At 74.2% G+C, this 113,550-nt stretch carries 92 protein-coding genes (2 of these 92 only partly in view); 49 read left to right on the top strand and 43 right to left on the bottom strand.

Going from position 1 to position 113,550, the window contains the following annotated elements:
- Window positions 1-245, top strand: the 3' portion of a protein-coding gene (locus tag ACIP37_RS18530) for a MerR family transcriptional regulator (RefSeq protein WP_363585783.1). The gene continues 142 nt to the left of window position 1, outside the view; 245 of the gene's 387 nt are visible here — the last part of the coding sequence; its start codon lies off the left edge, out of view; the stop codon is at window positions 243-245.
- Between the two features lie 84 nt (window positions 246-329).
- On the opposite strand, the gene ACIP37_RS18525 is transcribed toward ACIP37_RS18530, so the two are convergent.
- The 5 genes from ACIP37_RS18525 to ACIP37_RS18505 form a co-directional block, all read right to left on the bottom strand.
- Entirely contained in the window at window positions 330-1,571 is a 1,242-nt protein-coding gene (locus ACIP37_RS18525; protein ID WP_363585784.1) for an MFS transporter, read from the bottom strand.
- A gap of 5 nt (window positions 1,572-1,576) precedes the next feature.
- On the bottom strand, window positions 1,577-2,185 hold the full coding sequence (locus ACIP37_RS18520) for a GNAT family N-acetyltransferase (RefSeq protein WP_363585785.1): 609 nt from the start codon (window positions 2,183-2,185) through the stop codon (window positions 1,577-1,579).
- Window positions 2,182-3,360 (bottom strand): type III PLP-dependent enzyme, encoded by a 1,179-nt coding sequence (locus tag ACIP37_RS18515; RefSeq protein ID WP_363585846.1) that lies wholly within the window; start codon window positions 3,358-3,360, stop codon window positions 2,182-2,184. The genes ACIP37_RS18520 and ACIP37_RS18515 overlap by 4 nt, the downstream gene beginning before the upstream one ends.
- A 114-nt stretch (window positions 3,361-3,474) precedes the next feature.
- Window positions 3,475-4,875 carry a DUF6271 family protein gene (locus tag ACIP37_RS18510; protein ID WP_400807834.1) on the bottom strand — a complete coding sequence of 467 codons (1,401 nt, stop codon included), beginning with the start codon at window positions 4,873-4,875 and terminating at the stop codon, window positions 3,475-3,477.
- Window positions 4,857-5,951 (bottom strand): YbiU family protein, encoded by a 1,095-nt coding sequence (locus ACIP37_RS18505; RefSeq protein ID WP_363585787.1) that lies wholly within the window; start codon window positions 5,949-5,951, stop codon window positions 4,857-4,859. The genes ACIP37_RS18510 and ACIP37_RS18505 overlap by 19 nt, the downstream gene beginning before the upstream one ends.
- 453 nt (window positions 5,952-6,404) lie before the next feature.
- Here ACIP37_RS18505 and ACIP37_RS18500 point away from each other — a divergent pair, with 453 nt between their 5' ends.
- Window positions 6,405-8,354: an FUSC family protein gene (locus tag ACIP37_RS18500; protein WP_363585788.1), complete on the top strand. Its 1,950-nt coding sequence runs from the start codon at window positions 6,405-6,407 to the stop codon at window positions 8,352-8,354.
- A 70-nt stretch (window positions 8,355-8,424) separates the two neighbouring features.
- Here ACIP37_RS18500 and ACIP37_RS18495 read toward each other — a convergent pair whose 3' ends face one another.
- Window positions 8,425-9,828: an amidase gene (locus ACIP37_RS18495; protein ID WP_400807829.1), complete on the bottom strand. Its 1,404-nt coding sequence runs from the start codon at window positions 9,826-9,828 to the stop codon at window positions 8,425-8,427.
- A 240-nt stretch (window positions 9,829-10,068) separates the two neighbouring features.
- Here ACIP37_RS18495 and ACIP37_RS18490 point away from each other — a divergent pair, with 240 nt between their 5' ends.
- On the top strand, window positions 10,069-11,400 hold the full coding sequence (locus ACIP37_RS18490) for a cytochrome P450 (RefSeq protein ID WP_400807826.1): 1,332 nt from the start codon (window positions 10,069-10,071) through the stop codon (window positions 11,398-11,400).
- Between the two features lie 53 nt (window positions 11,401-11,453).
- Here the strand turns inward: ACIP37_RS18490 and ACIP37_RS18485 are convergent, their stop codons facing one another.
- The 3 genes from ACIP37_RS18485 to ACIP37_RS18475 all read right to left on the bottom strand — a co-directional run bounded on the left by ACIP37_RS18485 (window position 11,454) and on the right by ACIP37_RS18475 (window position 13,510).
- Window positions 11,454-11,912 (bottom strand): hypothetical protein, encoded by a 459-nt coding sequence (locus ACIP37_RS18485; protein WP_363585791.1) that lies wholly within the window; start codon window positions 11,910-11,912, stop codon window positions 11,454-11,456.
- A 113-nt stretch (window positions 11,913-12,025) separates the two neighbouring features.
- A complete protein-coding gene (locus ACIP37_RS18480; RefSeq protein WP_363585792.1) occupies window positions 12,026-12,607 on the bottom strand; it encodes a YetF domain-containing protein in 582 nt (193 codons plus the stop codon).
- A gap of 108 nt (window positions 12,608-12,715) precedes the next feature.
- Window positions 12,716-13,510, bottom strand: a complete 795-nt coding sequence (locus ACIP37_RS18475; RefSeq protein ID WP_363585793.1) for a LysR family substrate-binding domain-containing protein — start codon at window positions 13,508-13,510, stop codon at window positions 12,716-12,718.
- Window positions 13,511-13,568: 58 nt separating this feature from the next.
- Between ACIP37_RS18475 and ACIP37_RS18470 the strand changes: the two genes are divergently transcribed.
- From ACIP37_RS18470 to ACIP37_RS18460, 3 genes are all read left to right on the top strand, one after another.
- A complete protein-coding gene (locus ACIP37_RS18470; protein ID WP_400807821.1) occupies window positions 13,569-13,997 on the top strand; it encodes a DUF5997 family protein in 429 nt (142 codons plus the stop codon).
- A 121-nt stretch (window positions 13,998-14,118) separates the two neighbouring features.
- Window positions 14,119-15,060, top strand: coding sequence for an SDR family oxidoreductase (locus ACIP37_RS18465; RefSeq protein WP_363585795.1), 942 nt, complete (start codon window positions 14,119-14,121; stop codon window positions 15,058-15,060).
- Between the two features lie 153 nt (window positions 15,061-15,213).
- The gene (locus ACIP37_RS18460) at window positions 15,214-16,914 is read left to right on the top strand and encodes a DUF885 domain-containing protein (RefSeq protein WP_400807819.1); all 1,701 of its coding nucleotides are present in this window, start codon (window positions 15,214-15,216) and stop codon (window positions 16,912-16,914) included.
- A 64-nt stretch (window positions 16,915-16,978) separates the two neighbouring features.
- Here the strand turns inward: ACIP37_RS18460 and ACIP37_RS18455 are convergent, their stop codons facing one another.
- Window positions 16,979-17,134 carry a hypothetical protein gene (locus tag ACIP37_RS18455; RefSeq protein WP_363631708.1) on the bottom strand — a complete coding sequence of 52 codons (156 nt, stop codon included), beginning with the start codon at window positions 17,132-17,134 and terminating at the stop codon, window positions 16,979-16,981.
- 168 nt (window positions 17,135-17,302) lie between these two features.
- Here ACIP37_RS18455 and ACIP37_RS18450 point away from each other — a divergent pair, with 168 nt between their 5' ends.
- The gene (locus tag ACIP37_RS18450) at window positions 17,303-18,046 is read left to right on the top strand and encodes a hypothetical protein (protein WP_400807816.1); all 744 of its coding nucleotides are present in this window, start codon (window positions 17,303-17,305) and stop codon (window positions 18,044-18,046) included.
- A gap of 117 nt (window positions 18,047-18,163) precedes the next feature.
- Here ACIP37_RS18450 and ACIP37_RS18445 read toward each other — a convergent pair whose 3' ends face one another.
- The 5 genes from ACIP37_RS18445 to ACIP37_RS18425 form a co-directional block, all read right to left on the bottom strand.
- Window positions 18,164-18,634 carry an SAM-dependent methyltransferase gene (locus ACIP37_RS18445; protein ID WP_400807868.1) on the bottom strand — a complete coding sequence of 157 codons (471 nt, stop codon included), beginning with the start codon at window positions 18,632-18,634 and terminating at the stop codon, window positions 18,164-18,166.
- Between the two features lie 119 nt (window positions 18,635-18,753).
- The gene (gene nadE / locus ACIP37_RS18440; RefSeq protein WP_363585799.1) at window positions 18,754-19,587 is read right to left on the bottom strand and encodes an ammonia-dependent NAD(+) synthetase; all 834 of its coding nucleotides are present in this window, start codon (window positions 19,585-19,587) and stop codon (window positions 18,754-18,756) included.
- Between the two features lie 110 nt (window positions 19,588-19,697).
- Window positions 19,698-21,614 (bottom strand): ATP-dependent zinc metalloprotease FtsH, encoded by a 1,917-nt coding sequence (gene ftsH / locus ACIP37_RS18435; protein ID WP_363585800.1) that lies wholly within the window; start codon window positions 21,612-21,614, stop codon window positions 19,698-19,700.
- Window positions 21,615-21,729: 115 nt separating this feature from the next.
- Window positions 21,730-22,389: a DsbA family protein gene (locus ACIP37_RS18430; protein ID WP_400807811.1), complete on the bottom strand. Its 660-nt coding sequence runs from the start codon at window positions 22,387-22,389 to the stop codon at window positions 21,730-21,732.
- Between the two features lie 16 nt (window positions 22,390-22,405).
- Entirely contained in the window at window positions 22,406-24,001 is a 1,596-nt protein-coding gene (locus ACIP37_RS18425) for an alpha/beta fold hydrolase (RefSeq protein ID WP_400807808.1), read from the bottom strand.
- A 262-nt stretch (window positions 24,002-24,263) separates the two neighbouring features.
- On the opposite strand from ACIP37_RS18425, the gene ACIP37_RS18420 reads away from it, so the two are divergent.
- From ACIP37_RS18420 to ACIP37_RS18405, 4 genes are all read left to right on the top strand, one after another.
- Complete coding sequence (locus ACIP37_RS18420; protein ID WP_363585803.1) at window positions 24,264-24,644, top strand: PadR family transcriptional regulator; 381 nt, start codon at window positions 24,264-24,266, stop codon at window positions 24,642-24,644.
- Window positions 24,641-25,246 (top strand): HAAS signaling domain-containing protein, encoded by a 606-nt coding sequence (locus tag ACIP37_RS18415; protein ID WP_363585804.1) that lies wholly within the window; start codon window positions 24,641-24,643, stop codon window positions 25,244-25,246. The genes ACIP37_RS18420 and ACIP37_RS18415 overlap by 4 nt, the downstream gene beginning before the upstream one ends.
- Before the next feature lie 489 nt (window positions 25,247-25,735).
- On the top strand, window positions 25,736-27,562 hold the full coding sequence (locus ACIP37_RS18410) for an Ig domain-containing protein (protein WP_400807803.1): 1,827 nt from the start codon (window positions 25,736-25,738) through the stop codon (window positions 27,560-27,562).
- Between the two features lie 116 nt (window positions 27,563-27,678).
- A complete protein-coding gene (locus ACIP37_RS18405) occupies window positions 27,679-28,083 on the top strand; it encodes a hypothetical protein (protein WP_400807800.1) in 405 nt (134 codons plus the stop codon).
- Window positions 28,084-28,086: 3 nt separating this feature from the next.
- Here the strand turns inward: ACIP37_RS18405 and ACIP37_RS18400 are convergent, their stop codons facing one another.
- A complete protein-coding gene (locus ACIP37_RS18400; protein ID WP_363585807.1) occupies window positions 28,087-29,007 on the bottom strand; it encodes a polysaccharide lyase in 921 nt (306 codons plus the stop codon).
- A gap of 309 nt (window positions 29,008-29,316) precedes the next feature.
- Here ACIP37_RS18400 and ACIP37_RS18395 point away from each other — a divergent pair, with 309 nt between their 5' ends.
- Both ACIP37_RS18395 and ACIP37_RS18390 read left to right on the top strand, forming a co-directional pair.
- Window positions 29,317-29,688: a YciI family protein gene (locus ACIP37_RS18395; RefSeq protein WP_350883944.1), complete on the top strand. Its 372-nt coding sequence runs from the start codon at window positions 29,317-29,319 to the stop codon at window positions 29,686-29,688.
- Window positions 29,685-30,905, top strand: coding sequence for an RNA polymerase sigma factor (locus ACIP37_RS18390; protein WP_400807795.1), 1,221 nt, complete (start codon window positions 29,685-29,687; stop codon window positions 30,903-30,905). Before ACIP37_RS18395 ends, ACIP37_RS18390 begins: the two co-directional genes overlap by 4 nt.
- Window positions 30,906-30,972: 67 nt before the next feature.
- On the opposite strand, the gene ACIP37_RS18385 is transcribed toward ACIP37_RS18390, so the two are convergent.
- Window positions 30,973-31,635, bottom strand: a complete 663-nt coding sequence (locus ACIP37_RS18385; RefSeq protein ID WP_363585809.1) for a DUF6461 domain-containing protein — start codon at window positions 31,633-31,635, stop codon at window positions 30,973-30,975.
- 386 nt (window positions 31,636-32,021) lie between these two features.
- Here ACIP37_RS18385 and ACIP37_RS18380 point away from each other — a divergent pair, with 386 nt between their 5' ends.
- The gene (locus ACIP37_RS18380; RefSeq protein WP_363585810.1) at window positions 32,022-33,371 is read left to right on the top strand and encodes an erythromycin esterase family protein; all 1,350 of its coding nucleotides are present in this window, start codon (window positions 32,022-32,024) and stop codon (window positions 33,369-33,371) included.
- Window positions 33,372-33,408: 37 nt separating this feature from the next.
- On the opposite strand, the gene ACIP37_RS18375 is transcribed toward ACIP37_RS18380, so the two are convergent.
- Window positions 33,409-33,858, bottom strand: a complete 450-nt coding sequence (locus tag ACIP37_RS18375; RefSeq protein WP_363585811.1) for a MarR family transcriptional regulator — start codon at window positions 33,856-33,858, stop codon at window positions 33,409-33,411.
- Window positions 33,859-33,977: 119 nt separating this feature from the next.
- Here ACIP37_RS18375 and ACIP37_RS18370 point away from each other — a divergent pair, with 119 nt between their 5' ends.
- The 3 genes from ACIP37_RS18370 to ACIP37_RS18360 all read left to right on the top strand — a co-directional run bounded on the left by ACIP37_RS18370 (window position 33,978) and on the right by ACIP37_RS18360 (window position 37,218).
- Window positions 33,978-35,330 (top strand): aldehyde dehydrogenase family protein, encoded by a 1,353-nt coding sequence (locus ACIP37_RS18370; RefSeq protein WP_363631721.1) that lies wholly within the window; start codon window positions 33,978-33,980, stop codon window positions 35,328-35,330.
- Window positions 35,331-35,393: 63 nt separating this feature from the next.
- The gene (locus tag ACIP37_RS18365) at window positions 35,394-36,182 is read left to right on the top strand and encodes a maleylpyruvate isomerase family mycothiol-dependent enzyme (protein ID WP_400807792.1); all 789 of its coding nucleotides are present in this window, start codon (window positions 35,394-35,396) and stop codon (window positions 36,180-36,182) included.
- A gap of 124 nt (window positions 36,183-36,306) precedes the next feature.
- Window positions 36,307-37,218 (top strand): immunity 49 family protein, encoded by a 912-nt coding sequence (locus ACIP37_RS18360; RefSeq protein ID WP_363631724.1) that lies wholly within the window; start codon window positions 36,307-36,309, stop codon window positions 37,216-37,218.
- Window positions 37,219-37,549: 331 nt separating this feature from the next.
- Here ACIP37_RS18360 and ACIP37_RS18355 read toward each other — a convergent pair whose 3' ends face one another.
- Together ACIP37_RS18355 and ACIP37_RS18350 are read right to left on the bottom strand one after the other, a co-directional pair.
- Entirely contained in the window at window positions 37,550-37,876 is a 327-nt protein-coding gene (locus tag ACIP37_RS18355) for an enoyl-CoA hydratase-related protein (protein WP_400807789.1), read from the bottom strand.
- A gap of 38 nt (window positions 37,877-37,914) precedes the next feature.
- On the bottom strand, window positions 37,915-38,889 hold the full coding sequence (locus tag ACIP37_RS18350; RefSeq protein WP_363631725.1) for a YafY family protein: 975 nt from the start codon (window positions 38,887-38,889) through the stop codon (window positions 37,915-37,917).
- A gap of 99 nt (window positions 38,890-38,988) precedes the next feature.
- On the opposite strand from ACIP37_RS18350, the gene ACIP37_RS18345 reads away from it, so the two are divergent.
- Window positions 38,989-39,531: a DinB family protein gene (locus ACIP37_RS18345; RefSeq protein ID WP_363585817.1), complete on the top strand. Its 543-nt coding sequence runs from the start codon at window positions 38,989-38,991 to the stop codon at window positions 39,529-39,531.
- A 96-nt stretch (window positions 39,532-39,627) separates the two neighbouring features.
- On the opposite strand, the gene ACIP37_RS18340 is transcribed toward ACIP37_RS18345, so the two are convergent.
- Window positions 39,628-39,843, bottom strand: coding sequence for a heavy-metal-associated domain-containing protein (locus tag ACIP37_RS18340; RefSeq protein WP_363585818.1), 216 nt, complete (start codon window positions 39,841-39,843; stop codon window positions 39,628-39,630).
- 417 nt (window positions 39,844-40,260) lie between these two features.
- Between ACIP37_RS18340 and ACIP37_RS18335 the strand changes: the two genes are divergently transcribed.
- Entirely contained in the window at window positions 40,261-40,962 is a 702-nt protein-coding gene (locus tag ACIP37_RS18335) for a DUF3152 domain-containing protein (RefSeq protein WP_363585819.1), read from the top strand.
- Between the two features lie 41 nt (window positions 40,963-41,003).
- Here ACIP37_RS18335 and ACIP37_RS18330 read toward each other — a convergent pair whose 3' ends face one another.
- The gene (locus tag ACIP37_RS18330) at window positions 41,004-43,097 is read right to left on the bottom strand and encodes an AAA family ATPase (protein ID WP_363585820.1); all 2,094 of its coding nucleotides are present in this window, start codon (window positions 43,095-43,097) and stop codon (window positions 41,004-41,006) included.
- Window positions 43,098-43,398: 301 nt separating this feature from the next.
- Between ACIP37_RS18330 and ACIP37_RS18325 the strand changes: the two genes are divergently transcribed.
- The 3 genes from ACIP37_RS18325 (at window position 43,399) to ACIP37_RS18315 (ending at window position 46,044) form a co-directional block, all read left to right on the top strand.
- Window positions 43,399-44,328, top strand: a complete 930-nt coding sequence (locus ACIP37_RS18325; protein WP_363585848.1) for a glutaminase — start codon at window positions 43,399-43,401, stop codon at window positions 44,326-44,328.
- Between the two features lie 265 nt (window positions 44,329-44,593).
- Window positions 44,594-45,004 carry a hypothetical protein gene (locus ACIP37_RS18320; protein ID WP_363585821.1) on the top strand — a complete coding sequence of 137 codons (411 nt, stop codon included), beginning with the start codon at window positions 44,594-44,596 and terminating at the stop codon, window positions 45,002-45,004.
- 161 nt (window positions 45,005-45,165) lie between these two features.
- Window positions 45,166-46,044 (top strand): alpha/beta fold hydrolase, encoded by an 879-nt coding sequence (locus ACIP37_RS18315; protein WP_363631727.1) that lies wholly within the window; start codon window positions 45,166-45,168, stop codon window positions 46,042-46,044.
- Window positions 46,045-46,122: 78 nt separating this feature from the next.
- On the opposite strand, the gene ACIP37_RS18310 is transcribed toward ACIP37_RS18315, so the two are convergent.
- Both ACIP37_RS18310 and ACIP37_RS18305 read right to left on the bottom strand, forming a co-directional pair.
- Window positions 46,123-47,565, bottom strand: a complete 1,443-nt coding sequence (locus ACIP37_RS18310; protein WP_363585823.1) for a DEAD/DEAH box helicase — start codon at window positions 47,563-47,565, stop codon at window positions 46,123-46,125.
- 345 nt (window positions 47,566-47,910) lie between these two features.
- A complete protein-coding gene (locus ACIP37_RS18305; protein WP_063350360.1) occupies window positions 47,911-48,114 on the bottom strand; it encodes a cold-shock protein in 204 nt (67 codons plus the stop codon).
- A gap of 439 nt (window positions 48,115-48,553) precedes the next feature.
- Between ACIP37_RS18305 and ACIP37_RS18300 the strand changes: the two genes are divergently transcribed.
- Complete coding sequence (locus ACIP37_RS18300) at window positions 48,554-48,781, top strand: hypothetical protein (protein WP_063350359.1); 228 nt, start codon at window positions 48,554-48,556, stop codon at window positions 48,779-48,781.
- Window positions 48,782-48,959: 178 nt separating this feature from the next.
- A complete protein-coding gene (locus tag ACIP37_RS18295; RefSeq protein ID WP_363624569.1) occupies window positions 48,960-49,322 on the top strand; it encodes a hypothetical protein in 363 nt (120 codons plus the stop codon).
- A gap of 75 nt (window positions 49,323-49,397) precedes the next feature.
- On the opposite strand, the gene ACIP37_RS18290 is transcribed toward ACIP37_RS18295, so the two are convergent.
- A complete protein-coding gene (locus ACIP37_RS18290) occupies window positions 49,398-50,078 on the bottom strand; it encodes a TetR/AcrR family transcriptional regulator (protein WP_363631729.1) in 681 nt (226 codons plus the stop codon).
- Between the two features lie 133 nt (window positions 50,079-50,211).
- Between ACIP37_RS18290 and ACIP37_RS18285 the strand changes: the two genes are divergently transcribed.
- Window positions 50,212-51,243 carry a medium chain dehydrogenase/reductase family protein gene (locus ACIP37_RS18285; RefSeq protein WP_363631731.1) on the top strand — a complete coding sequence of 344 codons (1,032 nt, stop codon included), beginning with the start codon at window positions 50,212-50,214 and terminating at the stop codon, window positions 51,241-51,243.
- A gap of 198 nt (window positions 51,244-51,441) precedes the next feature.
- Window positions 51,442-52,032, top strand: coding sequence for a lytic polysaccharide monooxygenase (locus ACIP37_RS18280; RefSeq protein ID WP_363631733.1), 591 nt, complete (start codon window positions 51,442-51,444; stop codon window positions 52,030-52,032).
- Window positions 52,033-52,118: 86 nt separating this feature from the next.
- Here the strand turns inward: ACIP37_RS18280 and ACIP37_RS18275 are convergent, their stop codons facing one another.
- The 4 genes from ACIP37_RS18275 to ACIP37_RS18260 form a co-directional block, all read right to left on the bottom strand.
- Window positions 52,119-53,159 carry an NAD(P)-dependent alcohol dehydrogenase gene (locus tag ACIP37_RS18275; RefSeq protein WP_363585828.1) on the bottom strand — a complete coding sequence of 347 codons (1,041 nt, stop codon included), beginning with the start codon at window positions 53,157-53,159 and terminating at the stop codon, window positions 52,119-52,121.
- A 91-nt stretch (window positions 53,160-53,250) separates the two neighbouring features.
- Window positions 53,251-54,018: an SDR family NAD(P)-dependent oxidoreductase gene (locus ACIP37_RS18270; protein ID WP_363629396.1), complete on the bottom strand. Its 768-nt coding sequence runs from the start codon at window positions 54,016-54,018 to the stop codon at window positions 53,251-53,253.
- A 42-nt stretch (window positions 54,019-54,060) separates the two neighbouring features.
- Entirely contained in the window at window positions 54,061-54,711 is a 651-nt protein-coding gene (locus tag ACIP37_RS18265; protein WP_363629398.1) for a TetR family transcriptional regulator, read from the bottom strand.
- A 151-nt stretch (window positions 54,712-54,862) separates the two neighbouring features.
- The gene (locus ACIP37_RS18260) at window positions 54,863-55,573 is read right to left on the bottom strand and encodes a G1 family glutamic endopeptidase (RefSeq protein WP_363629400.1); all 711 of its coding nucleotides are present in this window, start codon (window positions 55,571-55,573) and stop codon (window positions 54,863-54,865) included.
- A 191-nt stretch (window positions 55,574-55,764) separates the two neighbouring features.
- On the opposite strand from ACIP37_RS18260, the gene ACIP37_RS18255 reads away from it, so the two are divergent.
- The 5 genes from ACIP37_RS18255 to ACIP37_RS18235 all read left to right on the top strand — a co-directional run bounded on the left by ACIP37_RS18255 (window position 55,765) and on the right by ACIP37_RS18235 (window position 62,679).
- Window positions 55,765-56,718: a helix-turn-helix transcriptional regulator gene (locus ACIP37_RS18255; protein WP_363629402.1), complete on the top strand. Its 954-nt coding sequence runs from the start codon at window positions 55,765-55,767 to the stop codon at window positions 56,716-56,718.
- Between the two features lie 260 nt (window positions 56,719-56,978).
- Entirely contained in the window at window positions 56,979-58,397 is a 1,419-nt protein-coding gene (locus ACIP37_RS18250; protein WP_363585833.1) for a solute carrier family 23 protein, read from the top strand.
- Window positions 58,398-58,601: 204 nt separating this feature from the next.
- A complete protein-coding gene (locus ACIP37_RS18245; RefSeq protein WP_363585834.1) occupies window positions 58,602-59,357 on the top strand; it encodes a heparin lyase I family protein in 756 nt (251 codons plus the stop codon).
- Between the two features lie 533 nt (window positions 59,358-59,890).
- Window positions 59,891-61,276, top strand: coding sequence for an MFS transporter (locus tag ACIP37_RS18240; RefSeq protein ID WP_363585835.1), 1,386 nt, complete (start codon window positions 59,891-59,893; stop codon window positions 61,274-61,276).
- Between the two features lie 482 nt (window positions 61,277-61,758).
- Complete coding sequence (locus tag ACIP37_RS18235) at window positions 61,759-62,679, top strand: JmjC domain-containing protein (RefSeq protein WP_363585836.1); 921 nt, start codon at window positions 61,759-61,761, stop codon at window positions 62,677-62,679.
- A gap of 101 nt (window positions 62,680-62,780) precedes the next feature.
- On the opposite strand, the gene ACIP37_RS18230 is transcribed toward ACIP37_RS18235, so the two are convergent.
- Entirely contained in the window at window positions 62,781-62,912 is a 132-nt protein-coding gene (locus ACIP37_RS18230; RefSeq protein ID WP_363629406.1) for a hypothetical protein, read from the bottom strand.
- A 255-nt stretch (window positions 62,913-63,167) separates the two neighbouring features.
- On the opposite strand from ACIP37_RS18230, the gene ACIP37_RS18225 reads away from it, so the two are divergent.
- Together ACIP37_RS18225 and ACIP37_RS18220 are read left to right on the top strand one after the other, a co-directional pair.
- Window positions 63,168-66,638: a lantibiotic dehydratase gene (locus tag ACIP37_RS18225; RefSeq protein WP_363629408.1), complete on the top strand. Its 3,471-nt coding sequence runs from the start codon at window positions 63,168-63,170 to the stop codon at window positions 66,636-66,638.
- Complete coding sequence (locus ACIP37_RS18220) at window positions 66,635-67,987, top strand: lanthionine synthetase C family protein (RefSeq protein ID WP_400807772.1); 1,353 nt, start codon at window positions 66,635-66,637, stop codon at window positions 67,985-67,987. The genes ACIP37_RS18225 and ACIP37_RS18220 overlap by 4 nt, the downstream gene beginning before the upstream one ends.
- 122 nt (window positions 67,988-68,109) lie before the next feature.
- On the opposite strand, the gene glmS is transcribed toward ACIP37_RS18220, so the two are convergent.
- Together glmS and ACIP37_RS18210 are read right to left on the bottom strand one after the other, a co-directional pair.
- Window positions 68,110-69,936 carry a glutamine--fructose-6-phosphate transaminase (isomerizing) gene (gene glmS, locus ACIP37_RS18215; RefSeq protein ID WP_363629411.1) on the bottom strand — a complete coding sequence of 609 codons (1,827 nt, stop codon included), beginning with the start codon at window positions 69,934-69,936 and terminating at the stop codon, window positions 68,110-68,112.
- A gap of 109 nt (window positions 69,937-70,045) precedes the next feature.
- On the bottom strand, window positions 70,046-70,321 hold the full coding sequence (locus ACIP37_RS18210) for a hypothetical protein (RefSeq protein WP_063350341.1): 276 nt from the start codon (window positions 70,319-70,321) through the stop codon (window positions 70,046-70,048).
- A 204-nt stretch (window positions 70,322-70,525) separates the two neighbouring features.
- Between ACIP37_RS18210 and asnB the strand changes: the two genes are divergently transcribed.
- From asnB to ACIP37_RS18190, 4 genes are all read left to right on the top strand, one after another.
- Window positions 70,526-72,376, top strand: coding sequence for an asparagine synthase (glutamine-hydrolyzing) (gene asnB, locus ACIP37_RS18205; protein WP_400807768.1), 1,851 nt, complete (start codon window positions 70,526-70,528; stop codon window positions 72,374-72,376).
- Window positions 72,377-72,615: 239 nt separating this feature from the next.
- A complete protein-coding gene (locus tag ACIP37_RS18200; RefSeq protein ID WP_400807765.1) occupies window positions 72,616-73,734 on the top strand; it encodes a hypothetical protein in 1,119 nt (372 codons plus the stop codon).
- Between the two features lie 161 nt (window positions 73,735-73,895).
- Entirely contained in the window at window positions 73,896-75,320 is a 1,425-nt protein-coding gene (locus tag ACIP37_RS18195; RefSeq protein WP_363629414.1) for a pyridoxal-dependent decarboxylase, read from the top strand.
- A gap of 76 nt (window positions 75,321-75,396) precedes the next feature.
- Window positions 75,397-75,909, top strand: coding sequence for a hypothetical protein (locus ACIP37_RS18190; protein WP_363629416.1), 513 nt, complete (start codon window positions 75,397-75,399; stop codon window positions 75,907-75,909).
- 96 nt (window positions 75,910-76,005) lie between these two features.
- Here the strand turns inward: ACIP37_RS18190 and ACIP37_RS18185 are convergent, their stop codons facing one another.
- Window positions 76,006-76,740 carry a DUF2306 domain-containing protein gene (locus ACIP37_RS18185; RefSeq protein ID WP_363629418.1) on the bottom strand — a complete coding sequence of 245 codons (735 nt, stop codon included), beginning with the start codon at window positions 76,738-76,740 and terminating at the stop codon, window positions 76,006-76,008.
- Window positions 76,741-77,151: 411 nt separating this feature from the next.
- Here ACIP37_RS18185 and ACIP37_RS18180 point away from each other — a divergent pair, with 411 nt between their 5' ends.
- The 5 genes from ACIP37_RS18180 to ACIP37_RS18160 all read left to right on the top strand — a co-directional run bounded on the left by ACIP37_RS18180 (window position 77,152) and on the right by ACIP37_RS18160 (window position 81,618).
- The gene (locus tag ACIP37_RS18180; protein WP_363629420.1) at window positions 77,152-77,643 is read left to right on the top strand and encodes a sortase-dependent protein; all 492 of its coding nucleotides are present in this window, start codon (window positions 77,152-77,154) and stop codon (window positions 77,641-77,643) included.
- Window positions 77,644-77,722: 79 nt separating this feature from the next.
- Window positions 77,723-78,532, top strand: a complete 810-nt coding sequence (locus ACIP37_RS18175; RefSeq protein ID WP_363629421.1) for a class F sortase — start codon at window positions 77,723-77,725, stop codon at window positions 78,530-78,532.
- Window positions 78,533-78,707: 175 nt separating this feature from the next.
- Window positions 78,708-79,592 carry a hypothetical protein gene (locus tag ACIP37_RS18170; protein WP_363629422.1) on the top strand — a complete coding sequence of 295 codons (885 nt, stop codon included), beginning with the start codon at window positions 78,708-78,710 and terminating at the stop codon, window positions 79,590-79,592.
- Entirely contained in the window at window positions 79,589-80,404 is an 816-nt protein-coding gene (locus ACIP37_RS18165; protein ID WP_363629423.1) for a response regulator transcription factor, read from the top strand. The genes ACIP37_RS18170 and ACIP37_RS18165 overlap by 4 nt, the downstream gene beginning before the upstream one ends.
- A complete protein-coding gene (locus ACIP37_RS18160) occupies window positions 80,401-81,618 on the top strand; it encodes a HAMP domain-containing sensor histidine kinase (protein WP_363629425.1) in 1,218 nt (405 codons plus the stop codon). Before ACIP37_RS18165 ends, ACIP37_RS18160 begins: the two co-directional genes overlap by 4 nt.
- A 105-nt stretch (window positions 81,619-81,723) precedes the next feature.
- Here the strand turns inward: ACIP37_RS18160 and ACIP37_RS18155 are convergent, their stop codons facing one another.
- Window positions 81,724-81,963, bottom strand: a complete 240-nt coding sequence (locus tag ACIP37_RS18155) for a hypothetical protein (RefSeq protein WP_363629426.1) — start codon at window positions 81,961-81,963, stop codon at window positions 81,724-81,726.
- 273 nt (window positions 81,964-82,236) lie between these two features.
- On the opposite strand from ACIP37_RS18155, the gene ACIP37_RS18150 reads away from it, so the two are divergent.
- The 6 genes from ACIP37_RS18150 to ACIP37_RS18125 all read left to right on the top strand — a co-directional run bounded on the left by ACIP37_RS18150 (window position 82,237) and on the right by ACIP37_RS18125 (window position 89,961).
- Window positions 82,237-82,941, top strand: a complete 705-nt coding sequence (locus tag ACIP37_RS18150; RefSeq protein WP_363589324.1) for a GNAT family N-acetyltransferase — start codon at window positions 82,237-82,239, stop codon at window positions 82,939-82,941.
- 262 nt (window positions 82,942-83,203) lie between these two features.
- Window positions 83,204-84,466 (top strand): MurT ligase domain-containing protein, encoded by a 1,263-nt coding sequence (locus tag ACIP37_RS18145; RefSeq protein WP_350886666.1) that lies wholly within the window; start codon window positions 83,204-83,206, stop codon window positions 84,464-84,466.
- Between the two features lie 46 nt (window positions 84,467-84,512).
- Window positions 84,513-85,241, top strand: a complete 729-nt coding sequence (locus tag ACIP37_RS18140) for a glutamine amidotransferase (RefSeq protein ID WP_363589322.1) — start codon at window positions 84,513-84,515, stop codon at window positions 85,239-85,241.
- A gap of 355 nt (window positions 85,242-85,596) precedes the next feature.
- Window positions 85,597-86,622 (top strand): 6-phosphofructokinase, encoded by a 1,026-nt coding sequence (locus ACIP37_RS18135; RefSeq protein WP_350886672.1) that lies wholly within the window; start codon window positions 85,597-85,599, stop codon window positions 86,620-86,622.
- A gap of 124 nt (window positions 86,623-86,746) precedes the next feature.
- On the top strand, window positions 86,747-87,748 hold the full coding sequence (locus tag ACIP37_RS18130) for a 2-hydroxyacid dehydrogenase (protein WP_363629427.1): 1,002 nt from the start codon (window positions 86,747-86,749) through the stop codon (window positions 87,746-87,748).
- Window positions 87,749-88,107: 359 nt separating this feature from the next.
- Window positions 88,108-89,961, top strand: a complete 1,854-nt coding sequence (locus tag ACIP37_RS18125) for a glycoside hydrolase family 15 protein (protein ID WP_363629429.1) — start codon at window positions 88,108-88,110, stop codon at window positions 89,959-89,961.
- 149 nt (window positions 89,962-90,110) lie between these two features.
- Here the strand turns inward: ACIP37_RS18125 and ACIP37_RS18120 are convergent, their stop codons facing one another.
- A complete protein-coding gene (locus tag ACIP37_RS18120) occupies window positions 90,111-91,184 on the bottom strand; it encodes a hypothetical protein (RefSeq protein WP_363629431.1) in 1,074 nt (357 codons plus the stop codon).
- 257 nt (window positions 91,185-91,441) lie between these two features.
- Here ACIP37_RS18120 and ACIP37_RS18115 point away from each other — a divergent pair, with 257 nt between their 5' ends.
- Entirely contained in the window at window positions 91,442-94,618 is a 3,177-nt protein-coding gene (locus ACIP37_RS18115) for a BTAD domain-containing putative transcriptional regulator (RefSeq protein WP_363629432.1), read from the top strand.
- 83 nt (window positions 94,619-94,701) lie between these two features.
- Here ACIP37_RS18115 and ACIP37_RS18110 read toward each other — a convergent pair whose 3' ends face one another.
- From ACIP37_RS18110 to ACIP37_RS18075, 8 genes are all read right to left on the bottom strand, one after another.
- Window positions 94,702-94,938 carry a hypothetical protein gene (locus ACIP37_RS18110; RefSeq protein ID WP_363621049.1) on the bottom strand — a complete coding sequence of 79 codons (237 nt, stop codon included), beginning with the start codon at window positions 94,936-94,938 and terminating at the stop codon, window positions 94,702-94,704.
- Window positions 94,939-95,073: 135 nt separating this feature from the next.
- On the bottom strand, window positions 95,074-95,886 hold the full coding sequence (gene ddaH, locus ACIP37_RS18105) for a dimethylargininase (RefSeq protein ID WP_363589311.1): 813 nt from the start codon (window positions 95,884-95,886) through the stop codon (window positions 95,074-95,076).
- An 87-nt stretch (window positions 95,887-95,973) separates the two neighbouring features.
- A complete protein-coding gene (locus ACIP37_RS18100; RefSeq protein WP_363629436.1) occupies window positions 95,974-97,296 on the bottom strand; it encodes an MFS transporter in 1,323 nt (440 codons plus the stop codon).
- 6 nt (window positions 97,297-97,302) lie between these two features.
- Entirely contained in the window at window positions 97,303-110,568 is a 13,266-nt protein-coding gene (locus ACIP37_RS18095) for an amino acid adenylation domain-containing protein (protein ID WP_400844088.1), read from the bottom strand.
- Between the two features lie 45 nt (window positions 110,569-110,613).
- Window positions 110,614-111,609, bottom strand: a complete 996-nt coding sequence (locus ACIP37_RS18090) for a TauD/TfdA family dioxygenase (protein ID WP_363586027.1) — start codon at window positions 111,607-111,609, stop codon at window positions 110,614-110,616.
- 8 nt (window positions 111,610-111,617) lie between these two features.
- On the bottom strand, window positions 111,618-111,830 hold the full coding sequence (locus tag ACIP37_RS18085) for an MbtH family protein (protein ID WP_063350320.1): 213 nt from the start codon (window positions 111,828-111,830) through the stop codon (window positions 111,618-111,620).
- 119 nt (window positions 111,831-111,949) lie between these two features.
- The gene (locus ACIP37_RS18080; RefSeq protein ID WP_363586026.1) at window positions 111,950-113,134 is read right to left on the bottom strand and encodes a cytochrome P450; all 1,185 of its coding nucleotides are present in this window, start codon (window positions 113,132-113,134) and stop codon (window positions 111,950-111,952) included.
- A gap of 2 nt (window positions 113,135-113,136) precedes the next feature.
- Window positions 113,137-113,550, bottom strand: the 3' portion of a protein-coding gene (locus tag ACIP37_RS18075; protein WP_363586025.1) for a thioesterase domain-containing protein. It continues 384 nt past the right edge of the window; the window shows 414 of its 798 coding nt (coding positions 385-798); its start codon lies beyond the right edge, outside the window; its stop codon occupies window positions 113,137-113,139.

Here is a 113,550-nt window from a genome sequence, read left to right as displayed (position 1 = left end):
GGGCGATCCGCCGGCTGCTGGCCGTCGGGCTGACCGTCGACGACCTGGCCAGCCGCCCGCACCGCCTGGACCTGCTCACCGAGGAGCCGCCGCGCCGCTGCTCGGACTCCCCCGGCCTGGAGACCTTCGCCCCCGTGGTCACCGCCCGGCTCGCCGCCCTGGACGCCGAGATCGCCCGGCTGACCGCCCTGCGCGAGCGCCTCGCCCGGCACGTCGCCGCCGGGGGCGCGGACCTGCCGGGCTGACCCGGTCCACCGTCCGGAACGCGGCTCGCCCGGAACGCCGCGACGGGGCAGGCGCGGCGTTCCGGGCGAGGTCTGCGGGGGGAGCTAGCTGGCGTCCGGGGCGAGTCGGCCGTCGAGGGGCTCGGGGTGGGGCTCGGGGCGGGGCTCCGGGGCGGGCCAGCCGATCCGGGTGGCGCAGAGCGAGACGACCGCGGCGGAGACGGCGACGGCGGCCATGCCCCACACCAGGCTGGTGGCGTCGGCGATGAAGCCGATCACGGCGGGCCCGGCGAGCAGCCCGGTGGTGCCCATCGCGGCGACCAGGGAGAGCGCGTCCGAGCCCTGGCGGGCCGCGGCGACGTAGACGCACGGGGTGACCGCCGCGACGCCGAGGCCGACGCAGGCGAAGCCGATCAGGGTCGGCACGACGCCGCCGACGAGCAGCGCGAGGGCCAGTCCGGCGCCGGCCAGCAGGCTGCCGGTCCGCACGATCCGGCCGTCGCCGAAGCGGGTGCGCCAGCCGTCCGCGAAGATCCGGGCGAGCACCATCATCACCGAGACGACGGCGATGCCCAGCGGGGCGAGCCCGGCACCGGCGTTCACGACGTCCTTGAGGTAGAGCGCGGACCAGTCGTTCATGGCGCCCTCGGTGACGGTGCCGAACACCATCGCCAGGCCCATCCAGAGGGTCGCCGCGGCCGGGAGGACGAAGCGGCGGCGGTCCTTCTTCGCGGCCGGTGCCTGCTCCTGGTCCGACCCGTCCTGCGCCGCGGCCGGCGCGTCGTCCGTGAGCAGTCCGGGCCGGGCGGCCACGACCAGCACCGCGAGCAGCGCGGCGGCGACCCCGAAGTGCACGGCGAGCGTGCCGGTGAAGGCGGTGACGCCGGAGGCGAGCAGCGCGGCGAGCAGCGAGCCGGCGCTGAAGGTGGCGTGCAGGCGGGACATGGTGGTCCGCGCGTAGCGGGCCTCCAGCGCCGCGCCCTGGGCGTTCATCGCGACGTTCAGGCAGCCCACGGCGACGCCGTCGCAGAACAGCACCAGCAGGGTGAGCGGGTAGTCGGGCACCACGGACAGGGCGACCAGGACGACGCCGAGGGCGAGCGCGGAGAGCACGGACAGCAGGCGGGAGCCGAACCGCCGCATCAGCACCGCGACCAGCGGGAAGGACACCGCGGCGCCGACCCCGCAGGTCATCAGCAGCAGGCCGATCTGGGCCTCGCCGAGGTCGAGCCTGGTCTTCAGCGCGGGGATCCGGGAGACCCAGGTCGCGTACTGGAATCCGAGCAGGAAGAACAGTGCGGCGATGGCCAGTTGGGACCGGCGGAAGTCGTCGCGAACGGGGGACATGTGCATCAGCCCACTTCGGCTCTGGGTGGGAACCCGGGGGACGGGTCGGTGGAGGAGGTCAACGCCTGGACGGCGGCCGGGACGGCGGCCGGGGCCTGGACGGCGACAGAAGCAGCGGCCGGGCCCAGCGGCATCGCCATGTAGAGCGCCTCGGGGCCGTAGCTCCCGGGCAGTCCGATCTCGGGGCGGGCGCGGTAGCCCAGTGGGGCCCACACCACCTGCGAGCCGCGGACGGCGACCAGGGACATGGTGCGGTAGCCGCGGGCCCGGGCGGTCTCCTCCAGGCCGCGCAGCATCCGGTGGGCCAGGCCGCGGCCGCGCAGCTCCTCGGCGACGACCAGGTCGTGGAGGTGCATGTTGGTCGCGCGGACGCCGCCGGCCTCGGCCCGGCTGAGGTCCGGGCACCGGAACAGCGGGTAGGGCAGGGCCAGCAGGTAGCCGCCGAGGCCGTCGGCGTGCTCCAGGACGAAGCAGGTGTCGGGCGAGGCGCGGTGGCGGGAGCGCAGCGCCTCGCGGCCTTCGGACAGGCCGCTGGCGGCGTAGGCGCGCTCCTCCAGCGCGACGACGCCGTCCCAGTCGTCCTCCTGGAGCAGCCGGATGCGGAGGTCGGTCATCTGCCGGTGTCTCCGTCCGGGCCGCCGGTCCCGCCGATGCAGGTGTAGGGCAGCGGCTCGAAGCCGTTGAACCCCTGGGTGGTGTAGGCGGTGGCGTAGGCGCCGCAGGAAAGGATCCAGACCGGTTCGCCGGAGGCGATCGCGCGCGGGACGCGGACCAGGCCGTCCTCCTGGGCGTACGCGTCGTCGCTGTCGCAGGTCGGGCCGGCGACGACGGCGTTGACGAACTGGCCGCCGGGGTGGGTGGGGAATTCGAGCCGGTACTGGAGCTCGTCCATCTCGTACAGGCCGTTGAACTTGCCGCAGCTCAGGAAGAGCCAGTCCTCGCGGGTGCCGTCGAGCTGGTGCCGGGAGGAGAGCCGGGCGACGTGGGCGCGGATGGCGCCGTGGTCGGCGACCAGGTGCCGGCCGGGCTCCAGCAGGAACTCCAGCGGCGCGGCGTTGACGGTGCGCAGCCGGTCCATGCCCTCGCGGATGACCGCGAACATCTTGTCCAGCGGTGGGTCGAGCGGGCGGCCGTGCCGGTCCAGGACGCCGAGGGCGGGCAGGCCGCCGCCGAGGTTGATCCGCTGCGGGGTGATGCCGCGCCAGTTGAGCGCCTCCAGGACGGCGGCGAGCGAGTCCACGGCGGCGCCCCAGGCTTCGGCGGTCATCTGCTGGGACCCGACGTGCACGGAGAGTCCGGACGGGGTGAGGCCGGCCGAGCGGGCGGCGTCCAGGACGCGCAGGGCGTCCTCGGGCGAGCAGCCGAACTTGCGGCTCAGGCCCCACAGGGCGCCGTCGCCCGAGGTGGCGACCCGGCAGAACACCCGGGAGCCGGGGGCATGTTCGGCGATGGCGGCGACGTCCTCCAGGCTGTCGGTGGCGAAGTCGCGCACGCCCAGTCGGTAGGCCTCGGCGATGTTGCGGTCGGACTTGATGGTGTTGCCGTAGTGGATGCGGTCGGGGCTCACCCCGGTGCGCAGGGCCTGGGCGATCTCCTGGGGGCTGGCCGCGTCGAAGCCGGAGCCGAGGGCGGCGAGGCGCCCGAGCACCTCGTCCACCGGGCAGGCCTTCATGGCGAACCGGACGGCGACGTCGGGCAGTTCGCCGATCAGGTCGGTGTACTGGCGCTCAATGCCGTCGAGGTCGTAGATGATCCGGTCGTCGGTGGCAGCGGCGAGGGCGGCGCGGATCGCCGTCCGGTCGTGCGCGGCCGGGTCGGGCGCGACGCCGGTGTGGGCGGTGGTGTGGTGCGCCGGGGCGCGGTGGGCGATGGTCTGACGTATCACGAATGGCTCCCGGTGCGGCTACCGCGGCAGCCGGTCGGCGGGCGTGGCCTTGCTCGCCCGCATGAGCGGGCCCCACGCGTCGATCAGCAGCGCGAAGTCCTCGATGTCCGCCTGCGCTTCGTCGAGCAGACGCGCCCGCTGGGGCGCCAGGTGGTCGGCGAACTCGGCGTACTTCCCGCCGAGTCGCCGGTAGCAGTGGTCCAGCGCGTCGAGCCGTCGGTGGTTCTCCGCGCGGTCCGTCGCGGCGCTGCGGCGGGCGGAGTCGGCGATGACGTCGGCGCGGATGTGGTTCGCCTCGTCGAGGAGGGCCCCGCTGGCCGCCTCCATCTCGGAGTAGACCGGGTACAGGTAGAGCATGGAGAGCAGGAACTTGGCGTAGCGCAGCTGGTAGGCGGTGAAGCCCGCGCCGGTACGCCGTTCCGGGGTGTAGTAGTTGACGATGTGCCGGTTGTGGACGACGCCGGGCAGGGTGGCGTCGCGGACGAGGTGCAGCAGGAAGTAGTCGCTGCCGATGGTGGCGGTGGCGGGCGGCAACGGGACGCGGTCGTAGACCTCGTGGTCGAGGGCGACGTTGCACATGTCGATCCGCCAGATGTCGGGCAGGTCGAGCACGGCGCGGTCGTGGCGGAACGGGTCGGTGCCGCCGCCGGTGAAGGAGTCGGCGACGAGTTCGCGGCGTTCCTGCTCGCTCGCGCCGGTGGGCGCCCAGAGCGCGACGACCTGGTGGTAGGCGTCCGGGTCGAGTTCGCGGATCTCGCCGATGTCGACGGAGAGTTCACCGACGAAGGAGCCGCCGACCAGGGCGACGGGCTTGTCGGTGTGCACCGGGTCGAGGGTGACCTCGGTGACGGCGGCGGCCGCGTCGGCCGCCTTGAGGCCGAGCGTAGCGAGCTCGTGCTCGATCGGGAACACCGGTTCGCCGTCGAGCAGTTGGTACGCGCTGTCGGAGTCGCGGCGGTGCACGGAGGCGCAGCCGAGCGCGCCGGCGAGCAGGAACGCCCGGTTGGTGCAGGCGCCGTAGGAGACGGCGTCGGGGATCATCAGGTCGAGCAGCTGGTCGCCGAGCGGCCCGTCCGGGCCGGCGGCGCCGGAGCGCTCGATCACGTCGCGCAGGAAGCCGCGTTGGGCGGCCTCGTCGAGGTGGTGGACGACCACCTCCCCGGCCCCGGACGCGGTGCCGGAAGCAGCGCCGGAATCGGTGCCGGAGGCGGCACCTGACGCGGCACCGGACCCGACGGCGGGCAGCGCGGCGACGGCCTCGGCGTGCCGCCGGTAGGTGGCCGGGTCGGCGGAGTCCAGGATCAGCAGGTGCACCCGGACGCCGAACCGCCTTGCGGCGTAGGCTGCTTCGGCGCCGATCGCGGCGATGGTGGCCGCGCACTCGCGGTTGGTGGGCAGGGTCAGGCAGACGGCGCGCATGCCGGCTCCCCCGCGGACTCGGCGGGCTGCTGCGGGGCGGGCCGGTCGCCCGTGGAATCCGGGTCGTGCCAGGAGCGCAGTCCGAGCAGCCGCTCACCGAGTTCGGTGAGTTCGGCGGGCCCGTAGCGCAGCGACTCGTGGCGGGTCGCGTCGCCGACCAGGGTGCGGTTCCAGTCCGGGGTGGCGAGGGTGCGCCAGGATTCCACCCGGGAGCGGCGCATCTGCGCGGCCTCCTCCAGCGCGGGCATCATCGACAGGTACTGCACGGCGCGGACGCCGTTCTCGGAGGTGTTGCGGGCGACGCCGTGGGCGAGCAGGCCGTTCCAGATCAGCAGGTCACCGGCCTTCAACTCGGGCCGCACCACCGGGAACTCGGTGCGGTCGACGTCCGGGCGGATCGGGTCGCGGTCGGCGGCCTGGGCGGCCTGCCACTCGTTGAAGCGGCGGAACAGCTCCGGGTCGCACTGGAAGCCGCCGTGGTCGGGCCGGGTGTCGTCGAGCGCGATGATGCCCTGGACGCGCTGGGGCAGCATGCCCTGGGTGGTGTCGACGTCCCAGTGCAGTTCGATGTCGAAGCCCCGGTCGGTGGGCTCGATCAGCGCGCGGTCGCGGTTGCGGATGTTCGGTGGGTTGAGGTTGAGCCGGTCGAGGGTGACCCAGAGCTCCTCGCAGTCCCAGACGTCGACGAAGGCGTCGTAGACCCTCCGGGCCTGTCTGCTGTCCCAGATCAGCTGGTGGTGGTAGGCCTCGACGAAGCCGTAGATGTGCAGTTCCCGGTCGAGTTCGTCGCGGTAGTCGCGTTCGCGGTACCAGTCCTCGGGGCGGTCGGGCGAGAGGCCCTGGAAGTCCCAGGCGAAGTCGAGCAGGCGCCGTGCGGCCTCGGCCGGGATGGCCTCCTTGACCACGATGTAGCCGTAGGTCTGCCAGAACGCGAAGTCCTCCTCGGAGAGCACCCGCAGTGGGCGCTCCTTGCGGACCTCGCGCAGCGCCGTGCGCGCGAGGTAGCTCTCCCCGTCCTCGCTGAAGTAGGGGCGCGCCGAGGCGGCTCGGTGCAGATATCCGTCAGGGCTCGGCATGGGCAGTCACTCCATGGTTCGTAGTCGACGCAGCGCTTCCTGGACGCACAGTGCGGGCACGGCGAGCCGACGGCCCGTCACCGGCCGTGCGTGGAATTCAGCCCGTGGACCGCATGCCGTCCGCATACGCTCCGCCTCGCCCGGGCCCCGACCGTGCAAGGTTCCGCCACGTCAGGGGGCCAACTCGTCCGTCCGGCACGGCCTCTCACCCTGCCTCAGCCCCGGCCGAACCGCGCCCCTCATACGTTGGACTAGACCAACTAATGGTGTCAACCCTCGACGGCTGGTTACCAATAGGGAAATCCGCGCAGTTCAGATGACCCCTCGGGGTTCGCTTTATGTTTCGGAGAGTGACATAAGCCGGAGTATGTTTCGGGAATTGACATACCCGGACGTGAACCGAAACGAGTTCCCCAGCGTTGCGCCCCGTCCTTCGCGCCGTACGTTGGGCCTATGGCACACCGCCCCGCCGCCACCCGGCTCACCCCGCCCGGCTGGCTGACCGCGAGCCTGCGCCCCAAGGCCGCGCCGGTCCCCTGGGCCGCCGCCGCCCGGGCCTCGGTGGCGCTGGCCGCGCCGCTCGCGGTCGGCACGGCCACCGACCGGCCCGGGTACGGCGCGCTGGTGTCGATGGGTGCGCTGTCCGGGGTCATCGGGGACACCGCGGACGCCTACCGGATGCGGGTGTTCAACATCGCCGTGCCGCAGCTCTTCGGCGCCCTCGGGATCCTGCTCGGCACCCTGGTGTACGGTGCGGGCTGGACGGCCGTCGCCGTACTGACCACCGTCGCCCTGGTCTCCGGCATGATCTCCTCGATCGGCGCGGTCGCCTCGGTGTCCGGACTGCTCCTGCTGCTCAACGCGGTGGTCGGCGCCGGACTGCCGCTGCCCTCCCCCTGGTGGCTGCCGCCCGGACTGCTGCTGCTCGGCGGCCTATTGGTGCTCGGCCTCACCCTGCTCGCCTGGCCGCTGCGCGGCGGCGCGCCGGAGCGCTTCGCCGTGGCCGGCACCTACCGGTCGGTCGCCGACTTCCTGGAGGCCGCCGGCACCCCCGGAGCCGACGACGCGCGGCAGGCGCTCACCCAGTCGCTGAACCAGTCCTACGATCTGCTGCTCGCCCGGCGGGCCCGCCGGCACGGCCGCTCCCCCACCCTGGTCCGGCTGCTCGCCCAGCTCAACGCTGCCATCCCGGTGGTGGAGGCCGCCTCGGCGGCACAGCTGCGCCCGCGCGAGTACGGTCCGCTGCCGCCCGCCTACCCGGCGGCGGTGCGCGAGCTGGCCGCGGCCGTCGAGCGGGGCCGCGTCGGGTCGACCCCGCCGCCCGGACTGCCCGATCCGGCCGGACCGTCCACCCGCGCCCTGGTCGCCGCGATCGGCCACGCCCGGGCCGTCGCGCACGAGCCCGCACCCGACCCGTACGCCGGCGACGACCCGCTCGGCCGGCCCGCCGCACTGCAGGTCCGCGCCCGCCGGGCCGCCCACGCGCTGCTGCTGTCCCGGGCGTCCTGGCGGTACGGGCTGCGGCTGGCGCTGTGCATCGGCCTCGCCCAGATCCTGGTGTCGGTGATCGCGGTGCCCCGCTCGTACTGGGTGTCGCTGACCGTCACCTTCGTGCTGAAGCCCGACTTCGGCTCGGTGTTCTCCCGGGCGGTGCTGCGCGCGCTCGGCACCGCCGCCGGGCTGCTGATCGCCATTCCGGTGCTGGCCGAGGTGCCGCACGGCTGGTGGGACGTGCCGGTGATGGCGGCGCTGGCAACCCTGATCCCGGTGCTGTCGGCGAAGGGGTACGCGTTCCAGACCGCGGCGATCACCCCGGTGATCCTGCTGCTCTCCGACCTGCTCAACCACCGGGGCTTCCACCTGGTGCTGCCCCGGCTGTACGACTCGCTGATCGGCTGCGGCATCGCGCTGCTGACCGGCTACCTGCTGTGGCCGGATTCCTGGCACACCCGGATCGGGGAGCGGCTGGCCGACGCCGTCGCGGACACCGCCGCGTACGTCTCGCTGGCCTTCACCACCGCGCCCGGGGCCGACCAGCCGGCCCGCGCCCGGTACCGGCGGCGGCTCTACCGGGACCTGTCCGCCGTGCGCAGCGAGTTCCAGCGGGCGCTCACCGAACCGCCGCCGGTCGGGGCCCGGGCCGAGGCCTGGTGGCCGCTGGTGATCGCGGTCGAGCGGATCGTGGACACCACGACCGCCACCCGGGTCCGGGTCGAGCACGGCGCTCCGGCGCCGTCCCCGGCCGAGGTCGGCGCCGTCGTCCGGGAGCTGGGCGACCTGGCCGGGGCGCTGCGCGGCGGCGGGCCGCTGCCCGAGGCCGGGCCGGACGCCCTCCCGCCCGACTGCGCGCTGGGCCGGCTGCACCGCGAGGTGCAGGCGGCGCGGGCGGTGGTGCCCGTCTGAGGGCCGGGCCGGCCGGGGGCCGGGTCAGTCCTGGAGCGCCCGCCCTGGCGTCCGCCCCGCGAAGGCCCGGTCAGTCCTGGATCCGCCGCCAGGGCCGGTCCGCCTCCAGTTCGAAGGCCAGCTCCAGCAGCAGCCGCTCCTGCCCGTGCGCGGCCGAGAGGTGCACACCGATCGGCAGGCCGCTCGGCGCGGCGCCGGTGGGCAGGGCGATGCCGGGGCCGCCGGTCACGTTGTTGACCGGGGTGAAGGCCACGTAGCGCTGGAGGCGCTCGATCAGCTCGTCGAAGGCCACGTTCGGGCTGAGGTGGCCGATCGGCGGGGCGGCGTGCGCGAGGACCGGCGAGAGGATCACGTCGTGGGTGCGGAAGAGGCCCGCGTACGCGGCTTCGGCGCCGCGCAGTCGGCGCAGCACGGCCGGGGTGTGCAGGAACTCCCGCTGGTAGAGCCTGCGCAGCCCGGTGGTCAGGCCGTCGAGCCGGTTGATCCGGAAGCTGCGGTCCAGCATCAGCCGGCCGCTGACCGCGATGGCGAAGGCGATGTAGCCCCAGTAGAGGACGAAGTCGCGGGAGAACTCCTCGCCGAACGGCAGGGTGGTCTCCTCGACGTGGTGGCCCAGTGCCTCCAGCCGGGCGGCGGTCTGCTCGACGGCGGTGCGGGTGGGTCCGTCGGTGGTGGCGAGCGGCGAGTCCACGACCAGTCCGATCCGCAGCCGGCGCTGCCCCGGGCCTTCGACCAGGCCGAGCGGGGGCAGCGCGGGGTTGCGGTGGTGGCGCTCGGCGGCGGCGTAGAAGGCGGCGGTGTCGCGGACGGAGCGGGTGAGCACGCCGTCGGTGACGAGGTCGATCGGCAGCTTGCCGCCCTGGGCGTTGGTGACCAGGCGGCCCCGGGTGGGCTTGAGTCCGACCAGTCCGCAGCAGGCGGCCGGGATCCGGATCGATCCGCCGCCGTCGTTGGCGTGCGCGATCGGCACCACTCCGGCGGCGACCAGCGCGGCCGAGCCGCCGGAGGAGGCGCCGGCCGAGTGCGAGGGCTTCCACGGGTTGCGCACCGGCTGGGCGGTGGCGAACTCGGTGGAGGCGTTGAGGCCGAACTCGGGCAGCCGGGTCTTGCCGAGGACGGCCAGGCCGGTGGCGAGGAACTGGTCGGTGAAGCGGGAGTTGCGCCGGGCCGGGCGGGCCTGGAAGGCCTCGCTGCCCATGCCGGTCGGCAGGCCGCGCAGGTCGACGTTGTCCTTGAGGAAGGTGGGGACGCCGTACAGCGGGCCGTCGGTGCCGTCCGGGCCGAGCCGGGGCCGGTCGTAGGACGGGTGGGCGACGGGGGTGAGCGTCCGGTCGACCCGGGCGGCGCGGGCGGCGGCGGCCGCGGCCAGTTCAACGGGGGCCACCTCGCCGGCGCGGACGAGGGCGGCCAGGGCCACGGCGTCGTGCGCGCCGAGGGCGTCGTCGGTGAACCCGTGGGCCCGCTCGTCGGTCATCCGAACTCCCCAATCCCTACTGACCGGTAGTCGCGCAAGAGTTCGCAGTGTAGGCGCGGGGCCGCGCCGAGGGATACCCCACCCCCGGCACCCGCCGCCGAACCCCGACGGCGCACGGGCGTTCGGCATGCGCCCCCGTGTTCACCCCACCCGCCGGTCGGAGATCGTTTCGCCGACGGCCCCGGGGAAAGGCCGGATCACGAACCGATCCGGTCCACCCCCCACCCCAAGGTGACGCCCGTGCCCACCCAGTACACCTCGGCCACCGCCCCCGGCGCCCTCCCCCTGCTCGGCCACGCCCCCGCCTTCGTCCGCCGGCCACTGGAGTTCGTCGCCGGCCTGCCCGCCCACGGCGACCTCGTCCGGCTGCGGCTCGGCCCGCTGGACGCGTACGTCGCCTGCCACCCCGAGCTGGTCCGCCAACTGCTCACCGAGGACCGCACCTACGACAAGGGCGGGCTCGTCCTCGACAAGGCCCGCGAGGTCTTCGGTGACGGCCTGGCCACCTGCCCGGCCGCGGCGCACCGGCGCCAACGCCGCATGCTGCAACCCGCGTTCCACCGCGACCGACTGCCCGGCTACGCCGCGATGATGGCCGAGGAGATCGCCGGCACCACCGCCTCCTGGAGCGACGGCGACGTGGTCGACGTCCCCGCCGCGATGTACCGCCTCACCACCGCGGTGACCGCCCGCTGCCTGTTCGCCGCCCACGAGCGGGCCGGCGCGCTGCCCGTCCACGACAGCATGGACGTCATCACCCGCGGCGTCGGCCGGCGCGTCATGATGCCGCTGCCCGGCGCCGACCGCATCCCCACCCCGGGCAACCGCCGCTTCCGCCGCGCCCGGCAGGACCTGAAGGAGGTCACCCGGCGGCTGATCGCCGACTACCGCGCCGCCGGCACCGACCACGACGACCTGCTGTCCATGCTGCTCAGCGCCCGCGACGAGGACGGGCGGGGGCTCACCGACGCCGAGATCCACGACCAGGTGGTCACCTTCCTGCTCGCCGGCATGGAGACCACCGCCGCCACCCTCTCCTGGGCCTGGACCCTGCTCGCCGCCCACCCGGCCATCCGCGACCGCCTGCACGCCGAGCTGGACACCGTGCTCGACGGCCGCCCCGCCCGCCACGAGGACCTGCCCGCCCTGCCGCTCACCGCCCGGGTGGTCACCGAGACGCTGCGGCTCTACCCGCCGGTGTGGATCCTCAGCCGCGTCGTCGCCGCCGACGCCGAACTCGGCGGCCACCGCGTCCCGGCCGGCGCGACCATCCTGTTCAGCCCGTACCTGCTGCACCGCCGCGCCGACGTCTTCGCCTGCCCCGCCCGCTTCGACCCCGACCGCTGGCTCACCAACACCCGCCCCTCCCCCGGCACCTACGCCCCCTTCGGCCTCGGCCCCCGCCGCTGCATCGGCGACGTGTTCGGCACCACCGAGGCCGCCCTCGCCATCGCCACCATCGCGGCCCGCTGGACCGTCACCCCCACCCCCGGCCGCCCGGTCCGCCCGACCCGCAGCTCCTCGCTGTCCCCCCGCCCCTTCACGGCCACCCTCGCCCGCCGGCCGTGGTGACCGGGGCTCCCGCCCCGCGCGGGCGGCGGACGGGAGCCTTTCCTGACGATGCGTCACATGGTGCGCGGCGGGCGGGGGACGCCCTGCCAGCGGTAGAGCATGGAGTCCCACGTGTAGGTGTAGGCGAAGGTGACGTCGAAGCTGGTGGTCCGCTCCAGGTGCGGCTGGCCGGGGGTCTCCGGGTCGAGCCAGGTGGTCGCGCCGTAGACGGACGCCCGCGGGTACACGCAGATCGTCCAGCGGAACCAGCCCGAGGAGAGCTGGACGTCCTGGGACGGCACGTTGCCGCCCGGCGTGCCGAAGCTCCAGGCGTACGTGCCGGCGTCCAGGAACAGCCGCCGCTCGACGCATTGCTGCGCCGGCGTCACCGGGGCCGGCAGCGGCACCAACTGCCCGTAGCCCTGGAGGAATTCACGTTCGGTCGCGGCGGATGCCGTACCGGCCGTCGGCCCGGCCACCAGGGCGAGCAGGACGGCCGTCAGGGCCGGGATCCAGGAGAGTCTGCGCAGCATGCGTTCCTCCGGCCGGACGGCGGTCCGGCGAGCGTGGACGGAAGTGGTCTACGCCAATTTTGCCGGGCCGGGTGCGGCCGTTCCCATCCCAGACCTCTGGGGTGGCCGCCGGGTCAGTCTTCGCTGCGCCGGTCGGCCGCCAGGGTGGTGAGCAGCCGCTCGATGGCCTCCAGCCGTCGGTGCAGGTCCTCGACGTCGCCGCGGGTGGCGCTCTGCTCGGCGGGCTTGAGGCTGATCACCAGCTGGCCGTCGGGCTCCAGCCGCCCGACCGCGACGTCGCGGATGGTGTCGCCGTTCTGGACGCGGACGGCGTGCTCGATCTCGGACGCGCGCAGCGCCAGCCCGCGCAGCGCGCCCGGGACGAGCTTGCCGTCGCGCACCACGGTGGTCGGGGTGCCCTCCAACAGCCGGGCGGCACGCGGGTCGTGGGCCAGCCAGCGGGTGACGGCGGCGTTCACCGCGATCAGGGTGACCGCGCCGATGGCGCCGCCGAGCAGGCTGTTGTCATTGCCGATGATCGCGTTCTGCACCACGTTGGACAGCAGGAAGATGACCACCATGTCGAAGGTGTTCAGGCCCGCCAGCCCGCGCTTTCCCGCGATCCGGAACAGGATCAGGATCAGGGCGTAGACCGCGATCGTGCGGAGGATCTTCTCCACGATCGGAATCTGGACGATCACCAGGTCGTGCCACATGGCCCCGCTCCTTCAACCCCTCGGCCGGACGGGGCGGGCAGCGCCCGGGCCCGACGGTACGCGCCCCGCCGGGCCCCGGCCAGCACCCGGACGAACCCGGGCTTCCGACTAGGAGCGGCGCTTCGGCTTGCCGCGCTTGGCGGCGGCCGCACCCCGGCCGCCCGCCGCGGGCTTCGGCCGGCCCTTCTGCTGGCCGCCCTTGTGCTGACCCGCCTTCTGCTGGCCGGACTTCTGCGGCTGGGACTTGCGCGGCGCCGCGGCCTTCTGGGGCTCGGCCGCCGGCTGGGCGCCGCGCCCGCGCGAGCTGTTGACCGTGCGGCCCCGGACGATGCCGATGAACTCCTCGACCAGGTCCGTCGTGCGCTCCTCCAGCCAGGCGAGCGCCACCTGGGACTGCGGCGCCTCGGCGACCGGCCGGAAGGTGAGGTCCTTGCGGTGGTGCAGCCGGGCCAGCGACTGCGGCACCAGCAGCACGCCGACGTTGGCCGCGACCAGCTCGACGGCGTCGGCGGTGCTCGCCGGGCGCTCGATCGCCGGGCGGCCGGGCAGCCCGCCCGGCCAGCCGAGGGTGTCGTCGAGCGGGTGGAACACCACCTCCTCCGCGAGGTCGCCGAGCGCGACCTCCTCGGCGGCCGCGAGCCAGTGGTCCTTGGGGAAGACCACGACGGTGGTCTCGGCGTAGAGCGGGATCGCGCTGAGCACGTCCCGGTCGACGGGCAGCCGGACGAGCCCGGCGTCCGCGGTGCCCTCGCGCAGGGTCGCCTCGCCGTCCCCGGCCGGGACGGCGAGGAGGTCGAGCGGCACGTCCGGGAGCCGCTCGGACCACACCCGGACCCATTTGCCGGGGGTCACGCCCGGGACGTACGCGAGCCGGAAGGACGGGTTCACCTGCATGTCTGTCACAGGGCAAGGCTACCGACCGTGACCGGGAGCGCCCGCGCACTCCCTTACCCTTGTCACCATGACATCGCTCAAGCAGAAGACCAGCCAGACCATGAAGCCGGCCACCGCCGCCAAGAAGCTGGGGATCTACCTCGACGCGGCGCCGACCGGCTTCCAGGAGGGTGCGGTCTCCCGCGAGGAGCTCAACGCGCTTCAGGCCGACCCGCCGCAGTGGCTCCAGGAGCTGCGCCAGAACGGCCCGCACCCTCGCCCGGTGGTCGCCGCCAAGCTCGGCGTCTCCATCGCCGGCCTGGCCCGCGGCGGCGTGACCGAGGCGCTCACCACCGAGCAGATCGAGGCCGTCAAGGCCGAGAACCCGCTCTGGCTGCAGCACGAGCGCGCCAACCAGGTGGACGTCCGCAAGGAGGCCGCCCGGATCAAGGAGAAGCAGGAGAAGGACGCCGCGGCGCTTGCCGCCAAGGCCACCAAGGCCGCCAAGGCCGGCTGACCCGCGCGCTCCGGCCGCCGGCCGGGCCCGATTGTCAGACCCCTGCGCAAGGCTGGTGCCGACGTCCGTTCCACGGGCGTCGGCACAGTCGTCGGCGGACATGCGGACAGGGAGCTTGCGGATGGCACAGACAGCAGGGGCAACAGGGGCGGCGGGAGTGCTGGACGGTCGGATCGCCCTGGTCGCGGGGGCGACCCGAGGAGCCGGGCGGGGCATCGCGGTGGAGCTGGGCGCCGCCGGGGCGACGGTGTACGTGACCGGGCGCAGCACCCGCGAGAAGCGCTCGGAGTACGACCGGCCGGAGACCATCGAGGACACCGCGGACCTGGTCACCGCGGCCGGCGGCCGGGGCATCGCGGTGCCGACCGACCACCTGGTCCCGTCCCAGGTGGCCGCCCTGGTGCAGCGGATCGACGCCGAGCAGGGCCGGCTGGACGTCCTGGTGAACGACATCTGGGGCGGCGAGAACCTGTTCGGCTGGAACGTCCCGGTCTGGGAGCACGACCTGGACGACGGCCTGCGGCTGCTCCGCCTCGCGGTGGAGACGCACGCCGTCACCAGCCACCACGCCCTCCCGCTGCTGCTGCGCCGCCCGGGCGGCCTGGTCGTCGAGATGACCGACGGCACCGCCGAGTACAACCGCGACACCTACCGCAACTCGTTCTTCTACGACCTCGCCAAGGCCTCCGTGCTGCGGATGGCCTTCGCTCTCGGCCACGAGCTGGGTCCGCGCGGCGCCACCGCCCTGGCGCTCACGCCCGGCTGGATGCGCTCGGAGATCATGCTGGGCCACTTCGGCGTCACCGAGGAGAACTGGCGCGACGCCGTGGCCCGGGAGCCGCACTTCGGCATCTCCGAGAGCCCGTACTTCGTCGGCCGGGCGGTCGCCGCCCTCGCCGCCGACCCCGAGGTCTCCCGCTGGAACGGCGGGTCGGTGTCCAGCGGGCAGCTGGCCCTGGAGTACGGCTTCACCGACCGCGACGGCAGCCGGCCGGACTGCTGGCGCTACCTGGTCGAGGTGCAGGACGCGGGCAAGCCGGCCGCGCCGGAGGGCTACCGCTGACGGGGCGTCGGCGGCGGCGCCACCGGGCGCCGGGGAGAACCCCTTTCTCCGCGCCGCGTATTGACCGCGCCGCCGCCGACTCCGAATAATCGGCGCCACCGGGGCGCCCAGGCAACCCTCGTCACTCTGACCACACCGGACCGGGGAGCGCGCATGACCGACCAACCGCACCACGACCGACCCGCCGCGCTCACCGCCCCCACCGCACTCGCCGCCCTGGCCGAGGAGTACTTCGCCGCCGAGAACGCCCACGCCCCGTTCGACGCGACGCTGAGCGGGGTCGAGGGCTACGCCCACGAGGTGCCCGACCCGTCCCGCGCGGCCGCGCTGCGCCACCGGGACGCGCTGGCGGGCTTCGGGGCGCGACTGGCCGCGATCCCGGTGGACGCGCTGGCCGGCGAGGACCTGGTCACCCACCGCGTGCTCGGGCGGCTGATCGACAACGGCACCGGCCGGATCACCCACGGGCTGGGCGACTTCAGCATCTCGGCGACCATCACCGCACCGCAGAACGAGGCCTTCACCTCGCTCGCCATGACCTCCGTCGACCAGGAGGGCGCCGACGCGTACCTGGAGCGGCTGGCCGGCCTGCCGGGCTACTTCGACGCCGCCCTGCAGCTCCACCTGGACGCCGCGGCCGAGGGCCGCACGCCACTGCGCAGCGGCGTCGACGCCGCCCTCGACCAGCTCGACGCGTACCTGGTCACCGGCCCGGACGACGACCAGCTGCTGCGCGCGCTGCACGGCCGCCCGGAGTTCGACCGGGGCCAGGTGATCGTCCGCGACGGCGTGCGCCCGGCCGTGGCCCGCTACCGGGCCTGCCTGGCCCAGCGGCTGGCCGCGGACGCCCGGCCGGACGACCGGGCCGGGGTCTGTCACGTGCCCGGCGGCACCGAGGGCTACGCCGACGCCGTCACGCGCTACACCCGGCCCGGGCTCACCCCGGAGGAGGTCCACCGGATCGGCCTGGACACCCTGGCGCAGCTGCGCGCGGAGTTCGCCGAGCTGGGCGGCAAGGTGCTCGGCATCACCGGCCCCGACGCCGTGCTGGCCGCGCTGCGGGAGGACCGCGCGCTGCGCTTCGACAGCGCCGAGGAGATCATCACCCTGGTCGACGAGGCGCTGGAGCGCGCCCGCCGCGCCTCGGCCGACTACTTCCGGGCCTACCCGATCGCCGACTGCGTGACCCGGGAGATCGACCCGATCGAGGCGGAGACCGGGCCACTGGCCTACTACCAGCCGCCGGGCCCGGGCGGCCTGCCCGGCACCCACTGGATCAACACGCTGCGCCCGCAGACCAGGTTCAGGTACGAGTACGAGGCGATCGCCTTCCACGAGAGCGTGCCCGGGCACCACCTGCAGATCGCCGTCGCCCAGACGCTGCACCACCTGCCGGAGTTCCGGCGCCGGCCGAGCGGCCAGCTGACCGCCCACGTCGAGGGCTGGGGCCTGTACACCGAGCGGCTCGCGGACGAGATGGGGCTGTACAGCTCGGACCTCTCCCGCTTCGGCATGCTGTCGCTCGACGCGCTGCGGGCCGTGCGCCTGGTCGTGGACACCGGACTGCACCACTACGGCTGGTCCCGGGAGCGGGCGATCGCCTTCATGCGGGACAACACGGCCACCACCGAGGCCAACGTCCGCAACGAGATCGACCGCTACCTCGCCTGGCCGGGCCAGGCGACCGCGTACCTGATCGGCCGCCGGGAGATCGTCCGGCACCGCGAGCGCGCGCAGGCGTCGCTGGGCGCCCGGTTCGACATCCGGGAGTTCCACCACCAGCTGATCGGGCACGGCAGCCTGCCGCTGGGAGTGCTGGACACGCTGGTCACGGACTGGATCGCGACGCAGTAGGGCCCGTCGACGCAGTGGGGCCCACCGCTGCGGGGCCGGGTTCAGCCCCGCAGCGGCACCGCGGTCAGAAGCCGACCACCCGGAGGGACGAGCCGTCGCCCTTGGGCCCGACCAGGTACACCTCGGCCACCTCGTAGCCGGTCAGGGTCACCGCACCGGCGAACTTCCGCTGGACGGCGTCGTAGCCGAGAACCCCGCCGCCTCGGCTGCCCAGGCGCACGGCCCAGGGACCGTACTGGTCAACGATTCCGCACGCCCTGAGCGGTCCTCCCGCGCCCGGACGTGCCGTCACCCCTTCGGCCCCTCCAGGCGGTAGTGTCCGCTGGCGCGGCAACCGGCAGGTCCGTCGGCCCGCCCCGCGCCCCACCGCCCCGATCTGGAGGAACCCGTGCCGGCTCCCGCCCGCGCCGCCCTGGCCATAGCCGTGGCCGCCCTGCTCGCCGCAGCCTCAGGCTGCTCGTCCGGCGGCGGCCACACTGCCCGGCCGGCCGGACACGGCCCGGCCTCTTCCGCCACCGACGCCCCGCCCGCAGCCGACGCCGCAGCCGCCGGAGCGCCGCCCGCCCCGGCGGCGATCGTCACCGGCGCCGGCCCGAAGAGCTCCTACGACGTCCAGCCGCAGCCCGCGCCGGGCAGCTGCACGTACCGCTACACCGCGGACAAGCAGCCGCTGCCCGACCCGAAGTGCACCCCGGGCGCGATCAGCCCGGCGGTCAACCAGGGCAACATCAACGACACCATCTGCAAGCCGGGCGGCTACACCTCGACGATCCGCCCGCCGGCGAACATCACCGGCAAGGAGAAGGCCGAGAACGCCAAGTCCTACGGCTACACCGGCCCGATGGGCGACGCCGAGTACGACCACCTGATCAGCCTGCAACTCGGCGGCGACCCCAACGACCCGCGCAACCTGTGGGTGCAGCCGCCCTCCCCCGGCCATGTCCCGGGCAAGGGCCCCAACAACCCCAAGGACTCGGTGGAGACGCACCTGCACACCGCGATCTGCAAGGGCCAGGCCACCCTCGCCGCCGCCCAGCAGGCCATCGCCACCGACTGGACCACAGCCGAGGCCAAGCTCGGCATCAAGTCCGGCGGCTCCCCCACCCCGGCCGCCGACACCGACGGGGACTGACCGCCCCTGGGGCCCGTCTCGGCGACGTCGGCGGGGGTGCCGGCGCGGCCCACCAGGGTGTCCGCGACCTCCCCGGCGTGAACTCCTCACCCCCACCGGCGCCGACCCGTCCGTGCGTCAGTCCGTCTCGGCGACGTAGTAGGCGCGCATCAGCTCGGCCGACCAGGCGGGCTGACGGACCTCTCCGCGCGGGCCGAACTCGGCCAGGTAGGGCTTGATGTCGAGCACCGGCGTGCCGGCCACCGCGTCCAGCCCGGTCACGTGCAGGTCCAGGCCCTCCACCCGGACCAGTCGGCAGCGCGAGACGCCGAGCCGGTTGGGGCGGTTCTTGCCGCGCTGGGCAAAGATGCCGACCAGCGGCCAGTCCGGGTTGCCGCGCGGGCGCCGGGCACCGGTCTCCACCCTGTCGGCCGGCACCCGGTCGAAGTGGTACACGATCTCCAGGTGCGAGAAGTCCGCCAGCCCGTACAGCGCCTCCTCACCGAACTGCGCGCCGTCCACCCGGATCACCGCCCCGACGCTCCCCCAGCCGTCGTCCCGGACTTCCTCCCGACCGCCGACCACCCATGCCACCGGACGCGATGTCACCTCGTCCACGCCGTCCCCCTTCGATGTCGAAGCCTGTTCCCCGTACGTAACCACGCCCCCGCCCGGGTCGTCACCGGGGCTGCCGACGGTGGTGTCCCCACCCGGCCTGAAGACACGCCCTACGCCGGGGTGGCGGGCGGGCGGCGCTTGTGCTCGGTGCGGCGGTAGTGGCCGAGGACGGTGCGGAAGACCTCCTCGCTCACCGGCCGCTCCTCCAGGAAGTCGTCCAGGGCCTCGTAGGGGACGCCGAGGGCGTCCTCGTCTGGGCGGCCGGGGGCGAGGGTCTCCAGGTCGGCGGTGGGAGTCTTGTGGACGAGGTCCGCTGGAGCCCCCAAGGCCTCGGCCAGGGAGCGGACCTGACGCTTCGTCAGTCCATCCAGGGGCATCACGTCGGCGGCGCCGTCACCGTACTTGGTGAAGAAGCCGACGGCCGCCTCGGCGGCGTGGTCGGTGCCGACGACCAGGCCGCCGGTGGCGCCCGCGACGGCGTACTGGGCCACCATCCGCTGGCGGGCCTTGACGTTGCCGCGGACGAAGTCCTCGTGGGAGCGGTCGGCGAAGGTGAGGCCGGCGGACGCCAGCGCGTCGAGGGCGGCGTCGGTCGCGGGCCTGATGTCGACGGTCAGGGTCCGGTCCGGCTGGATGAAGTCGAGTGCGCGGCGGGCGTCCGCCTCGTCCGCCTGGGTGCCGTAGGGCAGCCGCATGGCGCAGAACTCGGCCTGGTGTCCGGCGGCGCGCAGCCGGTCGACGGCGAGCTGGCAGAGCCGCCCGGCGGTGGTGGAGTCGACGCCGCCGCTGATGCCGAGCACCAGCGTGCGGGCGCCGGCCGCCCGGAGCTGGTCGGCGAGGAAGTCGGCCCGGCGCTCGGCCTCCTGCTCGGGGCTCGGGACGGGGGCCACCCGTAGGGTGCGGGCGATCTCCCGCTGGAGGTCGGCGGACAGGGTTTCGGTCATATCGACTCCCGGGTGAAGGTGACACGGTGGGTGCCCGCCCTGGACGCTACCAGCGGGTTCGACGCGTTCGACGAGGTGGTGGCGGTGCTGCGGCGGGCCGGGGCGAGCGCCTACGCGGGGTGCCGCAGGATGTCGAGGACGACGGCGCCGTCGACGGTCTCCTGGGCGACCAGCAGGGCGGCCAGTTCGTCGAGGTGGTGGCGGTGTTCGCGGAGCAGGTCGACGGCGCGGCGTTCGGCGCGGCGCAGCAGGCGGGCCACCGCCTCGTCGACGGCGCGCTGGGTCTGCTCGGAGTACGGGCGGCGGAACAGGTCCTCGGGGCCGTCGCCGAGGTAGTTCGGGGAGCCGCTGGAGTAGCCGACCGGGCCGAGTTCCGGGGAGAGGCCGAATTCGCGGACCATCCGGGTGGCGACGCCGGTGGCGTGGGCGAGGTCGTTGGCGGCGCCGGTGGAGCCCTCGCCGAAGACCACCAGCTCGGCTGCCCGCCCGCCGAGCTGGACGGTGATCAGGTCGATCAGGTAGCCCTCGGTGTACAGGTGGCGTTCCGCTTCGGGGAGTTGTTCGGTCGCGCCGAGGGAGACGCCGGCCGGGAGGATGGTCACCTTGGCGACGGGGTCGGCGTGTTCGCACAGCGCGGCGGTCAGGGCGTGCCCGGACTCGTGGACGGCGACGGCGTGGCGCTCCTCGGGCAGCAGCGCGTTGGAGGAGTCCCGGCGGCCGAGCAGGACGCGGTCGCGGGCGGTGTCGAGGTCGTCGGCGGTGAGGGTGGCGCGGTCGGCGCGGACGGCGTTGATGGCGGCCTCGTTGACCAGGTTGGCGAGGTCGGCGCCGGAGAAGCCGGGTGTGCCGCGGGCGATGCGGTTCAGGTCGGCATCGGGGGCGAGGGTCTTGCCGCGGACGTGGACGGCGAGGATCGCGGCCCGTTCCGCCTGGTTGGGCAGCGGGACGGTGACCTGGCGGTCGAACCGGCCGGGGCGCAGCAGGGCCGGGTCGAGGGCGTCCGGGCGGTTGGTGGCGGCGATGACGACGATGCCGGTGGTCGGGTCGAAGCCGTCCATCTCGGAGAGCAGCTGGTTGAGGGTCTGTTCGCGCTCGTCGTTGCCGCCGAGCCGGGTGCCGCCCGCGCGGCGCCCGCCGACGGCGTCGATCTCGTCGATGAAGATGATGGACGGCGCGCGTTTGCGGGCCTCGTCGAAGAGGTCGCGGACGCGGGAGGCGCCGACGCCGACGAACATCTCGACGAAGCCGGAGCCGGTCACGGAGAGGAAGGGCACCTCGGCCTCTCCGGCGACGGCCCGGGCGAGCAGGGTCTTTCCGGTGCCGGGCGGGCCGACCATGATCACCCCGCGCGGTCCCTTGGCGCCGGCGGCGGCGTAGCGTTCGGGGCTGCGCAGGAAGTCGACCACCTCGCTGACCTCCTGCTTGACGCCCTCGTACCCGGCGACGTCGGCGAAGCGGGTGGCGGGCCGCTCGGCCTCGATGATCTTGGCGCGGGAGCGCCCGATGGCGCTCAGGCCGCCGCCGAGCGAGCGAGCGGCCATCCGGCCGGACCACAGGAACAGCCCGCCGAAGAGCAGCAGCGGCAGGAACAGCAGCAGCGTGGACCAGATCGAGCTGCCGCCGCTGCGGCTGGCGGTGACGTCGACGTGCTGACCGGCCAGCTCGCCGCTGAGCTGGGAGGTGTCCAGGGCGGTCGGGATCTGGCTGGTGAAGTGCGTGCCGTCCTTGAGGGTGCCGGTGACCCCGCCGGTGTCGGTGATGTCCACGGTCTTCACCTGCCCGGCGCCGACCCGGTTGAGGAAGTCGGTGTAGCCGTAGCTGGCGCCGGTCGAGCCGGAGCGCGAGAACAGGATGAGCAGCAGCAGGGTCACCAGGACGGCGACGGGCAGCAGCCAGCGGCGCATCGCGGGCGCGGGCGGCTTGGGCGGCGGAGGGCCGCCGGGGGTGCGGGGCCGCTCGGGGCCCCTGCCCGGGGGCGGCGGGGTCGCGGGGTGGCGGGCGGCGCGCAGCCGGATTCGGGTGATCATCCACGCTCACCGCCTCTCCGCCGCCGGGCCCTCCTCTCCATGGTGGGGGGAGAAGGGCCCGGACGGGAGGTTCAGGACGAACCGGTCGGCCCCGGCGCGGGGGCCGGCGGCGCCGTCAGGAGAAGTCGAGCGAGCCGGTCCGGGTCCGCTTGAGCTCGAAGAAGTTCGGGTAGCCGGCCAGCAGCCGCACCCCTTCGAAGACCCGGACGGCGTCCTCGCCGCGCGGGATGGCGCTCAGCACCGGGCCGAAGAAGGCGACGCCGTCGACGTGGATGGTCGGCGTGCCGACCTCCTCGCCGACCGGGTCCATGCCCTCGTGGTGGCTCTTGCGCAGCGCGAGGTCGTACGCCGTGCTGTCGGCCGCGGCGGCGAGTTCCTCCGGCAGTCCGGCCGCGACCAGGGCCTCCCGGATGACGGCGTCGTCGGCGGGCCGGTCCTGGTCGTGCAGGCGGGTGCCGAGTTCGGTGTACAGGTCGCGCAGCACGTGCTCGCCGTGCTGTTCGGCGGCGGCGATGCAGACCCGGACGGGGCCCCAGCCGGTGGTCATCAGGCGCTGGTAGCGCTCGGGCAGGTCGGTGCGGCCCTCGTTGAGGACGGACAGGCTCATCACCCGGAACGTGAGGTCGAGCTCGCGGTGGCGCTCGACCTCCAGGATCCACCGGGAGGTGATCCAGGCGAACGGGCAGATCGGATCGAAGTAGAAATCGACTTTGGTGGTCACGGTGAAAAGCCTAGGCGCCGAGTGGACCGCTTTCCAGGGCCAATCGATCACCATCGTGGTGGGCCACTTCTCAGCTGCAGGTCTTCCCGTCGGCCGGCACGGTGCCGTCCAGCAGGTAGGCGTCCACGGCCTGCTTCAGGCACGGGTCGCCGGTGTTGTAGCCGCCGTGGCCCTCGCCCTGGAGGGTGACGTTGACGCCGACGCCCGGGCCGAGCTGCTGCGCCATCGCGTGGGCGCCCTCGACCGGGGTGGCCGGGTCGCCGGTGGTGCCGACCACCAGGATCGGGGCCGCGCCGGCGGCGGAGACGTCCGGGTGGTCGGCCTTGCCCGGCACCGGCCAGCCGGTGCAGCTCGTCAGGCCCCAGGCGGAGTAGGGACCGAACACCGGGGAGGCGGTGCGGAACTGCGGCAGCTGCTGTTCGACGTCCTGGTCGGAGTAGCGCTGCCGGGCGTCCACGCAGTTGATCGCCCGGTTGGCGGCGCTCAGGTTGGTGTAGCGCCCCTGCGGGTCGCGCCCGAACATCGCGTCGGAGAGCTGGAGCAGTGTGTTGCCGGTGCCCTGCTGCATCGCCTCGGTGAGCCCGGCGGCCAGGACGGGCCAGGTCTCCTCGCTGTACAGGGCCGCGGCGATCCCGGTGACGGCCAGGGTCTCGGTGAGCTGCCGCCCGCTGGTGGTGGGCAGCGGGGACTGCTCCAGCTTCTGCAGCAGCGCCGTGACCGCCGCCGTGCCCTCGACGCCGCCGGCACCCGTCGGGCAGGCGGCGGCCTCCTCGGCGGCGCAGGCCTTCATGAAGTTGTCGAACGCGAGCTGGAAGCCCTGGGCCTGGCCGAGCGCGGCCTGCTGCGGGTCCTTCGTCGGGTCGACGACCGAGTCCAGGACGATCCGGCCGACCTCCTGCGGGAACAGGTGCGCGTAGACGCCGCCGAGCTGGGTGCCGTAGCTGATGCCGAAGTAGAAGAGCTTCTGGTCGCCGAGCACCTGCCGCATCAGGTCGAGGTCGCGGGCGGCGCTCTCGGTGTCCACGTAGGGCAGCACCGGACCGGAGTTGTGCTCGCAGGCGGCGGTGAACTGCGCGTTGCTGGCGTCCAGCGCCTTCACCGCGTCGGGGGTCCCGGGGGTGTTGTCGATTTCCAGGGTGGTGTCCATCGCCTTGTCGTCCAGGCAGCTCACCCCGGCGCTGGCACCGACCCCACGGGGATCGAAGCTCACCAGGTCGTAACGGGCGTTGAGGGAGGCGTAGTCGGCGGCGAGGGCGGGCAGCGTGGCGACGCCGGAGGCGCCGGGGCCGCCGAAGTTGAACAGCAGCGAGCCGATCCGGTGCTTCTCGTCCTTCGCCCGGCTCCGGATCATGGCCAGGTCGATGGTCGGGCCGTCCGGCTTGCCGTGGTCGAGCGGCGCCTTGAGGGTGGCGCACTGCCAGTCACCGGCGGGCGCGGTGCCGCTGCCCTGCGCGGGGCTGGGGGCCGGGCAGGCCTGCCAGTCGAGCCGCTGGGCCGCGAGTCCGGTCGCGGACGCGGCGGGCGAACCGGGCGAACCGGCCGGGGAGGCCGGGGAGGTCGGCGCGGGCTCGACGGCGGAGCGGGCGTCGCCCTGGCAGCCGGCGGCGGAGGCGAGCAGCAGCGCGGCCAGGCCGAAAGCGCCGGCGCCGCGGACGACGGTGTGCATGGAGCGGTCCACCTCTCGGGTTACCGGGCGCGCCCCGGCGGACGGCGGGGCGGCGTGCGCCCCGGCGCTCGGCACGGTCAACGCACCACAGACCCTAGGGGCGGTGGGGCGGTCGCGCCCGTCGGAAGGCCCGGTGGAGGGGCGTGCGCCGGTCCGGCTGCCACCCGCCGTCCGGGTGAGGTGACCCCCGCTCCCGCGGCCCTCGGCGGCGAGCAGCGTCCGGATCGCCCACTACCTGGCGTCGCATGCTATCTTGCATCGCATGGTACCTGGCATCACACACCACGACGGCGACGCCGGTACGGCCGACGGACCGGTGGCGACGCAACTGCGCAAGGGCGTACTGGAGTACTGCGTCCTGGCGCTGCTGCGGGACGGCCCCCGGTACGGGGTGGAGCTGCTGCAGGAGCTCGGCCGGTTCCCGATGCTGGCGACCAGCCAGGGCACCATCTACCCCCTGCTGTCCCGGCTGCGCCGGGCCGGCCTCGCCGACACCTTCCTGCGCGACTCGGCCAGCGGCCCGTCCCGCCGGTACTACACCCTCACCGACACCGGCCGCAGCGCACTGGAGGAGTTCACCACGCTGTGGCCCGCCTTCCGCGAAACCGTCGACCACGTCCTGGCCCCGGGAGAGAACCCGTGAACAACCCCATCGAGCACCCCCTGGTCCGCGCCCACCTGGACGCGGTCGCCCGGTACACCGCCCCGCTGCCCGAGGAGCGCCGCCGCGAACTGCTCGCGGACCTGCGCGAGCACGTCGAGGTCTCGCTCGCCGAGTGCGACCCCGCCGACGAGGCCGCCGTCCGGCGGGTCCTGGAGCAGCTGGGCAGCCCCCGGCAGATCGCCGACGCCGCGCTCGACGAGGAGGGCGGCGCCCGACCGGAGCCGGAGAGCCGCGGCCGCACCGTCCGCACCCTGGTCTTCGCGGTGCTGCCGGTTCCGCTGTCGTTCGTCCCGGTCGTCGGGCCCCCGCTCGCGCTGGCCGCCGCCGTCATCGCCGCGAGCAGGGTCTGGCGGTCCACGCAGTGGAGCCGCCGGGAGAAGCGGCTGGCGGCCCTGCTGCTGCTCTCCCCCGTCCTGGTCACTCCGCTGGCCGGCATCGCCGCCGCCGTCGTGTCCCCGGTCGGCCTGACCGTGGCAGCCGTCCTCGCCGCCTGCGCGGTGGGCTTCTGCCCCGCCCTGCTCGCGGCGTTCTTCCTGGCCCGGTCCGCCGCCCGGCTGCGCAACGCCGCGCTCATGGCCTGAACCGGCTTCATCAATCAACACCGACGTTTCGCCAGCCCCCCCTGGTGATGTTGGAGACCGCCCCCCACATACAAGGGAGGCGGTCTCCACACGTCGGAGGCTCGCGCTTGCGCGCGTGCCTGCCCGGCGACTAACGTCTTACCTGTTTCTCACCATCAAATCCGTTTTTGGCCAAGGCCGTTCATACGGTTAACGGAAACCCGCATACAGTGTGCGGGCTCGGAGAATCCGAACCGCCGCCCCCTCCATCTGGGGGCTTTTCCATTACGCGGGAATCAAGGCAACTCACTTTACCGTCAGGCTCGTTGACCCAGTTCTCCGGCGGCTGCTTTGCTTCTCGGCGGCCGAGGCGGGCCTGTTTCCCCCCGGTGATCCGTTGTGCGGCGGGTCATCCAGGCATTTCCACCGCCTCCGGCCTCTCCCTGTCCTTCGCGACCACCCGTCACCCACCGGTGCCCGGGCGGTCGGCATGAGAGAGGCAACCCTCACATGGGCCGAACCCCCACGTTCCGTCACGCCGGACGGGCGGCGCTCACCGGCGTCGCCGCGCTCGCCCTCGCGGCGGCCGGCTTCACCGCGGCACCCGCCCAGGCGCAGCCCGACGACGCCGCGCACCCCACGGCGTCGGCGAACCACCCGTACCGGCACGGCGCCGTCCCGCTCCGCGGCCAGCAGGCCGCACCGAACGCCACCTCCGCCAACAACCTCAACTACGGTGGCGGGGCGGGCAGTCCGAGCATCGGCGTGACCACCGGACCGGAGCACGTCTACCTGGTGTTCTGGGGCTCCCAGTGGGGCAGCTCCGGCACCGACGCCAACGGCAACACCACGCTCAGCGGCGACGCCAAGGGCATGGCCCCGCGCCTCCAGCAGCTGTTCAAGGGCATCGGCGCAGGCAGCGAACTCTGGTCCGGCGTCATGACGCAGTACTGCGAGGGCGTCACCACCGGCTCCCAGACCTGCCCGGGCAGCTCCGCGCACGTCGCCTACCCCACCGGCGGCGCGCTCGCCGGCGTCTGGGTGGACACCTCCGCCGCGGCGCCCGCCGCCGCGACCGGCAACCAGATCGGCGCCGAGGCGGTCAAGGCGTCCGGCCACTTCGGCAACACCACCGCCGCGGCCAACCGGAACGACCAGTACGTCGTCGTCTCCCCCACCGGCACCACCCCCGACGGCTTCAACACCGCGTCCGGCAACTTCTGCGCCTGGCACGACTACACCGGCGACACCACGCTCACCGGCGGCGCCGTCTCCTCCCCGTACGGCGAACTGGCTTTCACCAACCTGCCGTACGTGACCGACGCGGGCTCCGGCTGCGGCCAGGGCTTCGTCAACGCGGGGACGGCCGGCACCCTGGACGGCGTCACCATCGTCGAGGGCCACGAGTACGCCGAGACCATCACCGACCAGAACCCGGCCGGCGGCTGGACCGACAGCAGCGGCGCCGAGAACGGCGACAAGTGCGCCTGGATCAGCAGCGGCCAGGGCGCGTCGGCGAACGTCGGCTTCACCACCGGCAGCTTCGCCATGCAGTCGACCTGGGCGAACGACTTCAACAGCGGTGCGGGCGGCTGCGAGATGTCCCACCCGATCGTCGGCGGCACGACCGGCAACACCGTCACCGTCACCAACCCTGGCGCCCAGGCCGGCACCACCGGCAAGGCCGTCAGCCTCCAGATCGCGGCGACCGACAGCGCCTCCGGCCAGACCCTCACCTACACGGCGAGCGGCCTGCCGGCCGGCCTGTCCATCTCCGCCTCCGGCCTGATCAGCGGCACCCCGACCACCGCCGGCACGGCGAGCGTCACGGTCACCGCCAAGGACGCCACCGGCGCCTCCGGCTCCGCCGCCTTCGGCTGGACCGTCACCTCCGCGGGCGGCGGCGGCCTCACCAACGGCGGCTTCGAGACCGGCACCCTGAGCGGCTGGACCTCCACCGGCAGCGCCGCCGCCGCCAGCGCCGCCAAGCACACCGGCGGCTACGGCGCGATGCTCGGCTCCACCGGCCCCACCACCACGTCCACGGCCGGCCAGACCTTCACCGCCCCGGCCGGCAGCAGCAAGGTCGCCTTCTGGTACGACGTCACCTGCCCGGACACCATCACCTACGACTGGGCGACCGCCACCCTCAAGGACAACACCACCAACACCACGACCACGGTGCTCGCCAAGACCTGCACCAGCGGCCTCGGCTGGAAGTCCGCCTCCGGCACCGTCACCCCGGGCCACAGCTACACGCTCACCCTCACCAACGTGGACGACAACTACCCGGGCGACCCGACCTACACCTACTACGACGACGTGACCGTCTCCTGACCACCGCTCGTCCACGCCCCTGACGCCGCCGGGGCGGGCCACCACGGCCCGCCCCGGTGACACTGCGCCCGGTGGCACTGCGCCCCGCGCCTCGCACCCCGCGAAGGAGGAGAGCCGTGACCGTGCGAACGCTCGCGGCGGCCGCCCTGCTCGCCCTGGCGGCCGGCTGCTCGTCGAACACCGGCCCCGCCACACCGGGCCCGCCCACCCTGGTGCTCGACGAGCACGCCGACGGCACGACCGTGCCGGTGGCACCCGGCACCGTCATCCGGGTGGAGCTGCACAGCACCTACTGGTCCCCGGCCGCCGGCGACAGCCCGCGGACGCTGCGTCCGACCGCCACCGCGACCACCCCCGCCCCCTCCTGCCGGCCGGGCGGCGGCTGCGGCCGGGTCACCGCAGGCTTCCTCGCCGCCGCCCCCGGCACCGCCCGTCTCTCCGCCCACCGCACCACCTGCGGCGAGGCGCTGGCCTGCCCGCCCGGGCAGCGGGCCTTCACCGTGACGGTGACGGTCGGCTGACGGTCAGTGCTGGACGCCGGAGGACAGCGAGAAGTCCGCGAAGTAGGCGCGCTGGGTGCTCGCCGGGCCCCAGCTGGTGTCGTGGCCACCGTAGAAGGTGGAGAAGAACACGCCGCCGAAGGGGATCCTGCCGATGCCCGAGGCCACCCCGCGCGCCGCGTAGACCTGGCGGCCGTCGTACCAGACGGTGACGTCCCCGGTGCCGCGGTCGACCAGCTGCTCGACGCTGTGCCACGCGCCGTCGGCCTGGAACCGCCAGTCACCGAGCCCCTCGTCCACCCCGTAGCCGGTCGGGCCGGAGTTGGTCGGGGTGTAGAGGTAGACCTCGCCGTTGTCCGGCACGCCCTTGGCGCCGCGCCACATGTAGCGCGTCGACCAGCCCGCGCCGTGGTTGCCGCCCGACTCCTCGCCGATCTTGCCGCCGTACAGCCCGGGCAGTTTCCCCGCCTTGCCCCAGTCCCGGCCGGCCGGGAACTTGAGGGAGTACTTCAGGTCCAGCGTCTCGCCCTGGGCCAGGGCGGACAGGCCCAGGGTGGTCAGATCCGTGTAGAACTGGCCGCCGCCCGGGTTCGGGCAGTCGGTGCACTGGTTGGAGGAGGACCCGGCACCGTAGGTGACCTGGAGCGCCGAGCCGCCCCCGGGAGCGGCCGCGTCGTCGACCGCGCTCAGGTCCGAACCGCCCCACGTCCCCTGGTCGACCGCGCCCCAGGCGTGCTTCCACTGGTCCGTCCCGTAACCGCGGAACTGGCCGGTCCAGGCCGCCTTCCCGCTCGCCACCGCGGCCGGCGCGGCTCCCCTGGCTCCCTCGGACCCCGAGGCGGCCGGCGCGGCGATCGAGGCCGCAGCGGGCGACGTCGACGGGGCGCAGGCGGCCAGGGCGGCGGCGGCGAGCACCGCTCCGAACACACGACGAGTGCTTTTCATGACTGCCCTTCCCGACGGGACCGGCCGGGACGGCCCACCCGCTCCATGTGACGCTCCGCCACCGGGCCACAGTAGCGGCGCCCGAGGTGACGTGACCATCACACTCCCGGGTGACGGCGGGACGATTCCCGGCCCCCGGCCCTCCCGATGCGGGCCATGCGGAGATGTGCGAGGTGCGAGGTGGCGATCCGGCCGCGAAGATTCCTCCGAACGTCCGGCGGAGGACGTCAAGACCGCGGCGACGGCTCCGACCACCGGTCGAGGAGCCCAGCCGGGCCCGCGAACCACGAGGAACACGAGGAGCACGAGATGAAGTTCCTGATCAGCCTGCACATCAACCCGGCCGTGATGGACGCGCTGACCGACGAGGAGAAGGCGGCGATCGGCCACGGCCACGGCGAGTTCATCGAGGCGCTGAAGGCGTCCGGAGAGCTGATCACCACCCAGGCACTGGCCGATCCGGCCCAGGCCGCCGTGGTGACCGTGCGCAACGGCCAGCCGGTGGTGACCGACGGCCCGTTCCTGGAGGCCAAGGAGTACCTGGGCGGCTTCTACCTGATCGACTGCGAGGACAAGGAGCGGGCGATCGCGCTGGCGGCGCTGATCCCGGACACCGCGATCGAGGGCCTGGGGGTCGAGGTGCGGCAGGTGATGTTCGCCGACGGACACTTGGAGGCATGACAGCACCGGACTTCGAGGACCTGCTGCGTGCGCTCACGCCACAGGTCCTCGGCACCTTGGTTCGCCGGTACGGCCGGTTCGAAGGGTGCGAGGACGCCGTCCAGGAGGCCGTCCTCGCCGCCACCGTGCAGTGGCCGTCCGAGGGCATGCCCGACAATCCGCACGGCTGGCTGGTGACCGTCGCCGCCCGGCGGCTCATCGACCAGCTGCGCCGCGACCGCGCGCGCCGCGAACGGGAGTCGGCGACGGCCACCGAGGTGGTGCCGCCGGAGGTGCCGGACACCGACGACACGCTCGTCCTGCTGTTCCTGTGCTGCCATCCGACGCTCACCGCGGCCTCCCGGACCGCCCTGACGCTGCGGGCGGTCGGCGGTCTGACCACCGCCGAGATCGCCCGCGCGTTCCTGGTGCCGGAGGCCACCATGGCGGCCAGGATCAGCCGGGCCAAGCAGCGCATCAGGGCCGCCGGCAGCTCGTTCGCCCTGCCGGACGGCGCGGAGCGCGAGGAACGGCTGCGGGTCGTGCTGCACGTGCTCTACCTGATCTTCAACGAGGGCTACACCGCCACCTCCGGACCGGAGTTGCACCGCCCCGACCTCGCGCACGAGGCGATCCGGTTGACCAGGACGGTGCACGCGCAGCTGCCCGGGGACGACGAGGTCACCGGGCTGCTCGCACTGATGCTGCTGACCCACGCGCGCCGGGAGGCGCGCACCACCCCGGCCGGCGACCTGGTGCCGCTGGACGAGCAGGACCGCAAGGCCTGGGACCGGGCGCTGATCGACGAGGGCGTCGCACTGGTCGAGGCGGCGCTGGCCGGGCCGACCCTGGGGCCCTACCAGTTGCAGGCCGCCATCGCGGCCACGCACGCCGACGCGGCCACCGCCGAGGAGACCAACTGGCCCCAGGTGCACGCCCTCTACCTGATCCTGGAACGGATCGCGCCCAACCCGATGGTCACCCTCAACCGGGCGATCGCGCTCGCCGAGACCGACGGCCCGGCCGCCGGACTGGCCCTGCTGTCCGCCCTGGACGGTGACGGGCGGATGGCCGGGCACCACCGGCTGCTGTCCGTCCGGGCGCACCTGCTGGAGAAGGCCGGCGACCCGACCGGCGCCCACGAGCACTACCGGCGCGCCGCGAAGGCCACCGCCAGCCTCGCCGAGCGGCGCTACCTGGAGGCCCGGGCCGGCCGAACCGGGCCACGCTCCGGCTGATCACGCGTCCGGGACGTCCGGCGCGCGGCCCGGGGCGGGCCCGGGGACGGCCCGGGGACGGCAGGGCTCAACTACCCTGCGGCTCCATCCCCGGTCTGCCCCGCACCGCGTACGCCGGCAGCCGCAGCTCGCCGAGGACGGCCCGGGGCAGGCTCAGCCCGAACCGCCGCCCGACCACGCCGAGGGTGCGGCGGCGGACGGCCGCGGGCGGCTCGCCCCCGGGGCCGCGGGTGATCCCGTCGGGCTCCAGGACGCCCGCGGCGACCAGCTCGGGGACCAGCAGGTCGGGCTCCCGGCCCCAGCGCCAGCGCTCCTCGGCGAGGCCGAACCCGCACAGCACCGCGCCGTCGCGGGCGTAGTCGAGCAGTGCCGGCGGGTGGTCCGGCATCGGGCGGAAGTGGACCACCTCGACCCCGTCGCGCGCTATCTCGGTGAGCCGTTCGCCGCCGGTGGAGTCGCCGTACTCGACCGCGAAGGACCAGTCACCGGACTCGCCGACCCGGATCACGCCGTCGCCGTCGTCGCTCGGGCGGAACACCTCGATGTCGAGGTCCCACACCTCGGTGCCGCTGAGCGGCCCGGCCGCGGCGGCCGGATCGGCGCCCATCCGGCGGGCGAGCTCCTGCGGCGGTATCCCCCGGGCGAACAGGACGCCGTCGACGGAGCACCCGGCGTCCGCGAGCCACCGGATGCCCTCCTCGCCCCCCGCCCCTTCGGTACCGCCCGTCATGACGCCCCCTCACCTCGCGCCGACCCGCGTGGCCGGGCCGCCGGTCCGCACCCTAACGGACGCCACTGACACTGATAGTGGTAACCGGGTCTCCGGTGGTCGTGGCTCTGCCACTGACTGACGCCCTGCTGGGCTGTCCTCCGGTTGTTCCGTCCGGCTGCCGGGGCCCGTTCCCAAGGCCCCGGCCGGGCGGAGCATGACCTTATAGGAGCCTGGCCAGAGGCCCCCTCAGTGTCCTGTCTGCCCCACCCGGCGGAGCCCGCATCGACGCAGGTCGGGGGTTATCCCCCCGAGGAACCCGGCGGTCGGCCCCAGCGCGCCGCACCCCCGCCGCGAACGATGATCTTCTCACCGAGCTTTCGGGACAAGGAAACTGAGGAGAGATCGTGACCACGGCGAACAAGCGAACGGTCGGCCGACGCGGACTGATCGCGGTGACGGTGGCAGCCGCCGGCACCGCCCTGCTGGCCCCGGTGGCCTCCGCCGCCCCTGCGGCGGACGGCCAACGGAGCACGGTGGTCCGCGCGTTGGAGCGGTCCGCGCACCCGCTGCGGTCGACCGAGCCCGGCGGCAGCACCAGCGACCTGCGGGCGCTCGGCGCGATGGTCGGGGACGCCAAGGTGGTGGGCCTCGGCGAGGCCACGCACGGCTCGCACGAGTTCTTCACCATGAAGCAGCGGGTCTTCCGCTACCTGGTCCAGGAGAAGGGCTTCACCACCTTCGCCCTGGAGATGAGCTGGTCGGCGGGCCTGAAGATCGACAAGTTCCTCCAGGACGGCAAGGGCGACGCCCGGCAGATCGTCAAGGACGAGCTGGGCCAATCACCTTGGGAGCGCCAGGAGTTCGTGGACCTGATCAGCTGGATGCGCGAGTACAACCGCCAGCACCCGGAGCGCCCGGTCCACTTCATGGGCGACGACGTCGGCGCCCCCAAGCTCGGCGAGGAGGTCTTCGCCCGGGTCGACGCCTACCTGCGCAAGGCCGACCCCGCGGCCCTGGCGCGCGTGGACGGGCTGTACGCGGGCCTGCGCCCGCTCGACGACACCGTCGGCTACCTGAAGCGGCCGGTGGCCGAGCGGAAGGAGAACGCCGCCAAGGCGCAGCAGGCGCTGGACCTGGTCACCGCCGCCAGGGGCAACGGCGGCGAGGAGTACGACTGGGCCGTGCAGCACGCCCGCATCATCGCCCAGACCTTCGCCTTCGCCACCTTCGAACTCACCGACCCGGCCTCGGTGAACGCCGCGGAGGTCATCCGCGACCAGGCCATGGCCGACAACACCGCGTGGTGGCAGCGCCACACCGGCGACCGGATGCTGCTCTCGGCCCACAACGGGCACGTCGGCTACCTGGCCAGCGATCCCGAGATGTACCCCAAGACGCAGGGCTCGATCCTGCGCGACACCTTCGGCCCGGAGTACCTGAACATCGGGTTCACCTTCGACCGGGGCTCCTTCCTCACCATGGGCGCCGCCCTCGGCACCGACTGGGAGAAGAACACCGTGCCCGCGGCCACGCCCGGCATGAACGAGTACACCCTGGACCAGGTCCGCCGCCAGGACTACTACGTCGACCTGCGCACCGCCCCGCGCGTGGTCCGCGACTGGCTGGACACCGCCCGCCCCGTCTACGAGGCCGGGTCCACGTTCACGAAGGACCCGCTGCCCTCCGTCGCCCTCGGACGGGCCCACGACGTCCTCGTCCACCTCCACCAGGTCCACGAGGCCGAGAAGCTCTGACCGGGCTCCGGCCCCGCCTCGGATCGGCGGCCCGGCCTCAGGCCGGCGGGGTCGCCGTCTCGGGGAACGCCCGGTCCAGCAGCGCGCCCAGGGCGGCCCGGTCCTGGCCGGAGAGCTGTTCCAGCGCGGTCAGGCCGGACATCAGGTCGGCCCGGATCAGCCGGACGGTCTGCTCGCCCCGGTCGGTCAGGGCGATGCTCTTGACCCGGCGGTCGGCGGGGTCGGGCTCGCGGCGGACCAGGTCGCGGCCCTCCAGCCGGTCGACGATGCCGGTGACGTTGGAGGCGTCACAGGACAGCAGACCGGCGAGGGCGCGCATGGAGCGCGGCCGGGTGAGCAGGCTGAGGGTCTTGCCCTGCATCAGGGTCAGCCCGTGCCCGGCCGCGGCGGAGGCGAAGTGGCGGTAGTAGGCCGCGGCCACCCGGGCGAGCTGATCCATCAGCTCGCCCGGCGTGGCCGGTGGGTCCGGGTGGGGGTTCTGGTGCACGGTGTCGAGCATAGGCACATTGCTTGACATCCTCAACCATTGAGGTTTACCGTCCAAGAATGCTTGAGGTCATAAACCATCGACGACCTCAAGGCAGCTGGAAGGACCGCGAGACCCTCATGAACCACACCCCCGCCGCCACCCCGGAAGCCGCTTCCGAAGCCACCCCGGAGACCGCCGCCGCCACGGTCACCCGCCTGCGCGCCGCCTTCGACACCGGCCGGACCAAGCCGCTCGCCTGGCGCCAGGCCCAGCTGGCAGCACTGCGCTCGCTGCTCACCGAGCAGTCCGAGGCGTTCCTCCAGGCCCTGCACGAGGACCTCGGCAAGAGCACCGCCGAGGCCTACCGCACCGAGATCGGCTTCACGCTCAACGAGCTCGACCACACCGTCACCCACCTGGAGCAGTGGCTGCGGCCGAAGCCCGCCGCCGTGCCCGAGTTCTTCCAGCCCGCCGCGGCCCGCGTGGTGCGCGACCCGCTCGGCGTGGTCCTGATCATCGCGCCCTGGAACTACCCGCTCCAGCTCGCCCTGTCCCCGCTGGTCGGCGCACTGGCCGCCGGGAACGCGGCCGTCCTCAAGCCCAGCGAGCTCGCCCCCGCGACCTCCGCCGCGCTCGCCCGACTGCTCCCGCGCTACCTCGACCCGGCGGCCGTCGCGGTCGTCGAAGGCGCCGTCCCGGAGACCACCGCGCTGCTGGAGCAGCGCTTCGACCACATCTTCTACACCGGCAACGGCGCCGTCGGCCGGATCGTCATGGCAGCCGCCGCCCGGCACCTCACCCCGGTCACCCTGGAACTCGGCGGCAAGAGCCCGGTGGTGGTCGAACCCGGCGTCGACCTCGCGGTCACCGCCCGGCGGATCGCCCGGGGCAAGTTCCTCAACGCCGGCCAGACCTGCGTCGCCCCCGACTACGTCCTCGCCATCGGCGAGAGCGCGCCCGCGCTGGAGGCACACCTCGCCGACGCCGTCCGGGAGCTGTACGGCGACGACCCGGCGACCGGCGGCGAGTACGGCCGGATCGTCAACGAGCGCCACTTCGACCGGCTCACCGCGCTGCTCGGCGACGGTCGGACCGTCACCGGCGGCACCCACGACCGCGCCGACCGCTACCTCGCCCCGACCGTCCTCGCCGACGTCTCCCCCGAGGCCCCCGTGATGCGGGCGGAGATCTTCGGCCCGATCCTCCCCGTCGTCTCCGTGCCCGACCTCGACGCGGCGATCGCCTTCATCAACGAGCGCGACAAGCCGCTCGCCCTCTACGCCTTCACCGAGTCCGCGCACACCAAGCAGCGGCTGACCGAGGAGACCTCCTCCGGCGCGCTCTCCTTCGGACTGCCGGTCTCCCACCTCGCCATGCCCGAGCTGCCGTTCGGCGGCGTCGGCGAGAGCGGCATGGGCCGCTACCACGGCGAGTACTCCCTCGACACCTTCAGCCACGCCAAGGCCGTCGTCGACAAGCCCCTCGCCTGACCGCTCCCCCTCGTCCGATCGTTTCTCCCCTCCCCGCCACCCCGACACCGAGCGAGCATCCTCATGACCACCATCGACCACGGCGCCGCCGTCGCCGCGGAGACCGCCCGGCTCGTCGCCGCCCTCCAGGACGCCGACCCGGCCACCCCGGTGCCCACCTGCCCCGGCTGGACACTGACCGACCTCACCCGCCACACCGGCAGCGTGCAGCGCTGGTTCACCGTCCTGCTCCGGCAGCGGATCCAGCAGCCGCCCCGCAGCCGCGAGGTCGACCTGCGGCTGCCCACCGGGCCGGACGGCTACCCCGCCTGGCTGGCGGAGGCCGCGGCCGAGGCCGGCGCCACGTTCGCGGAAACCGACCTCGACGCCCCGATGTGGGCCTGGGGCGCCGACCAGCACGCCCGCTTCTGGGTACGGCGGATGCTGTTCGAGACCCTGGTGCACCGCGCCGACGCGGAACTCGCCCTCGGGCGCACCCCGGTACTCGACCCGGAGCTGGCCGCCGACGGGGTGTCCGAATTCCTCACCAACCTGCCCTTCGCCGCTTTCTTCGCCCCGGGGATCGCCGAGCTGCGCGGCGCGGACCGCACCATCCGCTTCACCCGCACCGACGGCAGCGCCACCTCCGCGGACGGCGACTGGCTGATCCGCCTGCGGCCCGACGGCTTCGGGCTCGACCGCTTCGGGCTCGACGCGGACGGCCCGGGCCCGGAGGCCGACGTGACCGTCCGCGCGAGCGCCGCCGATCTGCTGCTGCTCCTGTACGGCCGCCTCGACCTGGCCTCCGCCCGCCTCGACGTGCGCGGGGACGAGGAAATGCTCGCGCACTGGTGCGCCAACTCGGCGTTCTGACCTGCCCGGACGAGGGGCGGCGGCCGGGCCGCCGCCCCTCGTCCGTACGGGTGATCGACTGTCGGTGGCCGGTGCTAGCGTGCCGTTCCGTCAACAGACGATCAAGGAAAGGCGGCATCGGATCGTGGACGTCGAGGTCACGCGCCACCAGGTCGCACCCCAGCGGATCACCCAGGCCCTGGAGGGCATCGAGGACCGGGCCCTCACCAGCTGGTACCGGATCCACTACGGCCGCCTGGCCATCCAGGAGATCCGGACGATGGGCGAGGAGCTCCTCGACCACATCGGCGCGCTCACCCTGGAGGGCCGGCCGCTCAGCGGCTACCCCGCCCGAGTCATCCTGGAGACCGCGGCCGAGTGCTCCCTCGGTGTGCTGTCCCTCGGCTGCTTCCCCCGCGGCGACTTCGAGGTCCCCTTCCCGTTCATCGGCGAGACGCTGACCAGCGAAGAGACCAGCTTCGGCGACACCATCGACTTCGCCCCCACGGCCGCCACCTGGGTCGACGCCTTCGCGATGTGCGTGATCAGCGGCCTGATCCAGGAGCGCCACCGCATGCTCGGCCCGCTGCTGAAGGACGACTACGGGCCCTCGGTCCGCAAGGGCCTGCCCCACTCGGACCTGGACTCGACCTCCGATCCGGCGAGCCTCGCCGAGCTGGACGCGCTCTGCTCCTACCTCCACGTCGTACCGACCGCCGTCTCACCCTGGGTCGCCCCCGGCCCCGTGCCCCTGCGCAAGCCGGACGCCGAGGAACGCGCCACGGCCGCCCGGGCGCTGGACGCCGCCGGTCCGCTCACGCCGGACCAGCAGCTGCTGCGCGTCCTGCTCGACGACGACCGGAGCACCTTCGAGCGGGCCCTCGCCGCCCGCCTCGGCCAGCACCGCGAGAGCAGCGCTCCGGACGCGGCCCCGCGCAGCCTGCTCCCGGTCCTCCCGATCGCCCTGGCCGCACTCGCCGTCCAGGCGCACGGCTGGCAGCTCGGCCTCTCCTCCGGCTACCTCCCGGCGACGCTCATACAGCCCCCGGTGCTCTGACCGCCCCACCCCAGCCATCCGCCCGTCTGCCTGTCCATCCGTCCGTCCGTCCGTCCGTCCGTCCGTCCGTCCGTCCGCGGAGTGTCCAACGGTTGCCCAACAGACGAAACATCCCACCTATAGCCGCCGATCCCCGGCCGGATCGGCGGGCATCCCGTCCGCTACCCGGTCTCCTGGTGAGCGCACCCGCCCCCGGCAAGCACCGAGCCGCTGTGAGCCGCGACGGCCGGGTCATCCGATCGGATGGCCCGGCCGTCCGCGTTGTCGTCGTCCTGGCCGAAGAACGCCGAGTCCAGCCCGGAACCACCGGGACCAGGGGCACGAACCGGGCTCAGCCGGCCGCCGGGCGGTCGAGGAAGCGCCGGAGCCCCTCCCGCACCCCGTCCGTCGGCACGGTGGCCGCGAAGCAGGCCGCCTCGACGGCGAGGCCCTCGTCGATCGGCAGGTTGATGCCACGGGTGACGGCCCGCAGGCAGGCGGACACCGCGGTCGGCGCGTGCCGGATGATCCGGTCGACCAGGCCCCGTGCCGCGTCGAGCAGTTCGCCGGCCGGGACGACGGCGTTGACCAGTCCGATCTCGGCGGCACGGGCGGCCGGGACCGGGTCCCCGGTCAGGATCAGCTCCAGGGCGCAGCACCCGACCGCACGCACAGCCACCGCCCGCACGAGCCCGCCCGACGTCCTGCCCCGGTGCCCTACTCCCCCACACCGCCCCGCGCGGCCCGGGTGAACCGCGCGCCCCACTCCTCGACGAGGTCGAGCAGTTCGGGCGGGCCGAGGACGCGGAAGTCCGCGCCCAGCGAGCCGAGCGCCATGGCCGGCCAGTCCAGGGAGTCGGCGGTCATCTCCAGGTGGCAGCGCCCGGCGTCGACCTCCTCGACGGTGCCCCACCGGCCGACCCGTGCGCGGACGGTCGCGGCCGGGGCGTTCACCAGCGCCGCCACCCGGTACGGGCGCGGTACGCCGTTGAGACCGGCCCGGACGAACTCGGCGGCGTCGGCGGCGGGCAGCGAACGGGGCCCGAACCGGACGCCGCCGCCCTGCGGCGCGCTCAGCCGGTCGAGCCGGAAGGTGCGCCAGTCCTGCCGGTCGAGGTCGTAGGCGACCAGGTACCAGCGGCGGTGCAGGCACACCAGCCGGTGCGGTTCGACCTGCCGTTCGGCGTGCCGGCCGTCGGCGGCGGTGTAGGAGAAGCGCAGCCGCTCGGTGTCCCGGCAGGCCAGCGCGACCACGGTGAGCCGGTCCGGGTCGACGCCCGGCCCGGCCGTGGCGCCCCCGCCGACGGGGACGGTCACCGCACGCAGCGCCTCGACCCGGTGCCGCAGCCGGGCGGGCATCACCTGCACCACCTTGGCCAGCACCCGCACCGAGGCCTCGGCGATGCCCTCCACCGGGCTCTCCGCCGCGGCCTGGAGGCCCACGGCCAGGGCGACCGCCTCCTCGTCGTCGATCACCAGCGGGGGCAGGGCGGCGCCCGCGGCGAGCTGGTAGCCGCCGTCGACGCCGCGCTGCGCCTCCACGGGGTAGCCGAGTTCGCGCAGGCGGTCGATGTCGCGGCGCAGGGTGCGGATCGAGACCCCGAGCCGGTCGGCCAGTTCCTCGCCGGGCCAGTAACGGTGGGTCTGGAGCAGGGAGAGCAGTCGCAGCGTCCGGGTGCTGGTGTTCGCCATGACCCCGATCATCCCGGAATTCAGGCCAGAAAGTGGCCGCTATCGCGTTTAGCGTGGACCTTGTCCGAAGGAGCAGGAACCGAACGGAAGGCCACCACCATGACCAGCACCGCGACCCCGAACAACAGCACCACCACCGGCGAGCGCGCCGACCTGCTGGCGGCCCTGGCCAAGCAGCGGCACTTCCTGCGCTTCACCACCCGCGACCTCACCGACGAGCAGGCCGGCCTGCGGACCACCGCCAGCGCACTGTGCCTGGGCGGCCTGATCAAGCACGTGAGCGCGGTCGAGCGGTTCTGGGTGGCCTTCATCGTGGAAGGCCCGTCCGCCATGCCCGATTTCAGCAGCTTCACCGAGGCCGACTTCGCCCGCCGTGCGGACGAGTTCCGCCTGCTGCCCGGCGAGACGCTGGCCGGCGTCCTGGCCGAGTACGCCGAGGTGGCCCGCCGCACCGACGACCTGGTCGCCACCCTCCCCGATCTGGGCGCCACCCAGCCGCTGCCGAAGGCCCCCTGGTTCGAGGCCGACACCGAGTGGTCGGCCCGCCGGGTGCTGATGCACATCGTCGCCGAGAGCGCCCAGCACGCGGGCCACGCCGACATCATCCGCGAGGCCCTGGACGGCGCGAAGAGCATGGGCTGACGCCGGTGGACGGCCCGGGTGCCTGGGGCCTGTCCGGCGGATCCGCCGGACAGGCCCCGGGCCGCCCCTCCCCCTCGGCCGGTTGCCGGGGGCGGGTCAGCCCCGGCCGACGAAGGTGAACCCGGCCCCGGCGACCGCGCCACGGAGCACGGCGTCGTCGAGCGGTTGCGCGGACGCCACGGTGACGCGGCCGGTCGGCGCGTCGGCGCTGACCCCGGTGACGCCGGGGAGGGCGGCCAGCCCGGCGCTGACCGTCCTCTCGCAGTGGCCGCAGCTCATGCCGTCGACGGTGAGGACGGTGGTGATGGACATGGTGGTGCCTCCGGTGAGGTGAGGTGGGGTGGGGAAGCCCGGCCGGGCCCGCTCGGACGCGGCCGGTGATCAACGTGCACCACGACAGCGGAAAGCGCCGCCGACGCCGAGGGACACGCCGCACGGGTGGCACCTTCGAGTGGTTCCGGGAACCGATCGGTCCGCGCGACCGACGGGTCGTCACCGACCGGCTGAACCGGTGGTCCGCTTTCGCCCGTTCCTCCCCATAACGCCCTTCCTTTCCGCGACCGAACCCCGTCCGAACTCCGCCTAGACTCGTCTGATCCCGACCGGACCCGCCCAGGAGCCCTTCACCGCCATGCCCACCCCGACGCCCCACACCTCCATACCCGGCGGGTCCACCGGACCCGACCCGACCACCGGAGCGAGGGCGCGCCTCGCAGCCGGGGGCAGCCGATGAAGAGGTTCACCGGATTCCGGCGCCTGCGGCTCTGGCACGGCGCGCTCGCCCTGGTGGTGGCCGGCGCCGTGACCGCCGGCCTGCTGTGGTGGCACCCGTGGGCCCCGGGCGAGGGGCAGAAGCCGATGCAGTTCACCACGGCCGCCGGCGACTCACCCCGCTTCGGCACCGGCGAGCACCTGTACCGCTACAAGGTGCGGGCGGAGAACGGGATCGCCGAGAGCCCCGGGCAGTTCGCCACCGAGGTCGACGCGGTCCTCGGGAACGTCCAGTACGGCTGGGCCGCCGGTGGCACCGCCTCCTTCCAGCGCATGCCCGCCGACCCGGTGGACTTCACCGTCTACCTGGCCACCCCGGAGACCACCGACCGGATCTGCGGCCAGTACGGCCTGGACACCGGCGGCACGGTGAACTGCGGCGTGGGCCACCAGGTCGTCATCAACCTCAAGCGCTGGACGGAGCTGTCGGAGTTCTACGTCGGCAAGCCCGAGCTCTACCACGCGCTCGCCGTCAACCACGAGGTCGGCCACATCCTCGGCAACGGCCACGTCGACTGCCCGGGCGCGGGCGCGCCGGCACCGGTGATGATGCAGCAGATCAAGGGCCTGCACGGCTGCGTCCCGAACGGCTGGCCCTACTCCGACACCGGCACCCTGCTCACCGGCCCGCCCGTCCAGGCCCCCACCTCCGCTCCCTGACGGCCCACCCCTCCCGTCCGCGGCCGGCCGCCCGGCTGGCGTCAGGACCAGGCGGCCGGCAGCGGACGGGCGTGCAGTACGTCCAGCCGGGACACCGCCCGGGTCACGACCACATAGAGGCGGTGCAGGCCGCGCGGTTCGGCCTCGACGATGGCGGCGGGCTCCAGCACGATCACATGGTCGTACTCAAGTCCCTTGACCAGCGAGGCCGGTAGCACCGTGACCCGCGCCGGGGTGCCGACCTCCGCCGCCGACGCGGCCGCCACCCCGGCCTCCCGCAGTGCCGAGGCGGCCCCCGGGGCCTCCGCGTCCGCGGCGATGACCGCGATCGACCCCTCCCGCTCCAGCGCGCCGCGCACCGCCTCCACCACCGACCGCCCCGGGTCACCGACTTGACGTACCGTCAGTTCGCCGTCCTGGCGCAGCGAGCGGGCCGGCGGGACTCCCACGTCCAGCGCGGCGAGCAGTTGGTTGGCCAGGGCCAGCACGGCCGCCGGCACCCGGAAACCGGTGGTCAGCGGGACCACGGCCGCCTGCGGCTTGCCCAGGTGGGCCAGTTGCTCGGGCCAGCTGCGCGCCGACCACGGCGCGGTCGCCTGCGCGAGGTCGCCGAGGACGGTGAGCGAACCGAAGGCACTGCGGCGGGCGATCGCCCGGCACTGCATCGGCGAGAGGTCCTGCGCCTCGTCGACCACCACGTGGCCGAAGCCGGCCGGCCGCTCGATCAGCCCGGCCACCTCGTCGAGCAGCAGCAGGTCGTGCCCGGACCAGCGTGCGCTCTTCGGCGAGCGCGGCGGCCGGTGCCAGCGGATCGCCGCCTGCTCGGCCGGGGCGAGCAGGCCGTCCGCGGCCTCGGCCAGGACGGCGGGGTCACCGAGCAGGGCCGCCAGCACCGCCTCCGGGCGCAGCGCGGGCCACGCCGCGTCGAGGAAGGCCGCCACCGGCCGGCAGCGGCCGATCCTCGTCCGCCAGGCTCCACCCTTGATCCCGGACCGCCGCTCGGCCCGGTCCTGGAGTGCGGCCACCACCCGGGTGCGGAGGTTTTCCCGGCCGATCGCGTACGGCGCGTCCTGCTCGCGCAGTTCGGCGACCATCCGGTCCAGTTCGTCCGCCGGGACGCGCCAGCGGTAGGAGCCGTCCGGGACGACCAACGCCTCGGAGCCGGTCGCGCCGACCCGCCCGTACAGCGCCCGGCGCAGCACGGCCGCCATCCGGGCGTCCTGCTTGACCACGGCGGCCCGCTCGTCGTCGTCCGCCTGGACGGGGTGCGTGGCCACCAGGTCCTCGACGGTGCACTGGGCGATGTCGATCTCGCCGAGCGCGGGCAGGACTTCGGCGATGTAGCGCAGGAAGGTCGGGTTCGGGCCGACGACCAGCAGGCCACCGCGCTGGATCCGCTGGGGGAAGGTGTAGAGCAGGTAGGCGGCGCGGTGCAGGCCGACGGCGGTCTTGCCGCTGCCCGGCGCGCCCTGGACGCACACCGACTCGGTCAGCCCGCCGCGCACCAGCGTGTCCTGCTCGGGCTGGATGGTGGCGACGATGTCACGCATCGGCCCGGTCCGTGGGCGTTCGATCTCGGCGGTGAGGATGCCGCCGGCGCCTCGCCGCCCACCCCGCGCCTCGGCGCGGCTCAGGTACTCGTCCTCCAGGCCGGTGAGGTCCTCGGGCGCGCCGGGGCTCGACGGCGCCCAGCCGAAGCGCCGTCGCCTCGCGAGGCCGAGCGGCCGGTCGGCGCTCGCCTGGTAGAACGCCCGGGAGACGGGGGCCCGCCAGTCGATCACCAGCGGCGGCGCGGCCGGGTCGGCCGAGATCCGGCGGCGGCCCACGTGGTAGCGCTGGCGCCGGTGGTCGCCGGTCTCCGGGGCGTCGTCGAAGTCGAGCCGGCCGAAGAATGCCGGGCTCTGCGGCAGTTCCCGCATCCGCCGGGCCCGGGTCCGCAGGTAGCGGCCGAGGGCCTCCGCGCCGGCACCGTCGCCGGAGACGTCCTCCGCGGCGACGACCTGGTGGTCCGCGTCCTCGACCTGCCGGGCCAGTGCCGCCCGGCAGGCCTCGACATGGGCCCGTTCGCCTTCCAGCTCCCCGTCGAGGCCGGCCGCCGTCCGCTCGCCGTCCGCGCGCCGGAGGTCTCCCGCCATCGCCGCACCCCTTTCCCCGTCACTTCCCTGCCACCGGTTCCGCCCGGCCGTGCGCCCGCAGCACGTACGCACGGAGCACGTACGCACGGAGCAGCATAACTGAACCCAGTTAAGAGAATGACCGAGTTGCGTTTTGGGCGGGTCCGGGGATCGACGGACGCCCGAGGCCTCCCCGGCCGCCCCTCCCGCGGGCGCCGACCTCGCCCTCGGTGCTCATCCGCGCATGCCGGAGCACGGATAATCCTGTATCGGACCAGGTCGTGGTCCTGATCGTGCTCATGGAGGAACAGCGTTGAACGGTATGCCCGCCGGAGAGAACCTCGACTACCGGCTGCTGCTGGATGCCGCGGCGGCGGCCGCGCGGGCGACCGGCGACCAAGGGCATGTCGCCGACTACATCCCGGCCCTCGCCACGGTCGACCCGGACGCCTTCGGCATGGCGGTGGCCACCGTCGACGGCGAGCTGTACGGGGTCGGGGACTGGGAGCAGCCGTTCTCCGTCCAGAGCGTCTCGAAGCTGTTCACCCTGGCACTGGCCCTGGCGTACGGCGGGGACACGGTCTGGCGCGGGGTGGGGCGGGAGCCGTCCGGCAATCCCTTCAACTCGCTGGTGCAGTTGGAGAGCGAGCACGGCATCCCGCGCAACCCGTTCATCAACGCCGGCGCGCTCGTGGTGACCGACCGCCTGCAGACCATGACGGGCGACGCCGCCGGGACGGTCCGCGAGTTCCTCCGCCGGGAGTCCGGCAACCCGCTGCTCGACACCGATCCGGTCGTGGCCGCGTCCGAGGCCGAGCACGGCCACCGCAACGCCGCCCTGGCCCACTTCATCGCCAGCCACGGCAACCTGGAGAACCCGGTCGAGACCGTCCTCGACCACTACTACGCGCACTGCGCGGTGTCCGCCAGCTGCCGGGACCTGGTCCTGGCCGGCTCCTTCCTGGCCCGCTACGGGGTGCGCACCGACGGCACCCGGCTGATGTCGCGCAGCGAGGCCAAGCGCGTCAACGCCGTCCTGCTCACCTGCGGCACCTACGACGCGGCGGGCGAGTTCGCCTTCCGGGTCGGGCTGCCGGGCAAGAGCGGCGTGGGCGGCGGCATCCTCGCCATACTGCCCGGGCGGGCCGCGGTCTGCGCCTGGGGCCCCCGGCTGGACCAGGCCGGCAACTCGGTGGCCGCGGTCACCGCCCTGGACGCCCTGACCACCCTCTCCGGCTGCTCGATCTTCTGACCTCCCGACGGCCTCCCGACGGCCTCCCGACCGCCGCCCCGCCGCCCCGCCGCCCCGGCGCCCCGCCGCCCCGGCGCTCCGGCGCTCCGGCGCTCCGCGGGCTCGCGCGCCACACCCGGCCATCGCCCAACTTGTGGCGTTGATCCGACTGTTGGGCACCGACCGGCCGGTTGTCCATGGCATGCTCCAGGCGGGGGCGCCGATCGTGATGACGATCGGCCGGCCATGAGGAACACGACCAAGAGGAAAGTGGGGGTCCCGTCCCATGCGAACCGTCGTAGCAAGCTTGTTGGCCCTGGCCGGCGCGGCAGGGCTGGTGCTCAGTTCGTTCCAGCCCTGGTACGCCAAGAGCGATCCGAGGTCCGTACCGGTCGCCGACCTGTTCCGGGGCATGTCACCCACCCGCACCACGTCGACCGGCATGTCGATGTTCCTGCTCCTGGCCGTCGCCGCGGCGATCGCGGTGCTGGCGCTGCTGGTGCGCTCGCGCCCGGGCCTGCTCCTGGCCGCCGTGGTCGCGGTGGTCACCGGCGTGCTCTGGGTGTACCAGAAGGGACGGGAGGTGAAGCCGCTCTCGCTCGGGATCGGCGATCTGGAGAACGGCTTCTGGAACGCCTGCGGCGGCGTCCTGGTGCTCCTCCTCGCCCTGGCCGTGCTGCCGCCCAAACGCTCCTGAGCCTTCCAGCCTCCCGGCCCGGTCGCCCCCACGGCGGCCGGGCCGGAGTCATTTCCGCCCAAGGTGATCCACTCCCCATCACTCCCTAAAATCACCTTTACTTCACTCCTCACGGTAGTTTAAGGATAGATACCAACCTATCGAGCGAGCTGGAGTACGGCATGACCATCTACACCTCCGACGAGGGCGCCCGCGTCCTCGCCCAGGAGTACACCGCCCTCCTGGACCGCTGGCCCGTGCCCGCCGAACGGCTGCACGTCCCCACCCGCCAGGGTTCGACCTTCGTCCTGGCCTGCGGCCCCGAGGACGCGGCGCCCCTGGTCCTGCTGCACGGGTCCGGGGCGAACGCGGCGATGTGGGCGGACGACGTGGCCCTGTGGGCCCGGCACTTCCGCGTCTACGCCGTCGACGTGATCGGCGAGCCCGGCCTGAGCGCCCCCGTGCGCCCCGAACTGCACTCCGACGCGCACGCGCTGTGGCTGGACGACGTGCTGGACGCGCTGCGCGTCGAACACGCCGCCTTCGTGGGGACGTCGCTGGGCGGGCTGCTGGCCCTCGACTACGCCATCCGCCGCCCGCAGCGGGTGGACCGGCTGGCGCTGCGCTGCCCCTGCGGGATCGGCCGCCAGAAGCGGGGGGTCCTGGTCGCCGCACTGTTCGTGCTGCCGTTCGGGGACTGGGGGCGGCGCACGATGCTGAGGCTGGCCCTGGGCCCCGCCCCCACCACCGTCCCGCCCACGGCAGAGGAACGCGCCTTCGGCGAGTACGTGCTGCTCATCCACCAGCACTTCCGGCCGCGGCGGGAGAAGCTGCCGGTCGTCACCGACGACGACCTGGCGGGCCTGGAGATGCCGGTGCAGGTCACCATCGGTGGCCGCGACCGGCTCATCGACTCCCACGACACCCGCCGCCGGCTCCAGCGGGCCGCCCCCCGGGTGTCGGTCACCTTCCTCCCCGAGGTCGGCCACCTGCTCAGGGACCGGACCCGGCCGGCCCTCGACTTCCTGCTCGCCGAGGAAGGCGGCCCGCCCCGGGCCTGAACGCGAGCGGCCCCATGCTCCACCGCCCGTCGGGGCGAGGAGCACGGGGCCGTCGTACCGGGACCGGCACGAACCGGGTCAGGACCGCGCGGCGGACCTCACGGAACGCGGATGACGGGCGGCGGCAGCGCCGGCAGGGCGGCGGCGCCCGCCACCGACGGCACCCCGGGCGGAGCGGCGGGGACGCTCGACGACCGGGTCGGGGATCGTCACGGGGATGCCGGTCGGAACGCGGGCGCCGGTGAGGCGGGCGAGTTCGTCGTCGTCGGAGTGGACGCGGGTGGCCGTGGGGGCGATCCCGGCGGTGGCCGCCAGCCGGGCCATCTGGCGGCGCTGGCTGGGCAGGACGAGGGTGACGACGGTGCCGGACTCGCCGGCCCGGGCGGTGCGGCCGCCCCGGTGGAGGTAGTCCTTGTGGTCGACCGGCGGGTCCAGGTTGACGACCAGGTCGAGGCCGTCCACGTGGATCCCCCGCGCGGCGACGTTGGTGGCGATCAGCGCGGTGACCTGGCCGGTGCGGAACTGCTCCAGGGTCCGGGTGCGCTGGGGCTGGGACTTGCCGCCGTGCAGGGCCGCAGCCTTCACCCCGTTGGCGAGCAGGTCATCGACCAGCGCGTCGGCACGGTCCCGGGTGTCGGTGAACATGATCACCCCGCCGTCCCGGGCCGCGATGCGGACGATCAGGGTGTTCTTGTCGTGGTTCTGCACATGCAGCACGTGGTGCTCCATGGTGGTGACCGCTCCGGCCGACGGATCCACCGAGTGGGTGACCGGGTCCTTGAGGAAGCGGCGCACCAGCCGGTCGACGTTGCGGTCCAGGGTCGCGGAGAAGAGCAGCGTCTGGCAGTCGGCGGAGACCTGGTCGAGCAGCTCGGTGACCTGCGGCAGGAAGCCGAGGTCGGCCATCTGGTCGGCCTCGTCCAGGACCGCGATGCCGACGTCGTCCAGTCGGCAGTGACCGCGCTGGATCAGGTCCTTCAGCCGGCCGGGGGTGGCGACGACGACCTCGGCGCCCCGGTGCAGCACCTGGGACTGGCGGCCGATCGACATCCCGCCCACCACGGTCGCCATCCGCAGCCGCACCGAGTGCGCGTAGGGGGTGAGCGCCTCGGTGACCTGCTGCGCGAGTTCGCGGGTGGGGACCAGTACCAGGGCCAGCGGGCTGCCCGGCTCGGCCCTGCGGCCGGCGGCACGGGCGGCGGTGCGGGCCAGCACCGCGAGGCCGAAGGCGATGGTCTTGCCGGAGCCCGTCCGGCCCCGGCCGAGCACGTCACGGCCGGCCAGCGAGTTCGGCAGCGTGGTGGCCTGGATGGGGAACGGCGAGGTGACGCCCTGGCGGGTCAGCGTCTTCAACAGGGCCGCGGGCATGTCCAGTTCGTCGAACGACTCGACGGCGGGCAGGGCGGGGGTGGTGCTGACCGGGAGTTCGAACTCCTGCTGGGAGGATCGGCCCTGGGCCCGGTTCGGGGCTCCGGTCCGGCGGTGCGGGCTGCGGTGCGACGGGCGATTCGAGCGGTTCATACGGAACCTTCCTCAAGACGGCACGTCGCGAGGAAGGCTCCGCTGCACGGGCGCGCGGAGATCACAAGAAACGGGCCGGAGATGTGCCGGGCGGGGCGCGAACGATGCGGCCGGGCGAGGCATGGACGGTGCAGCCGCCGGTGGGCGGGCGCCGGTGCGCGGTCGGCGCGACACGGCCCGCGCGGGACGGCGGACGACGGCCGAAGGCGGATCCACAGGGCCCGGTACGGCCGGGGCGGCCAGGACGGCCGGAGGCGATTCGGGGGTGGAACGGCCGAGGGGCCCGCACCGGGCGTAGTGCACGGTGCGGGCCCCTCGCTACCAGGCGAGTGCCGTGGCAGAGAACTACAGCGGGCGAATGTTCTCGGCCTGCGGGCCCTTCTGGCCCTGCGTGACGTCGAACTCGACCTTCTGGCCCTCGAGCAGCTCACGGAAGCCCTGGGCGTTGATGTTCGAGTAGTGGGCGAAGACGTCAGCGCCGCCGTCCTCCTGCTCGATGAAGCCGAAGCCCTTTTCCGCGTTGAACCACTTCACGGTACCAGTAGCCATAAAAAAATCTCCTTCGAGAGACTGTACGAAGTCCGCACCGTGCGGACCGTCGAGTCGCCGCGATGAGCACCCGCCGGGGAAAGAGCCGGAAAACAAAAAATGCGCCTGCAATACATCAGCAGGCGCACACAAAGTTCATGGGAACCACTACTGCAACTAAATCGACTGTAGCAGGCCCGGGCTCGTCGCGGTGGACATTCCGCGGCCGGTCTTTCCGGCCCCTCCCCCACGGGAGCGGCTCGCCCGCCGACGGGCTCGGCAACGGGTGGTGCCGCCACGGCAGTTGGGACACCGGCGGCGGGGCCCGGTCGGGCGAAGAATTTTTTCGGGCCGGGCGGGTCCGCCGAGCCAGGGCCGGCTGGTCGTGCCCTGTCACCCGGCGGGGTTCCGGCCCTCCGGAAGGGTCCGCTCCCCGGTTTTTCGGAGCATACTGATCGGGATGACGAAATCACCGGCAGTCCGGCGCCACCTGCCCACCAGTCCCTTCAAAGCCCCGGCCGAGGTGCCCCGCAAGCGGTTCGCCGCGGGCGACCGGGTCACCCACGACAAGCACGGCCTCGGCCGGGTCGTCGACGTCGAGGACGGCAGCGACATCGCGGTCCTCGTCGACTTCGGCTCCCGCCAGGAGCGACTCACCCCTCCGTACGCCGAGATGTGGAAGCTCTGACCCGGGGCTCCCCCCGGGACACCAGGGCCCGGGCCCCGGAACGATCCACGAGACCTTCCCCAGGACGCCGGACCGTGCGTAGGCCGTAGGACAGGCCGCGCGCACGGTCACGCGCCCGGCCTGCGCCGAACCGTGCACGAGGCCACCGAAGCCGGCGGCGGCGCAATAGTCTGGGTGCATGTCGAACTCTGATGAGCTCCTCGTTGACATCGCCGCCATGGTGGAGTCCGAGCACAGCAACCAGATGTCCTTGACCGTGGTCGTCCCCGGAGCGGTCATCACCGGCCGGCTCGCACCGATGGACCTCTGGTTCGAGCGGGTGTCGGAAGTCCTGCACACCTCACAGCACTTGAAGCCGTTCGCCGCCCTCTTCTCCCCGCCCTCCGCCGGCGCGCCCGCACGGCCGACGCACCTGCACCTGCACCGGGCGCGGATCCTCCAGGGCGACTTCGGACTGCCCCATACCGGCGGCATGTACCGGATCGCCATCGAGGACGTGAGCAGTTGGACGGTGGGTGACCTCAGCTACTCCGACGCCTGACCTCCGACGGGCCCCGGGCGCCACACGGCCGCCCGGGGCCCTGTCCGTCCGCGAACACGGGCCCGCGCCGCGCCGTCAGCGGCCGGTGAGCGAGCGGAGTTCGGCGGCGTAGAGCTCGGCGGGGTCGAATCCCATGCCGGTGAAGTGGCCGGCGAGTTCGAGGGAGAGCACGCCGTGCAGCCGGGTCCAGACGGCGAGGGCCAGGCGGAGGACCGCCGGCGGGGCCGGGTGCCCCCCGGCCCAGGCCCGGTGTTCGGCGAGGTGGGCGTCGAACGGGGACGGCGGCACGGCCGGTGACTGCTCCGCGGGTGACTTCTCGACGGGCGGCTGTTCGGCGGCGCAGGCATCGAGCAGGACGGCCATGATCTCGACGGAGATCCGGGTGGTGTCCTCGGGCGCCCGGTAGCCGGGCACGGGGGTGCCGTAGACGAGCAGGTACCGCTGGGGGTCGTCCAGGGCCCACCCGCGCAGGGCCTGCGCCAGCCCGGCCACGTCGGTACCCGCGGCGGCGCGGGCCTGGAAGGCGTCGGCGAGGCTCCGGTAGGCGTCCCGGACGAGTTCGGTGATCAGCTCGTCGCGACTGGCGAAGTACCGGTAGAGGGCCGGGCCGCTCATGCCCATCCGCTTGGCGATGGCGTTGAGGGACAGCGCGGAGGCCCCGGCGGTGGCGATCTGCTCCCAGGCCCGCTCCTTGATCTCCTCCTGCACCTGGGCGCGGTAGCGCTCCCGGGGAGTCCTCACATCCGACGCGCCCATGGCCGCCTCCAGACCTCACGACGACGACATCACCATCTCGTTAGAGGCTATCACTCCCCCTCTTGACTCTCACCAACGCCGTTCGTTATAACTTCTAACGAAGGCAACAACATCTACCGAGAAGGAGGGCGTCATGGACACCGAACGCCTCGTCCAGGTCGTACTGCCGGGCATCGTGGCGCCGGAGGGCCTGGAGATCCGGCACGGAGCCGTACCGCGGGCCGGCCGGGGGCAGGTCCTGATCGCCATGGAGGCGAGCGGCGTCTCGTTCGCCGAGCAGCAGATGCGCCGCGGCCGGTACTACGACCAGCCGCCGTTCCCGTTCGTCCCCGGCTACGACCTGGTCGGCCGGGTGCTGGCCACCGGCGAGGGCGTCGACCCGGGGCTGGCCGGGCAGCGGGTGGCCGCGCTGATGAAGGTCGGCGGATGGGCCAGCCACGTGACCGTCGACGCCGCCGACGCCGTGCCCGTCCCGGACGGCCTCACCGCAGCCGAGGCGGAGACCGTGGTGGTCAACGGCATCACGGCCTGGCAGCTGCTGCACCGCCGGGCACGGGTGCGCGCCGGGCAGCGGATCCTGGTGCACGGCGCCTCCGGCGGGGTGGGCTCCGTCCTGGTCCAGCTGGCGCGCGCGGCCGGCGTGCAGGTGATCGGCACGGCGTCCGCGCGACACCACGACGCCCTGCGGGAGCTCGGCGCGACCCCGGTCGACTACCGCACGGAGGACGTGGCGGCCCGGGTCCGGGAGCTGGCGCCCGGCGGGGTGGACGCCGTGTTCGACCACGTCGGCGGGCGCAGCGTGATCGACTCCTGGCGCCTGCTCGCCCCCGGCGGCACGCTCGTCGCCTACGGCAGCGCCTCCACCCGCGACGACACCGGCTCCAAGCAGTGGCCCGTGCTGAAGATCCTCGCCCGCACCTGGCTCTGGAACACCCTGCCCAACGGCCGCCGCGCCCACTTCTACAACATCTGGGCCGGCCGCGCCCTCGGCCGGGACCGCTTCCGCGCCCGCCTCCGGTCCGACCTCGCCCAGGTGTTCGCCGCCGTCGCCCGCGGTGACGTCACCGCCCGGATCGCCGCCCGGCTCCCGCTCGCCCGGGCGGCCGAGGCCCTGCGGCTGGCGGAGTCCGGGACCGTCAGCGGCAAGATCGTCCTGGTTCCCTGACCCGCGGGGCACGGGGGCACGGGGCCCGGCAATGACTCGGCAATGACCCGGCAATGGTTCAGACCATTGACGGCCCGGACGGGGGCTTCTACGGTGTCAGCACCGACCTGACGCAGGCATGCCATGATCTTCGGCCGCGCCCCCACGCGCGCGCCCTACGTCGGGCGCACACTCCATCCACCCCCACGGAGGAGCACCATGCGCAAACGTCATCTCGCCGGCGCGGCCGCGGCCGCGATCGCGCTCCCGCTCGTGCTGGCCCTGCCCGCCCAGTCGCACGGCTACATCAACCTGCCGCCCAGCCGGTCCGCGCTCTGCGGAGCGGGCGGGGTGCCGTGGGACTGCGGCGACATCCAGTGGGAACCGCAGAGCGTCGAGGGCCCGAAGGGCTTCCCCGGCCGGGGCCCGGCCGACGGCACCATCTGCGCCGGCGGGGACGCCCGTTGGGCCCCGCTGGACGACCCGCGCAACGGCACCTGGCCGACCACCCGGGTGACGGCGGGCCAGCAGCTCACCTTCACCTGGTACATCGAGGCCCGGCACTCCACCACGAACTTCAGGTACTACCTCACCAAGCCCGGTTACGACGCCAGCCAGCCGATCACCCGGGCCAGCCTGGACCTCACCCCCTTCCTGACCGTCCCCTACAACGGCCGCCAGCCCGCCGCCACCACCACCCACACCGCGACCCTCCCCAGCGGTCGTACCGGGCACCAGGTGGTGGTGGCGGTCTGGGACGTCGCCGACACCGGCAACGCCTTCTACTCCTGCACCGACGTCCAGTTCTGACGGTCCTGACCGCTGCACCGCACTGACGGCCCCGGTCCCGCCGCCCCTCGTCGGGGCGGCGGGACCGGGACCCCAGCCGTCAGCCGTCAGCCGTTGGGGAGGATGACGGCGCGCCCGTTGATCCGGCCGCTGTGCAGGCGCTCGTAGGCGAGCGGCGCCTCGTCGATCCCGTAGGTCTCGACGTGCACGTCCACCGCGCCGGCCCGGGCGAGGTCGAGGACCTCGATCAGCTCACCGCGGGTGCCCCAGTACGGGGAGGACACCGAGACCTCGTACGGCAGGGCGCCGAAGCCGACGGCCAGGGTGCCGCCGCCGAGGCCGACGATCGTCACGTCGCCCTCCACCGCCGCCATCGCTCCGGCCGCGGCCGCCGTGGGCGGGGCGCCGACGAAGTCCAGCACCACCTGGGCGCCGATGCCGCCGGTGAGTTCGCGCACCCGGGCGGGCGCGGAGGCGTCGGAGCGGACCGTCTCGTGCGCGCCGACGCCGCGGGCCAGCGCGAGCTTCTCCTCCGTCACGTCCAGGGCGATCACCCGGGCCGCGGTCATCGCGCGCAGCAGCTGGATCGCGACGTGCCCCAGGCCGCCGGTGCCGATCACCACGGCGGTGCTGCCGGGCGTCAGCTTGCCGAGCGAGCGCTTGATGGCGTGGTACGGGGTCAGGCCGGCGTCCGTGAGCGGCACGGCCCGGACCGGGTCGAGGCCGCCGAGCGGCACCAGGTGCCGGGGGCTGTCCACCACCATGTACTCGGCCATCGCCCCGGGGGCGCCCAGGCCGGGCGGGCGGATGCCCAGTTCGGCGGCGCGCAGGCAGTAGTTCTCCTTGCCCTCCGCGCACTTGGCGCAGTTGCCGCAGCCCCACGGCCCGTAGACGGCGACCGGTTCGCCCTCGGCCAGGCCGGTCACGCCCGCGCCGAGCGCGGCCACGGTGCCGACGCCCTCGTGCCCGAGGGTGAGCGGCAGGGGGAAGGAGAGGCGCTCGGCGGGCATGCTCATCACGGCGATGTCGGAGTGGCACACCCCCGCCGCGGTGACCTTGAGCAGGACCTGGCCGGGGCCGGGCTCCGGATCGGGGACGGTGACCACCTCGGGGGCGGCGCCGACGCTGCGGTACTGGACTGCCTTCATGGGTTTCGGACTCCCTCTCTCGGTCCCCCCGGACTTGCCTGTCCCCCCGGTTGCGCTGCCCCGGCTCCCGGACGGGCCGGTGGCGGGCCGGTCAGCGGGCCGCGTAGGCGCCGTCGACCAGGTGGTAGCTGCCGTGGATGAAGGAGGCCCGGTCGGAGAGCAGGAAGGCGGTCAGTTCGGCGACCTCCTCGGCGCGGCCGAGCCGGCCGGCCGGGTGCAGGGCGACCAGTGCCTGCCGGGCCTCCTCGTCGGCCGCGCTCAGCAGCGGGGTGTCGATGAAGCCCGGGCCGACGGCGTTGATCCGCACGCCCTGCGCGGCGTACTCCAGGGCGGCGGTCTTGGTCAGGCCCACCACGCCGTGCTTGGCGGCGGCGTAGGCGGGCGAACCGGCGAAGCCGTTGGTGCCCAGGATCGAGGCCATGTTGACGACGGCGCCGCCGCCGGCCGCCAGGATGGCGGGGATCTCGTAGCGCAGCGAGTAGAAGACGCCGTCGAGGTTGGTGGCCAGGACCCGGCGCCACTGCTCGGGCTCGTACGCGCCGGTGGGGGCCTTCGCGCCGCTGATGCCGGCGTTGTTGACGGCCAGGTGCAGGGCGCCGAGGCCGTCCACGGTGGCCTGGACGGCGGCCCGCACCGACTCCGGGTCGGTGACGTCCGTCCCGATCGCCAGGGCCCGGGCGCCGGCGGCCTCCAGTTCGGCGGCGGCCTTGCGGGCGCCCTCCAGGTCGAAGTCGGCGACGGCGACGGCCGCGCCGCCGGCCGCCAGGCGGCGGGCCACGGCGAGGCCGATGCCGGAGGCACCACCGGTGACCAGTGCGGCCTTGCCGGTGAACTCCTGGGGGTGGTCGGTGCCGGTCATGGCGTACGTCCTTTCGTGCGGGTGCGCCGGGGGCGCGGTGGTTCAGGCCGCCGGGCCGTCGGGGGGCGGTTCGGCGGCGAGCAGGTCGAAGGCCCGTTCCACGAGGTCGGGCAGATCCGGTTCGTCGGCGCCGACGGGGTGGCGGACCCAGGCGCGGGAGGCGGCCTGGAGGGCCGCCACGCCGAGGCCGACGGCGACGGCCGGGCGCAGGTCGTACTCCGCGTCCAGGCCGAGGCGGGCGGCGGCGATCCGGATGGAGGCCTCCTCCTCGTCGACGCAGATCCGCCGGTAGGCGGCGGTCAGCGAGGGCTCGGCGGCGATCAGGCCGAACAGCTCCCGCACGCCGGGGCGCCGGTGCCAGGCCGGGTCCCGCTCGTCGCCCAGCCAGACCCGCAGCGCCGCGCGGTAGGCGGCCACCGGGGCCTCGGCGGCGGGGCGGGCCGCCAGCGTCGCGTTGATCCGGCCGAAGTCGGCGCGCAGGCAGTCCAACACGGCGTCCTCGCGGGAGGCGAAGTATCGGCTGAAGGTGCGGCGGGAGACGTCGGCCCGGTCGGTGACGTCCTCGACGGAGACGGCGGCCAGGCCGCGGTCCAGCACCAGCTGGAGGGCGGCGGCGGCCAGTGACTCGCGGGTGCGGCGCGCCTTGCGGTCACGCCGCCCCTCGGTGCTGTGCTCGGCCTTCTCGGTGGTCACGGGAGCCACCGTACACCCGGAAATGTCTCATTGGGACATGAGTCCCGACGGGACGCGAACCCGCCCCGGGCCCCGCGGGAAGGCGGGGGCCGGGGCGGGCTCGGAGGCGGGTCGAGTGGAACGGGTCAGGCCGACGGTTCAGGCGGCCGGGTCAGGCGGGGACTATCGCGAAGGAGCCGTTGCTGAGCGGGGTCTCGGTGTAGGGGCCGCTGTTGATGGCCTGCGGGGAGTAGCCGTCGAAGACCTGGCCGTTGACCGTGACGCCGGAGAAGTCCAGGCGGCTGAAGGAGGGGTAGCTCTGGCTCGGGGACTCGATCACGGCCTCGGCACTGACGTTCTGGCCGTCGAGCTGCTGGCGGGTGCTCTCGCTCCAGCCCTTGGTGGTGTCGGTGATCTGCAGGGTGTAGCCGGAGCCGCCGTCGTTGACCACCGAGGCGGTGAAGCTGTCACCGGCGCCCACCGGGTCGCTGAAGTACTGCGGCGGGGCCGGGTACATCTCGTACCAGGCCGAGTAGACCGGGGAGCCGCTGGAGCAGTCGGCCTGGACACCGGTCTGCTCGACGGTCTGCGAGCCGTAGCCGTCGATGCCGACCCACGGGGCGAACAGGTCGTTGGCGGTGTTGCACTGCACGGCGGGCATGGTCCAGGAGCCGGAGACGCTCTGGAAGCCGCTGCCCTGGGCGACGTAGCCGCCCCAGACTCCGCCGTCGTAGCGGGCGCCGTGGCCGAAGCGGTGCGCGGCGCCGTAGCCGTGCGCGGCGGTGTGGGTGGCGGGGGCGGCGGTCGCGGGGGTCGCGGCCGCAGCGGCCGGGAGGGCCAGCAGGGCGGCGAGCACGAGCCGGCCGGTGCGGGAAAGGGCCATGGGGGGCTCCTTCACTGGGGGTTGAGGGGGTGCCGCCCAGCTTGCGGGCGCCGCGGGCGGGCCGGGAAGGGAGCCGCGTGGGCAGGAACCCGACATGGCGGGAACATGTCGACCGATCAATCCCTTGATTTCGGGCACCGAGTGGCGCACAGTCGGCTCGTCCACTGCCGGTGGAGGGCGAGGAGGGCGCAGTGTCGGGGACGGGCATGCTCGCCGGACTCGGCCTCGGCACGGTCGAGGAACAGCTCTACCTGCGGCTGCTCGGCGTCCAGGCCGCCGACCCGCAGCGGTTGGCCGCCCAGATGAACCTCCAGGCCTCGATCGTGCTCGCGGCGCTGGTCTCGCTGGCCGCTCAGGGGCTCGTGGAGGCCTGCGCGGCCGGGGCCTGGGCGGCGGTGCCGCCGGACGTGGCGGTGGAGGAACTGCTGCTGCGGCGCGAGGTCGAACTGCGGCGCGCCCGGGGGCGGATGGGCGAGCTGATGCGCGCCTACCGGCAGGGCCGGGACGGCAGCGGCTCCGACGGGCCGGCCGAGGTGATCTGCGGGCGCAGGTCGGTCGCCGAGCTGTGGCGCACCCTGCAACAGGGGGTGCGCCGGCAGTTGCGGGTCCTGGACCGGCCCCCGTACATCCGGCGCAGCGATCCGCAGACCGAACTGGCCCTGCTGGCAAGGGGGGTGACGACCAGGGTGGTGTACCACAGCCAGGTGCTGCGCGATCCGGAGCGCCTGGCGGAGATCCACTCCTTCACCACGGCCGGGGAGCAGGCCCGGGTGCACACCGAACTGCCGCTGAAGCTGGCGCTGTTGGACGACCGCTGGGCGCTGCTGCCGGTCAGCGCGGGCACCGAGCTGCAGAGCGTGCTGCTGATCCGGCCCTCCACCCTGCTGGACGCGCTGGCCGGGCTGTTCGAGCTGTACTGGGCGCAGGCGATGCGGCTGCCCGCCCTGCCGGAGGAGAACCCGGAGGACCGGCACCGCCGGCTGCTCCCGCTGCTCGCGGCGGGGCTCACCGACGAGTCGATCGCCCGCCAGCTGGGGGTGTCCACCCGGACGGTGCAGCGCTGGGTGCGGGAGCTGATGGACCGGTTCGGGGCCCGGACCCGGTTCCAGGCGGGCATCCAGGCCGCCCGGGCCGAGCTGCTGTGAGCCGGCTGCGCCACCGTCGGGCCGGCCGCCGGGGCCGGAGGCCTGGCCGAGCGGCCTGAAGGCCGCCGCCGAGGGCGGTACCGCGGGCGGTACCGAGGACATCGCCGACGGCGCCCGGGCCGGCTCCCGCACACGCGGGCCCCGCCCCGCTCCGCGCGAGTGCGCAGGTCAAGGCCGGGCCGGGTGCGCGCGGGAGGCCCGGTGACCAGGAGAATGGTGCGGACAGTTCACCGGAAGTACAGAGAAAGCGAACCCCCACCATGGATCTCGGCGTGCGCTGGAAGCTGCACGGTGACGGGCGTACGCCCGCGCCGGGGGCGGTCGTCCGCCCCGACGAACGGCTCTCCTGGCCCCGCACGGCAGGGCTCGGCGCCCAGCACGTGGTGGCCATGTTCGGCGCGAGCTTCGTGGCGCCCGTGCTGATGGGGCTCAACCCCAACCTCGCGATCATGATGTCCGGCGTCTCGACGATCATCTTCCTGCTGGCCACCCGCGGCCGGGTGCCCAGCTACCTCGGCTGCTCGCTGTCCTTCGTGGGCGTGGCCGCGGTGATCCGGGCGCAGGGCGGCACCAGCGCGACCGTGACCGGTGCGGTGTTCGTGGTGGGCGCGGCACTGTTCCTGGTGGGCCTCGCGGTCCAGCGGTTCGGGGCGCGGATCATCCACGCGGCGATGCCGCCGATCGTGACCGGCGCGGTCGTCATGCTGATCGGCTTCAACCTCGCCCCCGTCACCGCGTCGACCTACTGGCCGCAGGACCAGTGGACGGCGCTGCTGGTGATGCTGTTCACCGGTCTGGCCGTGGTGTGCCTGCGCGGCTTCTGGTCGCGCGTGGCGATCTTCCTCGGGCTGCTCTTCGGGTACGGGATCTCCTGGCTGTTCGACCAGGTCTTCGGCAAGATCCACTCGGTGGACGCGGGCGGCCACCTCACCGACCACTGGCGCCTGGACCTGTCGGGCGTCGGCAAGGCGGACTGGATCGGCCTGCCCGCCTTCCACGGCCCCTCCTTCCAGTGGTCCGCGATCCTGGTCGCCCTGCCCGTGGTGATCGCGCTCGTCGCGGAGAACGCCGGGCACGTCAAGGCCGTGGGCGAGATGACCGGCCAGACGCTGGACGACAAGCTCGGCGTCGCGATCTCCGCCGACGGCGTCGGCTCCATGCTCTCCACCGCGCTCGGCGGCCCGCCGAACACCACCTACTCCGAGAACATCGGCGTCATGGCCGCCACCCGGGTCTACTCCACCGCCGCCTACTGGGCCGCGGCCGGCTTCGCGCTGCTGTTCGGCGTCTGCCCGAAGTTCGGCGCCGTCGTCGCCGCGATCCCCGGCGGGGTGCTCGGCGGCATCACCGTCATCCTGTACGGCATGATCGGCCTGCTCGGCGCGCAGATCTGGATCAAGTCCAAGGTGGACCTGCGCAACCCGCTGAACCTGGTGCCGGCCGCCGCGGGCATCATCATCGGCATCGGCAACGTCACCCTGAAGTTCACCGACACCTTCAGCCTCAGCGGCATCGCGCTGGGCACCCTGGTCGTCATCACCGGCTACCACACGCTGCGGGCGCTGGCCCCCGCACACCTCAAGACGCAGGAGCCGCTGCTGGACGAGGGCACCTCCTCCTACGACGAGGGGTCCGGCGAGGACGGCGAGTCGGGCGGGGCGCAGCGGCGCACCCCGTAAGCGGGGCGGTGGCCGTGGCCGTGGCGGCGCCCTCGGCCACGGCTACGGCTACGGCTGGAGCCGACCGGCGGAAGTGACCGAAAGGTACTTCCGCCCGTGCTTCCGCCTGGCCCGACGGGCCGTCAGGTGGTCGAATCGCTCCGTGCACCCGGGCCGGCCGGCCCGGGCGCGTCCGTTCCGGCCACTCATCCCCCCGGGAGAGGCATGTCCCTTCTGTCGCACCACCGCAAGGTCGCCGTCGGCGCCGTGGCCCTCGCCACGCTCGCGATCTCCTGCGGCTCGGCCACCGCGAGCAGCTCCGCCGTCGTCGCCGGCCCGACCGGGGCCGCCGCGGCGGGCAAGGTCCTCTGGACCCCGAGCACCAGCAAGGGCCCGTCCTCCTTCGCCTCCGTCCAGTGCGCGTCGGGGAACTTCGACGTCGTCAAGGACCCCGCCAAGGGCAGTGTGTGGCGGGCGTTCCAGGCCGCGGGCGAGGAGCGCTGCGAGACGCTCAGCCCCAACCTGAAGGAGGGCGACACCTTCTACCTCGGCTGGTCGTCCAAGGTGGACATCCAGGACTCCAACAGCCGCTACGTCTTCCAGCTCAAGTGCTCGCCGAGCACCGACACGGCGAACCACCCGATCGAGATCGACGCGACGACCGGACGCATCCGCCTCCAGGAGTGGGACACCGACCACGTCGCGCACTCGCTGTGGACGGCGCCGACCACCAACGGCCAGTGGCACTCGTACGCGCTGAAGATCCGCCTGGGCCGCACCGACGGCACCATCGACTTCTGGTTCGACGGCGTGAAGCAGACCTTCACCACCGGCTCGGGCACCTTCACGGGCACCACCTGGGACGGCGACCGCAACTACCTCAAGTGGGGCTCCTACCACCCCTCCTCGGGCGACGCGACGAACACGTTCACCAGCCCGATCATGGCGACCACCCTGGAAGCGGCCACGGCCGGCTCGTAACGACGCCCGGCCCAGATCCTGTCCGGAGGCCCGGACCGCAGCTCGCGGTCCGGGCCTCCGGCCTTTTCCGGCACGGCGCCGGAGCTCGTCACGGCCGCCCGCCGCCGGGCCGACCCGCCCTCCCCCGCCGGCCGATCAATTCGCAGCACCCGAGCGGCCCGATCGGTGAATTCCCCCGGACATCGACCGGTGCGACGTGACCCCGGTCACACGATCGGGGTCCTCGGGGGCCTCCGGGTGAGAAGGGTCACGCCCGGCGGGCGGGCGGGCGCCCGGACGGCGACAGGGCCCGGCAGGACTGGGCGGACGGGGTCGCGACACGGTCCGAGGTCCTGTCCGCTTCGGGACCTTGGTCGCGACTTCGGCCGACCTTCGGCCCGGTGGCGCCCCCCTCGCACCCGGGCAACCGTGGACGGTCGCCCGGTGTGAGCGGGCGATGGCGCCGTCCGCCGGACGGCGTCCTTCCCTGCCGTCTACCCGGCGCACGGTGAGCGGGCCATCCGCCGCCGTACGCTCCGGAGGACCCCCAGCACATGTCCCAGACCATCGACAACGCCCCGTATACCGCCTTCCACCGGAGACTGGCCCTCGCCTGCTCCGGTGGGCCGCTGCTCGACGGCTACATCCTGAGCATCGTCGGCGTCGCCCTGATCGGGATGCGACCCGAGCTCGGCCTGTCCACCGCGGAGGTCAGCCTGATCGGCGCCGCCGCGCTGGTGGGCATGTTCGTCGGCGGCGCGCTCTTCGGCGTGCTGACCGACCGGATCGGCCGGGAGGTGATGTACACCGCCGACCTGCTCGTGATGGTCGCCTGCTCGGTGCTCTCCTTCTGGGTCGACACGGTGTGGGCGATCGCCGTGCTGCGCTTCGTGCTCGGCATGGCCGTGGCCGCCGACTACCCCATCGCCACCTCCCTGCTCGCCGAGTGGCTGCCCGCCAAACAGCGCGGGCGGCTGCTCGGTCAGCAGATCATCGCCTGGTACGCCGGCTCCGTGCTCGCCTACGTGGTGGGCTACGCGTTCCTGGAGCTGGCCGGGCCCGGCAGTTGGCGGTGGATGCTCGCGAGTTCCACGGTGCTGTGCGTGGTGTTCCTGGTGATCCGCCGCGGCACGCCGGAGTCCCCGCGCTGGCTGGCCGCCCACGGGCGGGTCGGCGACGCGGTGCGCGTGGTCGAGAAGCACCTCGGCGTACGGGTGGACGGCCGCGAGCTGATGCCCGACCCGGCCGAGCGCGGCCGCCCCGGCGGGCTGCGCCTGCTGATGACCCCGCCCTACCGGCGCCGCACCCTGTTCTGCGGCCTGTTCTTCCTCTGCCAGGTCGGCCCGCTGTTCGCGATGCTCACCTTCGGCCCGCAGATCCTCTCCTCCTTCGGCATGCCCGGCGGCACCGTGATGGAGACCCTGGGCACCGGGCTGATCAGCCTCGTCTTCCTGCTCGGCTGCTACCCGGCCCTGCGCCTGATCGACACCCGCGGCCGGCGCCCCGTCATCATCTGGTCGTTCGCCCTGATGGCCGTCCCGCTGGCCCTGCTGGGCGTGTGGCCCACCGCCCCGGCGGCCGTCGCCCTGACGGCGCTGTGCGCGTACGCCTTCCTGTGCGGCGGGCCCAACGTCCTCGACTGGACCTACCCCAACGAGCTGTTCCCCACCGAGATCCGGGCGACGGCGGTGGGTGTGGCGACCTCGGTGAGCCGGATCGGCGCGGCCGTCGGCACCTACCTGCTGCCGCTGTCGCTGTCCGGACTGGGCACCGGTCCGACCATGCTCATCGCGGCCGGCACCACCGTGGTCGGCCTGCTGGTGTGCGTGCTGTGGGCCGAGGAGACCCGGGGCACCGCCCTGGGCGCCGCCCCGGCCGCCGGCCGCACGGCCGCCAGGCCGGCCGTCCCGGGCCAGCGTGTCCCGCAGACGGCGCGCTGAGGGTGCGCCGAGGTGCACTGACGGCCACCGTGTGACGCACCGGCGGCGCTGTCCGGGACCTTCCGGGCGGCGCCGCCCGGCCGACCGGGGCTGAAGTGTGACGCTCGTCATAGTCGATCGGAACGGCTCGCCGACGCCCTCGGGGCGGTGCGGGACGGCCGGCGCCCCGGCGTCGCCGCCTGTCGCGCCGGAGGGCGGGCGGGCTGCCGCAAGAACGGGCCGCGCCCGCCGCCGCCGGCCGTCCGACCTGGGGCGGCGGGACTCGCAGGTCGGGAGCCGGCGCCGGCGCCGCTCGCCCGCTTCACCCCTCGGCCCGTCCGCCCGCGACGGGCCGCCGCAGCACATCGCGGTGGTCGCCCCGTGGCGCGAAGCTGGCCGATCCCGGGCTGGTCGGCGGATTCTCGCTGAACCCGACTCAGATGTTCATCCGTAGGTTATGCGACGGTCGACCGGTGGTGGGCCGCTGGACGGAGGGATGGACGATGGGACGAGTTCTGACCGAATTGGTGGGCGACGCGGCGACGTTCGCCGAGGCGCTGGAAGAACGCCGGCCGCAGGTGTTCCGCACCGCGGGCTGGCCGGCGGGGCTGCCCCGGCCGGGCGAGTTGGACGAGGCGCTGCGCGGCGGACTGCTGCGGGTGCCCTACGTCGAGATGGTCCGGGCGGGTGCGGTCGTACCGCCCGCGGAGTTCTGCACGACCCGGGTGGTCGCCGGGCGCCGGGAGGAGGGCTTCGCCGACCCTGACCGGATCGCCGCCCTGCTGGCCGACGGCGCCACGCTGCTGCTGCCGCAGCTGGACCAGTGGCACGCGCCGGTGCGCGCGCTGGCCACCGACATCGCGGTCGAACTGGGCCGCCGGACCGAGGCGTTCTGCTTCGCGACGGGTGCCGGCCGGCGCGGGCTGGACGTGCACCGGGACGACGCGGACGTGCTGGTCGTCCAGCTCGCGGGAAAGAAGGAGTGGACGGTCCACGAGGCCCCCGCCGACGGGCGCTGGCGCCCGGGGCTGGCCCCCGAACCCGGCGCGGTGGCGCTCAACTCGGTGCTCGGGCCGGGCGAGGTGCTGTACGTGCCGCGCGGGGCACCACACACCGCGACGGGCCACCAGGGCCTGTCGGTACACCTCTCGTTCACGATCCGGGAGGCGGGCACGGGGCAGCTGCGCGGCGCCGTCGGCGAGTGGCTGGCCGGCGGCGACTGGGCGGCCGGGCTGCCGGAGCGCCCGGCGAAACCGGCGGAACTGCTGGACACGGCCGCGGAGGTGCTGCGACTGGGCCGCGCCCGGCTGGCCGAACTGACCCCGCAGGAGCTGCTGCGGCTGGCCCGGGGGCCGCTGCCCGCGCCGGTGACGGACGACGGTCAGGCGGCGCCGGGTCACGGACCGCTGGCCGCCGGCGGCTGAGCCGGGCCGAGACCGGGCGGGGCCTGAACGCACGAGGGCGCGGTTGCCCGGACCGTCTGGTCCGGGCAACCGCGCCCCGTAGTGCCGGTACTGCTACCGGACTAGATGCACCACGGACGGGTGCAGGACCCCTCACAGGAGATGCTGAACGCGGACTCCTCCTGCTCGCCGAGCTCGGTCGAGACCAGGTCCTGCACGTCAAGGTCGAACAGCTCCAGCATGTTGTCGGCCATGAGGGCCTCCCTTCGTCAGTGCCACGGTTGACCGCGGCGGACTGCAGCGGACGTTAGGCACTCCTGCATGGGCCCAGCAATGGTTCTGCACGGATGAATGGATTAACTCAGCCAAAAATCGAAACAGTTCGATCGATGGTGGACAGTTTTCGATCGCCGAGGTAGACACGACCCGACCCGCCGTCAGGAGTGCGAGCCGCGTGGCGGCATCGGTACGGGGCGTGTGGCATGAGGCACCGAGGCACGAGGAGCACAGTGGTCGAGACGCACGGAGCGCCCCAGGACGGACTCTTCACCGCGACCGGCCCGGTCCTGCTGCGGACACCCGCGCTGCCGCGCTCGCACCGCCACACCGTCCCGGCCGACCCCGCGCACCCCGCGCCGGGGTCCGCCGAGACCGCGCCGGGGTCCGCCGAGACCGCGCTCCTGACGTACCTCGCCGAGGCCGCCGCCGACCCGGCCCTGCGCGAGGCGATCGAGCTCTCCAGCCCCTCCCTGGCCGACCTACTCGACCAGGTCGCCGCAGGCACCGTGCCCCGCCCGGCCGCGCTGCGCCGGGCGGCCGAGGCGGTCAGCCGCTACCGGTTGCGGATGGCCACCCGGCCGACGCCGTTCGGGCTGATGGCCGCGGTGGTGCCGGCGCGCTTCGGCGCGGCGGCCAAGGTCCGCTGGGGCGGGGCCGACCGCCGCGCCCTGCGGCCCGACCTGGGCTGGCTGCTCCCGCTGCTCGACCGGCTGCGGACCGACCCTGCGGTGCTGCCCGGCCTGCGGCTGGCCGTGGACCAGCAGGCCCGGCTGCGCGGCGGTCGCCTGGTGCTGCCGTACCTGCCCGAGCGTCGGCCCGCCGCCGCCGGTGCCGAGGCGGAGCCGGTCGCCGAACGGACCGTACGGGCCACCGCCGTCGTCCGGGCCGCGATCCGGACCGCCGCCGAGCCGGTCCGGCACTGCGACCTGCTGGCCGCGCTGACCGCCGACTTCCCCACGGCCCCGGCCGAGGCCGTCGCGGCCCTGGTCCGCTCGCTGGTCGGCCAGGGCTTCCTGCTCACCGACCTGACGCCTCCGGCGGACAGCACCGACCTGCTCGGCCATGTGCTCGACCGGATACCCGCAGACCACCCGGTGCACCCCGAACTGGCGGCCGTCCGGAGCGCGTTGGCGCAGGCCGCCGCCCTGCCCGGCGGGCAGGCCACCGACCTGCTGCGCGAACTCCGGACCCGGATGACCCGGCTCGCCCCGGCCGACCGCCCGCTCCACGCGGATCTCGCCCTGGACGCCGAGGTGGTCCTGCCGGACCAGGTCCGCACCGAGCTGGAGAGGACCGCCGCGCTCCTCTGGCGCCTGTCGCCGCCGGCCCCCGGGCCCGAGCACCTGCGCGCGTACCACGCGGAGTTCGTCGAGCGGTACGGCACGGACAGCCCCGTCCCACTGGCCGAACTGCTCGACCCCGACACCGGCCTGGGCCCGCCGGCCGGCTACCGGCGCCCGGCCGGCCCCCGCGGCACGGCCAACCCCCAGCCCGCCCGGGCCCGCACCGACGCCGACGCGGCCCGCGACCGGTTGCTGGCCGAACTGGCGGCGGGCGCCCTCGCCGACCGGGAGCCGGACGGCGCGCTGCCCGAAGTGCTCCTGGACGACGACCTGCTGGCCCGGCTGGCCCCGCCGCGCGACGAGACGGGCGGCGCCGTCGACACCCCGCCCGCATCCCTGGAGCTGTACGCCGAACTGGCGGCGGACTCCCTGGAGGCGCTGGACGCCGGGGACTTCCGACTCGTGCTCTCCCCTGTCGCCGGCAGTGACCGCGCCGGAGCCACCTTCGGCCGCTTCGCCACCCTGCTCGCGGGTGCGGGGGGCGACCGCGGCCCGGGTGCCGAACCGGGCGCGGACCCGGGCCGGTCGGCGGACGACCCCGCGGCGGCCGGCGGGGCACTGCTGGCCGAGGCCGCCGGGTCCGTGCAGTCCGCTGGGCCCACCGGATCCGGCGACCACGGCGCACTCGAAGCGCACCTGGAGTTCACCCCGTACCGCGCGCGCCATGCCAACATCGCCCTGACCCCGCGCTGGCTCGACCACCGGGTGGTGGTCAGCGCCTTCGCCGACCCGGGCGGCCCCTCCGTACTTCCGTTGGACGACCTGGTCGTGCTGGCCGACCCCGACCGGCTCGCGGTGTACTCCCGCCGCCTCGGCCGCGAGGTCCGCGTCGCCACCCATCACGTGCTCAACCTGCGCAGCGGTGCGCCCAACGCGGCCCGTTTCCTCCAGGAGGTGACGCTGACCGGGCAACGGCCCTGGCAGCCCTGGGACTGGGGGGCGGCGAGCAGCGCGCCCGTGCTGCCGCGCGTCCGCCGGGGCCGGGTGGTGCTGGCCCCGGCCACCTGGCGGCTGACCGCGCCCGTCCCGGCGGCCTCCGCCCCGTTCGAGCAGTGGGACGAGGGCCTGGCCCGCTGGCGCCGACGCTGGGGAGTGCCGGCCGCCGTCCGCCTGATCAGCGGCGACCAGCGGATCAGCCTGGACCTCGACCTCCCGTGGCACCGGCGGCTGTTGCACAGCCAGGCGCGGTCCGCCGAGCCCACCGTGCTCCAGGAGGACCCCAACCCGGCCGGCGACGGCGGCTGGCTGTGCGGACCGGATGGTGCGCGGACCGCCGAACTGGTGGTCCCGCTGCGCCGCAGCACGACCGGGCCGACCGCGTCCGGACCTCGCCGCCCGCTGCCCGCCCGGCGCGACCGGACCGTCGAACTCCCCGGCGGATCCTGGCTGTTCGCCCGGCTGGCGGCCACCGAGGCGCGCCAGGAGGAGATCCTGGTCGAACACCTGCCCCGGCTGCTCGACGCCCTGCCCGCCGACGTGGACCGCTGGTTCTTCATCCGCTATCAGGACTCCGCGCCGCATCTGCGGCTGCGTTTCCACGGTGCGCCGCCGGTCCTCGCCGCCCGACTGCTGCCCACCGTGCACGACTGGGTGCGGGAGCTGCACCGGGCCGGGCTCGCCGCCGACCTGCGCCTGGAGGGGTACGCGCCGGAGACCGACCGCTACGGCGGCGCCGAGGTGCTCGCCGACGCCGAACGGGTCTTCCAGGCCGACAGCCTGGTCGCGCTGGCGGCGCTGCGACTGGCCCGGGCGGAGCGCTCGCTCTCCCGGGACCTGCTCGCCGCCGTGAACCTCGCCGGCACCGCGCAGGCCTTCCTGGCCGGCCGCGCGGGGCAGTCGGCGGGGCAGCCAGCGGGGCAGCCGGTGGGAGACCGCGTTCCTGACGACGGGCCCGAGGGCCGCACCGACCTCCCCACCAGTCTCTCCGCCGACCTCCCCACCGGCCTCCCCACCGACCGGCAGGCCGTCGCGCCGGCCGTCCCCGGCGTGCCCTCGGTCGGGACCTGGCTGGCGGGGGTCTATCCGAAGTCGGAGCGCCACCACCAGGCGTTCCGGGCCCAGCGCGCGGCCGCGTTGCGGGCGATCGGCCCCGACGGGCCGACCGTCCCGGCGGGCGGCCTGCTGCCCGCCGACCCCGCGCTGGCCGACGCCTGGCGGCAGCGGGCCGTCGCACTCGCGCGGTACGCGTCCCGGGTGGAGCCGTCGTCGGCCGACCCGGTGCTGGCCTCGCTGCTGCACATGGGCCACAACCGGCTGATCGGGATCGACCGCGAGGCCGAACGCCGGGCCTACGCACTGGCCCGAGGCGCCGTCGAGGCCCACCGGGCCCGCCGCTCCAGCCCGCGGGAGGGGCGATGAACACGACGGATCCGATCCGCGCCGTGGCCGAGTCGCTCAGCAGGCCCGGTGCGCTCGAAGAACCGGCCGCCGGCACCACGACGCCCTCGGCGTCCGCGCCGCCCCCAGCGGCGCACGCGCTCGGGGCCGGCCGCAGCGGCGCCGCGCTCGCGCTCGCCGTACTGGCCGACCGTGAGGACGACGCCGCGCTGCGCCGCGCCGCGCACGGGCACCTCGCGGCCGCCGTGAAAGCCCCCGGGGCGATGCGGGGCGGCGGACTCTTCTCCGGCGCCGCCGCGATCGCCTTCGCCGCCCGCACCATGGCGCGGCGCCCCGGCGAGTACCGCACGCTGCTCGACGGGCTGACGCCCCGGGTCCGGCAGGCCGCGGCCGGGCGCGTCGCCGACCTGCGCGCCGATCTGGCCGCCGGCACGGGCCTGCGCGCACACACCTTCGACGCCGTCTCGGGCGCGGCGGGCCTGGGCCGGCTGCTGCTCGCGCTGGAGCCGGCCGGACCGGCACTGGCCGACCTGCTCACCGCGCTGGTCGCGCTGGCCGAGCCGACCGGCGGTGTGCTGCCGCGCTGGTGGACCGCCGGTGGACCGGGACTGCCCGGCGCGGATCCCGGGTTCCCCCGGGGGCACCTCAACCTGGGCCTGGCCCACGGGGTCCCGGGCCCGCTCGCCCTCCTGGCGCTGGCCCGGCTGCGCGGTGTGGAGGTGCCCGGGCAGGACGAGGCGATCGAGGCGCTGGCGAGTTGGCTCGCCGCCCGGCGGATCCCCGGCCCGGTCGACCCGGACAGGCCCGTCCCGACCGAGCCGGTGCCCATGGGCCCCGACCCGGCCGGGGATCGGCCCGGCGTGGGCGGGTCCTGGCCGATGACCGTACGCGTCGAGGACGAGGAGGCCGGCCGGCTGCCGGCCGACCAGCCGACGCGGGCGGCCTGGTGCTACGGAACCCCCGGTGCGGCCCGCGCGCTCTTCCTTGCGGGCGCGGCCCACGGCCGCTCCGACTGGCGGACCACCGCCGTCGCGGCGCTGACCGACACGCTGCGCGACCCCGCCGGCTGGAACCTCCAGGGCCCCGGACTCTGCCACGGCACCGGCGGCCTGCTGCGGATCGCCCAGCGGATGGCCGAGGACTCCGGCTCCGCCGAACTGACCGCCCGTCTGCCCGCGCTCGCCGCCACCGTCGCGAGCCGGCTCGACACGGCACTCGGCGCCGGAGACCCGCCCGGCCTCCTGGAGGGGACGGCAGGCGCTGCCCTCGCCCTGCACGCCCACGCCCGTGCCCGTACCGCTGCGCGGGCGTCCTCGGCGGGCACCGGCGACGCCGCCGAGGAGTGGGACGCCTTCCTGCTGATCTGCTGAGCCGCTGAGCTGCTGAGCTGCTGAGCTGCTGAGCTGCTGAGCTGCTGAGCTGCTGAGCTGCTGAGCTGCTGATCATCAGGAAAGCCGTCCCACCCGCCGGGCCGTCACTTCTCGGGGGCGCCCTACTCCACCGTCACGCTCTTCGCCAGGTTGCGCGGCTTGTCGACATCGCGGTCGAGGGCCACGGCGGCGTGGTAGGCGAGGAGTTGGAGCGGGATGTTGAGCAGCAGCGGGTCGAGCTCGGGCTCGCTCTTGGGGACGAGGACGCAGTGGTCGGCGAGCTTGTCCTCGGGGCGGCGGTGCGCGATGGCGATCACGCGGCCGGAGCGGGCCTTGATCTCACCGAGGGTGGTGAGGTTCTTGTCGAGCAGTTCGTCGTCCGGGACGAGTGCGACGGTGGGCAGTTCGGGGCTGATCAGCGCCAGCGGACCGTGCTTCAGCTCGCTCGCCGGGTAGGCCTCGGCGTGCACGTAGGAGATCTCCTTGAGCTTCTGCGCGCCCTCCCGGGCGACCGGGTAGCCGCGGACCCGGCCGATGAACATCATGCCCGCCGATCCGGCGTACTCGGCGGCGAGTTCGGCGATGGCCTCGGTCTGCGCGAGCACCTCGCGGATCTGGTCCGGCAGCGCCTTCAGGGCCGCGACGATCCGGCGGCCGTCGGCGGGCGACAGGTCGTGGATGCGGCCGAAGTGCAGGGCGAGCAGCGCGAAGGCGACCACGGTGGAGGTGAAGGCCTTGGTGGAGGCGACCGAGATCTCCGGCCCGGCGTGCAGGTACATGCCGCCGTCGCACTCGCGGGCGATGGCGCTGCCCACGGTGTTGACGACGCCGAGCACCCGACCGCCCTTGCGCTTGATCTCCTGGACGGCGGCCAGCGTGTCGTAGGTCTCGCCGGACTGGCTGACCGCGATGTAGAGCGTGTCCGCCTCGATCACCGGGTTGCGGTAGCGGAACTCGGAGGCGGGCTCGCTGTGCGCGGGGATGCGGGAGAGTTCCTCGATCAGCTGGGCGCCCATCTCGCCAGCGTAGTAGGCGGATCCGCAGCCGAGGATCTTCACCCGGCGGATCTCGCGCAGCTCCCGGGCGTCCAGGTTGAGGCCGCCGAGGTGCGCGGTGGAGAAGCGCTCGTCGAGCCGGCCGCTGAGCGTGCGCTCGACCGAGCCGGGCTGCTCGTGGATCTCCTTGAGCAGGAAGTGCTCGTAGCCGCCGGTGTCGTAGGAGTCGATCTCCCAGTCCACGGTGGACGGCTGGTGGTGGGTGGTGCGGGCGTCGGTGGTGAAGGTGCGGAAGCCGTCGGCGCGGACGGTGGCCAGCTCGCCGTCCTCCAGGTGGACGACCTGGCGGGTGTAGCGGACGAGGGCGGAGACGTCGGAGGCGACGAACATCTCCTTCTCACCGAGGCCGAGCACTATCGGGCTGCCGTTGCGGGCGGCCACGATCCGGTCCGGCTGCTCGGCGTCGAGCACCGCGATGCCGTAGGTGCCGACCACCCGGGCGAGCGCGGCGCGCACCGCGTCCTCCAGCTCGACTCCCTCGCCGACGTGCGCGGCGATCAGGTGGGAGAGCACCTCGGTGTCGGTCTCGGAGCGGAACACGACGCCGTCGGCGGTGAGCTTGGCGCGCAGTTCGTCGGCGTTCTCGATGATGCCGTTGTGGACGACGGCGATCCGCTCGGCGCCGTCCAGGTGCGGGTGGGCGTTGGCGTCACTGGGCACGCCGTGGGTCGCCCAGCGGGTGTGGCCGATGCCGGTGCCGCCCTTGAACCGGGCCGGGACGGCGGCGGCCAGGTCGGCGACCCGGCCCTTGACCTTGCGGACCTTGAGCCCGCCGGTGCGCCCGGTGACGGCCACGCCGGCCGAGTCGTAGCCGCGGTACTCCAGCCGGGCCAGGCCCTCCAGCAGGAAGGGGGTCGCGTCCTTGGGGCCGATGTAGGCCACGATTCCGCACATGCGTGGTCTCCTCTTCGTGAATGCCGTAAGTGCCGTGAATGCCGTGAATGCCGCGAGTGCTGCGAATGCTGCGAATGCGCCAGTGCCGCGCCCCCCGCCCCGGCAGCGCTCAGCCGTAGACGATGCGGCGCAGCTGGCGGGCCGAGAGCTCGGGTGCCGCGACCCGGCGGGCGGGGAGTTCCTCGGCGAGCCGGGTGAAGATCCGTTCGTTGGTCAGTCCGCGTGCCTGGAGCTCGCCGTGGCGGCGGCGGACGTACTCCTCGGTGCTCTCGGAGAAGTACGCCAGCACCTCCGCCACGACCCGCGCCGCCTCCCGGGGCCCGAGCGGGCTGGTCCGGGTGAGGTGGGCGAGGAGGTCGTCGTGAGGGTGGGGTGAGCTCGGCACGAGTGAGGAGCCTAGGCCGCGCCGCCTCTGGGGCCAAGAATCCTGCCCGAAATCGGGCAGACTTTACGACTTTCAGCTCAAACAACCAGTCACATCGTCCTCCCGAGCCCCTTCCGACTCCTTCCCGACGCACCCTTGTAGCCGCACCCCTCCGACACGTAGCGTCATTTTCCGCATACGTAGCGGAAGACCGGAGGCTTGCTGATGTGCGGGATCACCGGATGGGTCGCCTTCAACCGTGACCTCACCGCCGAACGGGCCGTCGTCGACGCCATGACGGCCACCCAGATCTGCCGCGGCCCGGACGCCGGCGGCGTCCACCTGGAGCGACACGCCGCCCTCGGCCACCGCCGCCTCGCGGTGATCGACCTGGAGGGCGGCGTCCAGCCCATGACCGTCGAGCACGACGGCCGGCTGCTGGCGGCGCTCACCTACAGCGGCGAGGTCTACAACCACCGCGAGCTGCGCGCGGAACTGAAGGCGGCCGGACACCGCTTCCGCACCCGCAGCGACACCGAGGTCGTGCTGCACGCCTACCTGGAGTGGGGCGAGGGCCTGGCCGAACGCCTCAACGGGATGTTCGCCTTCGCGATCTGGGACGCCCGCAGCGAGGAACTGCTGCTGATCCGCGACCGGATGGGCGTCAAGCCGCTGCACTACCACCTCACCCCCGACGGCGTGATCTTCGGCTCCGAGGTGAAGGCCATCCTGGCCCACCCCGCCGTCCGCCCGGTGGTCGACCTGGACGGGCTGCGCGAACTGCTCGCCTTCACCCGCACCCCGGGCATCACCCCCTACCGGGGCATCGTCGAGGTCCGGCCCGGGCACGTCGTCCGGGTCCGCCGCGAGGGCGTGTCGGTGCGCCGCTACTGGGCGCTGGAGGCGCGCGAGCACACCGACACCCTCGAGGCCACCGTCGCCACCGTCCGGGCCCTGCTGGACGACATCGTCCACCGCCAGCTCGATTCGGACGTCCCGCTCTGCTCGCTGCTCTCCGGCGGTCTGGACTCCAGCGCCGTCACCGCCCTCGCCGCCCGGGTCCTGCGGGCCGAGGGTGCCGGCCCGGTGCGCTCCTTCGCCGTCGACTTCGCCGGCCAGAGCGAGAACTTCCACGCCAGCGAGGTCCGGCCGACCCTGGACGGCCCGTACGCCCGGCTGCTGGCCGAGCACGTCGGGGCCGACCACAACGTGATCGAGCTGGACGCCGCCGCGCTCACCGACCTCGCCCAGCGGGACGCCGTCCTGCGCGCCCGCGACCTGCCCGGCGGCTTCGGCGACATGGACATCTCGCTGTTGCTGCTCTTCCAGGGCGTGCGCCGCCAGTCCACCGTCGCCCTGTCGGGCGAGTCCGCGGACGAGCTGTTCGGCGGCTACCGCTGGTTCCACGACCCGAAGGCCGTCGCCGCCGACGACTTCCCCTGGGCGGTCTCGCTGACCGGCCTCGGCGGCCAGGGCACAGGGCCGCGCGAACACCTGCTCGACGCCGGCCTGCTCGCCGAGCTCGACCTGCCCGGCTACCGGCGGGCCCGCTACCACGAGGCACTCGCCGAAGTCCCGCACCTGCCGGACGCCGATCCGCTGGAACGGCGGATGCGCGAGATCTCGTACCTCCACCTGACCCGCTTCGTCTGCATCCTGCTCGACCGCAAGGACCGGATGAGCATGGCCAACGGTCTGGAGGTGCGGGTGCCGTTCTGCGACCACCGGCTGGTCCAGTACGTCTTCAACACGCCGTGGGCGATGAAGCACTTCGACGGCCGGGAGAAGAGCCTGCTGCGCGCCGCCGTCCGGGACGTGCTGCCGGACGCCGTCGCCGACCGGGTGAAGAGCCCGTACCCGGTCACCGAGGACCCGCACTACCCGGCGCTGCTGCGGGCCGAGCTCGCCCGGCTCGCCGCCGAGCAGAAGTCCCCGGCGCTCGCCCTGCTCGACCGGCGGCGCCTCGCCGACGCGCTCGATCCGGGCACCGACCCGCAGTCCGTCCGGCTGGCCGTCGACTTCGCGCTCGAACTGCACACCTGGCTGACGGACTACCAGGTGACGCTGGACATCTGACGGCGGGCCGCCTCGGGTGGCGCGGCGGCCGCGACGGCGGGCCGCTGCGCCGTTCGGGTGATTGATCCGGGTGACGAATCCCGGGTGATCATCCGGAACCAACCCGCCGCGCCCGGGCGTCGGACGGTGCGGTAGCGTCGCCGACACCTCCCGAATGGCGGGCGATAACGCGGATTCCCGCCGGCGTGCCGTCAGGATGGGAGCGAACCGTCCACCTCGATCCGCCGGGGGATCACCTCATGCAACCGCGGGTATTCGCGATTCTCACCGCCCTGCTCCTGGGCGTCCTGGGCCTCGGGTCGGTGGCCGTCACCGACTGGTCGCCCGCGACCGCCACCGTGGCGACGACCCCGGCCGCCACCGCGGGCTCCGGCGCCGCCGCGCCCGGCGTCGCACCGGCGGCCGCGAGCGCCACCCCGACCGGCGACCCGGCGGTGTGGACCCGCTCGACGCTGCGCAACAAGCTGATGGCCGAGATGGACGCCAGCGACCCCGGCGTCGCGCTCGCCGACCTCGACAAGATCACCAAGGAGAAGCCGTACACCGTGCGCTTCTGCCACCCGATCGCGCACGAGCTCGGCCACGCGGCGGTCAAGCGCTTCAACGCCGACTTCCAGAAGGTCATCTCCTTCCCGCACGAGACCTGCGCGGCCGGCTACCTGCACGGCGCGGTCGAGGAGATGCTCAACGCCTCCGCCCAGCCCGAGGTGGACCTGCTCAAGCTCTGCGCGCCCAAGAACACCGGCCCGTGCATCCACGGCGTCGGCCACGGCACCATGTTCGTCGCCAAGCAGGACGTCCCCAAGGCGCGCGAGCTGTGCAGCAAGTTCCCCAGCGACCAGAACAAGATCCGCTGTTCCGAAGGACTGTTCATGCAGCTCTTCGGCCCGGACGAGGAGGACGAGAAGGCCAAGGCGAACCTGCCCGCCGACAAGCTCGCCCAGGACCCGCTGTACCCGTGCAAGGACCAGCCGGGCCTGTTCCAGTCCGCGTGCTTCTTCTACGCCCCGACCTTCTACCTCTCCTCGCACGACTACCCGAACCACCCCGAGGTCTACGCCGACGCCCTCAAGTGGTGCCTCAGCGGCAAGGCCAGCGGCGGGGCGACCGACTGCAGCCGCGGCGTCGGCTCGCGGACGATGAAGTACAACCTCGACCGCGAGGACTGGGCCGCCCAGCAGTGCGGCACCGCCGCCGACGGCTGGCAGCGCAAGGCCTGCGCCGAGGGCCTGGTCAGCTACTACACGGTGAACTACACCGACGACGGCGCGGCCGGCCGGCTCTGCGCCAAGATCACCGACAGGGAGATGCAGGGCTACTGCCGCTCCGCCAGCGGCCTGTCCAGCTCGCTCGACTGACCTCGCCCGTCCCACCGGGACCGACCGCCCCGTCTCACCTGGAGGGCCCGCGCCGCACGGCGCGGGCCCTTTCCGTAGGATCGGCCGACCGGTCCACCGGACCGGACGATCAGGGTGCGCCGAGGACGCCGCGCCTCCCCCGCCCCTGGAGAGCCGCCATCATGACCGCCGAGGACTTCCGCGCCGCCGCGCACACCGCCGCCGACCTCGTCTCCGACTACCTCGCCGAACTGCCCGGGCGCCCGGTCTGGCAGCCGATGGACGACACCGCCCGCCGGGCCCTGCTCGACGCCCCGCTGCCCGCCGCCGGCCGCCCGCTCGCCGACCTCCTCACCGCCATCGGGCAGGACGTCCTCCCCCACCCGATGGGCAACGGCCACCCCCGCTTCTTCGGCTGGGTCAACTCCGCCCCCGCCCCCGCCGGAGTCCTCGCCACCCTCGCCGCCTCCGCCATGAACCCCAGCTCGGCCGGCGGCGACCACGCCGACGTCCACCTGGAACGCGCCGTGGTCCGCTGGATCGCCGAACTCGTCGGCTTCCCACACCCGGCCGGCGGCGGCCTGCTCACCTCCGGCACCTCGATGGCCACCATCGTGTGCCTGGCCGCCGCCCGCAACCGCGCCGCCCGCCGGGCCGGCTGGGACGTCCGCGAGGACGGCCTGGCCGGCCTGCCGCCGCTGGTCGGCTACGTCACCGGCGAGACCCACTCCTGCGTCCGCAAGGCCGCCGAACTCCTCGGCCTCGGCAGCCGGCACCTGCGCACCGTCGCCACCGGGCCGGACGGCCGCCTCGACCCCGCCGAACTGCGGGCCGCCGTCGAACGCGACCGGGCCGCCGGACTGCTGCCCTTCCTGGTCGTCGCCTCGGCCGGCACCGTCGGCACCGGCGCCGTCGACGACTTCGGCCCGATCGCCGACCTCTGCGCCGAGCAGCGCCTGTGGCTGCACGTCGACGGCGCGTACGGGGCCTTCGGCAGGCTCGACCCGGCCATCGCCCACCGCTACGCCGGCCTGGAGCGCGCCGACTCCCTCGCCCTCGACCCGCACAAGTGGCTGGGCGTGCCCGTCGACTGCGGCTGCGCGCTGGTGCGCGACATCGAGGAACTGCGCGCCACCTTCAGCCTCGTCCCCTCCTACCTGCGCGACGAGGCGGCCGGCGCGCTCGGCTGGTTCTCCGAGTACGGCACCGAGCAGACCCGCCCGTTCCGCGCGCTCAAGGTCTGGGCCACCATCGCCCACAAGGGCCGCGACGGCATCGCCCGGGACATCGCCCGCTGCACCGCCCTCGCCCGCCGCCTCGGCGAACTGATCGAGGCAGACGGGGAGTTGGAGCTGCTGGCCGAGGTCCAGACCTCCATCGTCGCGTTCCGCCACCGCACCCCCGGGCACGACGAGGCCGCCGTCGACGCCCTCAACCGCGAACTCCCCGCCGTCGTCCAGCGGCGCGGCCGGGTCTTCGTCACCGGAGCCCGCCTCGGCGACCGCGAGATGCTCCGCGCCTGCCTGCTCAACGCCGCCACCACCGAGGCCGACCTGGAGCTCCTGCTCGCGGAGGTCAAGGCGGCGGCTGCGGACCTGCAACCGTAACGCGGGCCCGGCGACCTTAACCACCAGGTCACGGCGGGTTCGTGGACAGGAAACACCCGTCGGGCAGGGTGCTGTCATGGAGCAGACGGAGCACCCGACCATGCAGCCGACGCCCACCCTCCCCCGGGCCCGACGACGCGGCGCCGGCACCCACCGCTGGCGCCGCGACAGCGTCGAACTCGCCGCCGTCTTCGTCTCGGTCACCGCGGCCGACCTGGTCGCCAAGATCGTCGTCCGCGGCCCCGACGGCCCGGTGGTCCTCGCCGCCGCCGCCCTCGCCCTCCTCGCCACCGCCCTCTTCCACACCTGGTGGTCCCAGCGCCACCACCCCCACTCCCCCGCGCCCCCGACCACCCTGTGGCGCGTCCGCACCGCCGCCCGCAGCACCCCCGACGACCTGGCCCGCGTCCACACCGCCCTGGCCGACCAGCACGTCGCCGTCCTCTCCCGCCAGCCCCACCCCGTCCCCGGCACCACCGTCGACGAGCTCTACCTCCGCGCCCCCCACACCCTCACCCCCACCGACCTCACCACCCTCCTCGCCACCACCGGCCACCCCCTCCTCGACACCCCCACCCGCATCGGCTGACTGCGGCGCGACCACGGCGACGCGGCGGGCTCCCCAATACAGCTCCGCAGGAGGGGGTTTGACGCCCCTCCCGCGAGCCCGCCCGCCGCGTCCGGCTCAGGACTGCGGGGCGGCCGGAGTGAGACGGTAGGCGGGCAGGCCCCGGCGGCGGATGAGGAATTCGGCGACTATCAGGTTGGGCAGCCAGCTGAGGAACGGGACGGCGGCGTAGGCGTTGTCGAAGAAGCGCTCGCCGTCGACGTGCCCCTGGGCGGTGAGCGTCTGGAGGAGGATGAGGACGCCGAGCCAGGACCGGAGGGTGACGGCGGCGTAGGTGAGGGCGAAGCTGCGGATCATCCAGGCGCGGTGGCTCGGCAGGTCGCGGTCGCGGACGGCGCGGTAGCCGCGCCAGGTGGTCCAGGCCCAGAGCAGGGCGAGCCCACCGAAGCCGAAGAAGCCGTTGAACGCGGCGGAGTTGAAGAACGCCATGACGAACGCGGCCAGGGATCCCACCGCGACCCCGAAGACGTAGACGCGGCCGGTCCAGCGGTGGACGGCGGGGGATCGCCGGCGCAGCGTGGTGGAGAACTGGAACGGGCCGACCAGCAGCGCCAGCGCGGCCGTCACGATGTGGACGTAGAAGGTGACTTGGACGGCCGTCGGGCGCTCGGCGTAGGTGGCGGACACGCCGCCCTCCGACGCGGCGATGGGCAGGCCGGCCTGGGCGTACGTCCCCACGGCGTACCCGACGATCGCGAGCGAGGTCAGCAGGACGACGGCCCAGCGGACGCGCCCTCCCCTCCTGCTCGTCGGGGCGGGGGCGGTCGCGGCGCGGGCGGCGGTACTGGTCATCGGTGACCCCGATCGGCTGGAGGTGGGACGGCATCACGTGCACGGTGCGCGTCGCGCGGTCGGCCGGCGCTCTGCTCGCGGCGCCCACCACCACCCCGGAACTGGGGCCTACCACCACGCTGTTCGAACCGCAGCCAGTGTGGCCGGGCCCGCGGCCCCGGGCCATGGAGCGGCCCCCCGGGCCGGGAGGGGGGTTACCCCCACGACCCGACGCGACGTCAACCGGACGGCCTCCCACCGCACGGGCACCGCCGCCGCCAGCTTGACCGCAACGGGCCCCGGGGTTCGTTACGCAGCCGATGGGCGGCCGTGACACGACCGGCCGGGGACCGCGACACGGGCCTCCTACCGTCATGGACGACGCACCGGCCACCCCGGCCGGGAGGCGTCCATGACGAAGGAGAACACCGTATGAGCAGGAGCCGTACCCACCGCTCCCCCGCCCGCCGCGTGCTGGCCGTCTGCGCCCTGACCGGCGGCGCGCTGCTGACCGTCGTCACCGGCGGACAGGCCTTCGCCGACGGGACCCCGTCCGCCGCGCCTGCTGCGGGTGCCGGCGTGTCGGCCGCCCCCACCTCTACGCCCACCCCGGCCCGCCCCGCCCCGGCCGCCCCCTCGGTCGCGGGCAAGGACGCCTCGACCACGCCCACGGCGAAGCCCAGCGCGCAGCCCGCCGTCAGTGGCGCGCCCACGGCGCAGCCCGCCGCCGGCGGCGCCGGAGTCTCCAGTGACGGCAAGGCCCAGGTCCGTGAGGTGCCCAAGGGCGCGGCCCAGGCCGGCGACGGGTCCGGCGAGACCGACAGCAACGGCCTGATGCTGGCCGGTGGCGGGGCCGTCGCGGCCGTCGGCGCCGGTGCGCTGGGCTTCGCGATGCTGCGCCGCCGCTCCGGTGCGCGCGGCTGACACCGGCCCCGAGTCCGCCGGGCACCCCGGCGCCGCCTCCCCGCCCTTGACCGGGCGGGGAGGCGGTGCCGGGGGCCCGGTGGGTACCGGGGCCCCGGCGGGCGGCGGGCAGCCCGACAGCACGCCCGGCGCCGACGAGCCGGCCCGCCACGGCCGCCCGCGCGGTGGCCGCAGCCGGCGGCGCCGCAAGGCCTCCCCCGGCCCGGGCACACTGCGCCGGACGGCGTTCGGCGCGGCGGGCCTGGCCTGCCTGGTGCTGGGCACCACCGTGGCGCTGTCCGGCCAGCAGACCCCGGTGGTGCGGGTCGAGCCCTCGGTGCACGGCAGTACCGACAACCCGGCGGCCGCGCCCTCGGGAGGCCCCGGAACCACCGGGACGGCCGGGAGCACCGGGAGCCCGGCCGGCGCGCCGAAGCCGTTCGCCGCCTCGGCGCCGACCCGGCTGCTGGTCCCGGCCGCCGGGGTGGACGCCCCCGTGACCGGCCTCGGGCTGAATCCCGACGGGACGGTCGAGGTGCCGGCCGCCGACCGGGCCGACGAGGTCGGCTGGTACCGCAACGGGCCGACGCCAGGGGAGGCCGGCCCCGCCGTCCTCATCGGGCACTACGACACCGCGCACGGCCCGGCGGTCTTCCACGGCGTGCCGAAGCTGCGGCCGGGCGACCTGATCCAGGTGCGGCGCGCGGACGGCAGCACCGTGGACTTCAAGGTCCGCTCGCTGCTCCAGGCCGCCAAGGACCGCTTCCCGACCGAAACGGTCTACGGTGACACTCCCGAACCCGCTCTCAGGCTCATCACCTGCGGCGGGCGGATCGGCTCGGACGGGCACTGGACGGACAACATCATCGTCCTGGCGGACCTGGCCGGTCCGGGCGGCGCGACCGGCTGAAGCCGCCGCGCCGCCCCGGTCGTCCCGGCCGTCGGGTCGTTTCGACTGTCGAACCGGCGCGGCGGCCGGGACGGCGGGACGGGAACCACCGACCGCTGTCCACGCGACCTACCACCGAGGCCGGTGCGGGGACGAACCGGCGCATCGCCGCAGACCAGGAGGACGAGCACCGACCGTGGCAGCAGCATCCCCACCCCGCCGCCGGCCCGTAGCCGTGCCGGTGGCGGCCCTCGCCGCCCTGGCCGTCCTCGTGACGCTCGCGGCCCTGGCCCTCGGCCGCGCCACCCCCGGCGGGCTCCAGGACCACGGCTCCACCCAGCCGGTGGCACCGCCGCTGGTGGCCCAGCCGCTCTGGCCCGACCTGGCGGCCTCCCCGCCGCCGCGCCCTCCCGCCACCGGCGCCGGGGCCGCCACGCAGGCCGCGCCGCAACCCGTCCCGGACGTGACCGTCCCCGGGCACGACATCAGGACGGTCGACGTCCGCACCGTCCTCGCCAAGGACTCCACGGTGGGCCCGGAGGAGCGGCGCGCCCTGGACTCCTGCCCCGCCTGCGATGTCCGCAGCCCCGAGTTCCGTGACCTCACCGGCGACGGGCGGGACGAACTGGTCGTCGCCGTCGTCACCCCCGGGCCCGTGGTCCTGCACGTCTACCTGCTGGCCGACGACCGGCTGCTGCCCATCCTCCAGGTCGAGGTGCTGAAGGGGTTCAGCGCCGCGACCGTGGGATCCGACCTGTGGCTCTACGAGCCGACCGGCGCGTTCGTCCGGACCAGCAGCCACTACCAGTGGGACGGCGTCCGGCTCGGCCTGCTGGAGCGGAAGGTCGAGGACACCGGCCCGATCGCCGGCCCGGGCGGCGGACCCGCGAACGGCAGTGCACAGACGCCCACCAGCACGCCCAGCGCCGGCCCCGCCGTCTCCCCGCACGACGGCCATGCATCCGCCCAACCGAAGCCCGCCATACCCGAGCCGGGCGCCGGCGCGGGCGTCTCCTCCCCGAGGACGGCCGTCCCGGTCCCCATCCGCCCGTCCTCGGCTCCCTCGGAAGCGAAGCCATGAACCCCCCAGCCGCGCCCGCCCACCCGCACATCCTGCTCGTCGAGGACGACGAGGTGATCCGGGAGGCCACCCGGATGGCCCTGGAGCGCTACGGCTTCCCGGTCACCACGGCCGCCGACGGCCTGGAGGGTCTGGAGGCCTTCCACGCCGTGCGCCCCGACCTCCTCCTGCTGGACGTCATGCTGCCGCTCCTCGACGGGGTCGGCCTCTGCCGCCGGATCCGGGAGGAGAGCCAGCTGCCGATCCTGATGATGTCGGCGCGCACCGACCCGGTCGACGTGGTGTCCGGTCTGGAGGCCGGGGCGGACGACTACGTCGTCAAGCCCTTCGAGAGCGCCGTGCTGGTCGCCCGGATCCGCACCGTGCTGCGCCGGGTGCGGGTGGTCCCGGCCGAACCCGCGCTGCCCGAGGAGCCGGTGGACCCCGCCGTCCCCGTCGCAGCGCCTGCTGCCGTCCCCGCCACCGCCGTCCCCGCCACCGCCGTCCCCGCCACCGCCGTTCCCGCGGACACCCCCTCCCCCGCGCTGCGCAGCTTCGACGGCATGCAGGTGGACACCGACAGCATGGAGGTGCGCGTCGACGGCCACCTCGTCCCGCTCACCCCCACCGAGCTGCGGCTGCTGCTGGAGTTCACCGCCGCGCCCGGCATCGTGCTGGAGCGCTCCACCCTGCTGGAACGCGTCTGGGACTACGACTGGGGCGCCGACACCCGGGTGGTGGACGTCCACGTGCAGCGGCTGCGCGCCAAGATCGGCTCCGGCCGGATCGAGACCGTCCGCGGGTTCGGCTACAAGCTGCGGCGTCCGGCATGACCCTGCGCCGTCAGATCGCCACCGCCGTCGCCGCCATCGCCGTCCTGGTGGCGGTGGCCGTCGGCCTGCTGGTCCACCAGGCGATGATCCGTCAGCACGTGGACCAGGCCCGCGCCGCCGCGCTCGCCGCGCTCGGCTCGGCCGTGGACACCTACAAGCGCGGCGAGGTCACCGACCGGTTCGCCCTGGACGACCCGGCGCTGCCCGAGGGACTGCGGACGCTCGCGGCCGGCGGCCGCGAGGGCTCGCTGCTCGCCGGCGGTCCGCAGGGCGAGTCGATGTGGGCGGCCCGACCGGTCCAGACCGGGGTGCTCTCCGTCCGGGTGGACTTCACCCAGGACCGGCAGGCGATCGCCGACCTCGACCGGATCATCCTGATCACCGTCGTCGCCGCCGTCTTCACCACGGTCCTGGCCGGCGTCCTGGTCGCCGACCGGATCAGCCGCCGACTGCGCACCGCGGCGACGGCCGCCCGGGGCATCGCCGCCGGCCGGACGGACACCCGGATCGGCGAGCTCGTCGACGGGAAGGACGAGGTCGCCGACCTCGCCGCCGCCGTCGACCTGATGTCCCGCACCCTGCACCAGCGGCTGGAGGACGAGCAGCGCTTCACGGCGGACGTCGCCCACGAACTGCGCACCCCGCTCACCGGCCTGGTCACCGCCGCCGAGTTGCTCCCGCCCGGCCGCCCCACCCAGCTCGTCCAGAACCGGGTACAGGCCCTGCGCTCGCTGGTCGAGGACCTGTTGGAGGTCTCCCGCCTCGACGCCAACGCCGAGATCCCGGACTTCGCCCCCGTCCCGCTGGAGCGGGCGGTGCGCCGCACCGTCACGCTCACCGGCCTGGAGGTCGACGTGGACGTGGACGTGGCCGCCGACCGCCAGGTCCGCACCGACCTGCGTCGCCTCGACCGCATCCTCGGCAACCTGCTGATCAACGCCCACCGGCACGGCACCGCGCCGATCCGGCTGCACGTCGACGGCCACCGGATCACCGTCCGCGACCACGGCCCCGGCTACCCCGACGACCTCCTCGCCCGCGGCCCCCAGCGCTTCCGCACCAACGCCCCCGAACGCGGACGCGGCCACGGCCTCGGCCTCACCATCGCCACCGGCCACGCCCGCGTCATCGGCGCCGGCCTCACCTTCACCAACCACCCCGACGGCGGCGCCCTCGCCACCCTCACCCTGCCCGACGACCCGTCCCACCCCTGACCGCTCGACCGCAGCCGTGAAACATGGCCGCCGTGTGGCAGCCGCTGGAGCAGCGGCTGCCACACGGCGGCCGGGGCCTGAGGGCGGCCCCCGTACGGCCGCCGCTCAGCTGTCGCTCGGCTGGACGACGCACGCCGAGTTCGCGAGCATCGACCCGAAGCCGCCGAGCAGCGTGGAGACGACAGCCTTGCAGGCGGCAGCCTCCTGGGGCGTCTTGGGCCCGTCGGCGGCGGCCGGCTGGGCGAGGGCGATCGGCGCGGCCAGCAGCAGTGCGCAGCACGCCACGCCCAGTACGGACCGCTGCACGAGGGCGGACTTCTTCAGGAAGGACGACGGGAAGGACATGTGAGCCCCTTCGGGGGAGGTGGGATCGGCGAAAAGCCGAGCCATCCCTATCCGAAGGGGCTCACCCGTTCCCGGATTCTGCGCCATCCGTGAGCGTGTCCAGGTCAATGGTCCGGTCGGGGCCGGGCGATCGCCCCGGGCCCGTCGGCCACCCTGGTGCCCGAGCCCGGCCGAGCCCCCCGAAACATGGTCACGCTCCGGAACCGCCCAGGTCATTCCTGCGTTCACGATCACGTAACCGGCCGGAAGCGCGGCGTCGGTAGCGTCGGCGGCATGACGGCATCACGCACTCGCCCCGAACGGCTCTGGCACCGGCCTTTCCGCAGGTCCGAGCGCAGGTGCGCGGCGCCCGAGGGCCAGGCCGCCCGGCTGCCCGCGCTCACCGGGGGCCCGTTGCGGTCCGCCCGCCCGCACCCCCCGGTCGACCGGCCGCGAGCCGTGACGGACCCGGACCGGGAGGCGCCGTCCCGGCTGACGCTGGCGGACGGGACGGCGCTGACGCTGCGCCCCGCCGGACCGGCCGACCGGGCCGCGGCCCTGGCGATGCACCTCCGCTGCTCCCCCGCCTCGCTGCGGCTGCGCTACCACGGGCCGGTCCGCGACGCCGGCCGCTACCTGGACCACCTGCTGGACGCCCGGCACGGCCACAGCCTCGCCGCGACGGCCGCCGACGGGCGGATCGTCGCCCTCGGGCACCTGATGTGGGACGACGACGAGGCGGAGCTGGCGGTGCTGGTCGAGGACGCCTGGCAGCGGCGCGGACTCGGTCCGGCCCTGCTGCGGCAGCTGTCGGCGGCGGCCCGGGCGGCCGGTGTCACGACCGTGTACGCGGTGACCCACGCCTCCAACACCGGGCTGATCACCGCGATGCGCCGGCTGGCCGCGCCGCTGGACTTCCGGGCCGAGGACGGCACCCTGGTGATCACCGCCACGCTGGCCGCGGACGAGCCGGTCTCCTGCGCCCGCCCGGGCCGCTGATCTTTTCTTCACCACATCCTCACCCGGGAACCCCGAGAGCCCGGAGAGCGTCCCAAGCGGCGAAGGCCCCCTCCGTACACCGTCTTCCCCGACGATCCGTCAGGACGCCCGAGGCGGCGCCTCCGGCCGTGTCGCAGCAGGCTGCCTGGGGTCCGGATCGTCGAGCCGGGCGGCGGAGTCGGTAGGCTGGCCCCGTCCCCGCCGCCCGACGGCCCGTTGATCCGGACCCGGGTGGTGCCGCAGCAAGGAGGAACCACTGAGCATGGCAGGCACCGAATCGGAGCCCACAGGCGCACGCGACGCCTCGCTGCCGGCCCGCGCCAAGATCGCGGTCACGGCCGGTCGGGTCGCTGCCGCCGTGTCCCGCAAGGCCGGACGCGGAAGCGGCTCGGTGATCGGCGGCAAGGTCGCCCTGAGGCTCGACCCCGACCTGCTCGCCACCCTCGCCGACCACCTCGACGTCGTCCTGGTCAGCGCCACCAACGGCAAGACCACCACGACCCGCCTGATCGCCGAGGCGCTGCGCGCCGCCGGCCCGGTGGTCTCCAACGCCCTGGGCGCCAACATGCCGGCCGGCATCACCTCCGCCCTGGCCGGTGGTTCGGACGCCCGCTTCGGCGTGATCGAGGTCGACGAGAAGTACCTGGCGGGCGTCGCCCGCGACACCCGCCCCAAGGCGATCGCCCTGCTCAACCTCTCCCGCGACCAGCTCGACCGCGCCGCCGAGACCCGGATGATGGCCGAGAAGTGGCGCGAGGGCCTTCAGGACACCGAGGCCGTGGTCATCGCCAACGCCGACGACCCGCTGGTGACCTGGGCCGCCTCGTCCTGCAAGAAGGTGGTCTGGGTGGCCGCCGGGCAGGCCTGGAAGGAGGACGCCTGGTCCTGCCCCGCCTGCGGCGGTGTGATGCAGCGCCCCGGCGACGACTGGTTCTGCCAGGAGTGCGGCTTCCGGCGCCCCAACCCGCACTGGGCGCTCCAGGGCACCCACGTGATCGACCCGCAGCGCGGCGCCTGGCCGATCCAGCTCCAGCTGCCCGGCCGGGCCAACCTGGCCAACGCCACCAGCTCGGCCGCCGTCGCCGCCGTGTTCGGCGTCTCCCCGCAGGTCGCGCTGGAGCGGATGCGCTCGGTCACGGCCGTGGCCGGCCGCTACGACGTGGTCCAGTACCAGGGCCGGGACATCCGGCTGCTGCTGGCCAAGAACCCGGCCGGCTGGCTGGAGACGTTCTCGCTGATCGACGGCCCGCCCGCGCCGGTGATCCTGTCCGTCAACGCGCTCGACGCCGACGGCACGGACACCTCCTGGCTGTGGGACGTCGACTACGAGCGCCTCGCCGGGCACCCGGTGTTCGTGATGGGGCAGCGCAAGCTGGACCTGGCCGTCCGCCTGGAGGTCGCCGGACTGCAGTTCCACGTGGTGGACACGCTGGAGCAGGCCGTCCGGATGGCCCCGCCCGGCCGGATCGAGGCCATCGCCAACTACACCGCCTTCCAGCAGCTGCGGAAGGTCGTGGCCGGCTGATGCCGCGCCTGCAGCCCCATCTGATCGTGACGGAAGGCCTTCGAGGATGAGTGAGAGCAGCCTGCGCGTGGTCTGGGTCTACCCGGACCTGCTCAGCACCTACGGCGACCGCGGCAACGCCCTGGTCGTGGAGCGCCGGGCCCGCCAGCGCCATCTCAACGTGACCCGGATCGACGTCCGCTCCGACCAGGCGGTCCCCACCAGCGGCGACATCTACCTGATCGGCGGCGGCGAGGACCGTCCGCAGCGGCTCGCCGCCGAGCGGCTGCGCAACGACAGCGGCCTGATCCGGGCCTCCGAGAACGGCGCGATCATCTTCGGCGTCTGCGCGGGCTTCCAGATCATGGGCCACGAGTTCGTCAACGACCTCGGCGAGCGCGAGCCGGGCCTCGGCCTGCTCGACGTCTGGACCACCCGCGGCGACGGCGCCCGCTGCGTCGGCGATGTCCTCGCCGACGTCGACCCGCGCCTCGGCCTGCCGCAGCTGACCGGCTTCGAGAACCACCAGGGCGTCACCCACCTCGGCCAGGGCGTCCAGCCGCTGGCCACCGTGGTCGCCGGCCGGGGCAACGGCACCGGCGACGGCACCGAGGGCGCCTGGCGGGACACCGTGTTCGGCACCTACCTGCACGGCCCGGTGCTGGCCCGCAACCCCGCCGTGGCCGACATGCTGATCAAGCTGGCGCTGGACGTCAACGCCCTGCCGCCGGCCGACACCACCTGGTACGACGCGCTGCGCGCCGAGCGCATCGCCGCCACGACGCGCCCCGCGTAGTACGTCCGTCCGCCCCGACGCCCGGGTGCCCGCGATGCGGTCACCCGGTTCAGGGGCGGCCCCGGACGTACCACAATGGGGCTGCCTACTGCACACCCTCCTCGGCAGCAGGCTGCACTTTCCGCGCGGGGGCGCCGACGGCGCCGCTCCCGCGTCGGCTCCTGCCCGGCCGGACCAGGGGCCGTATGCTCGACTTCGCGGCCGTTTTCGGGCGTTCTGTCCGGATCGGCCGGTCCTTCACCCCGCGGCCACCTCCCCGCCACTCCGGCGTGGGAGCGCCCCGCTACGGTGACGGCTCGTCGTCCCAGCCTGTAGTCCGGCCGTTCCTCGGTTCTGCTCGGGAGTTGCAAAGCTAATGCGTATCGGAGTGCTGACCAGCGGCGGTGACTGCCCCGGCCTGAACGCGGTGATCCGTTCCGTGGTCCACCGGGGGGTGGTCGACCACGGCGACGAGATCATCGGTTTCCAGGACGGCTGGCGCGGTCTCCTGGAGGGCGTCCACCGGCCGCTCACCCTCGACTCGGTGAGCGGCATCCTGGCCCAGGGCGGCACGATCCTCGGCTCGTCCCGGGTCCAGCCCAGCCACCTGCGCGACGGCGTCGAGCGCGCCAAGCGACTGTGCGCGGACCTCGGCATCGACGCGGTGATCCCGATCGGCGGCGAGGGCACCCTGAAGGCCGCCAAGCTGATGAGCGACGCCGGACTGCCGGTGGTCGGGGTCCCGAAGACCATCGACAACGACATCGCCTCCACCGACGTCACCTTCGGCTTCGACACCGCCGTCTCGGTCGCCACCGAGGCGCTGGACCGGCTGAAGACCACCGCCGAATCCCACCAGCGGGTCATGGTCGTCGAGGTCATGGGCCGGCACACCGGCTGGATCGCGCTCAACGCGGGCATGGCGGCCGGCGCGCACGCCATCGTCGTCCCGGAGCGTCCGTTCCACATCGACAAGCTGACCGCCGTCGTCCGCGAACGCTTCGACCGGCAGAAGAAGTTCGCCATCGTGGTCTGCGCCGAGGGCGCCAAGCCCGAGCCCGGCACCATGCACTGGGAAGAGGGCACCAAGGACATCTACGGCCACGAGCGGTTCACCGGCATCGCCACCCAGCTCTCCCGCGAGCTGGAGCACCGGCTCGGCAAGGAGGCCCGCCCGGTGATCCTCGGCCACACCCAGCGCGGCGGCACCCCGACCGCGTACGACCGGGTGCTCGCCACCCGCTTCGGCTGGCACGCCGTCGAGGCCGTCCACAAGGGCGCGTTCGGGCACATCACCGCGCTGCAGGGCACCGACATCAACCTGGTGCCGATCGCCGAGGCCGTCGCCGAGCTGAAGACCGTCCCGCAGGAGCGCTACCTGGAGGCGGAGACGGTCATCTGACCTCCCCCACCCCGTCGAGGGCCCGGACCGCTACCGGTCCGGGCCCTCGTGCGTCCGACGGGCGCCCCTGCGACGGCCCCGCTAGCGTGGCCGGTGGAGCGGACCACTCGCGGAAGGGCAACCGATGGAGATCCTCGCGTACGGGGTGCAGGCCGACGAACGGCCGCTGCTGGAACAGGCCTTCGCCGGCCGGCACGGGCTGCGCTGCCTGAGCATGTTCCTCAACCGCGACACCGCCCCACTCGCCGCCGGCTACCCGGCCGTCAGCAGCAGCGTCAACGCCGTCCTCGACGCCGAGACCCTCACCGTCCTCGCCGCCGGCGGCACCAAGCTGATCGCCCAACGCTCCACCGGCTTCAACAACATCGACCTCGACGCCGCCGCCGACCTCGGCCTCACCGTCGCCCGGGTCTCCTACTACAGCCCCTACGCCGTCGCCGAACACGCCTGGACGCTGGCCCTGGCCGTCAACCGCCGGATCGTCCGGGCCGCTGGACGCAGCCGCGAGTTCGACTTCCGCCTCGACGGCCTCCTCGGCCGGGACGTCCACGGGATGACGGTCGGCGTCATCGGCACCGGCAAGATCGGCGAGTGCTTCACCCGCATCGCGGCCGGCTTCGGCACCGAACTGCTCGGCTGGGACATCGCCCGGAACCCGGCCTGCCTCGACCTCGGCATGACCTACACCGAACTGCCCGAACTCCTCACCCGCGCCGACCTCATCAGCCTCCACGTCCCCCTGCTCCCCGCCACCCACCACCTGATCGACGCCGCAGCGCTGGCGCGGATGAAGGACGACGCCATCCTCGTCAACTCCAGCCGCGGCGGCCTCATCGACAGCGCCGCCCTCGTCGAGACCCTGCGCGCCGGGCGCCTGTCCGGCGTCGGCCTCGACGTCTACGAGGAGGAAACCGGCGTCTTCTTCACCGACCGCTCCATCGAAGGCATCACCGACGACGTCCTCGCCCGCCTCGTCACCTTCCCCCAGGTCCTCGTCACCAGCCACCAGGCCTACTTCACCCACACCGCCGTCGGCCAGATCATCGACGCCACCGCCCGCAACATCGACGACTACGCCGCCGGCCGGACCAGCGAGAACACCCTCGTCCCGGCCTCCCGCAGCTGACCCAGCGCCGGCCGGGGACGGAACGGGCGCAGCAGACCGCTCCGGCTCGGGAGCCCGGGCCTCCTCGCCACAAAGCCTCAAGCTTCACATCGCGGCGCCGACTCCGGGACCGGGGCTCCCGTGGAGCAGGGCGCTCCGTCCCTCCCGGAGTTCTCGAGCACCGTTGCCGAACCGTTGGGACTCTCGTCGAGGACGACCGCCCGAACAGCCACTTACCAGCACTTCTAGCGTGCCTGCGCACACGACCGCGCACACGACCGCGCACGGATCGGCTCCCCGGTGGCGGTTGTCCTCCCCTCGCGTATCCGTCGGACCGGGCAGAGAGTGGAGGGAGTGGGCTTCAGGGAGGCTTGATGGTCATGGACCGGTACCCGCCCATCGCCGAGCATGGCCTTGTCGGCGACCTGCAAACCGCTGCTCTGGTCTCTTCCCGGGGAGTCGTCGACTGGTTCGCCACCCCCCGGTTCGACTCGCCGAGTGTCTTCGCGGCCCTGCTGGACCACGACCGCGGCGGCTATTTCCGCTTCGCCCCCGTGGAGGAGTCCACCACCTGCAAACAGCTCTACTACCCGGACACTGCGGTCCTGGTGACCCGGTTCATGTCACCCGACGGGGTCGGTGAGGTCTTCGACTTCATGCCGCCGGACCGGATGGGTACGCCCACCGACCGGCACGTCCTGGTCCGCGGGGTGCGGGCCGTACGCGGCACGGTGCGCTTCACCCTGGAGTGCCGGCCGCGCTTCGACTACGGCCGGGCGACCCACGAACTCGACCTGCGCGACAACACCGCGGCCTTCCGGGCACCAGGCATCGCCGCACACCTGCAGAGCACCGTGCCACTGCGGCCGGACGGTGCCGAGGCCCGGGACGTACGGGGGGAGATCACCCTGAACACGGGCGAGCACGCGGCGGCCGTGCTGACCGTCCACGGACCGGACGGTGAGCCGCCGCCTCCGCTGACCCAGGGCGGGGTGTCCGAGCAGTTGTGGGAGGTCGTCGACTTCTGGCAGCGCTGGGTGCGCGGCTCCCGCTACCGCGGCCGGTGGCCCGGGATGGTCAACAGGTCCGCCATCACCCTCAAGCTGCTCACCTACGCCCCCACCGGCGCCCCGATCGCCGCGGCCACCATGGGCCTGCCCGAGCAGGTCGGCGGGGAGCGCAACTGGGACTACCGGTACACCTGGGTCCGCGACGGCTCGCTGTCCGTACGGGCGCTGCTCGACCTCGGATTCGTCGAGGAGGCCGCGCAGTTCACCAGTTGGCTGGGCGAGCGGCTGGGCGACCGCCTGCGCGGCATGGACGGTGTCGAGGGAGAACCCCTCCAGGTCATGTACCGGGTCGACGGTGACCCCGAGCTCACCGAGGAGATCCTCGAACACTTCGAGGGCTACCGCGGCTCGTACCCGGTGCGGGCCGGGAACGCCGCCGCCGACCAGCTCCAGCTCGACATCTACGGCGAGGCGCTCTACGCCCTGGCGGAGGGCCAGGAGATCAACATGCGGGCCGGTTACCACGGCTGGAAGAACCTCGCCCGCACGCTGGACTGGCTCGCCGACTCCTGGGACCGTCCCGACGAGGGCGTCTGGGAGACCCGCGGCGGACGCAAGGACTTCACCTTCAGCCGGGTGATGTCCTGGGCGGCCTTCGACCGGGGTCTGCGGCTGGCGGCCGACTTCAGCCGTCCCGCCGACACCCTCCGCTGGACCGCCGCCCGCGACGCCATCCTCGAACAGGTGATGGAACGCGGCTGGAACGAACGGGAACAGGCCCTCACCCAGTACTACGGCGGCGACGTCCTCGACGCCTCGCTGCTGCTCATCCCCAGGGTCAGGTTCCTGGCCCCCCGGACGGAGAGCTGGCTGAAGACGCTCGACGCGATGGAGCGCACCCTGGTGTCCGACAGCCTGGTCTACCGCTACGACCCCACGGCCTCGCCCGACGGCCTGCGCGGCTCGGAGGGCACCTTCAGCCTCTGCACCTTCCTCTACGTCGACGCCCTCGCCCGGGCCGGGCGCCTGCGGGCGGCCCGCTACGCCTTCGAGAAGATGCAGACCTACGCCAACCACGTCGGCCTCTTCGCCGAGGAGATCGGTCCCAGTGGCGAGCAGCTGGGCAACTTCCCTCAGGCGTTCACCCATCTCTCGCTGATCATGGCGGCCACCACTCTCGACGACACCCTGGACAGGGCCCTTGACCGAGAGCACGGCTACTGACCGGACACCCTGCGGTTCTGCCAGAGCGGAGCCCCCTTGGGGACGGTGATCCCGGCGATCTCGATGTCGGCCAGTGTGGTTTTCTGGGGCGCCCTCGTTCCGGCCTCGCGCAGCTGACCCACAGTTCGGTCAGGCAGACGGCCCGGGGCTCAGCCGTGTTTCGACTCCGGCAGGCGGGCGCAGGGGGCGCCGTCCGGGGTGTCGGGGGCGGTGGTGTCCCAGGCCCGCAGGGCCGTGAGGGCGGCGGCGCGGGCGGGGGCCGTCGGGCGGACGCCCTCCGGGGCGAGCAGGAAGTCGGCGACCGGGGTGAGCAGCAGGGTGGCGGGTCCGGCCGGGAGGAGGCGGGCCTCGTCCCACTGGTGCCGGATGACGGTGCGGCGCAGCAGGGTGCCGTGCCGCGGCCGGAGCGGGCGGGCGAGGGATTCGCGGCGGCGGAGTTCGGGGGCGACCTCGGCCTCCAGGACGGTACGCACGCCCCCCAGGGAGCCCAGCGGCACGTGTTCGGCGGCGAGGTCGAGCAGCGCGACGGCCTCCGGGGCGAGCCGGTAGGCGGCGACCACGGCGGCGGTCTCGACGGGCTCGAAGGACTGCCGGCCCAGGCGGGCCACGTCGATCACGTCACCCGCCCGGAAGGCGCGGCCGAGTCCCTCCTCCGCGAGGGCGATCAGGCACTCGACGTGGTCGTCGGCCGCCAGGTAGGGCCGGACCGGGACGGTGGCGAGGTCGCCGGTGAGCGCGGCGGTGCCGAGCCGGACCTGGTACCACGGGTCGAGCAGCGGGTCCTCGGCCGGCCAGCGCAGGGTGACGGAGGTGTGCCGGGGGCGCTCGCCGATCAGGGTGACCTCCACGGACTCCACCGGGTGTTCGGTGACCAGCCGGCTGACGGCCTGCCAGAGCGCGGCCTCGGTGGGGCTGACGAGGGTGAGCTCGCCCAGCGGCCGGGGCAGGTCGGACGGGTAGTAGCCGGCCAGCGGGAGGTCGCGGATCGGGCGCACCCCGGTGGCGTCGGCGAGGTCGCGGGCGATCCGGGCGTAACAGTCGGCCCGGTCGCGGGCGCGCTGAAGTTCGGCGCGGGCGTGCTCGCCCATCCGGACGTCCTCCCGGACGAGCGCGGCGAGCACCAGGTAGGGGAGGTCGCGGGCGCCGCGGGCGCGGTGGAGCAGTTCGACCGGTCCGGCGACCGGGTCGACGTCGAGCAACCGGTAGAGCAGGTCGGTGTTCACTGGCGTCGGCCTCCGAGAGACGTGGTGGTCGCCCGGGCGGCGGCACCCGGGGGGTGTGGCGGGCCCGGCGGGTCGTACCGGGCCGACGGCTGGGGCCACACCAGTGATTGTGACGGTGGGCGATCAACACCGGATCACTACGGGGTCGACGATCCCTCGACAGCCCACCGGCTGGCGTGGGTTGATAGTGACTCATCAATCGGGGGGCAGACGCGTGCGTGGGCGGGGGCGGGCACATGAAGCGGGCAGGTGCACGAATGGGTGATTTCCGGTTCTCGGTGCTGGGGTTGATGAGAGCGCAGTGCGGCACGACCGTGCTGAAGGTCGGCAGTCCCCAGCAGCAGGCGATGCTGGCGGTGCTGCTGCTCCGGCCGGGGCACGGCGCGAGCGCCACGGACCTGATCGACGCCCTGTGGGGTGAGGAGCCGCCGAGCACCGCGGTGACGACGGTGCGGACGTACGCCTGGCGGTGGCGCAAGATCCTGCACGGCGACGAGCCGGACGCGCCGACCGTGCTGACCTCGGTCGGGGACGGCTACCGGCTGGTGCTGCCCAAGCACTCCGTGGACGCGGCGCAAGGGGAGGAACTGGCGGCGCAGGCCGAGCGCACGGCGGCCGCCGGACAGCCGCAGCAGGCGCGTGACCTGCTGAACCAGGCGCTGGAGCTGTGGCAGGGCGAGCCGCTGGCCGGCATCCCCGGCCCGTTCGCGCAGCGGCAGCGCCAGCGGTTGCAGGAGCTCCGGCTGACCCTGCTGGAGGAACGGATCGCCCTGGATCTGACGCTGGGCCGCTTCTCCCGGTGCATCCCGGAGCTGACCGCGCTGACCACCGAGCACCCGCTGCACGAGCGGGCGTACGGGCTGCTGATGCGCGCGCTGTACCAGGCCGGGCGGCAGGCGGACGCGCTGGCGGTGTACCGGGGCGTGCGTCAGTTGTTCCTGGACGAGCTGGGGGTGGAGCCCGGGGCCGACCTGGACCAGCTGCACCGGCGGATCCTGGAGGGCGACCTGTCGCTCGCCGCCCCGGCGCCGCCCGTGGCGCTGCTTTCCAGCCCGGTGAAGCCGGCCGGGCCCGGGCCCGAGGCGCAGGATCCGCCGGACGGCCCCGCGGCGGCGGGTGCGCCCGCCGCGCCCGCCGGCACCAGCACGGCGTCGCCCAGACCGGCCCAGCTGCCGCCCGACGCGGCGGACTTCACCGGCCGCACCGTCCTGGTCGAGCGGCTGGGCGAGGCCCTCGGCGCCCCGGACCAGCAGGCGCTGGTGATCGCGACCGTGGTCGGCATGGGAGGGGTCGGCAAGACCGCGCTGGCCCTGCACGTCGCCCACCGGGCCCGCGACGCCTACCCCGACGGGCAGCTCTACGTCGACCTGCGGGGCGCCGACACCACGCCGGCCGACCCGGAGGCGGTGCTCAGCAGCTTCCTGGTGGCGCTCGGCGTGCCGGCCGACGGGGTGCCCGAGGGGCTGGACGCCCGCTCGGCGCTGTTCCGCTCGGTGGTCGACGGCCGGCGGCTGCTGCTGGTGCTCGACAACGTCCACGACACCGCGCAGATCAGACCGCTGCTGCCGGGCGCGGTCGGCTGCGCCGTACTCACCACCAGCCGTACCCGGCTCTCGGGCCTGCCCGCGTCCGTCCAGGCCGACCTCGGCGTGTTCGAGCCGGCGGAGGCGCTCGAACTGCTGGGCCGCACGATCGGCGGCGAGCGGCTGGCCGCCGAGCCGGAGGCCGCCCGGGAGCTGCTGCTCGTCTGCGGCCACCTGCCGCTCGCGGTGCGGATCGTGGCGGCCCGGCTGGCCGCCCGGCCGAGCTGGACGGTCCAGACGCTGGGCCGCCGGCTGGCAGTCGAACGGCGGCGGATCGACGAGCTGCGCATCGGCGACCTGGCGGTGGAGGCCGCCTTCGAACTGAGCTACCGCCAGTTGACGCCCGCCCAGGCCCGGGCGTTCCGGCTGGCCGCCTCGGTGGACGGCCCGGACATCGGGCTGCCCGCCGCGGCCGCCCTGCTGGACCTGGACGAGTACGACGCCGAGGACCTGCTGGAGTCCCTGGTGGACGTGGCGATGATGGAGTCGCCGTTCCCCGGCCGCTACCGCTACCACGACCTGCTGCGCGCCTTCGCCCGGCGGCGCCCGGACCACCCGGGCGCGGCCGTGGAGGCCCGTGACCGGCTGCTGGACCACCTGCTGGCCACCGCGTGCGCGGCCTTCCAGCACGCCGTCCCGGGAGATCCGGCCGCCGGTGCGCTCGGGCCGGCCCGCAGCGCGGGCGTGGACCTCGGCGGCCCGGACGGCGCCCGGGCCTGGGCCGAGGCGGAGGGTTCCGGGGCGATCGCGCTCGCCGCCCAGGTGGCGTGCTGGACCGTCGCGGACGACGCCGCGCCGGCCCCGGCCGACGGCGCGGCACCGGACCCGTTGCGCGCCGCGATCGACCTGCTGATCGCGCTGACGCCGTTCGTCCTCGCCCCGCCCAGCCGCCAGCTCGCCAGTACGGCGGAGGCCCTGGCCGCCGCCGCGGACCACCACGCCGACCACCGGGCAGCTGGTCGGGCGCACTTCCTCCGCGGCAACGTCGCCCTGGCCGCCACCCGGTTGGAGGAGGCCGAGGCGGCCTCCCGGCTGGCGGTGGCCGCCTCCCGCTCGGCGGGCGACACGGTGATCCTGCGCCAGGCGCTGAACGACCTCGGCCTGGTCTGCCAGTTCCTCAGCCGCTACGACGAGGCCGTCGGGCACTACGACGAGGCGCTGCTGCTGGCCCGCGAACTCGGCCACCGCTCCGGGGCGCTGGTGACGACGGTGAACGCCGCGTTGGCCCGGGTGCGCAGCGGGCGGGCCGCCGAGGCCGTGCCGATCTGCCACGAGGCGCTGGCCGAGCTGCGGACCCGGCACGACGATCCCGGCCGGGCGTACACGCTGTACGTGCTGGGGCTGGCGCTGCACGGGCTGGGGCGGCACGAGGAGGCCGTCACCTGGTTCGGCGAGTGCCTGGCGGTGGCCTCGGCGGCCGGGCTGCGGGCCCGGGCCGCGCACGCCCGCTACCGGATGGCGGACAGTCTGCGCTCGCTGGGTCGGACGGACGAGGCGCTGGAGCACGCCGGGCAGGCGCTGACGCTGTGCGAGGAGCTGGGGGCCGAGCGGGACCAGGGCCAGGCGCTGGTGGTGCTGGGCCGAACGCTGGCGGACCTCGGGCGAGAGGCCGAGGCGTGGGGCCGGCTGCGGGAGGCGCATCGGATCTTCGTCCGGCTGGGGCTGCCGGAGGCGGAGGAGGTGGCGGGGCTGCTGCCCCGGGGGGAGGGTCCGAACGCTTCGGCCGCTACGGCTGCTTCGGCTTCTTCGGCTCCGTCGACGTCGTCGGCTCCGTCCGTCCCGGACGGGCGTCGGGGCGGTGGCCGGGGGGCGTCGGGCGCTCCGGTGACGAGCTGCGGGCCGGGCCGCTGACGAGCTGATGACCGGTCACTGAAGAATCGATCCTGCCGCTTTCCGGTGCGGTCAGGAGCCAGTGCGGTCAGGAACTGGTGCGGTCAGGAGCCGGTGCTGTTCCAGTCGCCGGTGCTGCCGTGGACGGTGCCGGTGGGGCTGGGCTGGGCGGGGGTGGGCGTCGGCGTCGCGTCGCCGCTCACCACCGTCGCCGTCCCGGTGCCGGCCGTCTCCGCCACGGCGGCCGTGGCGGAGAGGCCGGCGCCCAGGGCGACGACCACCCCGAGACCGACCGTGAACAGCCGGAGGCGGGTGGGGGCGGTGGCCGGACGCTGCGTCATCTCTGGTGCTCCCTTGGCTCGCTTCCCCGGTGGGAAGGGCTTCCGTCGTGGTGTGCCACCAGTCTGGCCGGGAGCGTTCAACGGCGGATCTACAGCCGAGCACCACTGATCACGGCCTCCCGTCGAGGCCGTCGTTCAGGCCGCCGCGCGGATCTCCAGGGTGCAGCACTTGACGCTGCCACCGCCCTTGAGCAGCTCGCTGAGGTCCATCCCGATCGGCCGGAACCCGCGCTCCCGCAGCCGCGCGGCCAGGCCGACGGCCGCCTCCGGCAGCACCACGTGCAGGCCGTCGCTCACGGCGTTGAGGCCGAACACCGCCGCGTCGGCGCCGTCCACCAGCAGGGCGTCGGGGAACAGCCGGCGCAGGACGGCACGGCTGCCGGCCGAGAAGGCCTCCGGGTGGTACATGATCTCGTCGCCGTCCAGCACGGCCAGCGCGGTGTCCAGGTGGTAGAAGCGCGGGTCGACCAGCTCCAGGCCGATCACCGGGCGCCCGAAGAACTCCTGGGCCTCCGCGTGCCCGTCGGCCACGCTGCGGAAGCCCCGCCCGGCCAGCACGGAGCTCGCGGTCAGCAGCAGGTCCCCCTCGCCCTCGTTGACGTGCTCCGGATCGCGCGTCTCGAAGCCCCGGGCGCGGAACCACTCCAGGTAGGCCGGGCCCTCGGCGGCCCGCTCGGCGTTGCGGAAGCGGGCGCCGAGCACCTTGCCGTCCACCACGGTGGCGCCGTTGGCGGCGTAGACCATGTCGGGCAGGCCCGGGATCGGGTCGATCAGGTCGACCCGGTGGCCGAGCTCGCCGTAGAGGGCGTGGAGCCGCTCCCACTGGGCGACGGCGAGGTCGGTGTCGACCGGCTTCGCCGGGTCCATCCACGGGTTGATCGCGTAGGTGACCTCGAAGTGGGTCGGACGGCACATCAGGTAGTGGCGCGGGCGGGCGGTGCGGGTCATGGGAGGCTCCATGGGTCGGGAGGGAAGGTCAGGCAGGTCAGGTCAGGTACGGGCAGGGCTGGCGGTTCGGGTGCTGCGGCGGTCCGGTCAGGAGACGGGACGCCCGGGGCGCTCGGGCAGCTCGGGCAGCTCGGGCCGCTCGGGGAAGTCGCGCAGGCTCCGCAGCGGGCTCGCCAGCAGCACCCCTCCGGCGGAGAGCAGCACGCCCGCCATGATCCAGATGGTGGTGCGGGCGCCCAACGCCTCGCCGAGCCAGCCGCCGGCCAGGGCGCCGACGGGGATCGCACCGTAGTTCAGGGTCGCCGCGCTGGCCCGGATCCGGCCGATCATCTCCGGCGGGCAGTAGGCCTGGTTGAAGCTTCCCGCCAGCACGTTCCCGGCGATCACCCCGCCCACCGCGACGGCCCAGGCGAGCGCGCACACCGCCAGCGGCAGCCGCTCCCCCGCGAGCGGCAGCAGGAGGATGAACGGCGCCACCACCAGCTCGCAGAGCAGCAGTCCGCGCGCGCTGCCGAGCCGGCGGGCGATCCGCCGGGCCAGCGTCGCCCCGGCCAGGCCGCCGACGCTGACCACCGCGAACACCATGCCCACCGCGCCCGGTTCGACGCCGACCGACCGGATCAGGAACACCGTCTGCACCGCCTGGATGCCGTTCAGCCCCAGGTTGCCGACGGCGCCGAACAGTGCCAGCGTCCGCAGGTACGGGTCGTGCGCCAGGAAGCGCACCCCGTCGCCGATCTCCCGCAGGAGGCCGCGCCGCGCGGACCGCGGCGGCGGCTGCTCGACCGTCCGGATCCGGCTGACGCAGATCGCGGAGACCACGTAGCTGACGGAGTCCGCGAGCAGCCCGCTGGCCGCGCCGAACGCCTGCGCCAGCAGACCGGCCACGCCCGGCCCCGCGATGTCGGCCGCGGAGGCGCCGGAACGCAGCTTGACGTTGCCCTCCAGCAGGTCCTCCTTGCCGACCAGGGTCGGCAGCACGGCCCCGTAGGCGGTGGAGAAGAACACCTTCACGGCTCCGGTGAGCAGGGCCACCACCACCAGCTGCGGCATGCCGAGCACGCCCAGCCAGCCGGCCACCGGGACGCTCGCGAACAGCAGGAGCAGCAGCAGGTCGCAGACCAGCATCACCCGCAGCCGCGGCCAGCGGTCGACCCAGGCGCCGGCCGGCAGGCCGAGGAACAGCCAGGGCAGCCAGGCGGCGGCGTTCAGCACACCGACCGCGAGCGGGCCGGCGTCCAGCGTGACGACGGCGACCAGGGCCAGTGCCACGCTCCCGACGGCCGTGCCGAGACCGCTGGAGGTCTCACCGATCCAGAGCCGGCGGAAGTCGCCGTGGGCCCACAGGCCCCACCGGCCGCGGGGCGGTCCGGTCGGCGGTGCGGCGGGTGCGGGGACGGTGGTGGTCATCGCGGATCACACTCCAAGCTTCTCGGCGAGCACGGCGGCGATCCGTGCGAGGGACTCCGGACGGGTCAGGTCGCCGTGCCCGCAGGCCAGGCGGTGGCTCTCGATCCGGCCGTCCAGATAGGGCCGCCAAGCCTGCTCGTACGGCCAGTCGGCGGGCTTGGCGAGGGTGGCGCCGAAGAACACGGCGTCGCCCCGGTACTGCTCGGGCAGGTGCTCGGCCATCAGCTTGCGGTGCCGGTCGAACACCTCGGGCAGGACGTCCGCGGCCTCGCCGAGCACGGCCGCCAGGTCGGCCTGGCCGCTGCCGTCCGCCGGGTCGTAGCCCAGCGAGCGCAGCAACTCGGCCAGCGTGTCGGCCGGTTCGGTGGTGGGCGGGGCGGCGTCCGTGCGAACCGCCGGGGCGCCGTCCAACAGGGCCAGCAGGCCGACCGGCGCGCCCTCGGCCCGCAGCCGGACCGCCATCTCCTGGGCGACCACCGCGCCGAAGGACCAGCCCAGCAGGTGGTACGGGCCGGACGGGTGCACCGCGCGGATCTGCCGCACGTAGTCCTCGGCGATCTCGGCGACGCTCGCCGGCGCCCCGCCGCGCAGGCCACGGGCCTGGAGGCCGTACACCGGCAGCTCGGGGTCGAGGTGGCGCAGCAGCCCGGAGTAGACCCAGCTGATGCCGGCCGCCGGGTGGACGCAGAACAGCGGGGCCCGGTCGCCGCCGGTGCGCAGCGGCAGCAGGACGTCCAGGGCGTCGGCCGCCGGGCCCTGGTCGAGCCGGCGGTCGAGCCCGGCCACGGTCGGCGCCTCGAACAGCGCCCGCATGCCGAGGTCGACGCCGAGGGCGGTGCGGATCCGGGAGAGCAGCTTCATGGCGAGCAGGGAGTGTCCGCCGAGGTCGAAGAAGCCGTCGTCGATACCGACCCGCTCCAGGCCGAGGGTCTCGGCGAACAGTGTGCACAGCAGGCGCTCCCGCGGGGTGCGGGCCGGGCGGCCGGCCGGCAGGGCGGCGAAGTCCGGTGCGGGCAGAGCGCGGTGGTCGACCTTGCCGCTGCCGGTCAGCGGCAGGGCGGGCAGCGCGACGAAGGCGGCGGGCACCATGTGGGCGGGCAGGGACTCGGCGGTGAAGGCCCGCAGCCCGGCCGGGTCGAGCGGACGGTCGGTGACCAGGTAGGCGACCAGCCGGCTGCCGCTGTCGTCCGGTCGGACGACGGCGGCGGCGACCTCCGGGTGGCGGGTCAACGCCTGCTCGATCTCGCCGAGTTCGATCCGGAAGCCACGGATCTTCACCTGGTCGTCGGTGCGGCCCAGGTATTCCAACTCGCCGTCACGGGTGCGGCGGACCAGGTCCCCGGTACGGTACATCCTCGTACCCTCGGCGAACGGGCTGGCGACGAAACGCTCCGCCGTGAGCGCCGCGCGACCCAGGTAACCGCGGGCCAACCCGGCCCCGGCGAGGTACAACTCCCCCGGAACACCGGCCGGCACCGGATTCAGGTGCTCGTCCAGCACGTACCCGGCAGTCCCGGCGACCGTCCGGCCGAGAACCGGCCGGTCCGCGCCGTCGAGCGGCTGCACCAGCGCGTCCACGGTGCACTCCGTCGGACCGTACAGGTTGTACGCCCGAGTCCCCGGCGCCTCCCGCAACCGCGTCCACAGCGCCTGACCGACGGCCTCACCGCCCAGCAGCACGAGCTTCGGGGCGGGGGCGTCGAGCAGTCCCTCCTCGACCAGTTGGGCCGCGAAGGACGGGGTCGAGTTCACCACGTCGAGGCCGTGCGTGCCGACGTGGCGGACCAGGGCGGCTGCGTCGAGGCGCAGGTCGTCGCCGATCAGGTGCAGCTCGTGCCCGGCGACCATCCACAGCACGCCGTCCCACGAAGCGTCGAAGCACAGCGAGGCCGTCAACGCGACCCTCCGCCGCTCCTCACCCGCCATCAGCTCCATCCGGTGGCCCGCCAGCAGAGCCGCGAGACTCCCATGCGACACCACCACGCCCTTGGGGCGACCGGTGGAGCCCGAGGTGTAGATCACATACGCCGCATCCGCCGACTCCAGCCGACGGCTCAGACTCCCGTCCGGACCGGGCACATCCGTGACATCCAGAACGGACAGCCCCGCCAGCACCTCCGGCAACGGCCAGCGCCCGTCACTCAGCACCAGCACCGGCGCCGCATCCTCCAGCGTGTACGCCGTCCGCTCCGCCGGGTACGACGGGTCCAGCGGCAGGTAGACGCCACCGGCCTTCAACACCGCCAGCAACCCCACCACCGACTCCACCGAACGCGGCAGCGCCAACGCCACCACCGACCCGGGGACCACCCCGGCGGCGATCAGCCGGTGCGCCAACCGGTTCGCCCGCGCGTCCAGCTCCGCGAAGGTCAACGCAACGCCCCCGTGGACCAGCGCCACCACCTCCGGAGTCGCCACGGCCTGAGCCTCGAACACGGCCGGAACCAACGGCACCTCCACCGCCAACGGCACTACCCCGCCCAGCAGTTCGACCCGCTCGACCGGGGACAGCAGCTCCGCCCGACCGATCGGCTGGTCCGGCTCGGCCGCCACGGCCGCCAGCAGCCGGCCGAGCCGGAGGGCGATCGCCTCGGCCGTCTCCCGGTCGAAGAGGTCGGTGGCGAAGTCGATCACGCACTCCAGGCCGGCCGGTGCACCGTCCGCGTCGAAGGACTCGCCGATGCCGACGCTCAGGTCGAACTTGGCGACCGCGCCACCGGACGGCTCGACGGAGACGTCCAGACCGGCCGCGTCGAGCGGCGCCGCGTCGCCGTCGCCCTGCATCACCAGCATGACCTGGAAGAGCGGGTGGCGGGCCAGCGAGCGGGCCGGGTTCAGCTCCTCCACCAGCCGCTCGAACGGCACGTCCTGGTGTGCGTGCGCGTCGAGTTGGGTCTCCCGGACGCGGGCCAGCAGTTCGGTGAAGCTCGGATCTCCCGAGGTGTCGGTGCGCAGCACCAGGGTGTTGACGAAGAAGCCGACCAGGTCGTCCAGCGCCTCGTCGGACCGCCCGGCCACCACCGAACCGATCGGCACGTCGGTGCCCGCGCCGAGCCGGGTGAGCAGGGCGGCGAGGGCGGCCTGGACGGTCATGAACATCGTCACCCGCTGCGAGCGCGCCAACGTCACCAGTTCGCGGTGGAGTTCGGCGCCCAGCGGATGGACGATCCGGTCGCCGCGGTGGCTGGCGACGGCGCCCCGGGGGCGGTCCGCCGGGAGCGCCAGCTCCTCCGGGAGGTCGGCCAGCGCGTCCCGCCAGTAGGCGAGTTGGCGACTGAGGAGGCCGCCCTGGGCCTGGCCTTCGCCTTCGCCCTCGCCTTCGCCTTCGCCGAGCAGCTCACGCTGCCAGAGCGCGTAGTCCGCGTACTGCACCCGCAGCGGCGTCTGCTCGGGCGCGGCGCCCGCCACCCGCGCCGCGTAGGCCGCGGCGAGATCGCGCAGCAGCGGGCCCATCGACCAGCCGTCACCGGCGATGTGGTGCAGCACCAGGACGAGCAGGTGCTCGTCCCGGCCGGCCGGGATCAGGTGGGCCCGGATCGGCAGTTCGGCGGCGAGGTCGAACGGGCGCGAGGTGCAGGCCTCCGGCGCGGTGCCGCCGGGCAGCAGCTCGACGGGGACGCGGGCCGCCTCGGCCGGTCGGATCCGCTGGTACGGGGTTCCGTCCTCCTCCTCGATCACCGTGCGCAGGCTCTCGTGCCGGGCCACCAGGTCGCCGAGGGCGAGCTCCAGGGCCGCGGCGTCCAGCTCGCCCGTCACGCGGAGCACGAGCGGCAGGTTGTAGAGGGCGCTCGGGCCTTCCATCCGGTCGATGAGCCAGAGCCGCTGCTGCGCGAAGGACAGCGGCACCCGCTCGGGTCGCTCAGCGCGGACGGTCAGCGCGAGCCGGTCGCAGCCCGCGTCGAGGCGGCCGGCGAGCCCGGCCGCGGTCGGCGCCTCGAAGACGTCCCGGATGCCCAACTCCGCACCCAGCACGGACCGGACCCGGCTCAGCAGCCGGGTGGCGAGCAGCGAGTGCCCGCCCAGCGCGAAGAAGTCGTCCTCCACGCCGACCGCGTCCAGGCCCAGCACCTCGGCGAGCAGGCCGCACAGGATCTCCTCCTGCGGGCTGCGGGCGGCCCGGCCGCCGGACGCCGCCAGGGCGGCGAAGTCCGGTGCGGGCAGAGCGCGGTGGTCGACCTTGCCGCTGCCGGTCAGCGGCAGGGCGTCGAGCGGCACCACGGCGGCGGGCACCATGTAGCCGGGCAGCGACTCGCCGGCGAACCGGCGCAGCGTGTGGGCGAGTTCGGGGGCGGCGGCGCCGTCCACCGCGCAGTAGGCGACCAGCCGGCGGTCTCCTTCGCAGCTCTCCCGAACGGTCACCACGGTCTGGCGGACGGCGGGGTGGCGGGTCAACGCCTGCTCGATCTCGCCGAGTTCGATCCGGAAGCCACGGATCTTCACCTGGTCGTCGGTGCGGCCCAGGTACTCGATCCCACCGTCGCGGGTACGACGGACCAGGTCCCCGGTGCGGTACATCCTCGTACCCTCGGCGAACGGGCTGGCGACGAAACGCTCCGCCGTGAGCGCCGCGCGACCCAGGTAGCCCCGGGCCAGACCGGCCCCGGCGAGGTACAACTCCCCCGGAACACCCGCTGGCACCGGGTTCAGGTGCTCGTCCAGCACGTACCCGGCGGTCCCGGCGACCGTCCGGCCGAGCACTGGCCGGTCCGCGCCGTCGAGCGGCTGCACCAGCGCGTCCACGGTGCACTCCGTCGGACCGTACAGGTTGTACGCCCGGGTCCCCGGCGCCTCCCGCAACCGCGTCCACAGCGCCTGACCGACCGCCTCACCCCCCAGCAGCAGGAGGCCCGGCGCCGGTGCTTCCAACAGTCCTTCTGCCAGGAGCTGTTCGGCGTACGAAGGGGTGACCTCCAGGACGCCGATTCCGGCCTCGCGCACGTGGCGGACCAGCAGGGCGGCGTCCCGGCGGACCTCGTCGCCGATCAGGTGCAGCTCGTGCCCGGCGACCATCCACAGCACGCCGTCCCACGAAGCGTCGAAGCACAGCGAGGCCGTCAACGCGACCCTCCGCCGCTCCTCACCCGCCATCAGCTCCATCCGGTGGCCCGCCAGCAGCGCCGCGAGACTCCCGTGCGACACCACCACCCCCTTGGGGCGACCGGTCGAACCCGACGTGTAGATCACATACGCCGCATCCGCCGCGCCCAGCCGACGGCTCGGACTCCCCTCCGGACCGGGCACATCCGTGACATCCATAACGGACAACCCCGCCAGCACCTCCGGCAACGGCCAACGCCCGTCACTCAACACCAGCACCGGCGCCGCATCCTCCAGCGTGTACGCCGTCCGCTCCGCCGGATACGACGGGTCCAGCGGCAGGTAGACACCACCGGCCTTCAACACCGCCAGCAACCCCACCACCGACTCCACCGAACGCGGGAGGGCGAGGGCCACCACCGACCCGGGGGCCACCCCGGCGGCGATCAGCCGGTGCGCCAACCGGTTGGCCCGCGCGTCCAGCTCCGCGAAGGTCAACGCGACGCCCCCGTGGACCAGCGCCACCACCTCCGGAGTCGCCACGGCCTGAGCCTCGAACACGGCCGGAACCAACGGCACCTCCACCGCCAACGGCACCACCCCGCCCAGCAGTTCGGCCCGCTCGACCGGGGTGATCAACGGGAGCAGCCCGATCCGGGTGTCCGGCCGCTGGACGGCCGCCGTCAGCAGCCGCGCGAAGTGGCGGACGACCGTCTCGGCCGTCTCCCGGTCGAAGAGGTCCGTCGCGAAGTCGAGCGCGCAGTCGATCCCGGCGGGTTCGCCCTCCGGGTCGAAGGACTCCTGGGCGATCAGGTTGAGGTCGAACTTGGCGACTCCGGTGGCCGCCGGCAGCGCCTCGCCCCACAGGCCGGTGGGCGACGCGTCGGCCTGCTCGTTGTTCTGGAGCACCAGCATGACCTGGAAGAGCGGGTGGCGGGCCAGCGAGCGGGCCGGGTTCAGCTCCTCCACCAGCCGCTCGAACGGCACGTCCTGGTGCGCGTAGGCACCGAGGTCGGTCTCCCGGACGCGGGCCAGCAGTTCGGTGAAGCTCGGATCGCCCGAGGTGTCGGTGCGCAGCACCAGGGTGTTGACGAAGAAGCCGACCAGGTCGTCCAGCGCCTCGTCGGACCGCCCGGCCACCACCGAACCGATCGGCACGTCGGTGCCCGCGCCGAGCCGGGTGAGCAGGGCGGCGAGGGCGGCCTGGAGGGCCATGAACACCGTCACCCGCTGCGAGCGCGCCAACGCGACCAGTTCGCGGTGGAGTTCGGCACCCAGGAGTTGCGACACCCGGTCACCGTGGTGGCTGGCGACGGCGCCCCGGGGGCGGTCCGCCGGCAGCGTCAGCTCCTCCGGGAGGTCGGCCAGCGCGTCCCGCCAGTAGGCGAGTTGGCGGGCGGCCAGGCTCTCCGGATCGACCTCCTCGCCGAGCAGCTCTTGCTGCCAGAGCGCGTAGTCCGCGTACTGCACCGGCAGCGGCGCCCGATCGGGCGCGGTGCCCGCCGCCCGGGCCTCGTAGGCCTCGGCGAGATCGCGCAGCAGCGGGCCCGTCGACCAGCCGTCGCTCGCGATGTGGTGCAGTACCAGGACCAGCACGTGGTCCTGGTCGGCGGTGCGCAGCAGGACGGCCCGGAGCGGGAGTTCGGTGGCCAGGTCGAAGGCCCGGCGAGAGGCCGCGTCGACGGCCTCGGCGACCTCGTCGGCCGGGCAGTCCCGGACGTCGAAGGGCACCGCCGCCGCGTCGGCCGGGCGGATCAGCTGGTGGGGCTCGCCGTCGGTCTCGACGATCACCGTGCGCAGGCTCTCGTGCCGGGCCACCAGGTCGCCGAGGGCGAGTTCCAGGGCCGCGGCGTCCAGCTCCCCGGCCAACCGCAGGGCCAGCGGCGAGTTGTAGAGGGCGCTCGGGCCTTCCATCCGGTCGATCAGCCAGAGCCGCTGCTGCGCGAAGGACAGCGGCACCCGCTCGGGCCGCTCGGCCCGGGCGCTCAGCGCGAGCCGGTCGCAGCCCGCGTCGAGGCGGCCGGCGAGCCCGGCCGCGGTCGGCGCCTCGAAGACGTCCCGGATGCCCAACTCCGCACCCAGCGCGCCCCGGACCCGGCTCAGCAGCCGGGTGGCGAGCAGCGAGTGCCCGCCGAGGGCGAAGAAGTCGTCGTCGGCGCCGACCGCGTCCAGGCCGAGCACCTCGGCGAGCAGGCCGCAGAGGATCTCCTCCTGCGGGGTGCGGGCGGCCCGGCCGCCGGCGAGGGCGGCGAAGTCCGGGGCCGGGAGCGCGGCACGGTCCAGTTTGCCGTTGGCGTTCAGCGGCAGGGCGGGCAGCGGCACGATGGCGGCCGGGAGCATGTAGCCGGGCAGTGTCTCCGCGGCGAAGGCGCGCAGTCCGGCCGGGTCGAGGGGGCCGTCGGCGACCACGTAGGCGACCAGGCGCAGGCCGCTGTCGTCGGGCAGGACGGCGGCCCGGTGCACCTGCGGGTGCGCGGCCAGGACGCTCTCGATCTCGCCGAGTTCGATCCGGAAGCCGCGAACCTTGACCTGGTGGTCGGTGCGGCCGAGGTACTCCAGCTCGCCGTCGCGGGTGCGGCGGACCAGGTCCCCGGTGCGGTACATCCTCGAGCCCGCCGCGAACGGGCTGGCGACGAAACGCTCGGCGGTCAGCCCCGGCCGATTCAGGTAACCCCGGGCCAGCCCGGCCCCCGCCAGGTACAGCTCCCCGGGGACGCCGACCGGCACCGGGTTCAGGTACTCGTCCAGCACGTACCCGGCGGTCCCGGCGACCGTCCGGCCGAGCACCGGCCGCTGGGTGCCGTCGAGCGGCCGGGTGAGGGCGTGCACGGTGGACTCGGTGGGGCCGTACATGGTGTGGCCGGCGGTCAGCGGGGACGCGCACAGCCTGCTCCACAGGCCCTGGCCGATGGCCTCCCCGCCGAGCAGCAGCAGCTTCGGCGCGGGCTCCTCCAGCAGGCCCTCCTCGACCAGTTGCTCGGCGTACGAGGGGGTGACGTGCAGCGTGTCGATCCCGGTCTCGCGCACGTGGCGGACCAGCAGGGCGGCGTCCCGGCGGACCTCGTCGCCGATCAGGTGCAGCTCGTGCCCGGCGACCATCCAGAGCACGACCTCCAGCGAGGCGTCGAAGCAGAGCGACGCGGTCAGCGCGGCCCGCAGCCGGCCGTGCGCCGCCTCGGCGTCCGCGATCATCGTGGCCCGGTGGCCGGCCAGCAGGGCCGCGAGGCTGCGGTGCGGCACCAGCACGCCCTTGGGGCGGCCGGTCGAGCCGGAGGTGTGGATCACGTACGCGGCGTCCGCCGCGTGCAGGCGGGGCCGCGGGTCCTGTGCCGGGCCGGGCTCGTCCGTGACGTCCAGGACGGGCAGGGCGGCCAGCAGTTCGGGCAGCGGCCAGCGGGCGTCGGTCAGCACCAGGGCGGGCGCGGCGTCCGCGAGCATGTGCGCCGTCCGCTCCGCCGGGTACTCGGCGTCCAGCGGCAGGTAGGCGCCGCCGGCCTTGAGTACCGCCAGCAGCCCGACCACCGTCTCCGCCGAGCGCGGCAGGGCGAGGGCCACCACCGATCCGGGGGCCACCCCGGCGGCGATCAGCCGGTGCGCCAGCCGGTTGGCCCGCGCGTTCAGCTCCGCGAAGGTCAGCGCGGTGCCCGCGTGGACCAGCGCCACCGCCTCCGGGGTGGCCGCGGCCCGGGCCTCGAACACGGCCGGGAGCAGCGGCGGTTCCCCGGCCGACGCGGGGCCGGCCGTCAGCGCGGCCCGCTCGGCCTCGGGCAGGACCTCGGCGGCGGTGACGGTCAGGTCCGGGTCGGCGGCGGCCTGCCGCAGGATCAGGACCAGCGCGGCGCCCAGCCGTTCCGCCGTCTCCCGGTCGAACAGGTCGGTGGCGTACTCCAGCCCGCCCGCGAGCCCGCCCGGGGTCCCGTCCGCGCGGTGGCGCTCGGTCAGCGACAGCTTGAGGTCGAACTTGGCGGTGCCGTAGTCGACGGGCTCCTCCGCCGCCGCCACACCGGGGAAGGACGGTCCGGCCTCGGCGGCGGTGGCGAAGGTCAGCATCACCTGGAACAGCGGGTGCCGGGCCAGCGAGCGGACCGGGTTGAGCTCCTCGACGAGGCGCTCGAACGGCGTGTCCTGGTGCTCGTACGCCGCGAGGTCGGTGTCCCGGACGCGGCGCAGCAGTTCGGCGAAGCCCGGCCGGCCGGAGAGGTCGGTGCGCAGCACCAGGGTGTTGGCGAAGTAGCCGACCAGGTCGGTGACGGCCTCGTCGAGGCGGCCGGCGACCGGAGTGCCGATCGGCAGGTCGGTACCGGCGCCGAAGCGGTGCAGCAGGGTGGCGTAGGCGGCCTGGAGGACCATGAACAGGGTCGCGCCGTGCTGGGCGGCGAGCTCGCCGAGGCGGGCGTGCAGTTCGGCGTCGAGTTCCAGCGGGACGACGGCGCCGCGGTGGGTGGCGACCGGCGGCCGGGGGCGGTCCACGGGCAGCGGCAGCTCCTCCGGCAGGTCGGCCAGCGCGGCGCGCCAGTAGGCGAGTTGGCGGGCGGCCAGGCTCTGCGGGTCGTCCTCGTCGCCGAGCAGGGCGTGCTGCCAGAGCGCGTAGTCGGCGTACTGGACGGGCAGCGGCTCGCCGTCGGGGGCGCGGCCGGCGAGCCGGGCCCGGTAGGCGTCGGTGAGGTCGCGGTAGAGCGGGCCCAGCGAGGCGCCGTCCCCGGCGATGTGGTGCAGGACGAGGACCAGGACGTGCTCGTCCGGGCCCTCGGGCCGCAGGTAGGCGTGCAGGGGCAGGTCGGCGGCCAGGTCGAAGGTGTGGCGGGCGAGTTCGTCCACCGGCCGGTCGGTGGTGGTGAGCAGCGGGGCGGTCGGCCCGTCGAGGACGTGCTGGTGGGGGGTGCCGTCGTGGACGGCGAAGACGGTGCGCAGGGCCTCGTGCCGCCGGACGGTGTCGCCGAGGGCGTCGGCCAGGGCGGCGGGGTCGAGCGGGCCGCGCAGCCTCAGGGCGAGGGTCACGTTGTAGGTGGCGGCGGGGCCCTCGGCCTGGGCGAGGAACCAGAGGCGGCGCTGGGCGAAGGAGAGCCGCACCCGGTCGGGCCGGGGGCCGGGCCGCAGCGCCGGGCGGGCCGGGGCGGGCACGTCGGCCGCGCGGTCGGCGAGCCGGTCGGTGAGCCCGGCGACGGTGGGGGCCTGGAAGAGGTCGCCGATGGCGAGTTCGATGCCGAGTTCGGCGCGGGCCCGCCCGGTGAGGCGGGTGGCGAGCAGCGAGTGGCCGCCGAGGGCGAAGAAGTCGTCGTCGATGGTGATGTCGTCGATGCCGAGCAGGTCGCCGAAGAGCTCGCACAGCGCCCGTTCGCGCTCGTCGCGGGGCTCGCGGCCGGTGCCGTCGGCGGCGACGTCCGGGGCGGGCAGGGCCCGGCGGTCGACCTTGCCGTTGGCGTTGAGCGGCAGCGCGTCGAGCAGGACGACGGCGGCGGGGACCATGTAGCCGGGCAGCGTGGTGCCGGCGAAGGTGCGCAGCTCGGCCGGGGTGAGCGAGGCGTCGGCGGTGCAGTAGGCGACCAGCCGGGTGTCGCCGGGGCGGTCCTCACGGGCGATCACGATGACCTGGCGCACGGCGGGGTGGCGGGAGAGCGCCGCCTCGATCTCGCCGAGTTCGATCCGGAAGCCGCGCAGCTTGACCTGGCCGTCGATCCGGCCGAGGAACTCCACGGCGCCGTCGGCGCGCAGCCGCACCAGGTCGCCGGTGCGGTACATCCTCTCCCCGGGCGCGTACGGGCAGGCGACGAACCGCTCGGCGGTCAGCCCCGGACGGTTCAGGTAGCCCCGGGCCAGCCCGGCACCGGCGATGTACAGCTCTCCCGGGACGCCGGGCGGGACGGGGCACAGCCGGGCGTCGAGGACGTAGCTGCGCATGGCGTCGAGCGGGCCGCCGATCGGCACCCGGGGGCCGTCGAGGTCGGCGTGGACGAGCGGGTGGTGGGTCGCGAAGGTGGTGGTCTCGGTGGGCCCGTAGACGTGGGCGAGCAGCAGGTCGGGGCAGGCGTCCAGGACGCGCCGCATCAGGGTGCCGGAGGCGGCCTCGCCGCCGGTGCAGACGACCCGCAGGGCGGCGAAGGTCTGCGGGGCCTGCTCGGCGACGAGGTCGAACAGGGCTTTGGTGAGGAAGACGGCGGTGACGTCGTGGCGGGTGGTGACGGCGTGCAGGGAGGTGGCGTCGAGGGCGCCGGGCGGGGCCACCACGACGGTGCCGCCGGCCAGCAGGGGCGTCCAGATCTCGTAGGTGGCGGCGTCGAAGGCGTGCGGGGAGTGCAGCAGGACCCGCTCGTGCCGGCCGTCCTGCCAGCGCCGGTCGGCGGCGAGGTCGAGGACGTCGCGGTGGCGGACGGCGACGCCCTTGGGGCGGCCGGTGGAGCCGGAGGTGTACATCGCGTAGGCGAGCTGGTCCGGGTGGACGGGCACGCCGGGGCGGTGGGCGGGGGCGGCCGCCTCGTCGCCGGGGCGGACCACCACGGCCCGGTGCGGGAAGCCCGGGTCGGCGCGGTCGGTGAGCAGCACGGGGGCGCCGGTGTCGGCGAGCACGTCGGTCATCCGCTCGGGCGGCAGGCCGGGGTGCATGGGCACGTAGCAGCCGCCGGCCTTGAGGATCGCCAGGGTGGCGACGACGACGTCGACGGAGCGCTCCATCAGCATCGCGACGGGGGTCTCGGTGCCGACGCCGAGGGCGATCAGGTGGTGGGCGAGGCGGTTGGCCCGGGCGTCGAGTTCGGCGTAGCCGAGGGTGCCGCCGTCGTGGGCGAGGGCGGTGGCGTGCGGGGTGCGGTCGGCCTGGCGCTCGAAGGACTCGGCGAGGGTCCCGGGCCGGCCCGGGGCGCCGGTGGCGTTCCACTCGGTGAGGATGCGGGTGCGCTCCTCGGGGGCGAGGACGTCGAGGGTGGCGATGGGGGCGTGCGGGTCGGCGGCGGCACCGGTCAGCAGCAGGCCGAGCCGGTCGGCCAGGGCGGCGACGGTGGTGTGGTCGTAGAGGTCGGCGGCGTACTCGATCGAGCCGGTGAGCCCGGCGGGGGCGCCGTCGGGGCCGTGGCGTTCGGCGATGCCGATGTTGAGGTCGAACTTGGCGACCCGCAGGCCGATCGGTTCGGGTGCGGACTCCAGCCCGGGCAGGTCGAGTTCGGCGTCCTGTCCGTGGTTCTGGAGCACCAGCAGGGTCTGGAACAGCGGGTGGCGGCCGAGGGCGCGGGTCGGGTTGAGCTCCTCGACGAGGCGCTCGAAGGGGATGTCCTGGTGGGCGAAGGCGTCGAGCTGGGCCTCCCGGACGCGGCCGAGCAGCTCGGCGAAGCTCGGGTCGCCGGACGTGTCGGCGCGCAGCACGAGGGAGTTGACGAAGAAGCCGACCAGGTCGTCCAGGGCCTCGTCGGCGCGGCCGGCGAGGCCGGTGCCGAGCGGGACGTCGGTGCCGGCGCCGAGCCTGGTGAACAGTGCGGCCAGGCCGGCCTGGAGGACGGTGAACAGGGTGGTGCGGTGCGCGCGGGCGAGGTCGAGCAGGGCGCTGTGCAGGTCGGCGCCCCAGGTGAGGTCGACGGAGTCGGCGGCGCCGGTGGGGGCGGGCGGCCGGGGGCGGTCCGTCGGCAGCTCCAGTTCCTCCGGGAGGCCGGCCAGCGCGGTTCGCCAGTGGTCGAGTTGGCGGGCGAGCAGGCTCTCGGGGTCGCGCTCGTCGCCGAGCAGGTCGCGCTGCCAGAGCGCGTAGTCGGCGTACTGGACGGGCAGCGGCTCCCAGTGGGGGGCGCGGCCGACGAGCCGGGCCCGGTAGGCGGTGGCGAGGTCGCGCAGCAGCGGGCCGAGCGACCAGCCGTCGCCGGCGATGTGGTGCAGGACGACGAGCAGCACGTGCTCGGTCGGAGCGAGGGTGAACACCGTGACCCGGATGGGCAGTTCGCGGCTCAGCTCGAAGGTCTCGGCGGCGGCCGCGTCCCGGCGGGCGGGGTAGTCGTCCGGTGCGCAGTCCACGACCAGGAAGCGCGGCTGCGCCTCCTCGGCCGGCAGGATCTGCTGCACCGGGACTCCCCCGGCCACCGGGAACACCGTACGCAGGGCCTCGTGCCGGGCGACCACGTCCACCGTCGCGGCGCGCAGCGCGGCGGTGTCGAGCTCGCCGCGCAGGCGCAGGGCGAACGGAAGGTTGTACAGCGCGGTCGGCCCCTCGATCTGGTCGATCAGCCAGAGACGCTGCTGTGCGTACGAAACCGGGATCACGGTGCTTCCTCTACTCACGTCACGGCACGGGGTGGTCTGGGACGGTCAGGCGACGGCCAGGGTGGGCCGGACGCTGGGCCGGCAGTCCAGGACGTCGAGGGGCTGCCCCATCGCGACGGCGATCCTGCGGTCGCCGCGGTACGGGTCCCGGCCGTGCGCGCACAGCACGTTGTCGACCAGCATCACGTCGCCGACCTGCCAGCGCTCGCGCACGGTCGCGGCGTGGTACGCCTCGTTGAGGGCGTCGACGTCGGCGCGCTCCAGGGGTTCGCCGTCCCCGAAGCCGGTGTTGAACGGGAAGCCGTCCGGGCCGAACTCGTCGGTCATCGCCTCGCGGATGTCCGGGTCGAGCGACCACTCGCTCCAGAAGGCGAGGTGGTTGAACCAGACCTCCTCGCCGGTCGCCGGGTGGTGGATGGTGCCGGGGCGCAGCTGGCCGGTGCGCAGGTTGCCGTCCGGCAGCCACTCCCAGGTGATGCCGTTCTCCCGGCAGTAGGCCTCGACCTCGGCCCGGTCCTCGGTGGCGAAGGCGGTGCGCCAGCCCAGGGAGACGTAGTCCGAGTAGTTGCGGGTGAGCGTCCAGCCGGACGTCCGCATCCGCTCGACCAGGTGCGCGGGCAGGTGGTCGAGCACCTGGCGGCAGTCGGCGGTCGGGGTGGCGCCGCCCTCCTCGGGGGCGGTCAGGCAGGCGAAGAGCAGCCGGCCCGGGAAGGTGAGGGTGTAGCTGTTCTCGTTGTGCATCCGGATCGGCTGGGGCGACGGCAGGTCGGTGGAGGAGAAGACGCCGTTGCCGTAGTCGCTGCGCGGGGTGGCCTTCTCCCGGTAGGGGGTGCGCTCGGGGATGAGGACGTCGCGCACGGCGGCGACGTCCTCGGTGCTCGCGACCGGCAGGCCGCGCAGGAAGATCGTGCCGTGCCGGTGCAGGGCTTCGGTGAGCTCGGCCTCGTTCTCGCGCAGCCATGCGCGGGCCTCGCCGATGTCGGCGGTGCGCGGGGCGTGCGCGAGGGCCGGACGGCCGGGGTTCAGTTCCCAGGTCAGCATGGTCGCGCTCACTGCCGGGCGAGGGAGGCGGTCAGGCTGGCGGGCCGGATGTCGGTCCAGTTGGCCTCGATGTGGTCGAGGCAGCCCTGGCGGGTGTCCTCGCCGTGGACGGTGGTCCAGCCGGCCGGCACGTCGATCCAGACCGGCCACAGCGAGTGCTGGTTCTCGTCGTTGACCAGCACCAGGTAGCCGGCGTTGTCGTCCTCGAACGGGTTGCTCATGGTGTCCTCCTTGGGTTGCTTCGAAGGTAGGGGCGGGCCGGGGGGCGCAACGGCAGGAGTCGCGGCAGGAACGCGGCAGTTCGGCTCGGGCGCCCGTCGGCGGTCCGCGGCGGCCCGGTTCAGCGCGGGGTGAGGCGCACCGGGAAGTGGTCCAGGCCGAAGTTGATGATCGAGCGGTTGTGGACGACCGGCCCGGTCGGTTCGATCACGGCGACGCGCTCCAGCATCGCCGCGAACAGGGCGCCGAGTTCGGCCTTGGCCAGCGGCGCGCCGATGCAGTAGTGGGCGCCGAGGCCGAGGGCGAGGTGCTTGTTGGGGGCGCGGTCGAGCAGGATCTCCTCGGGCCGGTCGAAGGCCTCCGGGTCCCGGTTGGCGGACCACACCCAGACCGCGACCCGGTCGCCGCGCCGGATGGTGCGGCCGTCGAGCTCGGTGTCCCGGCTCGCGGTGCGCAGGGTGTGCAGCCCGACGGACGTCCAGCGCAGGAGTTCGTCCAGCGCCGAGTCCATGCCGACCTCACCCCGCTGCAACTGCCGCCACAGTTCCGGGTGCTGGACGAGGGTGTGCAGGCCCATGGCCGCGGTGTGACGGACGGTCTGGACGCCGCCGACCACGATGTTGTCCAGGTTGAGGACGACGTCCTCGATCGGCAGCAGCTTGCCGCCGACCCGGTAGGTGGCCATCTTGCTGATCAGGTCGTCGCGCGGGTCGGTGCGGCGCAGCATCACCTGGTGCAACAGGTAGGGGATGAGCTGCTGGTGGCCGGCCCGGCGCTCCTCGGGGGTGCGGCCGAGGAAGGCGACGTCACAGACCCGCTCGACCATCTCGCGGTCCTTCTCGGGGACGTCCAGGAGGTCGCACATGACGGACAGCGGCAGGGCGGAGACGGCGTCGACGAGGTCGACCTCGCCCAGCTCGACCGCCCGGTCGACGATCGAGGCGGCGAGTTCGGTGATTCCGCGGGACGCTCCGCGCACCGGGCCGGGGGCGAAGAACGGGTTGGCGGGCGCGCGGAGTTCGCGGTGCCGGGGCGGGTCGGTGAGGGCCATCATCCGGCCGGAGCCGACCGGGACGTTGCCCTCGCCGGCGCCGAGCAGCGAGCCCTGCTCGGAGCTGTAGAGCGTGGCGTTGCGCAGCACCTCCGCGGAGTGCCGGTAGGAGAGCACCGACCAGATCGGCCCGTCGTCGACGGTGTCGGTGCGGTGGACGGAGGCCTCCCGGCGCAGTTCCGCGACCAGGGCGGGGGTGTCGGGGCGGGCCCACAGGCCCGGGTCGGTGAGGTCGACCGCGGTGGTGGTCAGCATGGCTACTCCGTCGTGGACTGGTCGGCGGCGGCGCCGGCCCGGTGGCCCGGGCCCGGTCGCTCGATGAGGGAGGTCAGCAGGTCGACCGGGCCGGGCCCGTCGACGGTGGCGAGCAGGTGGCCGCCGGGGACGATGTGGTGGCCGCTGGCACCACGGGTGTGGACGGCCCAGCCCTGGAGTCCGGCGGAGCCGAGCATCGGGTCGTCGGCGCCGGCGACGGTGTGCAGGTCGGAGCCGATCGGCGGGTGCGGGCGGGGGCGGTAGGTGGCGACCACGGCCAGGTCGGTACGGATACCCTGAAGCGCGTGCTCCTTCAACTCCGAGTCGCCCTCGATGAGTTCACCCATGCCGGCCAGGCGAAGCAGGTCGTCTGCGGTGTGCTGCGGGCGGTCCCGGCCGGCCCAGGTGGCAGGCGG

Origin of the sequence: Kitasatospora sp. NPDC088861 (genome assembly GCF_044750105.1) — a bacterium.
Lineage (GTDB): Bacteria > Actinomycetota > Actinomycetes > Streptomycetales > Streptomycetaceae > Kitasatospora.
The sequence above is the reverse complement of the archived record's forward strand: the minus strand, read 5'-3'. Positions and strand labels throughout refer to the sequence as shown.

Excerpts from the sequence above, each read along its gene's own strand:
- ACIP37_RS18370 (WP_363631721.1), top strand. The coding sequence starts at position 33,978 with ATGAACCACACCCCCGCCGCCACCCCGGAAGCCGCTTCCGAAGCCACC.
- ACIP37_RS18280 (WP_363631733.1), top strand. The coding sequence starts at position 51,442 with ATGCGCAAACGTCATCTCGCCGGCGCGGCCGCGGCCGCGATCGCGCTC.
- ACIP37_RS18180 (WP_363629420.1), top strand. The coding sequence starts at position 77,152 with ATGAGCAGGAGCCGTACCCACCGCTCCCCCGCCCGCCGCGTGCTGGCC.
- ACIP37_RS18165 (WP_363629423.1), top strand. The coding sequence starts at position 79,589 with ATGAACCCCCCAGCCGCGCCCGCCCACCCGCACATCCTGCTCGTCGAG.
- ACIP37_RS18260 (WP_363629400.1), bottom strand. The coding sequence starts at position 55,573 with ATGGCCCTTTCCCGCACCGGCCGGCTCGTGCTCGCCGCCCTGCTGGCC.
- ACIP37_RS18385 (WP_363585809.1), bottom strand. The coding sequence starts at position 31,635 with ATGACGGGCGGTACCGAAGGGGCGGGGGGCGAGGAGGGCATCCGGTGG.
- ACIP37_RS18100 (WP_363629436.1), bottom strand. The coding sequence starts at position 97,296 with ATGACCACCACCGTCCCCGCACCCGCCGCACCGCCGACCGGACCGCCC.
- ACIP37_RS18140 (WP_363589322.1), top strand. The coding sequence starts at position 84,513 with ATGAGTGAGAGCAGCCTGCGCGTGGTCTGGGTCTACCCGGACCTGCTC.
- ACIP37_RS18145 (WP_350886666.1), top strand. The coding sequence starts at position 83,204 with ATGGCAGGCACCGAATCGGAGCCCACAGGCGCACGCGACGCCTCGCTG.
- ACIP37_RS18470 (WP_400807821.1), top strand. The coding sequence starts at position 13,569 with ATGACATCGCTCAAGCAGAAGACCAGCCAGACCATGAAGCCGGCCACC.
- ACIP37_RS18295 (WP_363624569.1), top strand. The coding sequence starts at position 48,960 with ATGTCGAACTCTGATGAGCTCCTCGTTGACATCGCCGCCATGGTGGAG.
- ACIP37_RS18130 (WP_363629427.1), top strand. The coding sequence starts at position 86,747 with ATGGAGATCCTCGCGTACGGGGTGCAGGCCGACGAACGGCCGCTGCTG.
- ACIP37_RS18290 (WP_363631729.1), bottom strand. The coding sequence starts at position 50,078 with ATGGGCGCGTCGGATGTGAGGACTCCCCGGGAGCGCTACCGCGCCCAG.
- ACIP37_RS18185 (WP_363629418.1), bottom strand. The coding sequence starts at position 76,740 with ATGACCAGTACCGCCGCCCGCGCCGCGACCGCCCCCGCCCCGACGAGC.
- ACIP37_RS18495 (WP_400807829.1), bottom strand. The coding sequence starts at position 9,828 with ATGACCGACGAGCGGGCCCACGGGTTCACCGACGACGCCCTCGGCGCG.
- ACIP37_RS18420 (WP_363585803.1), top strand. The coding sequence starts at position 24,264 with ATGGTACCTGGCATCACACACCACGACGGCGACGCCGGTACGGCCGAC.
- ACIP37_RS18460 (WP_400807819.1), top strand. The coding sequence starts at position 15,214 with ATGACCGACCAACCGCACCACGACCGACCCGCCGCGCTCACCGCCCCC.
- ACIP37_RS18135 (WP_350886672.1), top strand. The coding sequence starts at position 85,597 with ATGCGTATCGGAGTGCTGACCAGCGGCGGTGACTGCCCCGGCCTGAAC.
- ACIP37_RS18085 (WP_063350320.1), bottom strand. The coding sequence starts at position 111,830 with ATGAGCAACCCGTTCGAGGACGACAACGCCGGCTACCTGGTGCTGGTC.
- ACIP37_RS18155 (WP_363629426.1), bottom strand. The coding sequence starts at position 81,963 with ATGTCCTTCCCGTCGTCCTTCCTGAAGAAGTCCGCCCTCGTGCAGCGG.
- ACIP37_RS18235 (WP_363585836.1), top strand. The coding sequence starts at position 61,759 with ATGGGACGAGTTCTGACCGAATTGGTGGGCGACGCGGCGACGTTCGCC.
- ACIP37_RS18285 (WP_363631731.1), top strand. The coding sequence starts at position 50,212 with ATGGACACCGAACGCCTCGTCCAGGTCGTACTGCCGGGCATCGTGGCG.
- ACIP37_RS18320 (WP_363585821.1), top strand. The coding sequence starts at position 44,594 with ATGCGAACCGTCGTAGCAAGCTTGTTGGCCCTGGCCGGCGCGGCAGGG.
- ACIP37_RS18200 (WP_400807765.1), top strand. The coding sequence starts at position 72,616 with ATGCAACCGCGGGTATTCGCGATTCTCACCGCCCTGCTCCTGGGCGTC.
- ACIP37_RS18115 (WP_363629432.1), top strand. The coding sequence starts at position 91,442 with ATGGGTGATTTCCGGTTCTCGGTGCTGGGGTTGATGAGAGCGCAGTGC.
- ACIP37_RS18300 (WP_063350359.1), top strand. The coding sequence starts at position 48,554 with ATGACGAAATCACCGGCAGTCCGGCGCCACCTGCCCACCAGTCCCTTC.
- ACIP37_RS18410 (WP_400807803.1), top strand. The coding sequence starts at position 25,736 with ATGGGCCGAACCCCCACGTTCCGTCACGCCGGACGGGCGGCGCTCACC.
- ACIP37_RS18230 (WP_363629406.1), bottom strand. The coding sequence starts at position 62,912 with ATGGCCGACAACATGCTGGAGCTGTTCGACCTTGACGTGCAGGACCTG.
- glmS (WP_363629411.1), bottom strand. The coding sequence starts at position 69,936 with ATGTGCGGAATCGTGGCCTACATCGGCCCCAAGGACGCGACCCCCTTC.
- ddaH (WP_363589311.1), bottom strand. The coding sequence starts at position 95,886 with ATGACCCGCACCGCCCGCCCGCGCCACTACCTGATGTGCCGTCCGACC.
- ACIP37_RS18500 (WP_363585788.1), top strand. The coding sequence starts at position 6,405 with ATGGCACACCGCCCCGCCGCCACCCGGCTCACCCCGCCCGGCTGGCTG.
- ACIP37_RS18220 (WP_400807772.1), top strand. The coding sequence starts at position 66,635 with ATGAACACGACGGATCCGATCCGCGCCGTGGCCGAGTCGCTCAGCAGG.
- ACIP37_RS18430 (WP_400807811.1), bottom strand. The coding sequence starts at position 22,389 with ATGGTGATCGATTGGCCCTGGAAAGCGGTCCACTCGGCGCCTAGGCTT.
- ACIP37_RS18160 (WP_363629425.1), top strand. The coding sequence starts at position 80,401 with ATGACCCTGCGCCGTCAGATCGCCACCGCCGTCGCCGCCATCGCCGTC.
- ACIP37_RS18350 (WP_363631725.1), bottom strand. The coding sequence starts at position 38,889 with ATGGCGAACACCAGCACCCGGACGCTGCGACTGCTCTCCCTGCTCCAG.
- asnB (WP_400807768.1), top strand. The coding sequence starts at position 70,526 with ATGTGCGGGATCACCGGATGGGTCGCCTTCAACCGTGACCTCACCGCC.
- ACIP37_RS18465 (WP_363585795.1), top strand. The coding sequence starts at position 14,119 with ATGGCACAGACAGCAGGGGCAACAGGGGCGGCGGGAGTGCTGGACGGT.
- ACIP37_RS18365 (WP_400807792.1), top strand. The coding sequence starts at position 35,394 with ATGACCACCATCGACCACGGCGCCGCCGTCGCCGCGGAGACCGCCCGG.
- ACIP37_RS18310 (WP_363585823.1), bottom strand. The coding sequence starts at position 47,565 with ATGAACCGCTCGAATCGCCCGTCGCACCGCAGCCCGCACCGCCGGACC.
- ACIP37_RS18425 (WP_400807808.1), bottom strand. The coding sequence starts at position 24,001 with ATGCACACCGTCGTCCGCGGCGCCGGCGCTTTCGGCCTGGCCGCGCTG.
- ACIP37_RS18195 (WP_363629414.1), top strand. The coding sequence starts at position 73,896 with ATGACCGCCGAGGACTTCCGCGCCGCCGCGCACACCGCCGCCGACCTC.
- ACIP37_RS18505 (WP_363585787.1), bottom strand. The coding sequence starts at position 5,951 with ATGCCGAGCCCTGACGGATATCTGCACCGAGCCGCCTCGGCGCGCCCC.
- ACIP37_RS18345 (WP_363585817.1), top strand. The coding sequence starts at position 38,989 with ATGACCAGCACCGCGACCCCGAACAACAGCACCACCACCGGCGAGCGC.
- ACIP37_RS18080 (WP_363586026.1), bottom strand. The coding sequence starts at position 113,134 with ATGCTGACCACCACCGCGGTCGACCTCACCGACCCGGGCCTGTGGGCC.
- ACIP37_RS18090 (WP_363586027.1), bottom strand. The coding sequence starts at position 111,609 with ATGCTGACCTGGGAACTGAACCCCGGCCGTCCGGCCCTCGCGCACGCC.
- ACIP37_RS18270 (WP_363629396.1), bottom strand. The coding sequence starts at position 54,018 with ATGACCGGCACCGACCACCCCCAGGAGTTCACCGGCAAGGCCGCACTG.
- ACIP37_RS18125 (WP_363629429.1), top strand. The coding sequence starts at position 88,108 with ATGGACCGGTACCCGCCCATCGCCGAGCATGGCCTTGTCGGCGACCTG.
- ACIP37_RS18340 (WP_363585818.1), bottom strand. The coding sequence starts at position 39,843 with ATGTCCATCACCACCGTCCTCACCGTCGACGGCATGAGCTGCGGCCAC.
- ACIP37_RS18400 (WP_363585807.1), bottom strand. The coding sequence starts at position 29,007 with ATGAAAAGCACTCGTCGTGTGTTCGGAGCGGTGCTCGCCGCCGCCGCC.
- ACIP37_RS18190 (WP_363629416.1), top strand. The coding sequence starts at position 75,397 with ATGGAGCAGACGGAGCACCCGACCATGCAGCCGACGCCCACCCTCCCC.
- ACIP37_RS18110 (WP_363621049.1), bottom strand. The coding sequence starts at position 94,938 with ATGACGCAGCGTCCGGCCACCGCCCCCACCCGCCTCCGGCTGTTCACG.
- ACIP37_RS18150 (WP_363589324.1), top strand. The coding sequence starts at position 82,237 with ATGACGGCATCACGCACTCGCCCCGAACGGCTCTGGCACCGGCCTTTC.
- ACIP37_RS18240 (WP_363585835.1), top strand. The coding sequence starts at position 59,891 with ATGTCCCAGACCATCGACAACGCCCCGTATACCGCCTTCCACCGGAGA.
- ACIP37_RS18520 (WP_363585785.1), bottom strand. The coding sequence starts at position 2,185 with ATGACCGACCTCCGCATCCGGCTGCTCCAGGAGGACGACTGGGACGGC.
- ACIP37_RS18485 (WP_363585791.1), bottom strand. The coding sequence starts at position 11,912 with ATGCTGCGCAGACTCTCCTGGATCCCGGCCCTGACGGCCGTCCTGCTC.
- ACIP37_RS18480 (WP_363585792.1), bottom strand. The coding sequence starts at position 12,607 with ATGTGGCACGACCTGGTGATCGTCCAGATTCCGATCGTGGAGAAGATC.
- ACIP37_RS18275 (WP_363585828.1), bottom strand. The coding sequence starts at position 53,159 with ATGAAGGCAGTCCAGTACCGCAGCGTCGGCGCCGCCCCCGAGGTGGTC.
- ACIP37_RS18325 (WP_363585848.1), top strand. The coding sequence starts at position 43,399 with ATGCCCGCCGGAGAGAACCTCGACTACCGGCTGCTGCTGGATGCCGCG.
- ftsH (WP_363585800.1), bottom strand. The coding sequence starts at position 21,614 with ATGATCACCCGAATCCGGCTGCGCGCCGCCCGCCACCCCGCGACCCCG.
- ACIP37_RS18330 (WP_363585820.1), bottom strand. The coding sequence starts at position 43,097 with ATGGCGGGAGACCTCCGGCGCGCGGACGGCGAGCGGACGGCGGCCGGC.
- ACIP37_RS18315 (WP_363631727.1), top strand. The coding sequence starts at position 45,166 with ATGACCATCTACACCTCCGACGAGGGCGCCCGCGTCCTCGCCCAGGAG.
- ACIP37_RS18245 (WP_363585834.1), top strand. The coding sequence starts at position 58,602 with ATGTCCCTTCTGTCGCACCACCGCAAGGTCGCCGTCGGCGCCGTGGCC.
- ACIP37_RS18525 (WP_363585784.1), bottom strand. The coding sequence starts at position 1,571 with ATGTCCCCCGTTCGCGACGACTTCCGCCGGTCCCAACTGGCCATCGCC.
- ACIP37_RS18250 (WP_363585833.1), top strand. The coding sequence starts at position 56,979 with ATGGATCTCGGCGTGCGCTGGAAGCTGCACGGTGACGGGCGTACGCCC.
- nadE (WP_363585799.1), bottom strand. The coding sequence starts at position 19,587 with ATGACCGAAACCCTGTCCGCCGACCTCCAGCGGGAGATCGCCCGCACC.
- ACIP37_RS18510 (WP_400807834.1), bottom strand. The coding sequence starts at position 4,875 with ATGCGCGCCGTCTGCCTGACCCTGCCCACCAACCGCGAGTGCGCGGCC.
- ACIP37_RS18335 (WP_363585819.1), top strand. The coding sequence starts at position 40,261 with ATGAAGAGGTTCACCGGATTCCGGCGCCTGCGGCTCTGGCACGGCGCG.
- ACIP37_RS18395 (WP_350883944.1), top strand. The coding sequence starts at position 29,317 with ATGAAGTTCCTGATCAGCCTGCACATCAACCCGGCCGTGATGGACGCG.
- ACIP37_RS18305 (WP_063350360.1), bottom strand. The coding sequence starts at position 48,114 with ATGGCTACTGGTACCGTGAAGTGGTTCAACGCGGAAAAGGGCTTCGGC.
- ACIP37_RS18390 (WP_400807795.1), top strand. The coding sequence starts at position 29,685 with ATGACAGCACCGGACTTCGAGGACCTGCTGCGTGCGCTCACGCCACAG.